The organism is Polaribacter sp. Asnod1-A03, assembly GCF_045063585.1.
Lineage (GTDB): Bacteria > Bacteroidota > Bacteroidia > Flavobacteriales > Flavobacteriaceae > Polaribacter.
This window is the reverse complement of the sequence record NZ_JBEFOE010000009.1, coordinates 230,687-346,029: the sequence shown is the minus strand read 5'-3', so window position 1 is coordinate 346,029 and position 115,343 is coordinate 230,687. Positions and strand designations below refer to the sequence as shown.

The window sequence follows — 115,343 nt, the reverse complement described above, 5'->3', positions numbered from 1 at the left end:
TACTTATTCTTTAGAGGCAATCATAAATTGGTTAAATAAAAATGAAAACGAAACTTATTTTTCTGAAATACATATTGTAAATCACAGTAATCCTTGGCGAGGAATGAGTTTAAAAACCATTAAAAATGGAGAAAGAATTACAACCGAAACTTTACAAAAATCACTAAAAGATGGAGATTTACAAGAATTGAATAAAAAAGGAATCCAGCATACAAATATCATTTTTCATTCTTGTGGTTTAGGCGAAAACAAAGACCTTTTACAAGTTTTAAAAACGGCTTTTTCTAATAATGAAACACCTAATATTATTGCTTCGCCTTACTTTAATATTTTTGACGGCACACTTAACAATCATTATTTAGCGAAACCTTATTACGTCTTTTATCCAACTTCTAAATCACCCGGTAAAACAGATTTATCCAAAGAAATTGCAAAAAAATATCCTAATGAAAAACAGATTAATTGGTTGCAAAGTTTACAGAATAAAAGAGAAAACTATGTTGGAGAACCTTATAATTATCAATTTAATATTCCTATACAATGGGAATTTGACTTTAATAACTCATCAGAAATAATACCAACATTTAATACTGATGATGAAATTATGGATTGGATTATTGATAAAGAAGAAATTAGTAGAGAATTACTAAAACTACATATACCGATAGAAAAATATCGATGGAATTATAAAGTAAAAAACAACAAACTTATAATACTTGGCAAAACAACTGTAATTTGTGTTTTAAAACCGATAACAACTAAAAAAGAAACTGTTAAACATGTTTTAGCAAGTACAAAAAACACTGATTTATATATTAAAATTTAAATACTATAAAATAGTAACTTCAATATTTTCTAAATTTATTTCTGATAACTTTTTAAGTTGATTTTCTTCAAAAGATTTATCAATGTCTACTAAAGGAATAGACGTATCTAATGTCTCGTAATTATCATAATTTACAAAACGAATTCCGTTTTTTACGACTTCTTTGTTAATGGCTCTAAAACGTTTTCCTCCCTCATTTGTGTGATAAGAATACGCCAAGTAATCTAGTAAAAAATCTTTTTTACCTATCCAGTAAATAAATACATCCTCAAAATCTTCTCCTCCTCCATTTTCAGAAAAAGTTACTTCTATTTTATAGTATTCTTTTCCTTTAATTGTAGATGGTGGTAATAATTTTTTATGGACAGCTTTATCATTTAATCCGTAAGGTAAAACAGAAAAATAATGCACCGAATTTACGGCGTTAGATTGTACATTAGCTATTGAATCATTTACTTGATAAGGTGTTCCGTTTATTAATTTTTTAAATCCTTTATTGCTTAAAATATCAGAAATAAATCCTATTTTTTCGTCTTTATACTTTCTAGTTAGCTTAAAACTTCCGTTAGATTTTCTATTTGCAATATACTCTTTGTCTCTAAATTTAAATTTAAGATCAGAATTTGCAATTTTATCTGCACCAGATGTAACAATCGTTTTATCAATTACTTGTTGAGCCGTAAAATTCTTTTGAGATGGTTTACAAGATATTATAATAACTAAAAAAAGTACAGATAAATATTTCATTGGGTTTTGTTTAATTTGGTCGAAAATAGTTTTCAAAATTACATTTCTTTGCCTAAAGTAAAAATGTATCTTTGTTAAAAATTTTTTAAATAAAAAATCAGTCAATGGCTGTACAAAAAAAGATAAACATACAGAATAAAAAAGCGCGTTTCGAATTTGAAATTCTAGACAAATTTGTTGCTGGAATTCAGTTAACCGGAACCGAAATAAAATCGATTAGATTAAGCCAAGCAAGAATTACAGAAAGTTTTTGTGAGTTTAACGATCGTGGCGAATTGTTTATTGTAAACATGTATATACAAGAATATATGTTTGGACATCACTTTAATCACAAACCAAAAAGTGAACGCAGATTGTTAATGAACAAACGCGAATTACGTAGTTTAAAAAAAGATGTTGAAGCTAAAGGAAATACGATTGTTCCTTTACGTTTGTTTATTAATGATAGAGGTTTTGCTAAACTAGAAATTGCTTTAGCCAAAGGAAAACAAACTCACGATAAACGTGAAACTTTAAAAGACCGAGACAATAAGCGAGATTTAGCAAGAATTAAAAAGAGTTTTAACGCATAATGGATTTTTTAAGACTAATTCGTTACAAAAACCTTTTAATGGTTTTATTAACAATGGTTTTAACTAAATATGCCTTGATTGAGTCTTTAGTAAATCCTATTTATTTAAAAACTTCTCAATTCTTAATTTTAGGTATTTCTGTAATTTCAATTACTGCTGGTGGTTATATAATTAATGATATTTTTGATGTAGAAACAGATAAAATAAACAAACCAAAAAATGTATTTATAGGTAGAAATATAAAATTAAGAACTGCAATTATTTCTTATATTTCATTAACTTCTTTTGGATTAATTTTAGCTACCTATTTATCTTACATTAGAAACTCTTTAAGTTTAATTTCTTTTTTTGCCTTTAGTATTCTCAGTTTATTTTTTTATTCTTATAATTTAAAAAAGAGAACTTTAATTGGTAATATATTAATTTCTATCTTATGTAGTTTACCAATATTATTAGTCTACCTTTTTCATTCCGACTACACAACAAGAAGTGTTGGTGATGGAATTTTGCTTTATTATGTTGTAATTATCTATGCTATTTTTTCTTTTTTAACCACATTTATTAGAGAGATTATAAAAGATATAGAAGATATTAACGGAGATTTAAAAATAAAAGCTAAAACATTACCTATCATAATGGGTAGAAAAAGAGCTGCAAAAATTGCTTTTTTATTTACATGCATTTTATTTTTTTTTATTTTAATCCTATTACTATCTTTTAAAAACAAAATCTATTTTGTTAGTTATGGATTGATTTTTATCTTATTTCCACTAATCATTTTTATGTTTAAATTATATTTAGCGGAAACTAAAGAAAGATTTTCTAAATTAAGTAATACAATGAAAGTGATTATGTTTTTCGGTATTTTATCAATGTTATTATTTAAGTTTATATAAATGTTAAGAGAAAAATTAAAAGATTACAATGTTATTTTAGCATCTGGCTCTCCAAGAAGACAACAGTTTTTTAAGGATTTAGATATTGATTTTTCTATCCAATTAAAAGAAGTGGAAGAAGTATATCCAGAAGAACTAAAAGGTACAGAAATTACCGACTTTTTAGCCAATTTAAAATCGAAATCATTTACCAATTTATCAGAAAAGGATTTATTAATCACTTCTGATACTATTGTTTGGTTAGAAGATAAAGCTCTGGGTAAACCTAAAAACCCAAAAGATGCTTTTAAGATGTTAAGAAATTTATCAGGTAAAAAGCACGAAGTAATTACATCTGTCAGTATAAAAAATAAAAACTTTCAAAGAATTATAAACGATACAACAATTGTTTCTTTTAAAGAATTATCTGATGACGAAATAAATTATTATATCAAAAAATATAAACCTTTTGATAAAGCAGGAGCTTATGGTATACAAGAATGGATTGGCTTTATAGCTATAGATAACATACAAGGGAGCTATTTTAATGTAGTTGGATTACCTGTACAGAAACTTTATAAAGAACTAATAAAATTATAGAAATCATTATTTTAAACATACTTTATTATCTAATTAATAATAAATGTTTAAAAGTCTTTTTTCTATTATCTATTTTCTTTTCTCTAAAGTAAAATAAAAGTTTATTTTTACCAAAATTTTACAATACAACAATTTATAATGAAAAAATACACGTACACAGAAAAAAAAGATACACGTTCTGGTTTTGGTGATGGTTTAACAGAATTAGGAAGAACAAATCCAAACGTAGTTGCTTTATGTGCAGATTTAATTGGTTCTTTAAAAATGAATCAATTTATAAAAGAAAATCCAGAAAGATTTTTTCAAATAGGAATTGCAGAAGCAAATATGATGGGAATTGCAGCTGGATTAACTATTGGTGGTAAAATACCTTTTACAGGAACTTTTGCTAACTTTTCTACAGGTAGAGTGTATGATCAAATTCGTCAGTCAATTGCTTATTCTGGTAAAAATGTTAAAATTTGTGCATCTCACGCAGGTTTAACTTTAGGTGAAGATGGAGCTACACACCAAATTTTAGAAGATATTGGTTTAATGAAAATGTTACCAGGTATGACTGTAATTAACACTTGTGATTACAACCAAACCAAAGCAGCAACAATTGCAATTGCAGAACATGAAGGACCAGTTTATTTACGCTTCGGTCGTCCGGTTGTGCCAATTTTTATGCCAGATTATAAAGAAGAAAAATTTGAAATCGGTAAAGGAATTCAATTAACAGAAGGTACAGACGTAACAATTGTTGCAACTGGTCATTTAGTTTGGGAAGCTTTACAAGCATCAGAACAATTAGAAGCACAAGGTATTTCTGCAGATGTAATTAACATACATACTATAAAACCTTTAGACGAAGAGATTATTTTGAAATCTGTAGCAAAAACAGGTTGTATTGTAACTGCAGAAGAACATAATATTATAGGTGGTTTAGGAGAAAGTGTAGCAAGAACTTTATCTTTAAACACTCCTACTCCACAAGAATTTGTTGGTACAAATGATACTTTTGGAGAATCTGGAACACCAGCTCAATTAATGGAAAAATATGGTTTAAATGCAGCTTCTGTTGTAACTGCCGCTAAAAAAGCAATTTCTAGAAAATAATTACGTTTTATTCAATAAATAAACTTAATAATTAATCTAAAAAGAAAATAAGATGAAAAAAATTGTTTTAGTAATGTGTTTAGCTTTTGGCTTTAGTCAAATTTCTAACGCACAAATTGATTTTGGTTTAAAAGGTGGTCTAAACTATAATAATAGTGGTGATGCTACTTTTTCATCTACAGGAAACGATATCTTAGAAGGTGCAGAATCTAAATCTGGGTATCATGCTGGTATTTGGTTTAGAGGAGATTTGCCAATTATAGGTTTATACTTAAGACCAGAAATTGTTTACACACAAGTTAAAAGCGAATACATTTACAACAACTCATCAACAGATTATGATTTTAAAAAAATTGATGTTCCTGTTTTAATTGGTAAAAAATTCTTCGGGTTTGTAAATGCTTTTATAGGACCTTCATTTCAATATATATTAGATGATGAATTTAATTTTTCTAACCTGAGTACAGATGACTTTGAAAAATTTTCTATTGGTGCTCAAATGGGATTTGGAATTGAGGTAGGTAATCTTGGTGTAGATGTTAGGTGGGAAAGAGGTTTATCTGAAAATGAAGCAAAATTCACAAATGTAACTATTGATAATAGAACAGATCAAATAATTTTTGGTCTTTCTTTTAAACTATAATTTAGTTTAAATTTACATACTTATTAAAAAGCAGAAAAACTCAAATAATTTTTCTGCTTTTTTTATATATGTAAACTAAATATTTAAACTAAAATTATTGAGTAAAAATTCATCAATTTTATACCTTTGTATAATAGTTAACATTTTCTATTTTAATTATTTTATATGAGGATTGATAAATATTTGTGGTGTATTAGAATGTTTAAAACAAGAAGTATAGCTACCACTGCTTGTAAAAAAGGGCAGGTTAAAATTGACAACAAAAGCATAAAACCATCTAAAGAAGTCTTTGGTAATGAGTTAATCATTATTAGAAAAAATCAGATTAATTATCAAATAAAAGTTTTAGATTTACCAGAGAGTAGAGTTGGCGCTAAACTGGTAGATTTATATAGAAAAGACGTAACCCCTAAAGAGGCTTTTGAAAAAACTGAACTCTTAAAATTTGCCAAAGATTATTATAGAAAAAAAGGTACAGGAAGACCAACTAAAAAAGATAGAAGAGATATAGATAATTATCAAGGAGACATAATAGAAGAAGATGATGACAACAACAGGTAATGTAATATTAAACGAATTACAAGTTCAACAAAAGATAAGAAGAATTGCTTTTCAAATTTATGAAGTTAATAGTTCTGAAAAAGAAATTGTAATTGCAGGAATTATTGGTAATGGTTATATTTTTGCTGAAAAATTGGTAGAAGTATTAAAAGAAATCTCTCCTCTAAAAGTTATCATTTGTAAAGTTATAATGGATAAAACAGATCCTTTAAAACCAATCTCCACTTCTATAAATGTTGATGATTACAAAGATAAATCTCTTGTTCTTGTAGATGATGTTTTAAGTTCTGGTACTACTTTAATATATGGAATAAAACACTTTTTAAATGTACCTTTAAAGAATTTTAAAACAGCTGTTTTAGTAAATAGAAATCATAAAAAATATCCTGTTAAAGCAGATTTTAAAGGAATTTCTTTATCTACTTCTATAAAAGAACATATTCAAGTAGAATTTTCTGATAAAGAAACAATTGCTTATTTAGCTTAGTAATTTAACCAACTCTTCTGCTACCTCTTTTTTACTTTTATTATCTATTTTAATAGTAACTTTTGCTTTTTCGTAAAAAGCACGTCTTTCAAAAAGATGTTTTGCTACAAATTCTGGTATTTTACTATTATCTAAAGAAGCAATTAAAGGTCTTTTACTTTTCTTTTTTATCAACCTTTCTACTAATTTAGAATTACTACCTTGTAAATAAATAGAAGTAACGTCTTCTCTCCTATTTATTTCATCCATATTATTAGCATAACAAGGTGTTCCTCCTCCCAAAGAGAGGATAAAACTTTCATCTTTAGCTAAAATTTCTTTTAAATATTTATTTTCAATCAACCTAAAATAGATTTCTCCTTTTTGTTTAAATACTTCAGAAATAGACATGCCTTCTTTCTCAATAATGTAATCATCTAAATCTAAAAAACTCATAGATAATAATTTAGATAATTTCTTACCAATACTAGATTTTCCTGAAGCCATATAACCTAAAAGTACTATTTTCATTGATTTTTATTTTTTTACAAATATCTATAAAAAAAATAAAAAAAATGATGAAATATTTAATTATTGATTGTATATTTGCACGCGGTTAAAATGACCTGGTAGCTCAGTTGGTAGAGCATCTCCCTTTTAAGGAGAGGGTCCTGGGTTCGAGCCCCAGCCCGGTCACAAAAAGGTTAAGCAAATGCTTAACCTTTTTTAGTTTTTTACAATGCGCACGTGGCGAAATTGGTAGACGCGCAGCCTTGAGGGGGCTGTTTTCGCAAGAAAGTGGAAGTTCGAATCTTCTCGTGCGCACAATAAACATAAAGCTGTTTTAAACTTTATATTTATTGTTAATCAACACGAGAAAACTTAATATATTTTATTGTTTTGTAATAAAACTAACTATTCTACACCAACATTAACTTAGTAATTACTTCCTCACCAAGCTCTTCATTCATCATTTTTATAATTTTATCTTTTCCGTAACTCAACTCCTCTCTTAAAACAGAAGACGTTAATTGAATAACCAATGTTTTGTTTTGTAATTTTACAGAAGTTGTATGGTTTGCTACACCTGGTCCCATCATAGAATTCCAAGTTTCTTCAATTTTTAACTTTTGCATTCCTTTGCTTAGGTTATTCTCCTTAATAAAGCTCTGCATTAAATCTTGTATCGAAAATGAATCGTTTTCTCTTTTTGCCATTATAACTTAAAAATCTGATATGGTTTATTACTCTGTTTTAATATATTTTCGGTTCTTTCAGAATGTGTATCTGTAATAAATATTTGCCCGAATTCATCATTATTAACTAATTCTACAATTTGAGAAACCCTGTTTTCGTCTAACTTATCAAAAATATCATCTAACAATAAAATAGGTGTTACATTAGATTGCTTTTTTATAAACTCGAATTGCGCTAATTTTAAAGCGATTAAATATGATTTTTGTTGTCCTTGAGAACCAAATTTTTTAATAGGATAATCTCCAATATCAAAACTTAAATCATCTTTATGAATTCCGGTTGTTGTGTATTGAATAATTTTATCCTTAGTTAAAGATTCCTTTAACAATTCTTGCATAGAAAAATCATTTAATTGACTTTTATACAAAAGATTCACATGCTCTTTATCACCAGAAATTATTTGGTATTTTTCATTAAAAATAGGAATAAACTCTTCTAAAAACTCTTTTCTTACTTTATATATACGAGATCCGTATTCACATAACTGATCATCATAAACACTTAAATTTAAAGCGTCAAAAGTTCTATTTGCTGCAAAATACTTTAACAATGCATTTCTTTGGGTTAATACTTTATTATAAGACAATAAATCTTGTAAATATTTTTTGTTTTGCTGAGAAATTACACCATCAATAAATTTTCTTCTTGTATCACTCCCTTCTGTAACTAAATCTCTATCTGCAGGAGATATAATTACTAACGGTAACTGACCAATATGCTCAGAAAATTTTTCATAACTCTTTCCGTTTCTTTTTAAAACCTTCTTTTGTCCGCTTTTTAAACTACATACAATTTTTTCATTTCTATCATTTAAAACATAATCTCCTTCAATCATAAAAAAACTTGTTCCGTGCATAATATTATGTTTTGCAACCGAATTAAAGTAACTTTTAGCAAAAGACAGGTAATAAATTGCATCTAAAACATTTGTTTTACCCACACCATTATTACCAACAAAACAATTTATTTTTTGCTGAAAATCAAATGATTGAGACTCTATATTTTTAAAATTAACTAAAGAAATCTTTTGTAAATACATGTAGAAAAAAATGCTTTAAAAATGAATCGCAAATTATTGAAAATTTAGCGAATTATCTGCTTTTAAAATCCAATTAAAAAAACTATTTTTGTCGCCACTAATTTTTAAGCGAAAATGGCAACATACAAGAAAAGAGGATACAAACCTAAAGATCAAAAAGAGGTTAAACAGGTTGAAGAAACAGAATACGAAACTGCTGAAGTATTTAATACTTTAGAAGAGACGGCTTCTAAATCCGAACAATGGATTGAAAAAAATAGCAAACCTTTATTTTTAAGTTTAGTAGGTATTGTTGTTATCTTTTTAGCATATTTGGGTTATAACAAGTTTATTGTAGAACCAAATGAAACGGAAGCTGCAAATGAATTGGCTTTTCCTAGAACTTATTTTGATGAAGCAGCAACTGCTGGTTCTGGTATAGATTCTTTATTAACTTTAGGTTTAGAAGGAGCAAATGGTAAATATGGTTTTTTAGATATAGCAGATTCTTATAGTGGAACAAATGCAGGTAACTTAGCAAATTATTATGCTGGTGTTTCTTACTTGCAAATGAAAAAATATGACAAAGCAATTGAGTATTTAAGTAATTTTAATTCTGATGATGAAATGTTAGGTCCTGTTTCTTTAGGAGCTATCGGAGATGCTTTTGCAGATATTAATCAACCAGAAGATGCTTTAGATTATTATGAAAAAGCAGCAAATAAAAAAAATAACGAATTTACAACTCCTTTATTTTTGTTTAAAGCAGGACAAATTGCAATGGAGTTAAAAGATTTTGATAAAGCAGAAACTCTTTTTACTAAGATTAAAGAAAATTATTCTAAATCTGAACAAGGAAGAGATATAGAAAAATTTATTTCTGCTGCTAAGTATGCAAACTAGTATTTAGTTATTAGGTTTTAGTTATTAGTAAAACCTAGCCGCTAAAACTACAACAACTTAAAACTTACAAATGGCAACAACTAATTTATCAATATATGATAAAGCTACAATCCCAAATGCGAAGTCTTTTCGATTTGGGATTGTTGTTTCGGAATGGAATCCAGAAATTACCAAAAATTTACACCAAGGTGCAATTGAAACTTTATTAGATTGTGGAGCAACTAAAGAAAACATTATTTCTTGGGATGTTCCTGGAAGTTTTGAACTTGTTTATGGTTGTAAAAAAATGATTCAATCTCAGCAAGTAGATGCTATTATAGCAATAGGAAACGTAATACAAGGAGAAACAAAACATTTTGATTTTGTTTGTGATGGTGTTACACAAGGTATTGTAGATTTAAATATTAAATATGATGTACCAGTTATTTTCTGTGTTTTAACAGACAATACAAAACAACAATCATTAGATAGATCTGGTGGTAAATTAGGTAACAAAGGCACAGAATGTGCTGTTGCAGCTATAAAAATGGCAGCTTTGAAAAATATAGATACAGCAAAAGAAAGTATTGGTTTTTTATAAATTAAAATTGTCTTATGTTTAAAACCTAAAACAATTTTAAGAATACTTTTAACATCATTTTTTGAAAAATTCCTTTTAATTCTTTAAATTTGATTTACTTTTTTAATTGGTATAATAATTGATTTATTCTTAATAATTATAAACCAATATTTCTAAAAACTATGGGATTTTTAAGACGTACAAATAAAAAATTTGATTATCAACCTCGTTATTATAAAGGAGAAGGAAGTCCTTATAAAATTGAGCATAAGTTAGATCAATTTAGAAGAACTGCAGGTAAAAATAGAAATTTAAAAGGTAAATTTACAGATGCTGTTGATGACTTAAAAAATTCTGACAAAAGTGTAAACAAAACACTTTTAATAATTATATCTATTTTAGTACTTATCTTTTTATACATCATAGATTTCGATTTATCTATTTTTAAAAGAAATTAATGTCTGATATTATTCAACTATTACCCGATCATGTTGCAAATCAAATTGCAGCAGGAGAAGTTGTGCAACGTCCAGCTTCTGTTGTAAAAGAGCTTTTAGAAAATGCCATAGATGCTGGCGCAACAAATATAAAGTTACTTTTAAAAGATGCAGGTAAAACATTAATTCAGGTAATAGATGATGGTAAAGGTATGAGTGCTACAGATGCAAGAATGTGTTTTGAACGTCATGCAACATCTAAAATTCAAAAAGCAGAAGATTTATTTAACCTTTGTACTAAAGGGTTTAGAGGAGAAGCTTTAGCCTCTATTGCAGCAATAGCTCATGTAGAGCTAAAAACAAAACAAGATAAAGAAGAACTAGGTTCTTCTATAAAAATAGAAGGAAGTAAAGTAATTTCTCAAGATTTTGTTTCTACAAGCAAAGGTACAAGTTTAGCTGTAAAAAATTTATTTTACAACATACCAGCTAGAAGAAATTTCTTAAAATCTGATACTGTAGAAACAAGACATATTGTAGATGAATTCCAAAGAGTTGCTTTAGCACATCCTAATATTTCTTTTTTATTACATCATAATAATAACGAAGTTTATCATTTAAAAAGAGGTAATTTACGAAAACGAATTGTTGCTGTTTTTGGTGCCAAAATGAATGAAAAATTAGTACCTATTGATGAACAAACAGATATTTTAACTATAGAAGGTTTTGTTGCAAAACCAGAGTTTTCTAAAAGAAAAAGAGGCGAACAATTCTTTTTTGTGAATAATCGTTTTATAAAAAGCTCTTATTTAAATCATGCAGTTATAAGTGCGTTTGATGGTTTATTAGAACAAGGTTCTCACCCATCTTATTTTCTATATTTAACAGTTCCTGCAAACACAATAGATATCAACATTCATCCTACAAAAACAGAAATTAAATTTGATAATGAAAAGGCTTTGTATGCCATGTTAAGAGCAACTGTAAAACACAGTTTAGGGCAATACAATGTAGCGCCTGTTTTAGATTTTAATAGAGATGCTAGTTTAGATACACCGTATGATTTTAATTCTAAAACAAAATCTACTTCTACTCCAAAAATTTCTATAGATCCTAATTTTAATCCTTTTAAAGAAGAAGTAAAAAATAAAAATAGTTTTCCTTTTAAAAAGGAAAAACAAACAGAAAGTTGGGAATCTTTATATACTTTTACTACAATATCTAATGATGAAAAGAATGAAGAATTATTTCATAGTCAAGATGATTTATTCAATAATAAAGAAGAGGTAAAAACACAAAAAACATTTCAAATTCAACGTAAATACTTGTTGAGTTCTATAAAATCTGGGGTTGTTTTAATTAATCAATCCTTAGCGCACCAACGTGTTTTGTATGAAGATTTTTTAGAAAGTATTACCGTAAAAGAGGCCAATAGTCAACAATTACTATTTCCTGTAAAAATCTCTTTTTCATCTGCAGAAATAGAAATGATATATACTATTAAAACAGAATTAGAAAATGCAGGTTTTTCTTTTGATGAGTTTACAAAAGACAGTGTTACTATAAAAGGGATTCCGGTTTCTGTAACAGAAAGTAAAATAACAATTATATTAGAAGAATTATTAAGTGATATAGATTTAGAAGTACCAGATGCTAGTTTTAGCCATTTTGATGTTATGGCAAAATCATTTGCAAAAACTTTGTCTATAAAAACAGGAACTTTACTTTCTGAAAAAGAACAAGAAGGTTTAGTTAACGATTTATTTTCTTGTAAAGAGCCAACTATTTCTCCGTTTGGTAAACCTACTTTTAAAACATTAACTTTAAACGAAATTGATAATCTATTTAACAGCTAAAAATGGGTAAACTTACAGATGCCATAAAACACTTAATTATTATTAACGTAATAGTATTTATTGCACCACAATTATTGCAATTAGACTTTACAAATATGTTAGCATTACATTTTCCTAAAAACGAACACTTTGGTTTTTGGCAATATCTTACACACATGTTTATGCATGGTAGTTTTGCTCATATTGCATTTAACATGTATGGTTTATGGGCATTTGGTACACCATTAGAACAAATGTGGGGAAGAAATAAATTCTTGTTTTTCTATTTCTCTGCAGGATTAGGAGCTGGTATTATTTATACTTTGGTTAATTATTATCAATTTAACGGAATTTACGAGCTGTTTATAAATGCAGGTTTAACAGATTCTGAAGTTTTATCTATCTTAAAATCTGGTAGCACAAATGATGTGAGAGTTGTAAATGCGATAACTCAAGATCAGTTTAATAAAATTACCTCTTTATTTAATACTCCTGCTGTTGGTGCGTCTGGTGCTATTTATGGAGTTTTGGTCGCATTTGGTTTATTTTTTAAGGATGCAAAATTAGCTTTAATCTTTTTCCCGGTTCCTATAGCTGCAAAATATTTTATTCCTGTAATGATTCTTGGAGACTTATTTTTTGGTATGACAAAGTATTCTGTAGGAAATGTTGCACATTTTGCACATATTGGTGGAGCATTAATTGGTTTTTTAATAGCTTTGTATTGGAAAAAAAATCAATTTAAAACAAATTAATGAGTTTTATAGAAAACATAAAATCACGTTATAAGAGCGGAAATATTGTAGAAAAAATTATCTACATAAATATTGCTGTCTTTGTTTTAATGTTATTGCTTAACACTTTTAGCGGATTATATAGCGGTGATTCTAGTTGGTTTTTAAAATGGTTCTCTTTAGATGATAATTACAACTCTTTGCTAACAAAACCTTGGACCATTATAACTTACGGTTTTTTACATGCAGGTTTTATACATATACTTTTTAACCTAATTGCTTTATATTTTATTGGTAACCTTTTTATTGAATATTTTACACAAAAACAATTAATATCCTTTTACTTATTAGGAACTTTATTTGGAGGATTATTCTATCTTTTTAGTCAAAACTATTTTCCTTTATTTCAAGGAAAATCTTCTTATTTAGTAGGTGCATCAGCAGGTATTTCTGCCATTTTTGTAGGTATTGCTACTTATTTACCTAATTATCAATTAAAAATACGCTTTATTGGTTTTGTTAAACTATGGCATATAACTGCGGTTTGGATTGCTTTAGATATTTTAGGGTTGTCTGGTGAAAACGCAGGAGGACATTTTGCTCATTTAGGAGGTGCTTTATTTGGTTTTTTATATGTAAATCAATCTTCTAATAAAGAATTAAAAATTTGGGATAAAATTACATCTATTTTTACGTCAAAGAAAAAACCTTTAAAAACGGTTTATAAATCACCTAAAAAAACTACAAAATCAAATAAAAATTCATCTTTAACACAGCAACAAATAGATGCTATTTTAGATAAAATAAGTAAATCAGGCTACGATACTTTAACTAAAGCAGAAAAAGAATTTTTATTTAAACAAGGAAGGAAATAATATGAAAAAGTTATCGTTTTTTGACAAAATCATCTACGTAATAAATTCATTATTAGCTACCTTATTATTATTTTCTTATTTTTTACGTTACATTTCTCCAAAAACTGTTCCTGTTTTTGTTGTTTTTAGTGTTTTTGTACCTATTTTAATTATAATAAATATAATTTTTGTTGTCTATTGGGTAATTAGATTAAAAAGACAATTCTTATTATCTACTTCTATTTTATTAATAGGATTATTATTTTCGACACCTTTTTTTAAATTTTATGGTAAAACTGACTCTAATAGTAAAGGTTTGAAAATAATGAGTTACAATGTTAAATCATTTGATCTTTTTAAACAATATGATAAAAATGAAACAAAAAATGGTTTCGATTTTATTAGAGAAGCAGACCCTGATATTTTAGTTCTTCAGGAGTTTTATGAAAAGAAAAAAACAAAAGTACCTGATATTTCATTTCCTCATAAGTATTTAAAATTAATTTCGAAAAACAAAACTTATGGTTTGGCTATTTACTCTAAATACAAAATAATAAATTCTGGCTCTTTAGATTTAGAAAACACACTGAATAATATAATTTTTGTTGATATTTTAAAAGATAATGATACTATTAGAGTTTATAATATTCATTTAGAATCTTTAGGTATAACACAAGGTATAGAGCATTTCGACGAAAAAGAATCTAACAAATTATTAAAAGTAGCTGCCAATTCTTTTAAAAAACAAGAAAATCAAACAAAGAAATTTGTTGAACATGATAAAACATGGAATGGAAAAAAAATAGTTTGTGGAGATTTTAACAATACCTCTTTCTCTTGGGTTTATAATCAAATATCTGAAGATAAAAAAGATGCTTTTGTAGAAGCAGGAAAAGGCTTTGGTAAAAGTTTTAACTACCCTTTTCCTATGAGAATAGATTTTATTTTAACTGATGAAACTGCTACAGTAACAGAATTTGAAACATTTACAGACAAATATTCTGATCATTTTCCTATTCTTGCAAAAATTAATTGGGAAGAATAAATGTCAAATTTACTTGTTATTAGAGTTCTAAAACATATTTAATTTCCTTTTCGCTTTCATCGTTGAAGAATTCATCAACAGTTATAAAGTTATTTTTTTCTAGTATTTTTACTGATGCTATATTTTTATCAATAACATAAGCTACAATTTTTTTAAACTTAATCTGTTTACAATAGAATATTAGCCCTTTGCAAATTTCTGAACCATAGCCTAAATTCCAGTATTTTTCTAAAAGACGATATCCAATTTCATCATCCAAATTATCTTTTATTAAAGCTACTGTACCTATAAACTGATGATTCTTCTTGGTTTCAATTGCATAAATCCAAAAATCATTATTTAATAAATTATATTTATCAATTAAATCTTTTAATTCTTGGAAATGTTCTGCTTTTGTTTTTACTTGTCCATCTGCAAATTTCATCACATTAAAATTACTTTGCATTTTATGAAATGATTCTAAATCACCGATAACAAGCTTTCTAACAATTAACCTTTCTGTTTTAAAAATCATTAATAAAATCGTAATTTTGTCAGCTATAAATGTACTAGAATGAATGCAGAAAAAAAAGTAGCTTTTTACACTTTAGGATGCAAATTAAATTTCTCTGAAACATCTACGATTGCTCGTAACTTTGTAAATGAAGGTTTTGAACGTGTTGATTTTGAAGAAAATGCAGATGTGTATGTAATTAATACCTGCTCTGTAACAGATAATGCTGATAGACGATTTAAAACGATTGTAAAAAATGCTTTAAAGAAAAATGAAGATGCTTTTTTAATTGCTGTAGGATGTTATGCGCAATTAAAACCAGAAGAATTAGCTGCAGTTGATGGTGTTGATTTGGTTTTAGGTGCCACAGAAAAATTTAATGTTACAAGCTACATTAACGATTTAACTAAAAATAATGTTGGAGAAGTACATTCTTGTGAAATTTCTGATGCTGATTTTTATGTTGGCTCCTACTCTGCTGGTGATAGAACTCGTGCTTTTTTAAAAGTACAAGACGGTTGCGATTATAAATGTACTTACTGCACAATTCCGTTAGCTCGTGGAATTTCTAGGTCTGATACTTTAGAAAATGTAATAAGTAATGCCAAAGAAATATCCTCTAAAGGTATTAAAGAAATTGTTTTAACAGGTGTTAATATTGGTGATTATGGTAAAGGAGAATTTGGTAATAAAAAACATGAGCATACTTTTTTAGAATTGGTTAAAGAATTAGATAAAGTTGATGGCATACATCGTTTACGAATTTCATCTATAGAACCAAATTTATTAAAAGATGAAACTATAGATTTTGTTTCTAAATCAGATTCTTTTGTACCTCACTTTCATATTCCTTTACAATCTGGTAGTGATGATTTATTAAAGAAAATGAAACGAAGGTATTTAACAAATACCTATACAAATAGAGTATCTAAAATTAAAGAAGTGATGCCAAATGCTTGTATTGGTGTTGATGTTATTATAGGTTTCCCTGGAGAAACAGAAGAACTATTTTTAGATACTTATAACTATTTAAATGAAATGGATATTTCTTATCTACATGTTTTTACATATTCTGAAAGACCAAATACAGAAGCTGTAAATTTTGATGGTGTTGTACCTAAAAAAGTTCGTGCTAAACGTAGTAAAATGTTACGTGGTTTATCAGCTAAAAAAAGACATTCTTTTTATGAAAGTCAGTTAGGTAATACTTTAACTGTTTTATTTGAGAATGAAAATAAAGAAGGTTATATACATGGTTTTACAGAAAATTACGTAAAAGTAAAAACACCTTGGAATCCCGAATTAATAAATACATTACATAAAATTAAACTAACCGAAATTGATGAAGATGGCTTAGTCAGATTCAATTTCATTTAAAAATTAGGTTTTTACCCCCCAACTAATCTATAAAAATGAATAAAACTAATATATATCTGGTACCAGGTTTAGCCGCTGGTCCAGAAATTTTTGAAAATTTAAATCTTTCTGAAGAAAAATATCAACTTCATTATCTTAAATGGAAAAAACCTTTAGCTAAGCAAGAGACTATTTCTAATTATGCGATGAGAATGTGTGAAGATATAAAAGAAAATAATCCTGTATTATTAGGTGTTTCCTTTGGTGGAATAATGGTTCAAGAAATGAGTAAATTTGTGGATGCAAAACAGGTTATAATTATCTCTAGTATTAAAAAATCTGATGAATTACCAAAGAAATTTAAATTAGCAAAACTTACAAAGGCTTATAAATTATTTCCCACTAAAGTTGTATCAAATTTCGAAGGCTTTGCTCCTATGTTTATAGGTAAATCTTTAAAAAAAAGAGCAGATATTTATAAAAAATATTTATCCGTAAGAAGTGATTTATATTTAAACTGGTCTATTAGTAATGTTTTAAAATGGCAACAAGAAGAACCGATAAAAAACGTTACTCATATACACGGTACAAAAGACCACATTTTTCCTAATAAAAATATTAAAGACTATATAGAGATTGATGGTGGTACTCATATTATGATTTTAACAAAAGCAAAAAAAATTTCTCAAATTATTGATAGAACTTTAACTTGTTAATATCCACGTTTTCTCTATTTTTAAACTAAATTAAAAAAATTACTATGAATAAATCTTTTCGTTTTCTTTCACTACTAGCTATTCTAACAATTACTATTTTGTTTTATAATGCTATTGACAAAAACACTACTGACCCTCAAACAAGTACAGATAAAACATACAGAATTAAGGCTTTAAAATTGCCAACAAATTTAAATCTTGCCGGAGAAAGAGTTCCATTAGAAAACCCTAACATTAAAGAAAGGATGGATAGAGAACTTTTAGTAAATACTTATTGGCAATCTAATGGTCTGTTATTAATAAAAAGGGCAAATAAATATTTTCCTATTTTAGAACCTTTACTTAAAAAATATGGTTTACCAGATGATTTTAAATTTTTAGCGTTGGCAGAAAGTGCTTTTATAGATGAAACTTCTTCTGCAGGTGCTGCAGGTATGTGGCATTTTATGAAAGCTACAGGTAAAGAATATGGTTTAGAAATAAATAGTAATGTAGATGAACGTTACAACATAGAAAAATCTACAAAAGTAGCCGCAGAATATTTAAAGAAATCTAAAGAGCGTTTTGGTTCTTGGACCTTAGCTGCTGCTGCTTATAATGCAGGAAATTATGGTGTAAGCAGAAGACTAAAAACTCAACAAGTAAACAGTTACTATGATGCTCTATTATCTAATGAAACAGAAAGATATGTTTTTAGAATTATTGCTTTAAAAGAAGTTATTTCTAATCCAAAAAAATATGGTTTTGTATTTGATGAAGATGATTTGTACACTTTACCTAAAACAAGAACTATTAAAGTAGATACTGCAATTGCTAATATTGCTTCTTTTGCTAAAACATTTGGACTTACTTACAAAGAATTAAAACTCCACAACTCATGGTTAAGAGAAAATAAGCTAAATAATAAAAGTAGAAAGTTATACGAAATTAAAATACCTATAAAATAATTTATTTTTAATTATTACATATAAAAAAAGCTTCAACCTTGGTTGAAGCTTTTCCTCTCTTAATTCAAATTCAATTCAATGAGGTTTTTTGATTTCAATTTCACAAAAGTTAGCGATTTGGAAAAATCAATCAAAAATTGAACTGTTTCTTGTTTAGGTTGCATCTGAAAACCAGATGACTTATTTGAGTAAATTTGCATCATATGTACTATTTAATAACTTGGTTATAAAGTAGTAACGATGCATTTTTTACATTATTGTTAATTTACTAAAATTATTTTATGTTTTTCTATTAATTTACGCATATTAATTAAAGCATAGCGCATTCTACCCAATGCAGTATTAATACTAACACCTGTGTTTTCGCTAATTTCTTTAAAGCTCATATCTTTATACATACGCATTACCAATACATCTTTTTGCTCTTCTGGCAACTCATTTACAAGTCCTCTAACATCATTATATATTTGATCTTGTATAATTTGCTTTTCTGCATTTAAGCTACCATCACCCAACACAGAAAAAATATCAAACTCATCTGTATTTTTAAAAGATGGCATTCTATTCGTTTTTCTAAAATGATCTATTACCAAATTATGAGATATCCTCATAACCCAAGGTAAAAACTTACCTTCTTCATTATAATTTCCTTTCTTTAAAGTTCTAATAACTTTTATAAAAGTATCTTGAAAAATATCTTCTGTAATATCTCTATCCTGTACCTTACTATAGATAAAGCTAAATAATCTTTGTTGGTGTCTTTTTATTAAAACTTCTAAGGCGGCCTCTTCTCCTCTAATAAAATTACTTACTAAAGTACTATCTGTAATTGAGTGTTTTTTCATCATAACTACTTTTTAAAGAACAAATTGCTCTTCGAATTAAATATTAAATCAATAATTTAAAAGTAGTTTTCTAGTATAGGCCTCTAATTTTGTGGTGCTTATGAATACCAAATATCATTATTATTTTTTGAAACCACAAATATTTTAATATATTTAATTAAGATTTATTTTAAATTCGATTAAAATATTGGTATTTTTATAGCTTATATTTTTCATTAATGAAGACAGACTTATCTACTATAAACCCTAAAGAAAACATCATTATTAAAGGTGCTAAACTGCACAATTTAAAAAACATTGATGTGGTAATACCTAGAAATAAACTGGTTGTTATAACCGGACTTTCTGGCTCTGGAAAGTCTTCTTTGGCTTTTGACACCTTATATGCAGAAGGACAAAGGCGTTATGTAGAAAGTTTAAGTTCTTATGCGCGTCAGTTTTTAGGAAAATTACACAAGCCTAAAGTAGATTATATAAAAGGGATTGCACCAGCAATTGCTATTGAGCAAAAAGTAAACTCTACAAACCCACGTTCTACAGTTGGTACAAGTACAGAAATTTACGATTATATAAAATTATTATACGCAAGAATTGGTAAAACCTACTCACCTATTTCTGGCAAAGAAGTAAAAAAAGATACGGTTTCGGATGTAGTAAACTTTATAAAAGAGTTTGATGAAAGATCTAAATTGCTTTTACTTGCTCCAATTTCTATTGATGAAAATCGCGATTTAAAAACCGTTTTACAGGTTTTAGAACAGCAAGGTTATGCACGTCTAAAATGGAATGATAAAGTTTACAGAATTTCTGAGTTTCCGCAAGCGGATTATAAAGATGAAACTTTATATTTAGTAGTTGATAGAATCATCACCAAAGATGATGAAGATTTTTACAATCGTTTAGCAGACGCTATACAAACTGCTTTTTTTGAAGGAAAAGGCATTTGTTTCATCCAAAATTTAGCTGATAATAAAGTTTCTGAATTTAGTAATAAATTCGATTTAGACGGAATGTCTTTTCTTGAACCAAACACTCATTTGTTCAGTTTTAACAATCCTTACGGAGCTTGCCCAACTTGCGAAGGTTACGGAAATGTAATTGGTATTGATGACGATTTAGTAATTCCTAATACAGGTTTATCTATCTATGATGATTGTATTTTCCCTTTTAAAACACCATCTTACATTCATTATAAAGAAGATTTAATTGCGGTTGCATATCAATTTGATATTCCTATTCATAAACCTTGGTTTGAACTTACTGAAGCACAAAAAGAATTGGTTTGGAACGGAAACAAATCTTTTAACGGAATTCATCACTTCTTTAAAGTTTTAGAAGAAAAAAGTTATAAAATACAAAACAGAGTCATGCTTTCTCGCTATCGTGGAAAAACAAAATGTACTTCTTGTAACGGAAAACGTTTAAGACACGAAACTAATTTTGTGAAGATAAATGAGAAAACAATTTCTGACTTAGTAACACTTCCGTTAGATGAACTAGCTGTATTTTTTAAAAACATTAAACTTGACAAATACGAAGAAAAAATAGGGAAACGTTTGTTAACTGAAATTAATAATCGTTTGCAATTTTTAACGGATGTTGGCTTGTCTTATTTAACCATCAACAGAACGTCTAACACACTTTCTGGAGGAGAAAGTCAGCGTATAAATTTAGCAACTTCTTTGGGTAGTTCTTTAGTTGGATCTATGTATATTTTAGATGAACCAAGTATTGGCTTGCATCCAAAAGACACAGAACGTTTAATTGGAGTTTTAAAAGATTTACGAGATTTAGGCAACACAGTTGTTGTGGTAGAACATGATGAAGATATTATGAAAGAGGCCGATTATATTATTGATATTGGTCCAGAAGCTGGAACTTATGGTGGAAATGTAGTTGCAGAAGGTAATTTTGAAGAAATCTTACAATCTGATTCTTTAACCGCAAAATATTTAAACGAGGAGTTAAAAATAGAAGTTCCTACAAAACGTAGAACCTCAAAAAATAAAATTCAGATTATTGGTGCAAGAGAAAACAATTTAAAAAATGTAGATGTTACGTTTCCGCTAAATTGTTTATCTGTAATTACGGGAGTTTCGGGTTCTGGAAAAAGTACACTAGTTAAAAATATTTTGTATCCAACGATGCAAAAAAAACTAATTGGTCACGGAGAAAAAATTGGTCAACATACAGAAGTAAAAGGCGATTTTGACACTTTAAAACATGTAGAATTTATCGATCAAAATCCTATTGGGCGTTCTTCTCGCTCAAATCCGGTAACGTATATTAAAGCATATGATGATATTAGAGCTTTGTTTTCTAATCAAAAATTATCATCTATCAGAAACTACAAACCAAAACACTTTTCTTTTAATGTAGAAGGCGGTCGTTGTGAGGTTTGTAAAGGTGAAGGAGAAGTTACCATAGAAATGCAATTTATGGCAGATGTGCATTTAGAGTGTGATGTTTGTAACGGAAAACGATTTAAAAAAGAAGTTTTAGAAGTAAAGTTTGATGGAAAATCTATTGACGATATTTTAAACCTAACCATTGATGATGCGGTTGCTTTTTTCTCTGAAAATTTGGTTCCTAAAATTGCCAATAAATTAAAACCTTTACAAGATGTTGGTTTGGGTTATGTAACTTTAGGACAATCTTCCTCTACCCTTTCTGGTGGAGAAGCACAACGTATAAAACTAGCGTCATTTTTAGTAAAAGGAAACACCAAAGACAAAGCTTTATTTATTTTTGATGAACCAACAACAGGTTTACATTTTCATGATATTAAGAAATTATTAGCTTCTTTTACCGCTTTAATTGAGCGAGGGCATTCTATTATTGTCATTGAGCACAATATAGAATTAATTAAATGTGCCGATTATATTATAGATTTAGGTTTAGATGGTGGTAAAAATGGTGGTAATTTAATTTTTGAAGGAACTCCAGAAGATTTAGCGAAAAATAAAAAATCTTATACTGCTAAATATTTGGCAGAAAAATTAGTTTTTTAGAAGGTATTTGCTAGTTTAAATACTCACTTATTTTATCTAAATAAAGCAAAAAAGAGCTGTAACATAGAACTTATCTTGATTTTTTTAAGGTATAATGCTTAACTTGTTTACAAACACAAGATAAAAATGATAACAAACCTAACAGACAGACAAAAAATAAATTGGATAAGAATAATAGCCATTATTCCTGTTTTAATTTTGATGTTGTATGCACCAAAATTATGGGTTTCTACCAAAAATTTTCCTACAGTTCCGTTATATAATTGGTTACCAGTATTACAATATCCTTTAGATTATATATTAGCTGTTGGATTTTTTCTAATACAAGTTATCTACATTTTTAAGAATAAAACATGGCTAGGTTGGACAATTATTCTGTTTTATATTTTTTTAGCATTAATTGACCAAAATAGACTACAACCCTATTTTTATCAAAGTTTTTTAACCATTTTAGCTATAGAAATTTTTAATAAAAATACAAATCCTAAAAAAATACTTTATGTAATAATTCTAATTTTTTTTGCGACTTACTTTTGGAGTGGAATACAAAAAATTAATGCTGATTTTTATGTAATCTGGTTACGTGCTTTAAACAAACATTTTAGTTTTTTACCTCAATGGTTTTTGGTAGGTTTTACTTATGCTGTACCTTGGTTAGAAGCAATAATGGGTGTTTTATTATTATTTAATAAAACAAGAAAATTTGGAGTTCTTTTTATCCTGTTAATGCACTCTATAATTACTTTTTTATTATTTTATTTAGGTTATGGATATAATGTAGTACCATGGAATTTTCAAAATATATTAAGTGTTATAATTTTGTTTTGGACATTAAAAACATCCAGTCCTTTTGATTTTTTTCTAAAATATTTTAACAAACAAAAGTTAATTATGCTAACATTTACAATTATTTTTCCTTTTGCTAATAGTATAAATGGTTTTTATGACAACTTATTATCTTTCCATTTTTTTACTGCTGATTTAAAATATTATTATATAGAAATAAATGATGAATTAAAAGAAAAGTTACCTAAATACATGAATGAATATTATAGAAAAAATGATAATACAACTATTGTTTTTTGTAATGAATGGGCTGCAAAAGTAAATAAAGTATTATTTTACCCTGAGGATAGGGTAATTGAATATACCGATAATTTTTTAAGGTCTTTTGCAAAAAATCCAAATAAAGAAGGTTTAACAAAAGTGGTACATTACAATAAAATTGAAAAATAAAAAGCCATTTAAGTAAAACTTAAATGACTTTTCAAATTCACTAAAATTAAACAAAACAAATATAGCTTGTTTCTATTCTAACAAACTATAGATAAATTCTGGGTAACCACGTTCTCCATCAGCATTTGTTAATGCTAAGAATTGTAATTTATATAAGTTACCATCTGTATCATTTACTACATAAAATACATTATCTTTTAAAGAAGGTAAACTACCTGGTCCTCCTCCATTTCTCCAGCTATTCCCAATACTACGTTGATCTGTTGTAAAATTAGATGTAGCAACATCTGTAAGTGTAAAAGTGTCATAAGTATAAGCATCAACCTCTGTATCTATCATATAAACTTGTGCATTTGCTTTGGTATTGTTCGTTATAAAATCAGAATATCCATAAGAACCATAACCAGTTATTTCATTAGTAAAAACTGTAAAATTTAAATCCCAAGAAGATTTTTCTGGCTGCACTAAAGTTTCTGTTTCTGTATTAAAGCTGAAAAAAGTAAAATTATAATCTGTATTTTTAGTTATTGTTACTTCTGTATGAGTAGTATCATCTAAATCTGCATATTGTAACACATAATCAGATCCATCTTTTAAAATTCTTATTTTTTTCCAACCTCTAGAATCACCTGTAACTGCAACACTTCCGGTAGCAGGATTTTCTGTACCTACTTCATATCCTAGGTTTAATAAATACACGTTATTATTTGAATCTGTATCAGAAATTTCTGCAATTGCTGTTTCAGTTATTGTTCCTTCTGGAGCATCTACATAAATTGTATTTGTAGCATCAAAAGTACCAACAGCAACTTTTGGTTGTAATTCTAAAACTTCTTCTGTTGTAGAGCTTACATTATCTATATCTGTACTAGATAATTGACCAACTGCCATATAAAGTGATCCGTTTAAAGTTACTCTAAATTCATTTCCTGTATAAAAACCTAAATCCCAAGAATCTCTTTTTACAGCTGTTGTAGTATTTGTACTTAAATCTACATATACTTGATTAGGTTCGTTTGGTCCACCAACTTCCGGTGCAATTGCTGCTCCATCTATTACGACCACTATTGGTTCTGTAGGAGAATCATCATCATTACAGCTCACAAAAGAAAATACTGTGGCTAATAAAATAAAAGTTAAAAATTTGTTAGTCATGATTAAATTAAAAATTAAGGTTATATAATAGTTTTAAGTAATAAGAGCGACCATAGCCTAATAGAAGAGCACTGTTGTCTGATGCATGAACACCTTCTGAATTGGCATTACTAACACTTACGTTAGTAACGTCAAACAAATTTCTTCCGCCCAAGGTTGCCTGAATTTTATTGTTAAAAAATGATTTTTTAATGGAAGCATCTAACCAATTATATGAATTAGTTGTAGATTTTGTAAAAACAGAATTACCATCTGTATCTATTTCTGATGCAATGTAATTTTGTTGTTTACCATTATGCTTTAATAATATTGTTAATGCCGTTTGCCATTTTTTTATGTTATATGTAGCACTTGTATTTAACTGAAAAGAATATAAAAAATCATTTTCTGCATTTATCTCGTTATTTGCTATTCTAGAAATACCTTGTAAAGTAGCACCTAAATTAAATGTCCAATTTTGTTTTTTAATACTATTTTCTGATGTAATTCCCCAAAGTTTATAAGCATCTATATTTATATATTGATATTGTAACGGAGTAGGATTTACAATTGCCAAATCAATTTTATCTACAACATCTACATAACTAAATTTTAAAGTATTTAAAAGAGACAAATCTTTTATCCAACTTCTTTTTTTAAGATTTATAAAAGCTGTATAACCATTTTCTGGGTTTAAGTTTTCATTACCTCTAACATCATGGTTTGAGTCTACAAAATAATAATACAATTCTTCGAAATTTGGTGTTCTATAAGATGTACCAATATTACCACGCAATTCAAAGCCGTTTTTTAATAAGTATCGAGTGCTTAAAGAAGCCAATACTTTAGATTTAAACAAAGAATTATATTCATACCTAACTCCAGGTCTTAATGTAAAAACATCAGAAAATCGAAGTTCTGAAGAACCATAAAAAGCATAATTATTTTGTTTTTGTGTTTTATCTTGCTGGGTTACATCTCCAGAAGCCTGGGTATCAAATCCTTCTATAAATCTAGTTTCATAACCTAATTGAAAGTTATAAAAATCACTTTTTACAAGATTATTTATACTTCCTTTAGAAAAGAAAATTTTACTAGATTGATAAACTTCATCTGTTTCATTACTTCTTTCTTTGCTTAGAATGTAATAATTAAACTCGTTTAAGTTCCTTTTTTGTTCTTGGTAAGAAAAAACAGCATTATAAATTGCTCCTTTATTTAATTTCCCTGATAAATTTACGTTATTAATAAACCTATTGGTTGTATAAATTTTGTCTGTTGCAGACGGGGTACTTGTTTGTGCTTGCGTATCTATGTTTGCTCTAACAGCAGCATCAAAATAATTTAAAACTTCATTAAAATATTCAAACTTGTAAAAAAGTTTAAAATTCTTTTTTTCATATTGTAACAAACCTGTGGTTGATAATTGTTCTTTAGGTAACCAATCAAAACCTCTTAAACCATCGTTTTCATAATAATCTCCACCTTGCTTATCATTATAAAAACCAGCAAAATCATTTCTATTTACACCCATTCTTGCAAACCAATTACTGTTTATATTATTTGCAATATTAAATGTTTGTATATGCCTTCCTTTATCAAAAAAAGCATATTCATCACTTACCGTTTCTTCTTGTAAAGATGCATTAATACGCCATTTATTATCTATATTTTTTTTAGTGATAATATTAATTACACCAGAAACAGCGTTAGCTCCATACTCTACTCCCATAGAACCTTCTACAATTTCTATTCGTTCTATATCATCTAAATTAATTTGAGTTAAATCTATATTATTACCTAAACCATTATCACTAACAATAGGAATATTATCTGCCAGAATATTAAAATACTGTGCATCTAAACCGAAAAAAGAAATGGTAGACTTACCTGTTTGAGAATTAGGTATAATGTTTAAGTTTAAATTAAAGTTTAATAAATCTGCTAAATTATTTGCTGCCTGATTTTCTATTTGTTCTCTTTTAATAACTGTTACATTATGTACAGATTTTTTTATAGACTGTGCATTATATTGGCCAGTAACTACTACTTCATCTAAAACAGTAACTCTTGTAGAGTCCTTTTTTTGCTCTTGACCCAAAACAGTAATTGTTGAAAATAAAAATAATAATGCAAATTCTTTATTTAGAAACATTCTTAATAATTTTCGACAAATATATATCTTATTTTGATTCAATCTAAATAAATTTTATATTTTTGTCAGGAATTTTAAAAAACTTCTAAAATGAATAAATTATTATTTTTCTGCTTATTGTTTGCAATATCAATTACAATAAATGCACAAAGCAAAAAGACAAAAGATCAAAATGCCATAAAAGAAATGTGCGGGTGTTTTGAAGTTACTTTCAATTTTGCAGAAACTTTTAATTATAGTAAAGATTCTACTTATAAACCATCAAAAACAAAGGTTGATAAAGGTTTAGAATGGGCTGGTTTAGTTGAAGATGATAATAACAAAATATCAATTCAACATTTATTACAAGTTGGTAATCCTGCAGAACCAATGATTATTAAACATTGGAGACAAGATTGGTTGTTTGAAAACACAGACTTTTATATGTTTAACGGTGATAACAACTGGACTTTTGAACAAAAAGATAAAAAAGAAGTTAAAGGACAATGGACTCAAAAGGTTTATCAAGTAGATGATAGTCCTCGTTACGAAGGTTCTGGAACTTGGGTACATGTTGATGGAAAAAACTATTGGGAAAACACAACTACAGCTCCTTTACCAAGAAGAGAATACACAAAAAGAAGTGATTATAATATTACTTTAAGAACTAATAGACACGAAATAACTGATGCTGGTTGGGTTCATGACCAAGACAATAGTAAAGTTGTTCGTAAAACAGGTAAAGAAGACTTTGTTTTAGCCAAAGAAAAAGGATACAATACTTACGTAAAAGTAGATGATAGCAGATGTAAAGCCGCAGCAGATTGGTGGAAATCTAATGCAGATAAATGGCAATTGGTTAGAAATAAATGGAATGAAGTTTATGGTAGAAGCAAAAACTTATCTCTTGAGAAAAAAGTAGATAACAAAGCTTTATACAAACATTTATTTTCTGATGAAATAGTAGAAGAAAAAGAAATTAACCCAATAATCGAATCATTTGTAAAAAAATAAACCATGAAATATTTAAATAAAATCACAATCTTATTGGCATTTATTAGTATTAGTACTATTGCACAAAAAAAGAACATTTTTCTTGAAAGAGATTTTTGGTCTTCTAACCCAACAATTACAATGGTAGATCAAAAAATAGCAGAAGGAAACGATGTAACAGAATCTACCAGTAATGCTTTTGATGCCATTGTATACGCTATAAATGCAAAAGCAGATAATGATGTAATTAAATATTTAATTACTAAAAATAATGATGTAAATAGACCAACACACGATGGTAGATCTTATTTACATTGGGCTGCTTACACAAACAATTTAGAAGTAATGAAATTCTTAGTTGCTAAAGGTGTAAATACAAAGGTATTGGGTACACATGGTTTTACTTTTATGACTTTTGCTGCAAATTCTGGTGTAACTGATATAGATTTTTACAAATATAGTTTCGAAATCGGTGCAGATATTACTAAAGAAAAAAATCATGATGGAGCAAATGCTCTTTTATTAGTTGCTCCTCATTTAAAAGATTTTACATTGGTAGATTTCTTAACAACTAAAGGTGTTTCTATAAACAATAAAGACAATTATGGTAACGGATTTTTTGAATATGCTGCTAAAGGTGGTAACAAAGAGTTCTTATCATTACTTGTATCTAAAGGAATCGATAAAGGAAACAATGCTATGTTATTAGCTAGCCAAGGAGGTAGAAGAAAACAAAACACTTTAGAAACTTATCAGTTTTTAGAAAAAATTGGAGTAAACCCAAATATAGTTAATGAAGAAGGTAAAAATCCATTACACCTTATTGCTAGAAATAATAAAGACATTGCTATTTATAAATACTTTATAGAAAAAGGCGTTGATGTAAATTTACAAGACAAAGAAGGTAATTCTCCTTTTACAATTGCAGCAAGTAGTGCCCCTTTAAAAGTGGTTACTTTTTTATCTAAAGAGGTTAAAGATATTAACCAAAAGAACAAAAAAGGAGCAACGGCTTTAACAAATGCTGTAGAAGGAAACTCTGTAGATGTAATTAACTTTTTAATTGAAAAAGGTGCAGATGTTAATACTTTAGATAATGATGGTAACACACTTTCTTACTACTTAATTAAGAATTTTAGTTCTAGAAGAAAAGGTCGTGGTCAAGAAAACAAACCAAATGCTTTTGAAACTAAATTACAAGTTTTAGAAAAAAACGGATTGGTTATAAATAAACGCCAAAACTCTGGTAACACATTAATGCATATTGCTGCAGAAGAAAACAATTTAGCTTTATTAAAAAGATTAGCTGTATATAAAATTGATGTAAACACTAAAAATAAAGAAGATTTAACCGCTTTACAAATTGCTGCGATGAAAGCTAAAGACAACAAAATCATTAAATATTTATTAAGTGTTGGTGCAGATAAAAATGTAAAAACAGACTTTGATGAAACTGTTTATGATTTAGCTTCTGAAAACGAATTATTAAAAAAAGAAAGCATCAACTTTTTAAAATAAAAGACAATGAAAACTAAAAAAATATTACTTATAATTCCTGCTTTTTTATTAATGATAACTGCTTTGTTCAGTTTTAAAAAATACAGTGAAAGTGCTCCATATAAATGTATGATTCAAATGACAAATTACACAGGTGAAGGAGCCTATGTTGTAATTTCATTATTAAACCCAGAAGGAGAATACGAAGAAACTTTATATGTACAAGGTGATGATGATGAATGGTATTTTGACATTACAGAATGGTGGGATTTTCAAGGTAAAAAAAGAGCTGATATAGATGCAATTACAGGTGCAACAATTAGTGGTGGTCAACGATCTATTAGTGTTATTAGAATTGATAACAATAAATTAGATAAAGGTTACAAAATCCGTTTTGAAACTGCTGTAGAAAACCAAGAATATCATAAAGATGATGTGGAATTTGAGTTGACATCAGAAAACGTAAAATCTAAAATAGAAGGAAAAGGATTTATTCGTTATGTAAGAATGATGCCAAAATAAGCATAAAAAAATGACCATATCTATTTGGAGGTATAGCCACTTAACCCTGGCTATATCTTCTGCCTTATTTATTATTTTAGCTTCAATAACTGGTATTATACTAGCTTTTGAGCCTATTGCTGATAAAACAAACCCTTATAATATTGTAGATATTAGTACTATTTCTGTTGCAGAAACTATTAAAACTTTACAGCAAGAATATGATGAAATTATCACTATAGAAGTTGATGAAAATAATTTTGTTTCGTCAGATGTTATTTTAAAAAACGGAAAAAGTGATACATTTTACATAAACCCAAAAACAGGAAAAAAAGTTGGAGATATTTTAGAAAAAAAACCAATTTTTGAGTTTGCTACAAACTTACATCGTTCTTTATTTTTAAAATCTACAGGAAGGTTTATTATAGGTTTTGTGTCATTTTTATTATTTTTAATTGCTATAACTGGTATTGTTTTAATCGCAAAAAGACAAGGTGGTTATTCTAAGTTCTTCTCTAAAATTATAAAAGAAGATTTTAATCAATATTACCATATCATTCTTGGTAGATATACTCTAATACCGATAATAATTATTACATTAACAGGTGTTTATTTATCTTTAGAAAAGTTTTCTTTATTACCTAAAGACAAAAGTAAACATGTAGAAATTGCATTAGAAAACAACATTTTAAATACAAGTACTAGTTTTGATATATTTAAATCTACAAAATTATCTGAGATTCAAAAAATAGAGTTTCCTTTTTCTAAAGATGAAGAAGATTATTATTACATAAAACTAGTTGATAAAGAAATTGCTGTTCATCAATTTACAGGACAGATTATTACTAAAAAAGAGGAAAGCTTATTTACTTTAGGTTCTTATTATAGCTTATTACTCCATACTGGTAAAGGTTCTTTTTTATGGTCTTTTATTTTACTTTTAGCTTGTTTTGCTATTTTATTTTTTATTTTTTCTGGCTTTGCCATGACTTTAAAAAGAATTCAAAAAAAATCTAAAATAAAAAACAAATTCACAAAAGATGAAGCAGAATATATAATTCTTGTTGGTTCGGAAACCGGAAGTACTTTAAACTTTGCAAACACTTTTTACAAAGCTTTAATATCTGCCAAAAAAACTGCTTTTATATCAGACTTAAACAGCTACACGACATATAAAAACGCAGAAAAAATCATCGTTTTTACAGCAACTTATGGTGAAGGAGATGCGCCAATAAATGCTACTAAATTCATCAAAAAAACAAGTGAAACTAAACAATATAAATCAATAAATTTTTCTGTTGTAGGCTTTGGCTCTAAAGAATACAAAGAGTATTGCAAATTTGCTATTCAGGTTCAAGCGAGTTTACAATTACAAGATAACTTCAACTCTATTTTACCTCTTTACAAAGTAAATAATCAATCTTTTACAGATTTCGAAAAATGGCTTTTAGAATGGAATTCTTTAAATCAAATAGATTTAAAAATTAACAAAGAAGACATAAAAAAAACAAAAGAAAAACAACAAATATTTACCATTTTAAACAAAACAGAAAATAATATAGATGATACTTTTTTAATTGAATTAAAATCAATTAGAAAAACAAAATTTGTATCGGGAGATTTACTATCTATCATCCCTAAAGATGAAACCAGAAACCGTTTATACTCTATTGCTAGAGTTAATAATTCCGTTTTATTAAGTGTTAAAAAACATGAATTTGGCTTTTGCTCTAATTTTTTAAATAATTGTAATGTTAATGATAAAATAGTTGCAAGTATCCAAAAAAACGAAAAATTTCATTTTCCTAAAAAATCAAAAGAAGTTATTTTAATTGCAAACGGAACTGGAGTTGCTCCTTTTTTAGGAATGATTCATACAAAAAGACCAAAAACAAAAGTTCATTTATTTTGGGGAGGAAGAACAAAAGACTCTCTAGAACTTTATAAAAAAAATATAGATTTATCGATAAAAAACAAAACACTAACTTCTTTTTACACAGCTTTATCGCAAGAACAAAAAGATAAAATTTACGTTCAGGATATTATTTTAAAGAAACCTAAATTAATTGCAAATACATTAAAAGACGGAAATCATATTATGATTTGTGGCTCTCTAAGCATGTATAATGGTGTTTTAATAACGTTAAATAAAATTACAGAAGAATATCTTAATTCTCCCGTAGATAAATTTATAGAAAAATACCAAATTAAAAGCGATTGTTATTAAATAATAAAATTATGAGCGAAAATTCTAAAATAATATCAAGAGTAAAAAACGGAGAACTTTCAATCTGTAATAATTGTAAAGTTTACAACCTTATCTATAATAATATATTTTTTCAATTTAGTAAAGAACAACTATTTCAATTTAAAGAATATCTTGCTAAAATAGATGTAGAGTATTGGTTAACTTTTAATTCTTCTACCACACAAAAAAGAAAAATACCAATTGCTACATTTCATAAAAATTTAATTTTAGTTTTTAATTATCATGAAATAGAAGAACTAAAAATTTTATTAGATCTTAAAAAAGTAAAAGCCAAAACTATTATTACTACTTCTGATATTGATTATACTTTGATTTTAAATTAAAGTACGAATTCTAATTGTTCTTTCACGAATTCTAATAACCGCAATATTTAGCTTTACTTCTACTCTACTTTTACTGTGTATTAACATTTAAAAAAGTAGAAATTATGAGAACAATCTTAAAAAAATCAGTATTCGCGGCAAGTTTAATTGCATTAAGTAGCCCATTTATTAGTTGTGATAACAACAAAACAAATAAAGTAAAAAAAGAAGTAGTTATTGCAACTAATACTTCTGTAGAAAAAAAGGAAAATTCTAAAACAACATCAAGAAATCCTATTGTATTTATTGCTGGTTTTGATAAAGGAAACGAAACCTTTTACTCTAATGCCAGAACTTATTTTCAAGAAAAAGGTTTAAAAGTTATAGACGGACAATATTCTTTAGAAGAAATTATTCTTTGGATGAATGAAAACGCAAATAGAATTCCTTACGGAGAAGTACATATTGTAAACCAAAGTAATCCTTATAAAGGGATGAATTTAGAAACAATTGTTAGAGGCGATGATATAACAAGTAAAACATTAAAGGAAAGTATAAACAACGGAGCATTACCTACGCTTAAAAATATTATAGATACAAATACAAAAATCGTATTTCATGCATCTGGTTTAATAGAAAATAAAGAGCTTTTAAAAACACTAAAAGAAGCTTTTTCCACAGAAATTGTGCCTAATGTAATTGCATCTCCATATCACACCATATTTGGTGGTAAATTTTCTGATCATTATTTAGCAGAACCTTATTATGTTTTTTATCCAACTTCAAAATCACCAGGAAAAACAGATTTATCTAAAGAAATTGCTAGAAAATATCCAGAAGAAAAAGAAATAAATTGGTATGAAGCTTTAAATAATAATGAAGAAAGATACATAGGAGAAGCTTATACAGAACAATTTTCTATACCTGTTAAATGGGAATTTGATTACCACCATACAGATAATGAAATGCCAATTTTTACATCTGAAAAAGAAATAATAGAATGGATTAAATTAGACGAAGAGTTAATAGCAGAAATTAATCAGTACAACATCCCTTTAGATAAATTTAGATGGAGAGCTAGTTCTAAAAACAGCACTTTAATTATTAAAGGTAGAACCACTGGTTTATGTGTTCTTAAACCTTTGGTAAGACCTTACGGAGAGTTACAGCACATTAAACCAAATACAAACAACAAGCGTTTATATGCTTTAAAATAAATTGAAAAAGAGAAAGTAGTTTAACCAACGTCATTACACAAAATTTAAAATAGTGTAATGACGTTTTAATTAGTAATTTTGTAAAGATGGCTAAGTTTTTAAAAACCTTAATTATAAATTATCTTTCGTTTCTTTTATTTCTATCGATATTTTCTGCGCATGCTCAAGAAAATAACTTCGAAAAAATAAAGGCTTATAATGACTTTAGTAATTATCAAATTAAAGAAATAACACAAGATACATTTAACAATATTTGGCTAGCAACCAACAAAGGTTTATTAAAATACAATGGAAAATCTATTGTAGATTTTAGTTTAAACACAGATAATTTTTCTTCTAAAATTAATACTCTTTTCTGTAAAGGTGATTCAATTTTTATTGGTAAAAACAAAAGTCTTTTTCTTAAAACAGCCAATCAATTAAAAAGTTTTGATGCAAAAGAAGTTTACACTATTTATAATCATCAGAATAAAATTCTTGTAGGTACAAACCAAGGAATATTTTATTTTAAAAATAATCTTATACAACCTTTAAAAACGACTTCTAAATTAGATTTTTCTACCATAAATGATATTCTATTTATAAAAAACAATTTTTTTATTGGTTCTAATAGCGGACTTTGGCAAATTGATGATGTATTTAATCCGAAAAAAATAAAACAAATAAGTAAAGGAAATTACACTTCTTTTTTAAGTTTCAACAACACTCTTTTTGTTTTAAAAGATAATAGTGAAATTGAAGAATTTAACGAAGAAAATGGACTTGTTAATAAATATTTTAAAGATCAGATAACTAATATTACCAAAGTTGAAAATAAAATATATGTTGCTTCTAAAAATGACGGAATTGATGTTTTAGATATTACTAATTTTACTTTTGATAAAAGGATTAGCAAATACAATAGTTTTTTAAACTCAAATACTATAAATGTTGTTTTTGAAGATGCAGAACGCAATATTTTTTTAGCAACAGAAAATGAATTATATATCAAAAAAAACAGCAATTTACCTAAAAAAACAAATCTAATTTTAGCTGATATTTCTGTAAATTATGTACCCTTAAACTCTATAAATCTAAATTCTTACAACAAGGTTTTAAACTTACAACCAAATGAAAATAACTTATCTTTTTTATGGCAAGCAATTTCTATAAACAACTCAGAAAATATAGAATTCCGTTATAAATTAAATAAAGATTTTTCTCCTTGGCAGAAAACGAATCAGATAAATTTTGCCAACTTAAAATCTGGTAAATATCAATTTACTGTAGAATCTCGTTTTAAAAACAGTACAGATATTAGTACAAAAACGTTTCATTTTTTTATTGATACTACTATTTATCAAAAAATATGGTTTTACCTTTTATGTGGTGTAATTTTATGCTTTCTTTTAGCTGGAATTGTAGATTTATACATTAGAAAACTGAAGAAAAAAAATCAACAAAAAATAGACAAATTAAAACTTAAAAATCACTTGTTGAGTTTAGAACAAAAAGCATTGCAATTACAAATGAATCCTCATTTTATTTTTAATGTTTTAAATGGAATAAAAGCCCTCGGTAATGCTGGTAATTCTAACGAGTTAAATAAAACAGTTTCTCAATTTTCTATACTTTTAAGAAGTGTTTTAAACAACTCTCGTTTAGAAGAAATTAGTTTACGTGATGAAATTGAAACGCTAAAAAATTATTTAGATTTAGAGCAAAAAATCAATGCTAAATCTTTTGAATATAGTTTTGAAACTTCTTTAAACAATATCGATTCAGAAGAGATTTTAATTCCGCCAATGTTGTTACAACCTTTTCTAGAAAACTGTATAAAACATGCTTTTTTACTAAGCACAAAAGAGCCAAAAATTAAACTTTTGTTTGAAGTTAAAAACAAATTCCTGCACTTTACAATAGAAGATAATGGAGTTGGTTTTAATCAAACCAAAAAAGAAAAATCAAATCATAAATCGGTTGCTTTAAAAGTAACAAAAGAAAGAATTCAAAATTTATCAAAATATAATTTATTTTCTATCGAAGAAATTAAAAACAAAGGTAAAGTAACTGGTACAAAAGTTACATTTAAAATACCTTTAAAAACAGATTATTAACAATATGGAAAGAAGAAAATTTATAAAAAAAGCAGTGTATACTTCTTTAGGTGCAGGTGTTTTAGGTGGTCTTTATGCTTGGCAAGTAGAACCTTTTTGGTTAGAATTTGTTAAGGTTAAAATGCCTATTAAAAACTTACCAAAAGGTTTAATTGGTAAAACATTAATGCAAATTAGTGATGTACACGTTGGTAATAAATTTGATTATCAATACATTATAGATTCTTTTAAAGAAGCAAGTCTTTATAATCCTGATTTTGTAGTTTATACAGGCGATTTTGCTTCTTATGAAACGCCTGAACAATTTGGCCAATTAGAAAAGGTTTTTAAACATGCCGTTACTGGAAAATTAGGAACAGCTGGCGTTTTAGGAAATCATGATTACGGATTAAATTGGGATGAAACGGATGTTTCTGATAAAATATCTGCTATTTTAGAAAATGAAAGTATTAAAATTCTTAGAAATGACGAAATAAGTTTTAGCGGACTAAATATTATGGGTATTGATGATTATTGGAGCTCTAATTTTTATCCCAAAAAAATTATGGATAAATATGACGAAAATAAAGCAAACATAGTCTTATGCCACAACCCAGATGTTTGTGATTTAGATGTTTGGAATAATTATAAAGGTTGGATTTTGTCTGGTCATACCCATGGAGGACAAGTAAAACCTCCTTTTTTAAACCCACCTATTTTACCTGTAGAAAATAAAAGATATTCTGCTGGAGAATTTGATTTATACGATGGTAGAACACTTTATATTAATAGAGCGCTTGGTAATTTATATCAAGTTAGGTTTAACGTAAGACCGGAAATAACCATTTTTGAATTAGAAGAAAAATTATAACATGAATAAAATGACAGCGGTTGTAGTAGAAGATAATGTTTTAGCTTTAGAAATGTTGGTAAACGATATTTCTAAAAATCATAATGAAATTGAAATTATAGCAACTGCAAAGAGCGTAATAGAAGCTGCTAAATTATTACAAAAACAACAACCAGATATTCTTTTTTTAGACATCATGTTAGGAGACGGAACAGGTTTTGATTTGTTAGAGATATTTCCAAACTTAACCTCTAAAATTATATTTGTAACAGCAAGTGATGCTTATGCAATAAGAGCATTTAAATTTGCTGCCATAGATTATATTTTAAAGCCTTATTCTAATGAAGATCTAAAACAATCTATAGAAAAAGCAAAACAACAAATAGAACCTCAGATAGAGCAATTAAACATCTTAAAACAAGCTGTTACGCATCCAGAAAATAATCTTAAAAGGATTTCTTTATACACACAAGACAAAATTATAGTAGTAAATATAGAAGATATTATTCGTTGTAAATCTGATAATAATTACACTACATTTTATTTAAAGGACAAATCTAAAATCTTAGTCTCTAAAACTCTTAAATATTATTCTGATATGTTAAAAGAATTTAATTTTTTAAGAGTACACCAAAGTCATTTAATAAATAAAACACAAATTAAAGAGTTTATAAAAGCAGACGGTGGTTATCTTATATTAAATGATAATAGCAACATACCTGTTTCTGTAAGAAAAAAAGCAGAAGTAATCGATTTTTTAAAAACAATTTAAAACTATTTTCTCAAATTAATTCCACAAAAAAATCCTTCTCATAATGAGAAGGATTCTACTTTTGGGTGGAAGACGGGATTCGAACCCGCGACACTCGGTACCACAAACCGATACTCTAACCAACTGAGCTACAACCACCATATAATTGCGGGTGCAAATATACACACATTCTTTTATTTTGCAAGAAAAAAATTAAATTAATTTAGATAAATTTTCTACTGCAACGTAACGTTCTGTAGTAAAGCCTTCTGCAAAATCAACATCTATTAATCGTCCTAAATCTTTTGCTCTATAATTTATACTTTCGTTAAAATTTTTGCTAGTTATTGGTGTTTCTGGCTCCTTACTATCAGGGTTGTAAAATTGAGAAGAATATGCTAAAACAGATTTCATTTTAAGATCCATAAAACCTGTAACATTTACCACAAAATCTGGTTCAATATTTTTCCATTGTATGTAATGGTATACTTGTTTTGGTCTCCATTTTTCTTGTTGCTTCCCTTCTACTTCTGTTTCAATCTTTAATAAACCACTTAAAAAACAAGCATCAGAAACTAATTTACTACCTTTTGGGTGATCTATATGTCTATCATCTATAGCATTACATAAAACAATTTCTGGTTTGTATTTACGTATCATTTTTATAACCTCTAATTGATGTTTTCTATCATTCATAAAAAATCCATCAGAAAAAGCTAAATTTTCTCTAACACTAACGCCTAAAATTTCTGCTGCTTTTGCTGCTTCTTTATCTCTTAGTTCAGCAGAACCACGGGTTCCTAATTCTCCTCTTGTTAAATCTATAACTCCTACTTTTTTTCCTAAGGAAACTTCTTTGGCAATTGTTGCTCCGCAACTTAACTCAATATCATCAGGATGCGCCCCAAAAGCTAAAATATCTAGTTTCATATATTCTATATTATTTATTCGTATTAAAGAGTCTATTATTCTGTAATTACTTACATAAAAAACAAAACTCTTTAATAGTTATCTTAATTAATTCTTTGCTATTTCTATTGCTTGTAAAATATCTTCTATTAGATCTTCTGGTTCTTCTATACCTACAGAAAAACGAATTAACCCCTCTTTAATTCCTCTTGCCAAACGTTCTTCTTCACTTAACAAAGCATGCGTTGTTTGTACAGGGCTAACCGTTGTACTTTCTAACCCTGCTAAACTCATAGAAGGCTTTATCAACTGTAAACTATTCTGAAATTTCATAGCATCAATACCTCTTGATAACTCAAAAGACATCATTGCCCCAAAACCTTTCATTTGTTTTTTAGCTAATTTGTATTGTGGATGACTTTTTAAACCAGGATAATAAACCGTATCAATATCCATATTACTTTCTAAAAATTCTGCCATTTTTTGCGCATTTTTAGTCTGTTCTTTTACACGTAAATTCAATGTTTTTAAACTTCTTTCTAACAACCAAACTGTTTGATCACTTAAATTTCCACCAAAATTAATTGCTGTTTTCCAAATTTGCTCAATATGCTCTTTTGATGCTGCAATTGCTCCTGCAGAAATATCAGAATGACCTCCCATATATTTCGTTGCAGAATGTAAGATAATATCAATACCAAAGTCTGTTGGGTTTTGATTGATTGGAGAAGCAAACGTGTTATCAATCATTGTAAGAATTTTATACTCTTTGACCAAAGCAGCAATTGCTTTCATATCAGTAATTCCTAACAACGGATTAGAAGGTGTTTCTATGTATAAAATCTTTGTATTTTGTTTGATTAAAGGTTTAAAATCTTCCAATTTATCAGACTCGGTAAAAGAGTATTCTATTCCATATTTATCAAACTCAGAGACTATAAAATTATAAGTTCCTCCATAAATTACTTGTTGTATAACCACATGATCTCCTTTTTGTAAAAAAGCAAATAATGCCGCAGAAATTGCTGCCATACCAGAACCAAAAATTAAAGCATCTTCAGTTTTTTCTAAAGCTGCAATTTTTTTGTGTAACATTTCTTGATTCGGTGTATTAAAATAACGTGGATAACGTTTTATATCTACTCCATCAAAAGCATAAGAAGTTGCAGGATAAATAGGAGAAACTGCTCCTTTAAATTGTTCGTCTTTTACCTCACCAACGTGAACGCAAGTTGTATTTATTCCTATTTTTTTTGATTTTTTCATTTCTATCATTTTACGTTTGCTAATTTAATAAATCCTTATGCAATCCAATAAAAAAAACAATATCTTCGTTAAATGATATCTGTTTTACTTATCGGAAAAGGAAATGTTGCTTCGCATTTACATGATGTTTTTTTAAAAGCTGATACTATTGAAGTTACACAAATTAGTTCTAGAAACTTAGAAAATATACCAGATGCAAATGTAACAATCATCGCTGTTTCTGATGATGCTATTTCAGAAGTTTCTGCTAAAGTTAATAATAATTTAGTTGTTCATACTTCTGGAGCTTGTTCTATAGACGAATTAAAAAACAAAAATAGAAAAGGTGTTTTTTATATGTTACAAACTTTTTCTAAAGGAAAAGAAGTCGATTTTAAGAAGGTTCCTTTTTGTTTAGAAGCTACCAATTTAGAAGACCAAAAACTACTAAATAAATTAGCAAAATCTATTGGTGAAAATATTTATGAAATAAATTCTAAACAAAGAAAATCATTACACGTTTCGGCTGTTTTTGTAAACAACTTTACCAATCACATGTATAAAATTGGCAGTGATATTTGTAAAGAAAATAAAGTTCCTTTTGATATTTTACAACCTTTAATAAAAGAAACTGCATCTAAAATAGCAACATTATCACCAAAAGAAGCACAAACTGGTCCGGCAATAAGAAACGATGAAAAAACAATAAAAAGTCACTTAGGGTTATTAAGTACAGAACAACAAGAAATCTATAAAATTTTAACAAAATCAATCCAAAATGGAAATTAGTTACAAACAATTATTACCTAAAATAAATACTTTAATTTTTGATGTTGATGGTGTTCTCACAAACGGAATGTTAACAATTATGCCAGATGGAGAATTGGTTAGACATATGAATGTTAAAGATGGTTTTGCCTTAAAAACAGCTTTAAATAATGGTTTAAATATCTTTATTATTTCTGGTGGAAAAAACGAAGGTGTTAGAACTCGTTTAGCCAATTTAGGTATCTCAGATATTTATTTAGGTGCACATAATAAAACAAAACAATACAATGAGTTGGTAGAAAAGTACAATTTAGATCCGGAATGTATAATGTATATGGGTGATGATTTACCTGATTATCCTGTAATGGAACAAGTAGGTTTACCTTGTTGCCCAAACGATGCTGTTAGAGAAATACAAAGTGTTGCCAAATACATTTCTGATAAAAAAGGTGGAGAAGGTTGTGTTAGAGACATTATAGAACAAGTTTTACGAGTACAAGGAAAATGGGGAAATGATTTTGAAGCTTAAAATACTACCCTAATTATAATAATTAAATTTTAAAAATATGAGAAAAACAATTTTAACAGCATTACTATTTATAATTACAATTTCTATAAACGCACAAACCATTTTCGGGAAATGGAATTCTAGAAATGAAGAAACAGGTAAAGTTGATTCTGTTATAGAAGTTTATAAAAAAGAAGGTGTTGCTTTTGCTAAAATTATAGACATAACAAACCCTGAGAGAAAAAAAGCAATTTGTAATTTGTGTGAAGGAGAAAATAAAGACAAACCAATTTTAGGCTTAAACATTTTATCTGGTTTAGAAAAAGATGGTGATGAGTGGTCTGGAGGAAAAATTATTGACCCCAGAAGTGGTAAAGTTTATAAATGCTACATTAAGTTAGAAAACCCTAATAAATTAAAAATTAGAGGCTACTTAGGTTTTGCTTTAATTGGTAAAACTGCTTATTGGGAAAGAGTTCAATAAAACTATTTAAAATCTATGGAGAATACCCATTATGTAATTAATAAAAAAGCACTTTCTACTAATACTAAATTGGTAGAAAGTTTTTTAAAAGGCACATCTTCTTTACCTAATTTAACTGCAAAAAAAGGTCTTTTATTTTCTGATAGTATTTTAGAAAAATTTATTGACAAAGAAGAAAAATACAATAAAAACACCTTAACTACTAAAGAAAATAGAAGTATAAGAACCTTGTCTAGCGGAGAGCAAAAAAAGGCTTTATTAAATTATTTAATTACACAAAAACCAGATTTTTTAATTTTAGACAGTCCGTTTGAAAGTTTAGATATTTCTTCTGTATCTAATTTAGAAAAGTTACTGATTAAGCTATCTTCTTCTATAACTCTTATTCAAATTTTTAATAGAAAGGATGAAATTTTACCAGTAGCAACTCATATTTTAGAAATTAAAAATGATAAAATTATTGCTAATACTCCTCTAGGTGAATATACTTTTAAAGAAAATAATTTTGTTTTTAACGGAACAATACCTAAACCAATTACTTTTTATAAAAATATATCAGATCAACTAGTATCCTTACAAAATGTAAACGTTAGTTATGATGAAAAATGTATTTTAAACAATATAAATTGGACCATAAATAAAAATGTATTTTGGCAGTTAATAGGCCCAAATGGTTCTGGTAAAACAACCATTTTATCAATGATTTATGGTAACAATGTAAAAGCATACGGACAAGAAGTTTATTTATTTGGTAATAAAAAAGGTTCTGGAGAAAGTGTTTGGGAAATTAAAGAGAAAATAGGATATTTTAGTCCTTCTATTTTAGAACTATTTAAAAGAAAAGTATCTGTAGAACAAATGCTGATATCAGGCTTTTTTGATAGTATTGGTTTATACCAAACACCCACCACCTTACAAGTAAAAGTTGCTAAAGAATGGATGCTTTTATTAGATTTAAAAAACAGTTCTTTTCAAGATTTATCTACTGCTAAACAAAGATTGGTTTTAATTGCAAGAGCAATGATTAAACATCCGCCTTTATTAATTCTAGATGAACCTTTAACCAATTTAGATGAAAAAGGAACTACAATTGTAGCCGGTTTAATTAATAAAATAGCCAAAGAAAGTAACACATCAATCCTTTTTGTTTCTCATAGAAATGTAGAAGAATTACAACCTGAATTTACGTTTGAATTGACTCCTACTAAAAATGGTTCTTTAGGAAATATAAAAAAAGGTTCTTAGTTTTTTTCTTCTAACATTGGTACAAAAGCAAAATCTCCTAATTCGTGTTTTTCAAATTCTTTAGCAGATTTTCTAACAAATAGTGTCATTATTTGTTTTTTATTGCCAACAGGTATTAATAATTTACCTCCTATTTTTAATTGTGCTAACAATGGGTTTGGTACATAAGGTGCACCAGCAGTAACAATAATTTTATCAAAAGGAGCTTGTTCGGGCAAACCTTTATAACCATCACCAAAAATAAATCTTTTAGGATTATAACCTAACTTTGGTAAAAAAAGAGATGTTTTTTTAAACAATTCTCTTTGTCTTTCTATAGAATATACTTCTGCTTTTAGTTCTAACAAAACTGCTGTTTGGTAACCAGAACCTGTACCTATTTCTAAAACTTTATCTGTATTTTTCACCTCTAAAGTTTGCGACTGAAAAGCAACTGTGTAAGGCATAGAAATTGTTTGTTCTGCTGCAATAGGAAATGCTTTATCTTGATAAGCATGAGACTCAAAACTACTATCTATAAATAGATGTCTAGGAATTTTACGTACTGCATTCAATACATTTTCATCAATAATTCCTTTTGCTTTTAACACATTAGCAAGTTGATTTCTAAGACCTTGGTGTTTAGAAGTATCTCTCAATTTTTAAAGTTTTACGGAGCCTAAAAATAGTAATAAATCCATATAAATAAGCATAAAATTGTATCTTTGTTTTTGGCTGATTTTTAAATCAGAAAAAATAAATCAATGTCTTAAAAATGAACTTTTTGCAATAAAAGCAAGTAATAAAAAATAGATTTAGGTAAAATTAAATTATTATTCTTGATTCATAAAAAAGACGTAAAATACAATATATGCTTAAAGTTGGAGTGTTAGGTGCAGGTCACTTAGGAAAAATACATTTACGTTTATTAAAACAATCAGAAAAATACCAGTTAGTTGGTTTTTTTGATCCTTCTAAAGAAAATGCAAAAAAAGTTGCAGAAGAATTTGGTTATACTTCTTTTGATTCTATAGAATCCTTAATAGATGCTGTAGAAGTTGTAGACATTGTAACACCTACTTTATCTCATTTTGATTGTGCAAAATTAGCCATCGAAAAAGGGCGTCATATTTTTGTAGAAAAACCAATTACAAAAACTGTTATACAAGCAGAAGCAATAAAAACATTGGCTAGCCAACATCACGTTTTGGGTCAAGTTGGTCATGTAGAACGATTTAACCCTGCTTTTACAGCGATTAAAGACAAGATTGAAAACCCAATGTTTATAGAATGCCACAGATTGGCAGAATTTAATCCAAGGGGTACAGATGTGCCTGTTGTATTAGATTTAATGATACATGATATTGATATTATTCTTTCTGTTGTTAATTCTGAGGTAAAAAATGTACACGCAAGTGGTGTTGCTGTTATTTCTGATACTCCGGATATTGCTAATGCAAGAATTGAGTTCGAAAACGGTTGTGTTGCTAACTTAACTGCAAGTAGAATTTCTATGAAAAACATGCGTAAATCTCGTTTCTTTCAAAAAGACGCATATATTTCTGTTAACTTTTTAAGTAAAGAATCTGAAGTTGTAAGAATGAAAGATGTTCCGGAAAATCCAGATGAATTTGCTATGATTTTACAAAATGCAGAAGGTGTTAAAAAACAAATTTATTTTGAAAATCCAGCTGTAGAAAACAACAATGCTATTTTAGATGAATTAGAAACTTTTGCAGACGCTATTAATACCAATACAAAACCAATAGTAACTTTAAGACAAGGTACAGAAGCTTTAAAAGTTGCTCAAATGATTATTGACTGTTTTTAATTGACAGTCAATTCATTTAAAAGAGATTAAATTTAGCAAGTAATTGCGTTAGGGATTGAAATGAAAATCCTTTTTATGTTAATTTTGGGTTTATTTTGTAGTGAAACAATAAATAGAAGCATTAAAATTGACATAAAAAGCCCGACCTTTAAGGAGCACCCAAATAAAAATTAAACTTTAAATTATGAAAAATGTAGCAGTTATTGGAGCAGGTACAATGGGTAACGGAATAGCACATACATTTGCTCAATTTAATTATAAGGTTAATTTAATTGATATTTCTAAGGCTTCTCTAAAAACAGGATTGGCAACTATTTCTAAAAATTTAGACAGAATGGTTACTAAACAAAAGATTTCTGAATCTGAAAAAACAGTAACTTTAAAAAATATAACTAGGTTTACCTCTATTGAAACTGGTGTTAAAAATGTTGATTTAGTAGTTGAAGCTGCTACCGAAAATGTAGCTTTAAAAACTAAAATATTTAAAGAGCTAGATACCATTTGTAATACAGAAACAATTCTTGCCACAAATACTTCTTCTATTTCTATTACAGAAATTGCTGCTGTAACAAAAAGGCCAGAAAAAGTGATTGGTATGCATTTTATGAATCCTGTACCGGTAATGAAATTGGTAGAAATTATTAAAGGTTACAACACTTCTAATGAAGTGGTGGAAACAATTGTGTTACTTTCTAAAAAATTAGAAAAAACACCTGTACAAGTGAATGATTATCCTGGTTTTGTGGCTAACAGAATTTTGATGCCAATGATAAACGAATCTATAGAAACTTTATACAATAATGTTGCTGGTGTAGAGGAAATTGATACAGTAATGAAGTTAGGTATGGCACACCCTATGGGACCTTTACAATTGGCAGATTTTATTGGTTTAGATGTTTGTTTATCTATTTTAAATGTGCTGTACAAAGGTTATAAAAACCCTAAATATGCACCTTGCCCTTTACTAGTTAACATGGTTATGGCAGGTAAATTAGGCGTAAAATCTGGCGAGGGCTTTTATGACTACTCCAATCATAGAAAAGCTGAAAAAGTTGCCAAAATGTTTTCTTAATTTTTGTATGAAAAAAATAATTTTAGTTTTCTTAATATTTACTACTTCCATAATTTTAAGTCAAGATAAAAAGTTTGGTATTTTTAATCCTTATAAAATTGGTTTCCTTTATAATAAAGCCCAAGACAATAATTTTTTATTTGATGATGATAACTATTTATATGCTACAAATAGTTATAAAGCTCAGTTTTTTTACAAGTTAGGTACTTGGAAAAAATTAGACTTTGAAATTAGTGTTCAACCACAAGTACAAACTTTAAAACATCAATTATTTAACAAATATTTTGTCTTAGAAAGTGAAGAAAATTATGAAGAAAAAAGAACGGAATTTACACAACTAAAAGACATGCATCTATATGCTTTTGAATTGGGTTTTATTTTAAAAAAGAAAATTTTAACGAAGTTAGATTTTCAAGCAACTATTGGTTTAGGTGTTGCGTCTATTAGTAAAAGAACAGAACGTTTAGCAAAAGGTTTTACGTTTATAGAAAATGGCTCTTTAGGTTTATCTTATCAGACCACAAAAAAGACATTTTTATATATTGGTAGTAATATTGGGCATGTTTCTAATTTTGATACTCAAAAACCTAACAACGGATTTAATATTGTTGGTTACGAAATTGGTTTATCTTATCTCTTAAAATAAAAAAAGGGAAACATTAAGTTTCCCTTTTTTTACTCTATATTCAATTGCTTATTTTCCTAACCAAGAATTTAACATCCAAATTGTTTTTTCTTGTTCTGCTATAAAATCACTCATCATAGAGTTTGTACCCTCATCATCTGCTTCATCAGAAATATCTAAAATTGTTCTTTCTATTTTTAATAATTCTGATAAAGAACTTACAACCAACTCTACTCCTTCTACATCGTTAGATATATCTTTACCAACTGCTACAGATGCTCTTTCTAAATAATCTGTAAAAGTGTGTAATGGTTTACCTTGTAATGTTAAAATACGCTCTGCTATTTCATCTATTTTAATTTGAGAATCTGTATAAAACTCTTCGAACTTTACATGTAATTCAAAAAAATTTTTCCCTTTAATATTCCAATGTAAACCTCTTAAATTTTGATAATATATTTGAAAATTAGCCAACAAACCATTTAATTCTGTAACTAAATTAGCTGTTTCTTTTTTGTCTAAACCTAATATTGTTTTGTTCATTTTTTCTATCTTTTTGATTAATCAAATTTAATGGAAAATTAATGGTTTTTTCAATAATTTTAATTGATACTTTTAATATCTTTATCAGAAATTTTTATAAAAATGACAATTACACAATTAAAATATGTTTTATCTGTAGCAGAGTACAAAAACTTCACTGTAGCAGCGGAACATAGCTTTGTTACTCAACCTACTTTAAGTATGCAAATACAGAAATTAGAAGACCAACTTCAAGTAAAAATCTTTAATAGATCTAAAAAACCAATTGAATTAACACAAGTTGGAGAAAAAATTGTTGAACAAGCCAAGGTAATTGTAGATGAAAGTAATAGAATTTTAGATATTGTACATCAACAAAAAGGATATATTGGAGGTGAATTTAAGTTAGGTATTATACCAACTATTATGCCGACATTACTACCAATGTTTTTACAAAATTTCACAAAAAAATATCCTAAGGTAAAGTTGATTATAGAGGAATTAACTACAGAAGAAATTGTTAGAAAATTAACTGACGGACATATAGATGCTGCACTTGCTGCTACACCTTTAGAAAACGAGGCTATTAAAGAAAAACCTTTGTATTACGAGCCTTTTGTAGGTTTAGTACCACAAAACCATAGACTTTTTAAACAAACACAAATTTCTTCTGATGAATTAGAAATGGAAGATATTTTGCTATTAGAAGATGGCCATTGTTTTAAAGATAATATTATAAATTTATGTAGAACTCATAAAATTGATAACAAAAAAGGATTTCAATTAGAGAGCGGAAGTTTTGATACTTTAATTAAACTTTCTAAAGAAGGTTTAGGTATGACTTTGTTACCCTATTTACATACATTAGATTTAAGTGAAGTTGATAAAACACATTTAAGAGAATTTAAAAATCCGCCACCTGCAAGAGAGGTAAGTTTAATTTATCATAAATCTCAACTAAAAATGCAATTAATAGAAGCTTTAAAGAAAACTATTGATGGTGTTGTAAGAGGTGCTATTTCTTTTTCTGATGTAAAAATCATTAGTCCTTTACATAAGAAATAGAAATATAAAACTATAAAGAAACAAAAAAAAGGAAGCTAAAATTAGCTTCCTTTTTTTATATAAATAAATGATTCTAAGAATACATTTTATCTCTTAATTCTTTAATTTTAGGATCAGATAAATAATCATCAAAAGTAGAATATCTATCAATTACCCCTTTTGGTGTTAACTCTATAATTCTATTAGCAACTGTATTTGCAAACTCATGATCATGAGTTGTAAATAAAACAGTTCCTTTAAAGTTAATTAACGAATTATTTAATGCTTGTATCGACTCTAAATCTAAGTGATTTGTTGGCTCGTCTAATATTAAAATATTAGCTCTTTTCATCATCATTCTAGACAACATACAACGCACTTTTTCTCCTCCGGATAAAACATTACTTTTCTTTAAAGCTTCTTCTCCAGAAAAAATCATTTTACCTAAAAATCCTCTTAAGAATACTTCTTCTCTCTCTTCTTCTGTTTGCGCATATTGTCTTAACCAGTCTACTAAATTTAAATCTCCATTTTGAAAAAATGAAGAGTTATCTAATGGTAAATAAGATTGTGTAGTTGTAACTCCCCAAGAAAATTTACCTTCATCTGCCTTTTCATTATCATTAATAATCTGATAAAAAGCAGTTACAGCTCTAGAATTTCTAGAAATAACAGCAACTTTATCACCTTTATTTAAATTGATATGAACGTCGTTGAATAATTTTTCTCCTTCAAAATCTTTGGATAAACCTTCTACATTTAAAATTTGATCTCCGGCTTCTCTATCTCTATCAAAAATAATTGCAGGGTAACGTCTACTTGACGGTTTAATATCTTCAACATTTAACTTGTCAATCATTTTTTTACGAGAAGTTGCTTGTTTAGATTTGGCTACATTGGCAGAAAAACGACGGATAAATTCTTCTAGTTCTTTCTTTTTATCTTCTGCTTTTTTATTCTGTTGAGCTCTCTGTTTTGCTGCTAATTGGCTAGACTCATACCAAAAAGTATAATTACCAGAATAGTGATTAATTTTACTGTAATCAATATCAGAAATATGTGTACAAACTGCATCTAAAAAGTGTCTATCATGTGATACTACAATTACACAGTTTTCAAAATTTGCAATAAAGTTTTCTAACCAAGCGATGGTTTCAAAATCTAAATCATTGGTCGGCTCATCCATTATTAATACATCAGGATTACCAAAAAGAGCTTGTGCAATTAACACACGTACTTTTTGTTTACCATCTAAATCTTTCATTAGCGTGTAATGTAACTCTTCCGAAATACCTAAATTAGATAACATGGCAGCAGCATCAGAATCTGCATTCCAACCATTCATTTCTTCAAAAATGATTTGTAATTCACCTATTTTCTCTGCATTTTCATCCGTATAATCAGCATATAAATCGTCTATTTGTTTTTTAATTTTAAATAGCTCTTTATTTCCTCTTACAACTGTCTCTAAAACTGGATACTCATCAAAAGCATAATGGTCTTGTGTTAACACAGACATTCTTTTTCCTTTTTCTAAATGTACTTGTCCAGAAGTTGGTTCTTGTACTCCAGAAATAATTTTTAAGAAAGTGGATTTCCCTGCCCCATTTGCACCGATAATTCCATAACAATTTCCTGTTTGAAACTTCGTATTTACATCATCGAACAAAACTCTTTTACCAAATTGAACAGATAAGTTAGAAACTGATAACATACTACTATAATATTTTTAATTTCTGCAAAAGTACAAATTCCATTTGTCTTTTCGTACTTGATTACAAACCCTTTTAAATTAATTAAAAATCTACTTTTATGACTATTTTTAGAACTATTTTAACAATCAATTAACAACTATAACATCTATGAATCTCTAACTTTGTACTACTAGTATTGAGCCATAAACTATATGATTAAATATCTATTTCGTTTCTTTTTATTAATTACAATTACTTTTTTATTTTCATGTAATTCTAATTCTAAAAACACAACTACCTACTTTGGTGGTAAAATTATTAATCCTAAATCTAATTACGTTATTTTATATTCTATGGAAAAAGTTGTAGATACTTTTTTCTTGAATAAAAAAAATAAATTTATTGGTAAGATTAAAAATGCAAGAGAAGGTTTATATTATTTTAAACACGGGGTAGAAAATCAATATATATACATTGAACCTAATGATAGTTTAATGCTTCGTTTAAATTCTTGGGATTTTGATGAATCTCTGGTTTTTGTAGGTAAAGGAGCTGAAAGAAATAATGTTTTAATAGATTGTTTTATTGAAGGGGAAAAAGATGGTAAGATGTTTTATGCATATAACAAATTGAATCCTACTAATTTTCAAAAAAAAACAGACTCTCTTTTAAATTTAAAGCTTAAAACTTATAACAATTATCTAGCCAATCATACTGAGGAAACAAGTGGTTATAAATCATTTTTAAAAGTTGCTCTTACTTATCCTATCTATGCAAGAATAGAAAAATACCCTATTGCACATTCTAAATACACCAAAAACAAAGAGTTTCCTAACACAAATGCTAACTTTTATAAGCATAGAAAATTTGTTGATATAAATAATGATACATTAATGTATTATTATCCTTACTCTAAATATATAAGTAATTTCTTATACAATACAACGTATTCTCTAGGGCATAAACCTATGGTTAACGAGTATTCTTCTAAGTTTACTATTGACTTATTAAACACAACTAATAATAAAATTAATTCTTCTGCTTCTAAAGATGCAATTTTAAAACAAACTGTTATAGAGCATTTTTATAAAAAATCTAATTGCGATGTAAATGAAAAGGTTTTTGATGAGTATTTTAAATTATCACAAAACAAACAAGACAAAGATCATCTTAAAAAACTTTTAGACGATAGTAAGTATGTTCTTAAAAATGAAAAAATCTTTGATTTTATAATTACTGATTTCGATAACCAAGAACATTCTATTAAAAGAGTTATAAAAGGTAAAAATGCTTTCTTATTTTTTTGGAATCCAGAACATTCTTCTCCTTTATACATATCTTCTAGAATGAATTATTTGAATAGAAAATTTCCTGAAATTGAATTTATTATTATTAAAACTAACCATAGTAATAATGATAAACTCAAAAAATTAAATATAAAAACACAATACTATATTAATAAAGAAAGTAAAGCTAACAACTTCTTAACAAGTAAGATGCCACGTGCTATAATAATCAATAAAAAAGGTATTGTTACAAATGGATATGCCTCAATTTCTTCTAATAAAATATTCAAACAATTAAAAGAATTAGCTAAAGACTAATAGTTTACTCTCATTCAATAAATTTATTGTATATTTGCACGATTTTTATTTTGAGTCTAACTCACTAATAATCAGGTCGAATTTATAATCGGGTTTACAGGTAGGCGTTCTGTGAATCCAAAAAAACACAGTAATGTCAACATTTTTAGAATTAGGTTTAAAAGAACCGATTAACAGAGCATTGACGGATTTAGGTTACGAAAAACCAACCGTTATTCAAGAAAAAGCAATCCCACAAATTATTTCTTCAACAGATGATTTAAAAGCATTTGCACAAACAGGTACAGGTAAAACAGCTGCTTTTAGTTTGCCAATCTTAGAACTTTTAGATCCAAACAACAGCAATGTACAAGCAATTATTTTATCACCTACTAGAGAGCTTGCTGTTCAGATTGGTAATAATATTAAAGACTTTTGTAAATATCTTAAAGACGTAAAAGTAACTACTGTTTATGGTGGTTCTAGTATGGAAGATCAAATTAGATCTTTAAAAAGAGGTTCTCAAATTGTAGTTGGTACTCCAGGTAGAACTGTAGATTTAATTAACAGAAGAGCTTTAAAATTAGGTAACGTACAATGGTTAGTTTTAGATGAAGCTGACGAGATGTTAAATATGGGTTTTAAAGACGAATTAGATAAAGTCTTAGAAGCTACACCAGAAACAAAACAAACATTATTATTTTCTGCAACTTTTCCTAGAGAAGTAGAAGCAATTGCAAGAAATTACATGACAAAACCAGTAGAAATTACTTCTGGCGAAAAGAACCAAGGTTCCGATAATGTAAGTCATGAGTATTATTCTGTTACAGAAAGAACACGTTACCCTGCTTTAAAAAGAATTGCAGATTTAAATCCAGATATTTATGCAATCATTTTTTGTAGAACTCGTAGAGAAACGCAAGAAGTTGCAGACAATTTAATTAAAGATGGTTACAGTGCAGATTCTTTACATGGAGATTTATCTCAAGGACAAAGAGATTCTGTTATGGGTAAATTCCGTAAGAAAACAATTCAAATTTTAGTAGCAACAGATGTTGCCGCTCGTGGATTGGATGTTACCGAATTAACACACGTATTAAACCATAAATTACCAGATCAAATAGAAAACTACACACACAGAAGTGGTAGAACTGGTAGAGCTGGTAACAAAGGTATTTCTATCGTTTTGGTAAATGGAAAAGAAAAAGGAAAATTACGCCAAATAGAAAGAATTATTAAAAAGAAATTTGTAGAAACGAAAGTTCCTACAGGTAAAGAAATTGTTCAAAATCAATTAATGAATTTAATTGATAAAGTACAAGCTACTGAGGTAAACGAATCTGAAATTAACGAATTTTTACCAAGCATTTATGAGAAATTAGAAAGTTTAAACAGAGAAGAATTAATTCAAAAGTTTGTTTCATTAGAGTTTAACACCATGTTAAAGTACTATGAAAACGCAAAAGATTTAAACGATTTATCTTCAAGAGATAATTCTAGAGCGAGAACTACCGATGATAATATGACTCGTTTCTTTATCAATATTGGAAGAAAAGATAGCTTAAATCCAGCTAAATTAATTGGTTTAATAAATGATCAAAACATTGGTGATAAGATCGAAATTGGAGCTATCGATATTTTAGATACTTTTTCTTTCTTTGAAATTGACAAAAATTTCGAAGACCAAACTTTAGAAGCTTTTTCTAGTAATCAACCTGATTTTGATGGGAGATCTGTAAATGTAGAAATTACAAAGAAAGATCGTTCTGGTGGTGGACGAAGAAGAGGAGGAAAAAAACCTTTTGGTAAGAAAGATGGAGGATTTGGAAGACGTAGAAGCTCTGAAGGTTCTTCTAGAAGAAGTGATGATGGTGGAGGAAGGTCTGAAAGACGTTCTTCTTCTGATAGACCAAAAAATACTGGAGGTGATAGAAAATCTGGCGGATTCGGAAGAAAACGTAGAGAACGTTAATCTTTAATTATTTATATATAAAAAAAGCCTTATCAAAATTGATAAGGCTTTTTTATTTGTTAGATGTAAGAAGTTAGTTTATTAACTCCAAAAATTTCTTTGTTTATTTAGTTCTTCTTCTTCTTTAGTTAATTCTTCTAATTCTTTTACAGATAAAACTTTTAAGAAAGAAGGATGCTGTTCTATTGCATATTCAATCATATTAACAATATCAGAAATATCATCATTCTCATAATCAATTTTTAATGGCTCTTTAATTACCATAGATTGTAAAACATTACGTTTTTTTATACGTAATCCTTTTTTATCAAAAGAACGTCTAAAACCATCAATAACAATTGGCACTACAACAGGTTTATATGTTTTTATAATATGAGCTGTACCTCTTCTAATTGGTTTAAAAGGTGTTGTTGTTCCTTGCGGAAATGTAATTACCCAACCGTCATTTATTGCTTTTCCAATATTAGATATATCAGAATTTTTTACTTGTCTTTTTACGTCTTTGCCTCCACTTCTCCATGTTCTTTCAATAGAAACAGAACCCATATAAGCAAAAATCTTAGGTAATATTCCTGCTCTCATTGTTTCTCCTGCTGCAACAAAGTATACGTTTAATTTAGGGTTCCATATATATCCTATATTTTTAATTGTATCATCTCTACCACTTAAAGAAGCATTAAAGACATGAAACATGGCAGCTACATCTGCAAAATAAGTTTGATGATTAGAGATAAATAAAACTCCAGAATCTGGTAAGTTTCTTAGATGTTCTGATCCTTCAATCTGAAGGTCATTAAATTTGCGATATCTTCCGTGAGAAATAATTCCAAAAATTCTAATTAGCCATTTTTTTAATACTAAAATATGACCAAATGGATTCCTTTTTAATAAAGGCATTCTAAATTTGTTTTAAACTAGTTTATACAAATTTACAAAAACATTTAAGAAGTTAGTCTTTTAGAAGTTCTTTAATTTCCGACAACATCATAGCCGTAGCCCCCCAAACAACGTAATTATTTAATTTAAAGCAAGGTACTTCTATATTCTTCATATAAGATGTATTCATTTTAACAGAACTAAGACTATTATCGTGCATTAGATCATCTAATAAAACTTCAATTATTGTATCAACTTCATAATTTAAGATAAAATTTGGTCTTTGTTTTACAACACCTAAAAAAGGAGTTACTAAAAAATTACTTGGCGGAATATAAACATCTGTTAGCTCTCTAATTATTTTAACTGAAGACTCTAAAACACCTACTTCTTCGAAAGTTTCTCTTAAAGCTGTATTTTTTAAACTTTTATCTAAAACATCTAATTTACCACCAGGAAAACTTATTTGCGAAGAATGTGTACCTTTATAACTAGCTCTTTTGGTTAAAAGAATACAAGTTTTTTCGTTATCATTAGGATAAAATAAAGCCAATATTGCTGCTTTTCTAGGCTTATTTTTTATTATTTGTTCTTCGTTATATTTTAGTCGAAGCTTTGGAGCCATTTTAAACTGAGCTTTTAAACCGCCTAACTTTCCTTTTTTAAATTTATTTATTTTTAATTGAAATTCTTTAAAATTCATTCTTAATAGTTACTTTAAACAAACTTATCATTTTCTAAAACAAATAAATATTTTTTGGCAAGAATTTTGATATATTCAACATAAATAAAATATGAATAAAAAATACAAAAAATTAATTTTAAGCATTATTTTAGATGTTATTGGTTACTTAACTATTATTCCCATAGATATTTTTTGGGCTCCAATATCTGGTTATTTAATGACTAAAATGTACAAAGGTAGTAAAGGAAAAATTGCAGGTATTGTAAGTTTTCTAGAAGAAATTATCCCTTTTTCTGATGTAATACCAACATTTACAATTATGTGGTTTTATACATATGTCTTTAATAAAGAAGATGGAAATAAAGTAAAGACTAAAACAATTGAGAATTAATTTTCATTTTTAAAAAGAAACCCAAGTCCTACTCTACTTAAAAACTTTTTTTCAAAAGCCCAAAAGAATTTAAATTGCCCAAACAACCAACCAACAATAGGTAAAGTAAGTTGATAAATAGGAAATATTAAAAGAATTCTTAGCGGCCAATAAATTAACGGATTAATAGAATCTGGAGATAGACCTAAAAAACTAGTAATAGGTTTTGCTACCCAAGCAGAAAATGAGCCATTTATTGCAAAAACAATAAAAATGGCTATTAAAGACCAATTACTTTCTATTCCCCAACGTTCTTTTAGTTTCCTCATTATTTTGCAAATTTACAATTAGAAAATTAAATATGAAGTCTAGTTGATAATAATTTTTTTAGTAATAATTCCTTTATCTGTTTTGGCTTTTACTATAAAAACACCTGTTTTTAAACTTGCACCCATTAGCCTTAATTCTAAGGTATTTTCAATATTTATTTTTCTAGTTATTTCTTTGCCTAAAAGGTTAAAAACAACTACTTCATTTACTAAAATAGAAGAAGATTTAATTATAATTTCTTTATCATCATTAAAAATTAAAATCTCTTCAGAGTTAATAAAGTCAGAATTGTTTAAAGTTTTACTTATAAAGGTTATAAAAAAACGATTATTATAATCCCCTACTGCTAAACTTAATGTTTTAGCTGATAAAGTTAAATTATAATATTTTTCTGTAACAGCATCAAACAGATAAACATCTGTTTCTAAATTTGATTCGTCTATTTTAAAAGTAACATCTCTGGTAATATCTGTTCTTACTTTTAAGGGAATTATTAAAGATTGATTAAAATTTTCTATTCCTGTAATTACAAACGGAGAGCTACTATCTTCTATTATTAATGCTAGGTCCGTAGATTTATAATCCAACATTTCTGCCTCAAAACCATTTTCATACTTATTTGTAAGACCTCTAAAACCAATTGCTACATTTCTATGATATAAGTCTTCATCTATTTGTGTTTCGAAACCTAATCTTAAAATAGGAAAACTCTTTTCTTCTTTAACCTGATTACTTTTACTAAAAAATTCTGTATCAGTTTTAAATACATCAAACACTCGTTGTGAATTATTAAAAGTAATTGAACCACCTGTTGTAGATGCTTTTACAAAAAAACTTTGCGCTATACCAATATTTTGTCCTGGTATTTTTCCTGAACCACCAAATTCTGATGCAGCTGTGCCTAAACCGATTACACGAGTTGCATAACCACCAGCATAATCACTAGATTTATGAGATGATGCAGAAGATTGATAAAAATACAATGTACCTTCTATGCTATTTACACTTGTAATATTATCAGAAATAAATGTATCTGCATTAATTGGTGAAGAATATGGGTTACCTAATAAACTATAAGTTCCGCTCCCATAAGCATCTATAACATGCATATACTCTCCGTCGTTTGGTTTACCTACAAAAGTATAATTTTGTCCATTTGAATTTCCTGTACTTTTAAAATTAAAACCAACTCCAGGATTTAATAATTCTGTAGAAGGATCAATTCCTATATTCCATTCATCATCACTTATATAGGTTGACAACCAATAATTACTTAATGTAATTGGGGATGTTGTGTAATCTCCATCAAAATCATTTGTAAAAGTTATGTCAGAAGGAACCCCTGTAGTAGTTAATGGTATTGTCCCATCTTTTAAAACTCCTTTTATATTATAAGTTTCTCCATTTGTAGTTACTGGAGATGTAAAATAACCCGAATCATATATAGAACTTAATTCACTTTTTACGTCTTTAAATAAATTTCCATCTCCAGAAATATTTCTAGTTCCTGTATGTGTTTGTTTTAATTGAGAGCTACCTAAAAGTCTTAAATCTCCTATTAATTCTAACGAACCAGAAATATTTAATTCTAAATCTGTTGCCACAGATAAAGTGTTTCCTGTTTCTACATTTAAGCAAAAACAATCTACATTTTCAATTAAAGTAACATCAGATTTAATAAGAACTCCTTTAGTTGTATCTGCTATTGTCGGTTCTCCGTTAGTTCCACTTCCTCCAGACCAACTTTCATTATAAATAATATCATCATAACAATTTATAAAATTTACACCTACAAAATCAGAAAACCCAACGGCATTATTTACGCTAGATGCTGTTGAAGAAGAAAAAGCTGCATTTGTAAAATTAAATACCAAATCGTTAACATCATCTACTTCTAAGTGAGATTTAGCTACTCCGTTAAAAGAAAGTGTTGCTATAGTATTTCCATTAGACAATGTAAAAATAGGTGTTAATCCTTCTGGTAAATTGGTAATTGAGAATTGGGTATCTTCATCCAGTAAATTATCTCCATCAATATCTGCAAAAACTTCTCCTGTTATAGTTACAGTTAATTGATTGGAAGTACTTATTGTTCCATTATTTGTTGTAGACTCTTCATGAAGGAATCCTTTCTTTAAATTGAATTCATTTACATTATCATTCTCTAAACCAACTATATATAATTTAGAACCTATATCATCAAAAGTGATTCCTGTTACCCTATTCTCATTTGAAGATATTAAATATTCGTTTGTTAAAGTAGGTGTTCTTGTTAATAAGTCAAAAGGTGTAATGAGTGTATATTCATAAACTTTATTATTTTCATCTCCTGTTACAAAAAATTTTGTTCCATCGTTTTTAAACGCCAAACCTGTAGGAGCATTATCATCAATATCAACAGAAAAACTACCTATAGGTCCAGATGCAATACCTGACAAGTCGTAATTAGTAGAAAGTGAATATACAATTATTCTATTTGTGTTATTTCCTAGCATAAATAACAAACTACCGTCGTTATTAAAAGTAAAACTTGATGGATTTGAATCGTCATTATTAACATCATAACTACCTAAATGACTAACATTTGACGACAAATCAAATGGTGTAGAAACGGTATATTCTTCAATATCATCAGAATGAGAACCTACAACATAAAACTTATCTCCAACATTATTAAATTGTATGCCTCTAATAAAAGTTTCTTGACTCCCTATAAATAAAGCATCTTCAAATACTATTGTAGAAATATCAAACGGAATCGATAAAGAAAATTGAGATACCGAATTTAAAGCATCTCCTGCAACATACATCTTGGTACCATCAATATTAAAAAGAACATCATGTATTGTTATTTCTATTGTTTCTATTTTATAACTATCTATATAAGTTACAGCAGACGTAAAATCAAAATTAATAGATAAACTATATTCATCAACATCCATCCCATCTGTTCCAATTACATAAAATTTAGAACCTATATCATCAAAAATAACTTCTTGAGGCTCTGTTTCATTATCTTTTATGGAGTATTTTGTTGAATATGTAGCAGAAGTTAAATTATATTCATTCCCTGATGAAAAAGTATAGATGTTTATATCATCACCAGCCATACCAATCACATACAATTCACTTCCATCATTATTAAATGCAATTCCTCTTGGATTGGACTCTTGAGTAGAAACATCTAATTCTGCTACCACTCCTGTACTTGCAGAAGAAACATCATAAGCAGGGCTTAAATTAAATTGGTAAATCTTATCTGTATCTCTTTCTAAAACATATAATTTAGATCCGTCATTGTTAAAAGTAATGCCATTAGGTCTTGTTGCCGAAGATCCGTTATATGAAAATATAGCTTCAGAAATATCAAAAATATCGTTAACTATAGCTGAAGAGACATCCCAGTTTATGCCCAAATCAAACTCTATAATATGATTACCAAAGTCTCCTGTAATATACATTTTAGACCCTGACAAGTTAAAGGTTATATCTTGGGCTAATCTTTCTACTCCAGAAGCTAAATAATAATATTTATCTAAATGCGACATTGTAGATAAATCGTAAGGAGTAGTTAAATTAAATTGGCTTATAAAATCACCACTCTCTCCAACAGTATAAAATTTAGTTCCTCCATCTCCAAATGCCATTCCGTTCGGAGTTCTTTCATATGAAGTAATTCCATTTGTTACCCCTGCAAACTCTAATTCTGTAATGTCGAAATAATTAGGCCCACTATATTCTAAACTTTGTGCAATTATAAAAAAAGGAGAAAAATTAAATACTATTAGTAACAAAAATGCCTTTATTTTCATGACTTATTAATTTTTAAGCATGAGGGATAGCTTTTTAATTACATCATAAATATAGCAGTTTTTAAATTAATTAACAAATTTTTAACTTTCCATGAATTTATTTTGGTTTCTAATCATTAGCCAGACACCTATTATAACTAGAGGAATACTTAAAACTTGTCCTGTATTTAAAGAGTTAAAAACCCAATCTTCACGTCCATCTACTTGTGCTTCTTTTAAAAACTCTATAAAGAAACGTAAAGACCAAAGAACTACCATAAACAAACCGAAAAGAAAACCAGTATGTTCTTTTTTATCTGTTTTCCAAAATAAATACCACATTACAAAAAACAAAACTAAATAACTAAATGCTTCATATAGTTGTGTTGGATGTCTTGGAGCAGTTTCTCCTGCTGCTTTAAATATAACTCCAAAATTAGAACCAGTTTCTTTACCGTATATTTCTGAATTGAAAAAATTACCGAAACGGATAAAAAAACCTGCTAAAGCTACCATAATAGCTAATCTATCTAAAATAAACAACCAAGGTTTTTGTAAATGTTTTTTAGCATAAAAATACATTGCTATTGGTATTGCAATTGCAGCACCATGACTTGCAAACCCTGTAAAACCTGTAAACTTCCAAGAACCATTTATTTGTTTAAATGGTAAAATAATTTCTAATAAATGATCTTGATAATAATCCCAACTATAAAAGAAAACATCCCCTAAACGCATACCAACTAACATAGAAACAAATACATACATAAAAAGAGTATCTAATTTTTCTGCAGGAATTTTATCTTCTATATAAATTTTTTTCATGAGTCTTAAACCCAATAAAAATGCAGCTACAAACATTAAACTGTACCAACGTACAACAAAAAAACCTAGATCTAGACCTATTGATGGATTCCACTCTATTGCTAAAAAACTCATATTTTTAAAATTCTATGTTTGGCCTGAGCATAGTCGAGACCTCTATTAATATATTATAAAAAACCTCTCAAAACTTTTATCAAAATACATTTTAATACTAGTAATGTTAGAGACAACAATTATTATTCTTTTTTATCCGGAACAGGATCATAACCACTTCCTCCCCAGGGATGACAACTAAATATTCTTTTTAATGCCATCCATCCTCCAGTAAAAAAACCATGTTTTTGCAAAGCTTCAATTGTATAATGAGAACAGGTTGGACTGTATCTACAACTGGCCGGTGTAAATGGTGATATGGCTACTTGGTAAAACCTTACCAAGAAAATAAATGGATATGATAGTATTTTTTTCAAACTAATTTATTGAAAAACTTGTTCCTTCTTTACCGTCTTTTAATTGAATACCTAACTCAACTAATTCATCTCTAATTTGATCTGACAAAGCCCAATCTTTGTTTTCTCTGGCTTCTTTTCTTAATTTGATTAGCAACTCTACGACTCCATTTATCTTTTCCGAATTGTCTTGAGAATTTTCACTCATCAACCCTAAAACATCAAAAACAAATGCATTTATAGTTGCTGTAAATGTTGCTAAATCATCCGCAGTTAAACTTGCTTTATTTTCTTTAATTTGATTGATCACTTTTACAGCTTCAAACAAATGAGATACTAAAATTGGTGTATTAAAGTCATCATTCATGGCTGCGTAGCAATCTTTTTTCCAAGAATCAACATTAAAAGTAGATGTTTTTTTAGCTTCTATTTTATCTAAAAAAGTAACGGCTTCCATTAATTTAGCGTGTCCTTTTTCCGAAGCTTCTAAAGCTTCACCAGAAAAATCTAAAATACTTCTGTAATTTGCTTGCATGTTAAAAAAACGAACAACACTTGCAGAAAATGCTTTTGGTAAAATATCGTTTTCTCCTGATAAAATTTCATTCGGAAGAATAAAATTACCCGTAGATTTAGACATTCTTTGGCTATTTAATAAAAGCATATTTGTGTGCATCCAATAATTAACAGGAGTTACACCACTACATGTTTGAGATTGTGCAATTTCGCATTCGTGATGTGGGAATTTTAAATCCATTCCGCCACCGTGAATGTCAAAATTTTCTCCTAAATACTTTGTACTCATCACAGAACACTCTAAATGCCAACCAGGAAAACCATCTGACCAAGGAGAAGGCCAACGCATAATATGTTTTTCATCAGCTTTTTTCCAAAGTGCAAAATCTTGCGGATTTTTCTTGTCTGATTGTCCGTCTAAAGTTCTTGTATTATTTAATAGATCTTCTACTTTTCTACCAGATAAAATTCCGTAATTTTCTTTTTTATTGTATTCGTGTACATCAAAATACACAGAACCATTTACCTCATACGCAAATCCTTTTTCTATGATTTCTTTAATCATTTCTATTTGCTCTACAATATGCCCTGTTGCAGTTGGCTCTATACTTGGTGGTAAAAAGTTGTAATTTTTTAAAACATCATGAAAATCTACAGTATAACGTTGTACAACTTCCATAGGTTCTATTTGTTCTAAACGTGCTTTTACAGCAATTTTATCTTCACCTTCATCTGCATCATTTTCTAAATGACCCGCATCTGTTATGTTACGTACATAACGTACTTTATAACCTAAGTGTAATAAATATCTATACACAACATCAAAAAACATAAAGGTTCTTACGTTACCTAAATGGGCGTTGCTATATACGGTTGGTCCGCAGACATACATGCCTACGTATCCTTCTGTTATCGATTTAAAATCCTCTTTTTTCTTGGTTAAAGAGTTGTATACTTTAAGCTGATTTTCTTTGTACAGTTCCATTAAAAAAATTGACTATTTACAAGGGATAAAGATAGACACTTTATAAAGAATAGCGAAATGGAATTTGTTAGAAGTTTGGTAAATTTAAAAGTAGTTTTTTAGCTATAAAATTTCTCTTTTTACGGTTAGCTTACTATTTTCTCCTTTAATATTAAAAGTGCTATTATCATAGGTATTTATAGAGCCATTAAATATTAATATTTTTTTATTCTTTTCGGCTTTATCAGAAACTATAATATTATCTGCCTTTATTTTTAAATTACTATTTGCTGCGGATAAATTTAATTCTGCTTCAGCATTATTTAGATTCAAAGTAAAAGTTTGATAATTAGGTATAATATTTAATATTTTTAATTCGCCAAACTTATTAATAACCTTAACGTTCTCATTTATATTAGTAACTTTTAATCCTGATGAATTATTAACCAATTCTGAATTTGTAATTGATGCTATTTTAGCATCAATTACATTGTTTAAAAATAAAGTACAACCGTTTAAATCATTAATTGTTACTTTAGAGAAGTCGATATTTAACCTTCCTCCTGTTAAGTTATCAACATTAAAAGAACCATATTTTACATTACCAGAAGCTACTATTTTTGGCAGTTTTACTTTAGAATGACGTGTATTTAAATTGAAAATTGCATTCTTAGGCACTTTAATTTCTAAGCGTTTTTTTATGTTTATTTTTTTTCCGTTTATAATTACGTCATCTGAGTTAGAATTAAAATCCATTCTCATTTCCATAATCTGTTTTTTGGCCTCTGCTAAACTCCTCTTAATTTCCTCTTTGTCTATTTTTTGAAATTCTATTTTTGCTTTTTCTAATTGCTTTTTAATTTGTTCTTTATCTATTTTTTTAATCTGAATTTTTGCTCTTTCTAAACCTTCTTTCATTTTAATTTTTGATAATTCCAATTGCTTTTGCATTTTTTCTTTATCAAAAGACATTTTTTCTTTAAGCTCTTTGTACTTTTTTGTTTTCTTAAAAGCTTCCCATTCTTCTTTAGATTTTATAGAAATATTTTCACCATCATGATTCCATTCAAAAGAAAAATCATCATCTTCATACATATTTTTTTCAATTTCATCAAAATCGAAGTCGAAATCAAAATCAAAGTCGAAGTCAAAATCAAAGTCAAAATTTATATTAGGAATTACAATAGAATCAAAATCGGGCAGTTGAATATCTGGCATTTCAAAATCTATATTTTCATGAATAATAAAATCATTTCTTAAATGGGTAGAATGATTTCCTAAAGAAGTAATTTTTACTTTTGCTTTATTTCCTAAAGCTTCGAAATTCCAGTTTTTAAAATATTTTTCTGCTTCTTCCTTAGACAAGCCTTCAACTTCAATAAAAGCTTCTATTTGCACTTCATTTTTATCCCAATTTGTAACATTAATTTCTGTATTAGAAGCGTTAATTACTACTTCTACATCTTTGTTTACAGTAAAGTTTTCTAAATACTTTTTATCAAACTTTTGTGAAAATGTGTTGGTTATAAGACCAATAGCAAAAAGCATGATTGCTTTTTTATATAACTTGTGTTTCATTTTGTTTTGTGTTTAAATTTTTAAGTTGTTTTAGTTGCTTTTTCAAGCGTTGTAACAGCTGTAAGCGTAATTGTAAATTACCAATTAATGCATCTATTGTAGTATCATTAACCCCATTTGTATTGAGCTCTTTGGTTAACGATTTGTATTCTTGTGTTAATTCTGCTATTTTTAGTAAATAACCATCAACAATATCTTTATTTTCTTCCGATAAGTCTAACTGACTAATTTCTAAATTAATACTGTTGGTATAATAACTTTCTATGGTGTTAAATTCTGGTGAAATACTACCTAAACTTATTTCTTTTTGTACAGGTTTACTTTCTATTTTAATAGGAGTTTCTATATTTTTAGAAGGATAAAACTTAACTGCCAAACTAATTAATAATACAACTGAAGCTGCAATAGACAGCCATTTGTAATTTTTCTTTTTTTGTTTTGGTTGATGCATTTCTTGTTGTAACAATGCTTCAAACTTATTGATATGATTTGTAGATAACTCTACACCTTCTTCTTTATAATCTTTTACTAAATCTCTAATATCCTTCTGCATAACTCGTATTTTTTAATTCTTCTTTCAATAAATTTTTTCCTCTTAACAAATGTGTTCTAGAGGTGTTTTCTGTAATTTGTAATACTTCTGCAATTTCTTGATGATCAAAACCTTCTAACAAATACAACGTTAAAACCAATCTGTATTTTTCTTTTAAGTTATTAATTGTATTTACAATTTCATCAACAGAAATGATACTTTCTACATGCCAATCACTTTCTTCTACTTTACCAATTACCTCTTCATTTATGCTAACTAATTCTAGCTTATTTTTCTTTAATTGATCGATACTTTGGTTGATAACAATCCGCTTTAACCAAGCACCAAAAGCAACTTCGTTTTTATAATTTTTAATATTCTTAAACGCTTTTATAAATGCATCTTGCATTACATCTTCTGCCAAAAACCGATCTTTTACATATCTATAAGCCACTAAAAACATAGCTTTACAATACAAATTATACAACTGCATTTGCGATTTCTGACAGTTATTCTTGCATTGATCAATGATTGGTTGATGTATTTGTTTGGTTGATTTCATTGAAACTTTCTTACACTAAAGACGATACATTTTTGGCAATGTTGCAAAATTTAAAATATTTATTGATTTTAAATAAATCTTCACAATTAGATATTACTCAGAAACAATACAAACAGTACTTTTGTACAACCTAAAAGGTAATTAAAAAATTTATGATTAAGAAAAATTTATTATCATTAGCATTAGGAACATTTGCTATAGGAATGACAGAATTTACAATGATGGGTATTTTACCCGACATTGCAAAAGACTTAAATATTGATATTCCTTCTGCAGGTCATTTAATCTCTTTATATGCATTAGGTGTTGTTATAGGTTCTCCTATTTTAGTGCTATTTACAGCAAAATACTCACCAAGAAAAGTATTAATTTTTCTGATGTTATTATTTGCTGTTTTTAATGGTTTATTTGCTATTTCTCCTGTATATATTGTCTTGCTAATTTCCAGATTTATGGCTGGTTTGCCTCACGGAGCATTTTTTGGTGTAGGTTCTGTAGTTGCAGCAAGTTTTGCAGAAGATGGTAAAAAAGCACAAGCAATTGCCATTATGGTTACTGGTATGACGGTTGCTAACCTTATTGGAGTACCTTTAGGCACTTACGTTGGTCATCATTTTTCTTGGAGATATACATACCTACTAATAAGTCTTTTTGGTTTATTATCAATGCTTTCTATCTACTTCTGGATTCCTAAAATGCAACCGCTTACAGAAGTTAGTAAAAAAAGTCAATTGGCTTATTTTAAAACTAAAAAAGCTTGGATAATTATTACTATGATTTCTATAGGAACTGGTGGTTTATTTGCATGGTTAAGTTATATAGCTCCTTTAATGACAGAAATCACAAAAGTTAGTGAAGACGGAATTCCGTTTATAATGGTTTTAGTTGGTTTAGGTATGATTATAGGAAATTTACTAGGTGGTAAATTAGCAGACATAATTACTCCTCAAAAAACAGTAATTGTTTGTTTTATATTTATGTTAGTTTGTTTGATAATAATTTATTTTACAGCTCACATACCTTTTATGAGTTATTTAATGGCTTTTACTACCGGTATTGCTGGTTTTAGTTGTTCTTCTCCTATACAAATGCTTCTAATAGATTCTGCTAAAGGATCAGAAAGTATGGCAGCAGCAGGAGGTCAATCTAGTTTTAATTTAGGTAACACAATGGGTGCATTTTTTGGAGGATTACCAATTACTTATGGTTTTGCCTACAACTCTCCTCTACTAATAGGAGTTGCAATGGTAACAATTGGTATTTGCTTTTCTTTTTATTATTTAATTTTACTTAAAAAGACAAATTAATAATTACTTTAAAAAAAGTATAAAATAAAAAAACACAAGCACTTTAAAAGTACTTGTGTTTTTATAATATTAATTTTTAGTCTTTCTAAAAACTAAAAAAATATAATTATTTTTTTAACTCTGTAAAATAATCATAAATTTCTGGCACATTACCTTGTCCCATACCTGCATCTAAAGCTGTCTGTAAATTACCAGAAGTAGCTTTTGCAATATCAGAAACTGTACCTAAATCATCCATCATTTGTACAAAATATCCTAAATCTTTATTTGCATTTGCAATAGAAAAACCTAAATCACTTACGTTATCTACAGCGTAATGCTTACAAAATTTCATAAATGGAGAATTTGATGGACCTGATGACATGATATCAAAAAGTTGTTGACCATCTACACCTGCTAATTTAGCGGCAGCAAAAGCCTGAGACATTGCTACAACAGTAGTCATTCCCATAAAATTATTAATCAACTTAGTTGTATGTCCTGCTCCTAAAGCACCTAAATGAAATACATTTTCTCCTTGTTCATCTAAAACTGGCTTTACTTTTTCAAAAGTTTCTTTATCACCAGCTGCCATAATATTTAATAAACCATCTTTTGCATGAGCAGGAGTACGTCCTAAAGGAGCGTCAATCATACCAGCACCTTTTTCTGCAAGATCTTTACCAATTTTTTTAGTTGATGCAGGTATCGAAGTTCCAAAATCAATTAAAACAGCACCTTCTTTTATACCTGCTAAAATACCTTCTTCTCCATAAACGATCTTTTCTACAACTGCAGAAGTAGTTAAGCAAAACATTACGATATCACTTTTTTCTGCTAATTCTTTTGGTGAAGCTGCTTCTGTAGCATTACCACGAGCAATAACAGTTGCAACTGCATCTTTATTAAGATCCATTACTGTTAATTCATAACCTCTTTTTTGTAGGTTTTCAACCATATTTGCTCCCATAAGGCCAAGACCGATAAATCCGATAGTAGGTTTTTTCATTTTTTAACTTATTTTAATTTTTTATTATTCTTACAAAGATATACATCTATTAGTTAAAATACAGTGATACATGCAAAAAAACAGAATTCTAAGAATTTAAATAGAGAGATTTAACATAATTCTTACATAGAGTTATGAATCTATTCAATAAAAATATTGCCGTAAAATCTTAAAATTAATTTTTAACTGATATTAGACCAAATTTTAGAATCTTTAGACAATGCTAAATAAGCTTTTTTAATCACTACGTTTTCTGGTTTGGATAAATTGCCATCTTCTTGCAAAACATCAATTGCAGTATTTCTGGCTGCTACTAAAATTTTAGAATCTTTTACAACATCAGCTATTTTTAAATTTAAAACTCCACTTTGCTGTGTACCCATTAAATTTCCTGGTCCTCGTAATTTTAAATCTACCTCAGCAATTTTAAATCCATCCGTAGTATCAACCATAGTTTTTAAACGTGTTTTTCCTTCTTCAGATAATTTATAACTAGAGAGTAAAATACAATAACTTTGGTCTGCTCCTCGCCCAACGCGTCCTCTTAATTGATGCAATTGTGATAAACCAAATCGTTCTGAACTTTCTATAATCATTACACTGGCATTTGGTACATTTACCCCTACTTCTATTACGGTTGTGGCAACCATAATTTGAGTTTCGCCTTTTACAAAACGCTGCATTTCGTATTCTTTATCCGCAGGTTTCATTTGCCCGTGTACTATACTGATTTGATATTTTGGTGAAGGAAATTCGCGCGAAACACTCTCATAACCATCCATTAAATCTTTATAATCCATGGCTTCAGATTCTTGAATTAAAGGATATACAATATATACTTGTCTTCCTTTATCAATTTCATCTTTCATAAATTTAAAAACTGACAAACGATTACTATCAAAGCGATGCACCGTTTTTACTTCTTTTCTTCCAGGTGGTAACTCATCAATTACAGAAATATCTAAATCTCCATAAACAGACATTGCCAAAGTTCTAGGTATAGGGGTTGCGGTCATTACCAAAATATGTGGTGGTAAAGTATTTTTAGACCATAATTTAGCTCTTTGTGCAACTCCAAACCTGTGTTGCTCATCAATAATAGCAATACCAAGATTACTAAACTGTACTTTATCCTCTAACAAAGCGTGTGTACCTATTAAAACATGTAAGGTTCCGTCTTCTAAATTAGCATGAATTTCTCTTCGTTTTTTCGTTTTTACAGAACCTGTTAGTAAATCAACATTTATATTCATGTCTTTTACCATTTCTGATATTGCGTGATAATGTTGCGTTGCTAAAATTTCTGTTGGCGCCATTATTGTTGCTTGGAAACCGTTGTCTATTGCTAGAAGCATGGTTAGTAATGCTACAATAGTTTTACCAGAACCTACATCTCCTTGCAACAAACGATTCATATGCTCACCAGAAGCTACATCTTTTCTAATCTCTTTTAATACTCTTTTTTGAGCATTTGTTAAATCAAAAGGCAAATGATTACGGTAAAAATCATTAAAGTAATCGGATACGTTTTCAAAAACAAAGCCTTTAATTTTTGTTTTATTGATGAGTTTCTTTCTTAATAATTGCAGTTGAATAAAAAATAATTCTTCAAATTTTAAACGATTTTGTGCTTTTGCTAAATTTTCTTGACTTTTAGGGAAATGTGCATTTAATAAAGATTGTCGTTTAGACATCAATTTAAAATTATCAATAATTTCTTGTGATAAACTTTCTTCTATAACCTCAAAAAACTGTTGTAATAAATTCTGAACATATCCACGCATCAATTTATTAGAAACACCAGAATTTAGTAATTTTTCTGTAGATGGATAGACAGGTTGCATTTTAGTTTGCAACTTCTTCTTGTAGTCTTTTACCAATTCCATTTCTGGGTGCGGAATGCTAAAATTACCATTGTAATGGTTTAATTTACCATAAACCACATAAGGTTCGTTAATTTTTAAAGAATCTTTAATCCATTTCTGGCCTTTAAACCAAACTAATTCCATTGTTCCTGTAGGGTCTTGGAACGTTGCTACCAACCTACTTCCTCTTTTTTGAGCTACGGACTTTACCCGTGTAACTTTACCTACAATTTGTACTTCTGATGTATTAGCTTGTAAATCTTTAATGGCGTAAAAAGCAGTTTTATCTATATACCGAAAAGGAAAAAAATTTAATAAATCGTTACAAGTTTTTATACCCAATTCTGTATACATAAGCGCTGCTCTTTGTACACTAATTCCTTTAATATATGTTATTGGGTAATTTAAATTCAACTTTAAAAAAATATTTCTATAACGAAAATACAGAAATCTCTATTAAAATTTATAAATTTTAATTTTAAGGCATAAAAAAAAGCCTATTAATTTTATAATAAAATTAATAGGCTTTTAAATTTTTTCGCTTTTTAAATTATTCTATTACTATTTTTCTAGAGACTTTTCCTTTTTCCGTTTCTATATTAACAATATAAACAGTGTTTGATAAGTTACTTGTTCTTAATCTAATTTCTTTATTTTCTTGCTCTAGATCTGACCACTGATCTACTTTTTGACCTAAAAGATTAAATAACTTTATACTTTTAAGTTCTAAGTTACTTGTATTATTTATCACTATTTCTTTACTATCATTATCTAAAAACACAGATACGTTACTACCTAAAATTGAATCATCTACACCTAAACTACTTTCAACTTCTTTAAATCCAAGAACAAAACGATCTGTATATTCTCCTGCTTCTAAAGTTAAAGTAATTAAAGACTCTTTAATATTATATGATGTACTTGTTAATTTATCTGTTATAAATACATCATTAGGTACATTTTGTAATTCATCAATCATTAAGTTAATTTCTCCTGAATGATCCATTACAATTGTTAGAGGAACTTCTAAATCTGCTGAAATTTCTTGCACACCTGCAATTATATATTTTGCTTCATCTGTAGAAAATTTCCAATAAATATCTGTAACTCCTTCGTCAAAAATTTCTGTATCATAGCCTTTATCAAACTCAAATGAATTTTTAGAACTAAAGGAAATCCCTATCTGGCGATGTAATTGTAAATCTTCATCATTTTTGAAATCAAAACCTAATTTAATAATTGGCAATAAATTTACAGTTGTTTTGGCTTCACTTTTAGTATTTGTTTCTGCCGATTTAAAGAATACAGAAACACCATCACCTTCTTCTATATATGCTCTTTGGCTATTATTAAATTCAATAGTTCCACCATCAGAATCACCAACAACCATAAACCCTTGTCCTATTGCAATGTAAGGACCTGGTGTTTGATATTCTCCATCACCTATACCAGCAATCCCTTGATAATCTTCAGAGGTACCTACTGCTGATAAAGTCATAGGAGAAGTTATTACTGCATATCCACCAACATATCCACTATAAGTATGCCCATCAATTGTTCCTGCTGTTTCTCCTATTGCACTTTCGTGATGTTCCCAGAAATATAGAGATCCAGTTAAAGATTCCTCATTATCCTCTATAAACTTACGAGCATTTAAAGCTGATGCAAACGGGTTACCTATTAAATATTCTTCATCTCCTCCAATTTCTTCAGGTGTAGTAAAGTTTCCATCATTTGGAGCCCCTAAAAAAGTATAATTCTGTGCTCTTCCTGGTCCTTTAAAAATAAATCCTTCTCCTCTTCCAATAACACCATCACTATATTTATGTGCCCAATTAGAACGCCCTTCTGCACTAGGTGCAAAGCTATACACCCAGTAATCTGCTAAAGATATAGGTGATGTTAATGTATCTCCATCATAACCGCCAATAAAATTAATTTCTTTTGCGACATCTGAACCGATAACACCACTAAAAGCAAGAGGTTCTGTACCATCTCTAAAAACAGATTCTAAAGAATAACTTGGTTCTGAACTTGTATTTGAAACAGGAGAACTCATATAATTGTATCGATATAAACTTGGTACTTCTGAGTTTTGATCTATCAATAATTTTCCATTTCCAGATATTTTACTTTCTAAAGTGTGTGTTTGTACTAATTGTGCTTTATTGGTGTCGTCTGAACTAATCAATCTGATTTCTCCATCTAGAACAATATCATTAGTAACTACCAATAAATTATCTGAAACCCCTAATTTACTGCCTGCATTAACAGTTAATTTTCTTGCACTGAATCTTAAATCTCCATTAAAATCTTCTTCTATTACTACAAAACGAGATCTATCTGGATAACCATTAGACCAAGATGTACCAGTTCTTCTAGTAATATCTATTCTATGTAACCCTAATAAAGTATTAGCTTCATTTTCTGAACTTTGTATTTCTGAAATTAATGGTGCTTCTGGATGCCTTTTTTCTGACGATGAATCCTCTTCATCTCCTATGATTGAATAAGTTTGAATTAAATCATCAATAAATACTACCCATTCATCTGGGTCATAATCTTTATTTGGCAATAGTGTTTCATCAATTCTTACATAAGAACTATTATTAGAAAATGACTCTACTATATCATATCTATTAGCATAAGATGTAGAGTCTATTGTTCTAGATAAAATAATGATATCATCTGCACCTTCTATATTTGTTAAGTCATCATTTTCTACGAAAACAGCATTTTCATTATAATTTGTTATCTCATTGTCTCCTCTTCCTATAATCACAGATTGCCCAACTTCTAATTCTTCTGCTATTGTATAACTTACATCTGGTTTTACATCTGTTTGATCTTCTGTTTTTGAATTGTATAATAGAATGTTAATTAGATTTCCAGGAATACTATAGTCTTCACTAATATTAGTAACTTCAATCCATCTTTCTGACCCATACTGATATACTTGTGTAATCATCGGTACACCGTCTAGTGTAGTATCTCTATAATCTACATCTCCAAAAGTTAATACATCTTCATCTTCATCATCAAAATTATCTATTTGAGTATCATCATACCCTCCATTTACATCTGTATATCCTTGATCTATATTATTTGTTTCTATTTCATCAACTAACCCATTAACACCTACATTACCAGTAACCATTCCATTACTATCAGAATCTAAGTTCTCACCTGATTCTTCTATGTCATACAAACCGTCACCATCAGAATCTGTATCCAAATAATCTGGCACTGTATCAGAACCTTCGGTTGCAGTTTCATCTGTATTAACAGGAGATAATCCTAAAGAACCTGTACCAAACTCATCTCCATCAGGTGTTGTATCATATGCATCATCTAAACCATCATTATCTGTATCAATACCAGTAGGAGCAATGTACCCCACAGTTGACTGCGCCTCTATATTATCTGGAATACCATCGTTATCGGAATCTAAATCTAAACTATCTGGAATACCATCTTCGTCTGTATCTCTACACGTAGTAGATGTTACACTTACATAATCTAAATCAACTCCTGCTCCAAGTGACCCAGTAGAAGGAGGTGTACCTATAAACTGTACTGTAGATTCTGTTGTAGTAGCTACAAAAGTATCAGAAAAATAATACCACTTTTTCGGACCAACAACCCCATTTATATTCCCCTCTGCTATTCCTGTTAAAGTTTCATTTAAAATAGCTGTATCTGAGGAGTCTAAAACATTAATATCTAAAGTAACATCTTGTCCTACTTCATGCCCTACATCTTCTCCCCAATAAAAAGAAATGGTATAACTGTTACCTGGAATGGTATTAATAGTTTGAGAAAGCACATTACTTACTCCACCTGTTTGATCGTTATTACCTATAACATCTATATATTGATTACCATGATAAGCACTTGCGTAAGTAACTTCATTCGACCAACTAGGTGATTGATCACCAATCCAACCATCTAAATTTTGAGTATAAGTCCAACCTGTTAATGTATTTGTATTATAATTTGTACCTATAAACGTACCTGAAGCATCTGTAAAACCACCTGGAAACTCTGTTTCATCCGAAAAGTCTTGCAATTCAAAACTACCATTAACAATTAACTCTCCACAACCTTCTTCTGTGTCTAAGATTCCATCATTATCATCGTCTATATCTATATTATCTGGAATACCATCTTGGTCTGTATCTAAAGCATCTCTGTAATCTAAATCACCAATTGTTGTTGCGTCATTGTCTTCATCTCCAAAAGAGTTTATCAAAGAATCAATATCACTAACCGTATTATTTGGTGATAAACCATCATTAACTGTAAAACCTTGTGTTTCTAAATCATCATTATCATCAAAAGCATCATCTAATCCATCTCCATCAGAATCATCCCCAGAAGCAGTATTTTCTGTATCTCCATTTTCTTCGATATCTAAAATTCCATCATTATCTGAGTCTGCATCTAAATAATCAGGAGTTCCATCAGAATCTGTATCAACAACATCTAAACCTAACGTAGTTCCGTTTTCATAATTATCATCTACTCCGTTATTATTTTCGTCGGTAATAATTACTCCAGAAGGAGGAATATACCCTATTGTAGGTTGCCCTTCTATATTATCTGGTATACCATCATCATCTGCATCAATATCTAAGAAGTTTAGGTTACCATCATTATCAAAATCCCCGTTAGGATAACTATTTGGCTCTCCATTAAAATCTGAATCAGCACCTGTAACAATTAATGCATTAGCTGTGTTATCTCCTGCAGTATCATCTCCTGCTGGTAACGAGTTTGTAGGATCTCCGTCTACATTATCGTTAAATCCGTCATTATCATCATCTACAAAATCATCGGCTTCTCCATCTCTATCTTCATCTGTTCCACCTGCTTCTATTGCATCTAAAATACCATCGTTATCTGAATCTAAATCTAATTGATTTAAGATTCCGTCTCCATCAAAATCTCCATTTGGATAGCTATCAGGAATACCATCATCATTATCATCATTACCTGTAACAAGTAAAGCATTGTCTATATTTTCAGAATCACCATCATTACCAACATCACCATCTACAACATCAATAAAACCATCTCCATCTATGTCATTAAAACCATCTCCATCATCACCAAAGTAAGAATCTACTCTACCATCTCCGTTAGTGTCTGTACCTCCTGCTTCTACAACATCAGGAATTCCATCATTATCAGAATCTAAATCGATATAATCTGGTATTCCATCTCCATCGGTATCTGGGTTAGTAATATTATTGCCTCCATTATTAGCATCATATAAATCATCTAAACCATCTTCATCTGTATCGTTTTCTAATATTCCGTAATTATCACCATCAATATCATCTACCAAACCATTACCGTCTGTATCTACTCCTCCTGCTTCTACTATGTCTGGTATACCATCATTATCCGCATCTAAATCTAAATAATTTGATATACCATCATTGTCTGAATCTATAGGAGCAATAACACCCAAGCCATCTGTACCTGCACTGCTAGGTACACCTTCTGTTGTAATTGTTGTACCTACATCTCCGTCTGCTTTTCCATCATTATCTGCATCTACACCACCAGCTTCTATTACATCTGGTATTCCATCATTATCTGAATCTAAATCTAGACTATTAATAATACCATCGTTGTCGTTATCTATAGATTCGCTAGTACATTGTAGTACACCAAAAACAATATTATCTACACCAAAGTCATTACCAGAAATTCCATTTGGCTGATCATTAATAATAACTACATCTATAGTAGATCTATCTGCAGTAAAGTTTAGCACAATTCTTCTCCAAATATCATCATTTGCCACCGCATTATCTCCTTCTAAATCACTAGATTCTATTACCTCTATAACATCTCCAGTAGTGCTATCTTGTATTTCTAATCTAAATTCGGGCACATCGCTACAATTATCACCTGTACATAAACCTGCTACATCTACCCTAAATCGATAATCTGCACCAACGGTTAAATCATTTAATGTTCGTCTGTAAAATGCAACATTATCAGCATCATTACCTAAATTAATAGACAAATATCTACCAGTATTACTACCTCCATCTGGACCAGAATCTTGGTCTATATTTGCGTCTAAATCATCATTAGTTTCTGTTCTATTCCAAATAGCTAAACCATCAGAAAGTGAAGAAACTACCGCGTAATAACCATCGGGTATGTCTCCTTGGCTATCGTATTTATGGTTTACAATATAAGGATTAGAACCTCTTGCTGTACCCGTACCAAAATCTTCACTTAATAGCTCTATAAATTCTATTTTATCTTCTATATTACAATTTCCGTTTTCTGCAACATCTAAAATACCATCATTGTCATCATCTAAATCAAAAGTATCTATAACACCATCATTATCTGTGTCTGTTGTATTACATGCTTCTGAATAATAACTACTAGTAACCGCCGATAAAGTACCTGTATAACCATCTACACCTTGCACAACTCCGTGTTCATCTACAGTTCCGTCTTTCTTCCCATCTCCGTTACTATCTGTAAAACGTGCTTCTATAACATCATTACAATCATCTCCATCAGAATCTAAATTTAAATAGTTTGGTACACCGATTGTGGTTTCTATAGGGGTTAAACCAATACCAGAACAATTGTTTGTAGAAGTGTCTACTTCTATACCATAAATTCTAAGAATATTACCATTATAATGAGCTATTCTTAAATACTGGGTTTCATTCTGAGTAGTAATTGTATAAGCTGTTTTTGTACTACCAGAAACACTAACGGTAGCTATTGCTAAACCATTTGTACCATTAGCATTAGAGTGATAAGTATCTATATTACTACTTCCTCCATTTGTATTAGATGCATAAATGGTTATGGTAGAATTTTCTGCAATTACTTGCCCTAGGTTTAAAACTAAGTTAGAAGTACCGCTACCAGACAAAGCATAACTAGTACCAGGATCTCCAACAGCGTTAGAAGGATTTGTAAAAGTAGACGCTGATGTTACTGATGTTGCATTAATTATTGTACCAGTAGATGAATCTGAACAACTAGCATCATAAATATCTGCTAAACCATCGTTATCTAAATCTGTTAAATCATCTACAATACCATTGTTATCTTCATCTAAACCACCGGCTTCTAACAAATCGTAAATACCATCGTTATCAGAATCTAAATCTAAATGGTTGGGTATGCCATCTCCATCAAAATCTTCATAAGTTTCATCTACATCTAAAATACCATCATTATCATCATCAATATCAATGCTATCTATAATACCATCTTTATCTGTGTCTGTATCATCACAATAAGCAATAGCACTATTGGTTACCTCATCAGTTGTACCTGTATAACCATCGCTATTTTGTACAACTCCGTTTGTATCTACTGTTCCGTTTCCGTCTATTTGGCCATCTCCATCTGCATCTGTAAAACCTGCTTCTATAACATCAAAACAAGCGTCTCCATCAGAATTTGTATTTAAAAAATCTGGTGTACCGCTTGTGGTTTCTGTTGGTGTTAATCCTACACCTGTACAACTACTACCTTCTCCTGTATCTACCTCGATACCAAAAATTTGAACATCATCCCAATATATATCTAATCTTATATATTGTGTATCATATTCAGTAGTTGTTGAATAACCACTTATTGGAGTTGAAGAGTTAACGGTAAAAGAATATAAATGCCCCGATCCACCTTGCCAATTTCCATTAACATCTGATTCAATTATATTAACAGTTTGATCACCTCCACTTATTCTACCCGCATATATCGTTATATTTGTACCCACTGGAATCACTTGTCCTAAATCAAATAATAAATGATCATCAGGATCACCACTGCTATCTCTAGTAGAAACAGCTGCTTGTGTATCTGACAAACCTGTTGCACCTGTAGCATTACTTGGGTTGGTAAAAGAACCTTGAGTTACCGTTGAATTGACTGCATTTATTACTCCGCCTGAACATAAATTATCTGATACTCCATCATTATTTGTATCTACATAATCATCTGCCTTACCATCATTATCATCATCTAAACCGCCAGCTTCTACAATATCATAAATACCATCGTTGTCTGAATCTAAATCTAAATGGTTTGGTACTCCATCTCCATCAAAATCACAACGGATAGCTTCTGTAGCAATGTCTTCTGCAGACCAAACTGCTAAAGCATATCTTGCAGCATCCATTAAACCTGAATAAAACCCAGTAACATCTGCTGCTGTTGCACCTCCAAGAGGACCTCCAAGACCACCATCATTAGAATGATTTCCAATAGACTCATATTCTGAGCTGTAATCTATACTCTCTGGAACTCCGTTTAGATATACTGTTAAAATACCCGCATTAAAAGTAACTGCTACATGCTGCCAAGTATCTGAAACAACTGCAGTAGGATGTGCTACATTCTTTTGAATAGTACCATTTCTTGTGCTATAAGTAAGTATATTATTATTTAACCATAAAGCAGAACCATTAGTACCACCACCTTCTTCGTAAATAATTCTATTACCATTTAAATTATCTGGCTTAATCCATGCAGAAAAACTTATTGCTAAATAGTCTAACTCCATAAAACCATTACCTTGACTATATATTATTTGATTAGAACTACCATCAAAACTTGCTGAATGAGTACCCTGTACAGCGTCTGTGGAAAAGCTTGGTGCATTACCACCTTGTGCATTTTTACCATTACCAGAAATATCATTGGTATTATTATCCAAAGACCAAAATGCATCTACTGTTGTGGCAAAACTATTTATTTCACAATTTTGCATTTCATCAGTATCTAAAATACCATCATTATCATCGTCTAAATCTGTACTATCTGGTATGCCATCATTATCTGTATCAATTGTTTCACTACAACTTTTTACAGAACTGTCTGTTACGCTTGAATTTGTACCTGTATAACCATCGCTTTCTTGTACAACTCCATCTTCATCTACAGTATCGTTTCCATCTATTTGTCCGTCTCCATCCGTATCTGTAAAACCTGCTTCTAAAACGTCATTACAACCATCATCATCTGCATCTAAGTCTAAATAATCTGGAACTCCATCTTCATCTGTATCTAGGCTTTCACATAATGCAACAACTACATCAGAAAAAATTATTCTTGAGGTACTTGGTGGAACCTCCCCATCTGGAGTTAAAGAAGCTTCTTCTATTGGTAGTGCTATTACTGTAAATTCTATAATTGGTACGGTACTACTTATGGTAATCCAAAAATCCTCATCATTATCTTCATTATTTTCATCTTCTTCTGAATAATATACACCATTACCGTCTGAACTTATTTTAATACTAGAACCTGTGTTAATAGTTAAATCTACATCATTTCCGTTAATATCTTTGGCAGAAAACTTAATTGGATCGAAATAAGTGGGATCCCTATCTACATCTTTTACAATAAATTGAGTAAGTATTACTTCTTCTGAAAAAGAGAATTTAAATTTTGCATTTTCTGTAGGGTCATCGTCATAAAAATCTTCCCAACCAATTCTGTATAAAAGACCATCTCCATCATCATAAACTCCAGAATCTTGCCCACCTGTAGTATTTACAGATCCACCATTATAGGTTGCGTTAAATGTTAGGTCTACAGAGGTTCCACTAAGGTTAGTTTCGGTAAAATTAAAACCATAAGTGTCTGAACTATTCCAACCAGTAGATGCCGCAGTAGTTGTATTACAATATCCTTCTTCGGTATCGTAAATACCATCATTATCATCATCCAGATCTATAGCGTCTTCTACCCCATCATTATCACTATCTATAAACTCATAACAAGCGGAGTTATCTGTACTATCTATTACCGCTGGTGTTGTACCTGAATAACCATCACCACTATTGCTAACTTGTACAACTCCATAACTATCATAACCTGTACCATCTATTTCTCCATCTGCATTTGCATCTGTAAAACCAGCTTCTGCAACATCGAAACAACCATCTCCATCAGAATCTCTATTTATATAATCTGGAATGCCGCTTGTAGTTTCTCTTGGTGTTAATAATGTACCTGAACAATCTGAGGTTGATGAACCACCTGAAGAACTTGTATCATAACTTATTCCATAAACAAGGACTCCTGAATTACTGAAGTCATCTATTAAAATATAATTATTTGTACTACTATCTGTTGTATATGAATATGCAGTTGGACCAGTTCCTGAAACAAAAATATTTGTATAATTTGACAAACTAGTACCATTAGAATCACTTTGTCTTATACCTACATTTCTGTTATAATTATTATAACTAGTAGTTAATCCCATATAAATTTTTAATGTTGTATTTGCTGGTATTGTTTCTGAAAAACCTAAATATAACTTACCATTACCACTTATAGATTGTGCATACGTAGTACCTGGTTCTCCAAGAGCATTTGTAGTATTTGAAAAATTTATGGACGTTTCTGAAACCGAAGTAGCATACCCTATAGAAACTGTATTTGTACAGCTATCATCATAAATATCTGCCAAACCGTCTCCATCTAAATCTGCGGAATCATCTACTAAACCATCTTTATCTGTATCTGAACCACCCGCTTCTACAATATCGTAAATACCATCGTTATCAGAATCTAAATCTAAATAATCTGGCACACCATCATTATCTGTGTCTCTAATACTACAATCTGAAGAATAAAAATCTGGATAACTAATATTTGCTACTCTTAAACTACTACTGCCACTTTTATTAAACCCCACTTTAATATGAGTCGCATTAGTTAATAGAGTATATTCATAATCTTCATAATCACTTGTATTTTCAGGTGTAAATTCAATTTGATTTGTAAAATTTGTTCCATCTAAAGACTCACTAACATACATTATACTGCTAGTATTCGTTATTCTTGCTAAAATATTAATTATGGTTCCTGCTTCTACAATAGCACTATTCTCTCTTAATTCTACAATTAAATAGTCATTACTATTATTAAATAATGCATGATTATTTTCATTACCATTAATTGCATAATCTTCATCTTCTACATTATTTTCATCTGTAATTTCATGTGCATTGTCTCCTGGTATTAAAATAGAATCACATTTACCTTCTATAGAATCTAAAATACCATCGTTATCAGAATCTAAGTCATTTTCATCATCTATGCCATCTCCATCTGAATCTGTAAAGTCTAAATTAGTATTAATAGAAATAGATTTATCTAAACCAAAAGTTACATTATAACTCTTTTTTGTTTGATACTCTATGTCTAATTGTTCTTCTTCGGTAAAAACATAAGGTCCTGGTAAAGCTTTTTTTACAACTTTATCTAAAGTAGTATTGCTAAAATTATCTGGTAATATCGTTTTTGCATTAACACTGTTTATTAGCAGTAAAAACAATAAGGGATAATGTAAATTAAGACAAAATATTCCCCCAAATAACTTTGTTCTTTTTACACATTTTTTCATCGTAAAAATTTAACAGCAATATTAATAAAATTCTACCATATTAACTTATTTTCAATAGTTTAACTAACAATATTAATGTTTTTACACATAACAAAATAAAACTATTATTTTATTATTAATAGAATAAAATAAACACTCATTTATTACATTTAACAAATTAAAAAGAAACAAAAACTAAGCTTAATGACAATTAGGACAATTTATAGTATGTTATTAAAATGTTAAATAAATCATAAAGTTAATTGTAATTTTTAGGTATATAGTTCTTTTTAATGTGAATTTTCCACTTATCCAATTTTAAATTCTAACAAAACAAACATCATTTTAGTTTCTAAAATAACAATCTTAAAACCTTTACTTTAGACATTCTATGCTAAATAAATAGACTAAATACCTCTAAAGAATATATAGTTTTAAGAAAACAATAATACTTTTTTATTTGACGTATATTTGCACTCCATTAGAATAAAAAAAATGAGATTACATAGAAACTTAACCTTTGCTGTAATAGACAGTATTAGAGATATTTTTAACGAAGGTATTTATGCTGATAAAGCTGTAGAAAAAGCCTTAAAAAGAGACAAACGTTGGGGCGCAAGAGACCGTAAATTTGTTGCAGAAACTATTTACGACATTGTACGTTGGAATCGTTTATACGCAGAAATTGCAGAAGTAAAAGTACCTTTTGATAGAGACAATATTTGGCGCTTATTTTCTGTTTGGTGTATTTTAAGAGGTATTCCGTTACCAGATTGGAATCAAATAGGAGATGTACCAGAAAGAAGGATTAAAGGACGATTTGCAGAATTGTCTAAAACAAGAAAATTTAGAGAATCGATACCAGATTGGATGGATGAAATTTGTGCTTCTGAATTGGGTGAAGAAGTTTGGACCAAAGAAATAGCTGCTTTAAACGAGCAAGCTAAAGTTATTTTAAGAACAAATACCTTAAATATTTCTAGAGAAATTCTTCAAAAGAAATTAAAAGCAGAAAATGTAATTACAGAATTTGTACCTAATCATCCAGATGCTTTAGTATTACCAGAAAGAGCCAATGTTTTTAAAACAGAAGCTTTTCATAATGGTTTTTTCGAAGTACAAGATGCTTCATCGCAATTAGTAGCTGCATATTTAGATGTACAACCAGGTATGAAAGTAATTGATACTTGTGCTGGTGCAGGTGGTAAAACACTGCATTTATCAGCATTAATGCAAAACAAAGGACAAATTATTGCTATGGATATTTACGAGAGTAAACTTCGTAAATTAAAAGTAAGAGCAAAAAGGAATAAAGCGCATAATATTGACTTGCGTGTAATCGATTCTACCAAACCAATTAAAAAATTACATGGTAAGGCAGATAGAGTTTTAATTGATGCACCTTGTTCTGGTTTAGGAGTAATCCGTAGAAATCCAGATTCTAAATGGAAGTTACAACCAGAATTTATAGACAATATTAAAAAAGTACAACAAGACGTTTTACAACAATATTCTAAAATGGTTAAACCAGGCGGAAAAATGGTATACGCAACTTGTTCTGTACTTCCATCAGAAAATCAAGATCAAGTTAATACTTTCTTAACATCAGAAGCCGGAAAAGACTTTACTTTTGTAAAAGATAAAAAAGTATTGGCTCATATATCTGGTTTCGATGGATTTTATATGGCTTTACTAGAAAAAAAATAATATTTTAAATTGCTGAAAAAGAAAGTATTTATTTTTAATTTAAACAATATCTAAATGATAAAAAAACTACTATTTCTATTTATTATTACATTAACTTCTATTGGTTTTTCTCAAGAACAATATTATTTTAATGTAGACTTAACTTTAACAGGAATTCAGCTTAAAGATGAATTGGCTGCTAAAATTATAGCAACACACACTAGAACCTTAGAGTATACAAGTAATGGCCCAGATGTTTGGGACGCTACCAAAGCTACTGATGAATACACAGAAAACACTGATGAAGTTGTTTTATTTTATGGCTGGGAAGAAGGAAGAGATCAAGACATAACAAACGATTACTCTCGTGATAAAGATTTACAAGACACAGGAAACTCTTCTATTACAGAAGTTTGGAATAGAGAGCACGTTTTTCCTAAATCTTTGGCAAACCCTGTTTTAGATACAGATGTACCTGGTCCCGCAACAGATGGTCATCATTTAAGAGCTGCAGATAGAACACGTAATTCTACCAGAAACAATAGAAAATATGGTAGAGGTTCTGGTAACTCAGACTTTTCTTCAGACACTTATAATGGATTAAGTGGTGCAAATACACCTGCTTGGTATCCTGGTGATGAATGGAAAGGTGATGCCGCAAGAATGATAATGTATATGTATTTACGTTACGGAGAAGTTTGTTTGCCAACTGCTGTTGGTGTTGGTAGTACAGAATTTACGCCTGATGAAATGATTGATTTATTTTTAGATTGGAATGCAGAAGACCCAGTTTCTGATATTGAAATTGCTAGAAATAATTATCATGAAGACACTAGAAACTATGCTGCACAAGGAAACAGAAATCCTTTTATAGACAATCCTTATTTAGCTACAAGAATTTGGGGAGGAACTTCTGCAGAAGATAGATGGGGTATTTACACGGGTAGTGATACAGAAGCACCTACTACTCCAACCGATGTTACTTTAAGTAATATTACTTTAACTACTATAGATGTTTCTTGGACAGCTTCTACAGACAATGTTGAGGTTTCTGGTTATAATGTTTATGTTGATGATGTTTTAACCGCACAAACTTCAAACACTAGCCTAACAATAGACAACTTAAATACAAATACAAACTATAGTTTTACAGTTGTGGCTAGAGATATTATTAATAATCTTTCTACTGCAAGTGAAGCTGTTAATGGTACAACCTTAGAAGATACAGAAGCACCAAGTGTTCCTACTAATGTTACTGTAAGTAATTTTTCTGACTCTTCTTTTAAAGTAAGTTGGTCTGCTTCTACAGATAACAATGCTGTAGCTAGTTACGATGTTTATTTAGATGGTACTTTTAATGCTAACACATTAGATTTATCACATACAATAACAGGGTTAAGCAAATCTACAACCTATTCAGTTGAGGTCTTAGCAAAAGATATTGATGGTAATACTTCCGCTAAAAGTACAGCTATAAATGCAACTACTACAGATGGTTCTTCTAACGGAATTACAGAATTATTTATTTCTGAATATGTAGAGCCTAGTGAATTAAATAATAAAGCTATAGAAATTGTAAACTTATCTAGTGCTACTATTAGTTTAGCAGGATATAGTTTACGAAAGCAATCTAACGGAAGCACTACTTGGATAGATGATTTTAAATTAGATACAGGAGATGTAACAAGCATTATACCTAACGATGTTTTTGTAGTTTCACATGCGGATGTTTCTGATACTCATCTTATAGCAGAATCTGATTTATCAGGTCCACCTAACAATGAGGATAATAATTATGGTTCTCCATTAAACTTTAACGGAAATGACCCTGTTGGTTTATTTAAAAATGGAGTATTAATTGATGTAATTGGTGAAGAAGGAAATTCTAGCAATCATATACAAAACGGAACTTACCGTAGAAAAAGCACTATAACTGTACCAAATAGCACTTATACTGTAAGTGAATGGGATGTTTTAGCAGCAGATACTTTTGACGGTATTGGTAGCCATACCGCTACACTAAGTAGCACAACCTTTACTTTTGAATCTTTTAAAATGTTTCCGAACCCAACAAACGGAAATAATGTTTACTTTAGTGTAACAGAAGATGCAACTATTAACGTTTATAATGTTTTAGGTAAATTAGTTAAAACTACAGAAGTTACAAAAAGTAAAAACAGTATTGATATTTCTGAATTTTCTAAAGGAATTTATCTAATCAAAATTAATTCTGGTAAACAATTCATTACAAAGAAATTAATTAAAAATTAACACATTTATACTTTAACAAAAAACGATTCATTTTTAATGGATCGTTTTTTTTAATTATTACAATTATGAAAAAACATCTACTTTTTTTATCTCTTTTTTTAACTACAATTTTAAACTTTGCACAAGAACAATATTACAACAATGTAGATTTAACCAAAGAAGGTTTAGACTTAAAAGAAGAATTAGCTGCAAAAACAATTGCAGCTCATACAAACTCTTTAAGTTATACACCTGGAGTTTGGGAAGCTTTAAAAGTTACAGATTTAAACCCTGAAAATGACCAAGAAGTATTATTAATATACGGGTATGAAGACACCACTTCTGGTTTAACAGCTAGAAGAAGAGGTGTAAATGATAATAGTGGAAATCAAGGAGATTGGAACAGAGAACATACTTATGCTAAATCTTTAGGAAATCCTAATTTAGGTTCAACTGGTCCAGGTGCAGATGCTCATCATTTACGTCCTTCAGATGTAACTTATAATAGCCAAAGAGGTAATTTAAAATTTGCTGATGGCTCTGGTAATTCTGGTAGCGTTTCTGGTGGCTGGTATCCTGGTGATGAATGGAAAGGAGATGTTGCAAGAATGATGATGTATATGTACATTCGTTACGGAGACCAGTGTTTACCCAATGGAGTAGGTATTGGTAACAATGCAAACGTTGGTGATGATATGATTGATTTATTTTTAGAATGGAATGTAGAAGATCCTGTATCAGATTTTGAAAGACAAAGAAATACCTACCACGATTCTAATGCCACTTACGCACAAGGAAACAGAAATCCTTTTATAGACAATGCGTATTTAGCGACAAGAATTTGGGAAGGAGAAAATGCGATAGATTCTTGGGGAATTTATATTACTTCTGATGATGAAGCACCAACTGTACCAACAGATATTAGTTTAAGTAATATTACAACTTCTACAATAGATGTTTCTTGGACTGCCTCTACAGATAATGAAGCGGTATCTAAATATGAAATCTATGTAGACGGAACTTTAAAAGGGCAAACATCAGATATTAATTATACAATTACAGGCTTAACACCTAATACAACTTATGCAATATCTGTATTAGCAAAAGACATTGCTAGTAATAAATCTGCAAAATCTACAGCAGTTAACGGAACAACTACAACCGATACAACAGCACCAACTGTACCTACAAACGTTACAATTAGCAATATTTCTGGTACAACTTTTAAAGTAAATTGGTCTGCTTCTACAGACGATACCGCTGTAACTGGTTATGATGTTTATATTGATAATACTTATAACGCAACAACTACAGAAACAAATTATACTGTTTCTAATTTAGTAACTTCTACTACTTATGCTGTAAGTGTTTTAGCCAAAGATGCTTCAGATAATAAATCAGCACAATCTACAACTGTTAGTGCAACAACAACAGATGGTTCTGCTATTGCAAATGAATTATTTTTCTCTGAGTATGTTGAAGGTGGAAACTATAGAAAAGCGATAGAAATTGCAAATCTTACTGGTAGCATTGTAGATCTATCTAATTACTCTATAGCAAGACAATCTAATGGTTCTTGGGAAACTCCTTTAGCTTTAAGTGGTTATTCTATCGGTATAGATGATGTTTTTGTTATTACTAACAGTAATACAGGGAATGAAATATTAATTGATGAAAGTGATTTAGGAATACCAAACTCTACTCCTATGACATTTAATGGTGATGACAGAGTTGGTTTATTTAAAAATGATGTATTAATTGATATTATTGGAGACTTAAACGGAACTTCAAGCTTTGCTCAAGATGTTACACTTAGAAGATTATTAACGGTGACTAGCCCAAATACTACTTATACAGAAAGTGAATGGGAAGAACTTCCTAAAGATACAGTTGATGGAATTGGAATTTACAACTCTAACACAGCAAGTGTAAGTACATCAATATTTACTGGCTTTAAAATGTTTCCAAACCCGGTAGCTAATAAATTATACTTTAATACAACAGAAGATGTAAGTGTAAACATTTATAATCTTATAGGTAAATTGATACAATCATCAGAAATTTCTAGTACTAACAATAATCTTGATGTTTCTAATTTATCATCAGGCATTTATCTTGTAAAAATTAGTAACGGAAATCAATTTATTACTAAAAAAATAATGAAAAATTAATTTCTACATTATACATTTACAAAAAAAGACTGCTTCGGCGGTCTTTTTTTTGGTTAATAAACAAGTGAATAACTAAAAAATTTCGATTCAATTAATGTGATGTTTTAAATTGAAAAAAAGTAAATTTGCATTTTTACAACAAACGCTAACACAACACAATAATGATTCATTTCTTTGGAAACAAAAACAGTAAAATATATGCTGTTCAAACAACAAAAGAATTAACTACAGAAACAATTGCTAAATTGACATGGCTTTTTGCCAATCAACCTAAGATAGAAGAAACGTCAATCGATGCATTTTTTGTTGGGCCAAGAGCTGCCATGATTACTCCTTGGAGTACAAATGCAGTAGAAATTACTCAGAATATGGGTATTTCTGATATCATCAGAATTGAAGAATTTGTAGCTTCTACAGAAGATTTTTCTGATTTTGATCCAATGATTTCTGAAAAATTTAAAAGTTTAACACAAGATTCTTTTTCTATCGAAATTCAGCCAGAAGCTATTTTAGAAATTGATGATATTGCTGCTTATAACAGTCAAGAAGGATTGTCTTTAAGTGATGAGGAAGTTGAATATTTAGAAAGTGTTGCTACTAAAATTGGAAGAAAACTAACAGATTCTGAAGTTTTTGGTTTTAGCCAAGTAAATTCAGAACACTGTAGACATAAAATATTTAACGGAACTTTTGTTATTGACGGAGAAGAAATGCCAACTTCTTTATTTAAATTGATAAAAGAAACGTCTAAACAAAATCCTAACGACATTGTTTCTGCTTACAAAGATAATGTTGCTTTTATAAAAGGTCCAAAAGTGGAACAATTTGCACCTAAAACGGCAGACAAACCAGACTTTTATCAAACACAAGATTTTGATTCTGTAATTTCATTAAAGGCAGAAACACACAATTTCCCTACAACTGTAGAGCCTTTTAACGGGGCGGCAACAGGTTCTGGAGGAGAAATTAGAGATAGATTAGCTGGTGGTAAAGGTTCTTTACCTTTAGCAGGAACAGCTGTTTACATGACTTCTTATTCTCGTTTAGAAGAAACTAGGTATTGGGAGAAAAAGTTCGAAGCTAGAGATTGGTTATACCAAACTCCTATGGATATTTTAATAAAAGCTTCTAACGGAGCTTCTGATTTTGGAAATAAATTTGGTCAGCCTTTAATTACGGGTTCTGTATTAACTTTTGAACACGAAGAAAACGCTTCTGTTAGTGATTCTCCCGCAAGAAAATTGGGTTTTGATAAAGTAATTATGCAAGCTGGTGGAATTGGTTACGGAAAAGCAGACCAAGCTCTAAAAGATACTCCTAAAGAAGGTGATAAAATTGTAATTTTAGGTGGTGAAAACTACCGAATTGGAATGGGTGGAGCAGCAGTTTCTTCTGCTGACACAGGAGAATTTGCTTCAGGAATTGAATTAAATGCAGTACAACGTTCCAATCCAGAAATGCAAAAACGTGCTGCAAATGCAGTGCGTGGAATGGTAGAAAGTGATGAAAACTTTATTGTTTCTATTCATGATCATGGAGCAGGTGGACATTTAAATTGTTTATCTGAATTGGTAGAAGATACAGGTGGTAAAATCGATTTAGATAAATTACCAGTTGGAGATCCTACTTTATCTGCAAAAGAAATTATTGGTAACGAATCTCAAGAAAGAATGGGGTTAGTTATTGCAGATAAACATTTAGAAACTTTACATAAAATTGCAGATAGAGAACGTTCTCCTATTTATGATGTTGGTGAAGTTACAGGAAATGATCGTTTTACTTTTGAATCTAAAACTACTGGTGAAAAACCAATGGATTTAGCTTTAGAAGACATGTTTGGTTCATCGCCAAAAACAATAATGACAGATAAAACTGTCATCAGAAAATATAAAAATCCACGTTATAAAACCAAGAATTTAAAAATCTATTTAGAGCAAGTTTTACAGTTAGAAGCTGTGGCTTGTAAAGATTGGTTAACAAATAAAGTAGATAGATGTGTAGGTGGTAAAGTTGCCAAACAACAATGTGTGGGGCCTTTGCAAATTCCGTTGAATAATGTTGGAGTTATGGCATTAGATTATAACGGAAAAGAAGGAGTTGCTACTTCAATTGGCCACTCTCCTATTTCGGCATTAATAAACCCAGAAGCAGGAAGTAGAAATGCAATTACAGAAAGTTTAACCAACATTATTTGGGCTCCTTTAAAAGATAATTTAGATGCTATTTCTTTATCGGCAAACTGGATGTGGCCTTGTAAAAATGAAGGTGAAGATGCGCGTTTATACAAAGCAGTAAAAGCTGTTTCAGAGTTTTCTATTGATTTAGGAATCAATGTTCCAACAGGAAAAGATTCTTTATCAATGAAACAAAAATATCCTGATGGCGATGTAATTTCTCCTGGTACAGTAATTATTTCTGCAGCAGGAAATTGTAACGAAATTAGTAAAGTTGTTGAACCTCTTTTACAAGTTGATGGAGGAAATATTTACTATATCAACATTTCTCAAGACGAATATAAATTAGGCGGTAGTTCTTTTAACCAAGCATTAAATGCTATTGGTAACGAAACTCCTGATGTAACAAATGCGTCTTACCTAAAGAAAACTTTTAATACAATTCAAAAATTAATTAAAGCGGATAAAGTTAAGGCAGGACACGATATTGCTTCTGGTGGATTTATAACAACTTTATTAGAAATGTGTTTTGCAGATGTAAATTTAGGTGCAGATTTTGATATTTCTGATTTAAATGAAGAAGATTCTATAAAAGTATTGTTCTCAGAAAATGCAGGAATTGTTTTTCAAGCAGATGCTTCTGTAGAAAAAGAATTTGAAGAAATGGGAATTGCTGTTTTCAATATTGGTACAGCAAACAATTCTGGTACTGTTAACATTAAAAATAATGAGGATGCATTTACTTTTGATGTTGCTAAATTAAGAGATGTTTGGTACAAAACATCTTTCTTATTAGATCAAAAACAAACAGCTAATAATTTAGCGCAAGATCGTTTTGACAATTATAAAAAACAACCTTTAACTTATAAATTTCCTGAGAATTTTACTGGTAAACTTCCTGTTATTTCGAGCGCAGTCGAAAAACCAAAAGCAGCAATTATTCGTGAAAAAGGTTCAAATTCTGAACGTGAAATGGCAAATGCGATGTATTTAGCTGGTTTTGACGTAAAAGATGTACACATGACAGATTTAATTTCTGGTCGTGAAACTTTAGAAGATATTCAGTTTATTGGAGCCGTTGGTGGTTTCTCTAATTCGGATGTTTTAGGTTCTGCAAAAGGTTGGGCAGGTGCTTTTAAATACAACGAAAAAGCAAATACGGCATTAAAAAACTTCTTTAAAAGAGAAGATACTTTATCTGTTGGTATTTGTAATGGAGCACAATTGTGGATGGAATTAGATTTAATTAATCCTGAGCATAAAGTACACGGAAAATTAGGTCATAATGATTCTCAAAAACACGAAAGTTCTTTTACTTCTGTAAAAGTGCAAGAAAATAATTCGGTAATGTTATCTTCTTTAGCAGGTACAGAATTAGGTGTTTGGATTTCTCATGGTGAAGGAAAATTTAACTTACCAGAATCGGAAGAAAACTATAATATCGTAGCGAAGTATGGTTATGAAGGGTACCCTAATAATCCTAATGGATCAGACTTTAACACCGCAATGATGTGTGATGCTTCTGGAAGACATTTAGTTACAATGCCTCATATAGAGCGTTCTACTTTTCAATGGAATTGGGCAAATTACCCTACAAATAGAAAAGATGAAGTTACCCCTTGGTTAGAAGCATTTGTAAACGCTAAAAACTGGTTAACAAAATAATATTGTCCTTATAATATATAATAAAAAAAGGGCTTTACAAAAAGCCCTTTTTTTGGGTTTTAATCAAAAATAGAATCAAATTATTGAGTAAGTAAAAATGAAAGTTCCAAAAAAATATCAATTTATAGTAGACATAGGAAAAGCCTTGCATATATATGGAATTCCTTCCTATAAAATTCAATCTTACCTAACACAAGTAGCCGATACAAAAGGCATTACAGGTAGTTTTATGGATTTACCTACTTGGATAAATTATGTGTTTTATGAGGATAAAAATTCTTATAATTATATTGAATCGATTCCGCCTGGATCTTTAAATTTAGGAGCATTTTCTAGAATTGATGAATTAACCAATAAAGTAATTGATGAAGAAATTAACGAAGATGAAATTGAAGAAGAATTAAAAATTATTCATGCAAAAACCAAAGAGGTTAATCATTATTATTTAACCTTAGCTCATGCTTTTGCTGCTGGATCTTTTAGTATGATGATTGGTACAAACTGGATTTCTTTTGGATTTGCTTTATTACTAGGAGCATTGACTTATCTTTTTGTGTTTTTAGCAACAAAATCTAAATATATAGAAAATGTATTCGAATCATTATCTGCTTTAGTAGTTACAATTATTTCTTGTTTACTAACCTATATTTTTCCTGATTTTAATTTAGGTTTAACCATTTTAGCTTCTATCATTATTTTTATTCCTGGTTTAGCTATAACAACGGCTTTAGAAGAAATAACTTCTAAAAGTTTAGTTGCAGGAGGTGCAAAACTTTTTGATGCTGTTGTGGTTTTATTTAAACAATTTTTTGGTGTAATACTCGGTTTAGGTTTAATGACATCTTTAATAGATATTGATTTAACATTTTATGTTTCTAATCTACCAAAATGGACTATCTTTTTGGCTATTCCCGTATTTTCTATCACAGTTTTACCAATATTTCAGGTTAGAAAAAAAGATATGTTTTTTGGAGTTTTAACAGGTATTTTTGCTTTTTTTATGGCTGTTATATTGTCTTCTGGTCTAGGTATTTTAGGAAGTACATTTATAGCTACTTTGGCCGTTGTAGGAATCAGTAGAATATTTGGTCGAATTTCTAAAACACCAAAATCTGTTTATTTAACACAAGGTATTGTTATGTTGGTACCTGGAAGTAAATCTTTTATGGGTTTAAGTAATTCTTTCTTTAACCCTTCTATTACTGCTTCTGCCAACTTATTTGAAGAAGTTGCTTTTATATTAATGGCAATAATTGGTGGTCTTCTATTTGCTGGAACATTTAGAGAAAGAAAACCTAAAAAAATAAAATTATAGGTCTTAATCTCATATATAAAAAAAAACAGCTTTTAGAAAAAATCTAAAAGCTGTTTTTTTTTGCGTTAGGGATTGCAATGGCATCCTTTTTGTTTTTCACAAAAAGATATAATGAAAAGCCCGACCTTTGGGAACGCCCAAAAATTACTGAACTCTTTTAATTGTAGACTCTCCAATAACAAGACCTTTTTTTAATTGTGCATTTCCTTTATAAAGAACCGTTGCTTCTCCGTAAGCAGTAACTTTTATCTTTTCTGATGCATTTAATTGAAAAACGCCATCTCCGTAAGCCGTTAACTTTGTTTCTTTAGAAGCAACATCTGCAGCCATTATTTTACTTGCTCCGTATGCTGTTAACTTTTGTTGATTTACTTTTCCGTTTTCAATCTTTAAAAAACTATCTCCATAAATAGAAACATCTAATTTATCAACATCAATAGTATTTATTGTTACTTCTGATTTGCCATAAATTCTAAGTGTACATTCTTGTTGAGTTAAAGGAGTTTGAAACGTTATTTTCTCTTCTCCTCTTAAAGAAAATATAGCTACATCTGTATACGTAATAATTAATTTTACAACTCTATTGTTGTATAACGGAACTTTCTGTTCGTAATTATTCTTAATTATTTTTTTGTTTTTTGTGTAGGTTTTAGCCCCTTCTAAATATACTTGCAATGTTCCTTTTTCTATTTCGTATAGAAATTTTTCTCTGTCAACAATAATATCATCAATTACAATACTTGCTTCATTTCCTTTTTTTAAGACAACTTCTATGTGTGGACTTACAATAATTTTATCAAAACTTTGATTTAGTTTAATAGTTTCTTGTGCCTTTAAATTACTGCTGATCGATACTAAAAATATAAAGAAAATAGTTAATTTTAATTTCATGATTTTTGTTTAAAGTTAGTTTTAAAATGTATTAAAGTTACATAAAAGACTACGCTATTTTTAATTTGTGACTAATTTTTAAAAAATTATTCAAATTTTAAATATTTAATCAAATCTATTTTTGTGGCATTGTATGCTTTTAAACCTACAACTAAAAAGACTAAAATTGATAATATTATTGGAGTTATTATAAACGGTAATATTGGCATATCTATTCTATAAACAAAATCTTCTAACCAATTTTCCATTAAGTAATATGCAATAGGAATTAGAATTAATGAAGCAATGACCGTTATTTTTAAGAAACTTTTAATCAACTGAAACATAATTTCTTTTACCGAAGCTCCTAAAGTTTTACGAATTGCAACTTCTTTTAATCTCTGTTGAATAGTAAGTGTTGCTAATGCAAACAAACCTAACAATGAAATAATAATTACTACTGATGTTAAAACTAAAAATAACGTTTTTTGATTTTGATATTTCTTGTAAGTTCTTGCAAAACGTTTATTTAAAAATTGTGCATTAAAAGGATATCCTTGTTCTATATTTTCTTGCCAATAGTTTTCTATATATTCTAATGTTTCTGGTATATTATTTGGTTTTATCTTAATCTGCATTTGCCAAAAATTGTTTTTCATCCAATCAAAAGTATTCCAGTGAAACATAAATGTTGGTTGTATTTTATTGTCTAAACCCATTGTATGATAATCTTTAACCATACCAATAACCTGTAAGTTATTACCATCATTATCTTCATCTCCAAAACCAGCATCAATCTTTTTACCTATAGGATCATCATAAATATTTAGCTGTTTTGCCAAAGTTTCATTGATTAAAATATTTTTTATAGTATCTGATGCTTTTTCTTCTTGCAAGCCTCTACCCTTTACTATTTTAACACCTAAAACATCTAAATAATTATGATCTATTGCATTACCATAAGACTGTACAGAAATGTCTTTAAAATCTAAATTAGTAGAAGTAGAACTACCGCCTCCAATAGAATAAGAATTACTAGTAACTACATCAATATTTGGGTTTTTAATTAATTCTTTTTTAGCCAGCTCGTACTTTTTATATCTATCATTAAAATCATTTAATGATACCACTACAATTTGATCTCCATTATAACCTAAATCTTTTTTCATCATATAATCTACCTGATTATAAATTATTAAAGATCCTGTAAGAAAAAAACCAGAAATTAAAAACTGTAAACCTAACATTAAGTTTCTTGCAAAAATACCTTGTTTACTTCTAGATACATTCCCTTTTAAAACTTCTACTGCTTTAAATTTAGAAAGATATATTGCAGGTATAAAACCTATTAAAACGGATACTGATAAGGCGATTATAGCAATCTGAATAAGTAAACTGAAATTTAAAATTGAAATCTCTTTTTTCATAAAATCATTAAAAACAGGTAATATCAATTCTACTAAAACTAAAGAAAAGATAAAAGAGATTAAGCCTTGTAATACAATTTCTAGAGAATACTCTTTAATTAAATTTGATTTAGAGAGACCTAATGTTTTTTTAACACCAACTTCTTTTGCTCTTTGTGTTGCAGAAGCAATAGAAAGGTTTATAAAATTAACACTAGAAATTATGATTAATAGAATAGACAACGAAAGCATGATAACTATTAATTGATAATTTCCTTTTCCTTCTGGCCCTGCATCATCTGCAATTGTTTTTAATCTAGTCTCTTTTAAAGGTTCTAAGATTACTGTTGTTCCGTGTTTTTCAAAAAATTCTTCTGGAGAAATACCATCCTTTTTTGCTAATGGTAATGTTGCATTTTTATACCAAACATCATTTGTTTTTTTATTTAAAGTTGCTAATGATGTATTTTTATGGGTCTTTACAAACAAAACATTAGCAAAACTCCCCCAATGACCTTCTAATTCCTCTTCAAACTGAATCACTATTTTTGGCATAAAATAATGTTTTCCTGTTATTTTATAAACAGTAGTAACAATAAAATTTCTACCATATAATTCAATTGTTTTTCCAATTGCGGAATTATTTCCAAATAGTTTTTTGGATTGCTCTTCAGAAATTGCTAAATGATTTCTTGCCTCCTTAAAATTTTCTGCACTCCCTTCTATAATTTCAAAAGGGAAAAAATCAAAGAAATTAGACATTCCTTTTAATATGTCATAAACATATAACTGTTTATTATCTGTTTTTACAATATCACCACCCATCCAGGAATTACTTAGATAAATATCTGTTATTTCCGGAATATCAACTAAATATTTTTCGCCTTCAACATTGGTACTACTTGCCCAAATATTCCCATCAGACATTTTATGAATTACTCTATAAATTTCATTTACATTTGGGTTGTTTGTATTATAGCTTTGTTCATCATTTAAGTATAACAATACTATTAATAAACCTGCAAAACCAACAGTTAAACCCAGTATATTCACCAAGATATTTAACCAATTTTTCTTACTATTTCTAAAAAATATTTTAAACCAAGTTTGTATCATTTGTTATGTTTTTTTTGTGGATATATTATTTGATTAAAACATCAACTTTGTGATCATTTTCTTTTTCTGATATAATTTCTCCATCTTTTAAAGTGATAATTCTTGATGAAAATTGTGCATCATAAGAAGAATGTGTAACCATAACAATAGTTGCCCCTGTTGTATGCAATTCTGTAAGTAATTCCATAACGTCATTTCCACTTTTACTATCTAAGTTTCCTGTAGGTTCATCTGCCAAAATCAATTTTGGGTTCGTTACCAAAGCTCTTGCAACAGCAACTCTTTGTTGTTGCCCACCAGATAATTGTAACGGAAAGTGTTTTGCTCTGTGTGCAATTCCTATTCTTTCTAAAATTTCATTAACTCTTTGTTTTCTTTCAGACGCTTTTACTTTGTTGTAAATTAAAGGCAATTCTACATTTTCGTAAACAGTAAGTTCATCAATCAAATTAAAGTTTTGAAACACAAAACCAATATTTGCTTTTCTAATTGCTGCTCTTTGTTTTTCATTAAAACCTGCAACTTCTGTTTCATCAAACAAATAACTTCCATTATTTGGCGCATCTAGTAAACCAATAATATTTAATAAAGTTGATTTACCACAACCAGATGCGCCCATGATAGAAACAAATTCACCTTTTTTTACTTCTAAACTTAATTTATTTAAAGCGGTTGTTTCTACTTCTTCTGTTTTATAAACTTTGATTAAATCTGTTATTTTTATCATTTTGTATGTTTTTAAATTTTATTTATTTTTAATTAGTTCTCGATACAATTTTTCTTCCTGCGTCAGAAAAATCACTCGAACTGACATTTCTGAAAACTGTGGCTGAATACTGCCCAACTAAATCTTATTCAATATTTATTTCTTCTACTTCTTTAAAATCATCATAATTAGAAGTAATTACACGATCTCCTTCTTGTAATCCTTCTAAAACTTCATAATAGAAAGGATTTTCTTTGCCTATTTTTATAGCTCTCTTTACTGCTTTGTTTTCAGCATTTAATACAAAAACCCATTTACCACCTGTACTTTGATAAAACAATCCTTTTGGAATTAATAATGCTTTTGTTTTTCCTGATAAGAATACTTTTGTTTTTAAAGACATTCCTCTTTTTACATCTTCTGATAAAGTGTCTTTTTTAAACAACAGTTCCACTTTAAATTGTCCGTTTTTTACTTCTGGATATATTTTTGATAATTTTATATCATATTTTTTTGCATTTACAGCCACACTACCGTTTATATCTTCCTTTAGTTTAGAAATATAATATTCATCAACATTGGCAACTAATTTGTATCCGTCTAAAACATCCATTTTACCAATAGGCTGACCTTGATTGTAATTTTCTCCTAAAATCGGATTAAAAGAAGAGAGTAAGCCATCTACAGGTGCTTTTACTGTAAAATTTTCTCTATTTTTACGTAATAATTCTAAGCTTTTTTCCATATTTAGTAATGAAGTATTTATTCTAGATAACTGTACATCTCTACTCTTCTTTTCTTCAGAAACACTTTTTTTAATAACTTCATTTCTTTCTTTTTGAAACGTATGTTCTTGTTTTGTTTTGTCAAAATCATTTTTAGCGATTACTCCTTTGCCATACAATTTTGTATCTAACTCATATTGACGTTTGGCATTTCTAAAATCATTATCAATGCTTAACAATTGTTGATCTAAACTTAATTGTTGATTTTTAATACTTACTCTTAAATTTCTTAAATTATTAATCTGCTCTATCATAGCAGTTTCTTGTGTTAAATAATTTAATTCTGCATTTGGGTTGTAGACTTTTAGCAATGGAGTTCCTTTTTTAAGTAGTTGTCCACTTTCTACAAAAATTTCTGAAACAGAACCTCCTTGAATAACGTTTACTAATACAGATGTTTTTGGTTCTACAGTACTATTGAATAAAACTACATCTTCAAAATCTCCACGTATAACTGTTTTAATTGTAACATTGTCTTGTTTTAAATTTACCTGTTTTTTACGTGTTGTATTTATTAAAAAAACACTTATTAATACTACAATTGGTACTCCCCATATTAACATTTTTTTAGTGGTTTTCTTTTTTGGTTGAATTTGTTTATCCATTTTAACTATTTTCTTTGACATCAATAAAACCATAAATATGCCATTAATTAAAAAATTTCAAATAATTAATATTCAGAACCTTATGTGTTTTTAAAAAAAATAATATGTTCAAAAACGAACACATATTTGTTCATTATTAAACAAATAACTAACTATGTAGTATGAGAAAAAAAGATGCCACCATTTTAATTGCTGATGATGATGATGATATTTTATTTTCAGCTAGAATTAGTCTAAAGAAATATTTTTCTGAAATAATTACCACTAATAATCCAAAGAAGATTGGTAATTATTTAACAGAGAAAACTATAGATGTTGTTCTGTTAGACATGAATTATAGAATCGGTTTTGAAGATGGAAAAGAAGGTTTGTATTGGTTAAAACATGTTAAAGAAATTAGCCCAGAAACTACTGTAATTTTAATGACAGCCTTTGGTAGTGTAAATTTAGCAGTAAACGCGATTAAAAAAGGAGCTACAGATTTTATACTTAAACCTTGGAATACAGAAAAGTTGTATGGAATTGTAAACGCCGGTGTAGAACTCTCTCGCTCTAAAAGAAAAAACACACAATTAGAAACGGTTCAAAAGTTAAATGATAAAGATTTTCACAATAAAACTGAACACATTATTGGAAAATCTGAAGCAATGCAATCTGCTTTAAATTTAGCACAAAAAGTAGCGCCTACAGATGCTAATATTTTAATTTTAGGTGAAAACGGAACAGGAAAATATGTATTTGCTAAAGAAATTCATTTACAATCAGAACGTAGAAATCATCCATTTATTCATGTAGATTTAGGCTCTTTAAATGAAAACTTATTTGAAAGTGAATTATTTGGTTATGCAAAAGGAGCTTTTACAGATGCACAAAAAGATACTATTGGTCGGTTTGAATTGGCAAAAGGAGGTACTATTTTCTTAGACGAAATCGGGAATTTACCACTTCATTTACAAGCAAAATTATTAACTGTTGTTCAAAATAGAAAGGTTACACGTTTAGGAGAAGGAAATGAACGTGCTATAGATGTAAGAATCATTTGCGCAACCAATGCAGATATCCATAAAATGGTAGATGAACAATCTTTTCGTCAAGATTTATTATTTAGAATAAACACCATCGAACTAAATTTACCTCCTTTAAGAGAGCGTATTGGAGACATTACTTTATTAGCAGATCATTTTTTAAAAAAGCTAAATTTAAAATATAGAAAAAGCATTGAAGGTTTTAGCAACACAGCTTTAAGTGCTTTAAAAAAATATCATTGGCCAGGTAATATTAGAGAAATTGAACATATTGTAGAACGTGCAGTTATTATTACAGATAACATCCAAATAGAACCCGAAGATTTACATTTTTCTACCAAAAAAATAGATGTATCTTTAACTGACAATCTAAACCTAGAAGACACCGAAAAGTTATTAATTGAACAAGCTTTAAAAAAACATCAAGGTAATATTTCTAGAGCGGCAAAAGATTTAGGTTTAACAAGAGCTGCGTTGTATAGAAGAATAGAAAAACATCAATTATAAATGGGGAAACCTCAATTTATTCAAATAATAATTAGAATACTGTTATTAGTTTTTAATGGAATTATTATTTATGTGACACAATCAAAAGGATTTTTTGTAAATACTTTTGGGTTTTCTTTACTATTTGGTTTTCAATTAATTTTACTGATTACTTACTTTAAAAAACTTTTTAATGATATTGAAAAATCTATAGATTGTTTATTACATGATGATTTTTCGAATACTATTTCTAAAGAAAAAAGAAAAAACTCCTTACATAACAAAACGGCTTTATTATTAGAAAAACATAGAAAAAAGAGTTTGTTAAGAACATCAGAATCTTTAATTTTCACCAATATTATTGAAAGTTTAAGTATTGGTATGCTGATACTAAGAAAAGATGCCAATGAAGAAATAGAAGTATTTCAAATTAATAAAGCTTTTACAGGTTTTCTTAAAATACCAAAGTTTTATAATTGGAAATTACTAAAAGAAAAAATTGGAGATTTAAGCAATTTTGTATATAAATGGCAAAATTTTAAACACACCATAACCATTGATATCAGTGGTAATAAAGAAAGTTTTTTCTTAAAAACCTCTGTTACACAAACTAATGAATATGAATATTTAATCATTTCGTTAGAAACCATTCAACAATTAATAGATAAGAAAGAAAAAGAAGCTTGGTATAAATTAATGAATGTAATGTCTCATGAAATAATTAATACCATTACGCCTATTAGTAGTTTAGCTGAAAATCTAGATTCTCTTTTACAAGAAAATGAAAACGACCAAGAAACTATTGAAGAATTATCTGAAGGTTTAAAAATTATCAAAAGAAGATCACATCATTTAACTTCTTTTGTTGATACTTATAGAAAATTAGCAGAATTACCTTTGCCTCAAAAAGTTGCATTTAACTTTACTGAAGTGATTGAAAATACGTTACTCCTTTTTCGTCAAGAATTTACTTCTAAAAACATAAAAATACTATTTAACAACCTAAATACTATATCTATTAATGCAGACAAACAACAAATTGAACAAGTAATTATTAATTTAATATCTAATTGTTTGTATGCTTTCGTTGGTATTGAAAATCCAGAAATAAAAATCGTTATTTTAGAAGAAAATAACCGAATACAATTAACAATATCAGACAACGGAGTTGGTATTTCTGATGATATTAAAGAAAATATTTTTATTCCTTATTTTACAACTAGAAAAGATGGTTCTGGTATTGGTTTAACCTTAAGTAAAAGTATTATAGAAGCTCATAATGGTAACATCTCTTTCAATTCAAAAGAAAACAACACTAATTTTGTTATCACTTTTAAAAAATAAATATTGCTTAATTTTTCTTTTTCATTCTACTTCTCATTTGTCTTCTAAGCAACAAAAAACCATTACTAATACTTTTTTTCTTCTTTAATACAGGAATACTTAACGTTACTAATAATGCTATACAAGCTGCAGAACCTAAACCACCACCAAAACCGTTAAAATAAGTACTTGTGTTAAAGTAGATAATTGTAAATACGACTCCAGAAATACCTATTAAAACATGATTAGAAACAACTTTAGAAGAAACCATACCTATAAAAGAAGCGCCAAAACAAACCAAAGGTATATTATCTGTTAAATAAGCTGATAATAAATTAGGGAATATTAAAACTGATATACCTGCAATTACACCAACTATAGCAGAAGACCTAACAGGACTTTGTTTCCACTTTATTTGCAAAACAAACGTAGCTACCGCAGAACCACCACCAATAATTAGTAATAATAAAAACTCTAAATCCATTGAGAAATTAAATAGGTTATAAAAAAAGCAATTGCAACTCCACCAAAAGCTAAGGTACCTAGTTTGCCACCAAAACCATGAAAAGTACCTTTTGTACCTACCAACATAAAACCTGTTATAGCACTTGCTAATGCAATAAAGATATAATCTGGCGCAATACTAACATTGGTCATACCAACAAAAGTACCGCAATAAACAGCTGTTGGCATTCCTTTTATAAAATTATTGTCTTTAAAAAAATTAGGGATAAAGCTAACTACTAAACCAACTAAACTTGCAGATAATACACTACCTAAATTAAAGGAATTACTTAAAACGTATGTTACAATTGCACCAAAAAACACAAAAGCAACAGTTAATACATGCTCCAAGTCATGATTTTCTGCTTTAAGCGATGTCTTTTTGTATGTTATAAATAACAAAACAATTGCTAAAACAACAAAAGTTGAAACAAAAATATTATTCTGTTTTTCAAATAAAATTGCCGCTAAAAAACCTAAATGACTTAATATAATTAGAATAAAAGAAAGCTGTTTTACGCGTTTTTTAATCATGGTTACTATTTAAAATTACACAAAAATACTCTTTTTAGTCTCTTAACTTAAAACCATTTTTACTAAATATTTACATAATTATATATAAAAAACAAGAAATCCCCCATTAATTCACAGTAAAAAGTGAAATTTAATCAACTATTTATTATCATTAACAAAAAAAAGAACACTTTATTCTTATTACACTAAAAATGAATTAGATTTATTAATTGTCACTGATTTTACTGTAAATTTGGTTTGCTTTTGAAAATCAAAAAAATGACATTTAATTATCTTAATTCTAAAGATAATAGAGATCTTATAAGAGATTTATTTTTCTTAAAGTTTTCTAAAGGTGACCTCCCTTTTAAAACTGTTATTTTACCTTTAGGTTTACCCGCCTTAGTTTATATTTCTAATGATAAACAAGAAACTTTAATTAAAAATATTAGAAAACCCGTAAAAAAAGGTTTAACACTATTCGGTCAATTTTATGGAGCCTACAAGTATATTATAAATGATGATACTAAAAATTTTGGAGTCCATTTAAACCCTACCTCATTATATAAAATTTTAGAAAAAGATATATCTCAATTTACAAATAAGCAAACTCCTTTAGATCAAATTAATAAACCAATATCAAAAAAGATAGAAACTATAATTTTAGAAAATAAAAATAATTTATTAGAATGTGAAAAAGAAATTATTAGTTTTATTAATAATCTTAGTGTTAGTAATGACAAAGATATTTTCTATATAGAAAAAGCAATTGATTACATCTATCAAAAAGAAGGCTTACTTAAAGTCAACGAATTATTAGATATTTTGCCATACAGTCAAAAATCTTTACAAATAAAATTTAAAAAAATAGTTGGTATTACTCCAATTAAGTTTGTAAAAATTATTCGTTTCAATCAAATATTGATAAAATATCAAATTCAAAAGAAAGATATAAACGAGCTATTGTTTAAATATAATTACTATGACATCTCTCATTTTAATAAAGATTTTAAACTAATGATGAATGAAAGTCCTAAATTATTTTTTGAACAAAAAAACCATCTTTTTTTAGATCAATATTTAAATAAATAATCAAAAATTACGATTTTTTACTTAAATATAAGTTTATAATAAGTTATTTTCGCAATTAGTGTTAAAATATTTTGGGGGAAATAATTTTAATACGAAATACAAAAATTTATTTTTTGTAATTAAAAGCCTTATTTAATTATAAGGTTTTTTTTATCCATTTTTTTTTTAAGTATTTGTACTTTTTCTGTCACAAATAAAAATTCAGTTTGTCATTAGTATGTAACCTTTATAAAAACTTAAAAAAATGAAAAATAAAATAACACTATTTACATTCTGTCTTTTCTTAGCAACATCTTTTTCTTTTTCTCAACAAAAAATAGAAGCTTCAAAAATTATAAATGATATCAAAGCAGGTAAATCTATCTCTATAAAAAATGCAACAATTATTGGTGTTTTAGATTTTACTTTTATGGATGAAGCTCTTAAAAAAAATACAAAAACTAAAAAAAGTAGTTGGTTTAATTGGGGGAGTAACAATTCTTCTAATGAGGTAAAGAAGTATATAGAAAATGAAATTTCATTTATAAACTGTACTTTTAAAAATGATGTTTTAGCATACATACCAGATGAAGATTCTGGTTATACATTCACTGCTAGTTTTAAAAATATTTCCATATTTAAAAATTGTAATTTTAAACAAAAAGCAATGTTTAAATACTCTAGATTCGAAAAAAATGCTGATTTTTCAGGTTCCTCTTTTGACGATGATAGCACTTTTAAATATGCTAAATTTGATAAAAACATAAGCTTTAATAACACTACTTTTGATGAAGTTGCTACCTTTAAATATGCTAAATTTAATAATAATGTAAGTTTTGCTGATGCTATTTTTAATGATACAGCCATCTTTAAATACACTAACTTTACAAATGGAGTTTCTTTTAGAAATACAAATTTTGAAGAAGATTTAAATATTAAATACATGAAAGTTTCTGGTGAGTTTGATATTTCTAAAATGAAAGTTGCCTATGAGATTGACTCTAAATACACAAAAATTAATGGCAATAGCTTTAACAAACACTTAATTAGCAGTAAATAATATTTTTTGATTCTATGTTAATAGAACTACATTAAATTCTCTCTTCTTAAAAATTCAAACAAAAGCCATTTTAAATATTTATATTTAAAATGGCTTTTATTTTTTTTGATATTTAAAATGCAAAAAGATAACTAATCAAATAAATTATACGTTTTTTTAAACAATCCTTATGATATTTAACAATAAAAAAATATTAGACTTTAAAAATTATATTATTCTTAATATAAAAGTCTTTAAATAACTATTTGTTAAATCGGGTTTAAATTGTTAATTTGCATTTTGAAATAAAAATTTATGGCAATAACAGTTAAAAGGTTGTTCGATTTTCCTTACTATCAACAAGAAAATTACAATTTAGAAAAAGCTTTCTTATCTAAAAATAGTGGCCATTGGATAGCTACAAGTACTCAAGAATATATAGATCAAGCAAATAAAATAAGTAGAGCTTTAATTCAATTAGGGGTTAAACCCAATGATAAAATAGCTGTAATATCTTCTACAAATAGAACGGAATGGAATATTTGTGATATTGGTGTATTACAAACCGGAGCACAAAATGTTCCTATCTACCCTACAATATCTAAAGATGATTATGCATTTATTTTAAATCATTCAGAATCTATTTATTGTTTTGTGTCTGACAAAGAAGTTCTTAAAAAAGTAAATAAGATTAAAAATAAAACCAGTTTAAAAGCAGTTTTTACTTTTGATGATATTAAAGGAGAACAAAATTGGAAAGAATTATTAACTTTAGGTGAAGACCATAGCAATCAAAATATATTAGAAGACAGAAAAAATAATATTGATGAAAATGATTTAGCTACCTTAATTTATACTTCTGGTACAACAGGTAAACCCAAAGGTGTTATGCTTTCTCATAAAAATATTGTTTCTAATGTTTTAAGCTCAGAAAAACGAGTTCCTTTTATTAAAGGAAAATCTAAAGGTTTAAGCTTTTTACCGGTTTGCCATATTTTTGAACGCATGATTTTATATTTATATCAATATTGTGGTGTTTCTACTTATTTTGCGGAATCTATAGAAAAGCTTTCTGAAAATGCCCAAGAAGTAAAGCCACAAGTAATGACAGCTGTACCTAGGTTGTATGAGAAAATTTACGATAAAATTATTCTAAAAGGAGAAGCTTTAAAAGGTATTAAAAAAGGACTTTTCTTTTGGGCTGTAAATTTAGGTTTAAAATACCAACCAAATGGAGCGAATGGTTGGTGGTATGAGACTCAATTAAAATTAGCTAGAAAATTAATTTTTTCTAAGTGGCAAGCTGCTTTAGGTGGAGAATTAAAAATAATGGTTTCTGGAAGTGCTGCTTTACAACCAAGATTAACAAGAGTATTTGCAGCAGCAGGTATGCCAATTATGGAAGGTTATGGATTAACTGAAACATCTCCTGTAATAGCTGTTAACGACGAAAGAAACAATGGTTTTAAAGTTGGTACTGTTGGTAAGGTTATTGATGATGTAGAAATAAAAATAGCAGAAAATGGTGAAATTCTAGTAAAAGGACCTAACGTAATGCTAGGGTATTATAAAGAACCTGAAAGAACTGAAAATGTAATTAAAGACGGTTATTTTTATTCTGGTGATAAAGGTGAGATAGACAATGATGGTTTCTTAAAAATAACAGGTAGAACAAAAGAAATGTTTAAAACATCTGGTGGTAAATATGTTGTTCCGCCATTGTTAGAAGGTGAGTTAAAACAATCTTTATTTATAGAACAAGTAATGGTAATTGGAGAAGGCGAAAAAATGCCAGCTGCAATTATACAACCTAATTTTGAATTTATTGGCGATTGGATTCGTCATAAAAAATTAAATATAGGTACAACCTCAAAAGAAATAGCTACTTCAGAAATTGTAATTGCACGTATTCAAAAAGAAGTTAATAAATACAACAAAAAATTTGGACAATGGGAACAAATTAAACGTTTTGAATTAACTCCTGAAGTTTGGACTTTAGAGCAAGGTCATTTGACTCCAACAATGAAAATGAAAAGAGATATTATCAAAGAAATTTATAAAGATTTATATGATAAAATCTATAATAATTAGCTTTATTTATTCTGTTCTTTTGCGCACGTAAAAGAAAAACAAAAACTAATCTCAATAAAAAAAGCTTCAATATTTAAAATATTGAAGCTTTTCTATTTTATATAAATTAAAATTCTAATTCATTCCTCCGTCTACAGATAAAGTTTGCCCAGTAATGTAAGCACTCATATCCGAAGCTAAAAACACACATGCATTTGCAATATCAATCGGCTGTCCTCCTCTTTTTAATGGAATTCCATCTCTCCAACTTTGTACAGTTGCCTCATCTAATTTTGCTGTCATTTCTGTTTCTATAAAACCAGGAGCAACAACGTTACTTCTAATATTTCTAGAACCTAATTCTAATGCTACAGATTTAGAAAAACCAACAATACCTGCTTTAGATGCTGCGTAATTTGCTTGACCAGCATTTCCTTTAATACCAACAACAGAACTCATATTAATAATAGAACCAGCTCTTTGTTTCATCATTGGTCTAATTACTGCTTTTGTTAAGTTAAAGACAGATTTTAAGTTAACTTCTATAACTTTATCAAAATCGTCTTCAGAAATACGCATTAACAAATTATCTTTTGTTATACCTGCGTTATTTACTAAAATATCTATAGTACCAAATTCTTTTAAAACTTCTTTAGCCAATTCTTGTGCTGCATCAAAATCTGCTGCGTTAGACTGGTATCCTTTTGCAGAAACTCCAAAAGCTTTTAATTCTTCTTCTAAAGCATTTGCTGCATCTACAGAAGAACTATAAGTAAAGGCTACATTTGCACCTTGTTTAGCAAATTCAATCGCAATTCCACGTCCAATACCTCTAGTTGCACCAGAAATAATTGCTGATTTATTTTCTAATAATTTCATATGATGTAATTGTTTTTTAAGACCTCAAATATACTAAAATTAAAAAACTCGTAACACAATATTGTCTTACGAGTTTTCTTATTTTTTTTGCTAAATAAAATTAGAGTTTTACCTCTTTTTTGTCTACATAATTAAACAAATAATCGATATCTAACTCTTTTATTTTACCTAACTTTTGTAAAGATTTTACATCTAAATCTTTTTTGTTACCAATAACCATTACGTTGTAAGATTCTCCTTTTACATTTTTATCAAAAAATGCTTTTAAATCTTCCATGGTCATATTTTTAATAGTATTGTACATTTCTTCTCTGTTATCATTATCAATACCTAATTTTTGTAATCTTTCATAAGACCAAAAAATATTTGATTTTGTAATTCTTTGAGCTGCTAACTTCTTTAAAGTCGCTTCTTTTGCTGCATTAAACTGTTTTTCTGCTTCTGGCATATCATTCATTAAACTCATCATTGCATCTACAGCTTGCTCCAATTTATTAGCTTGTGTACCCACATAAGCCATTACATAATTAGGCGAATCTTTTTTTGATGCTCCTTGATAAGCTGCAAAAGCAGAATATGCTAAAGATTTAGATTCTCTAATTTCTTGAAAAACAATTGATGATAACCCACTACCAAAATAAGTATTAAACAATGTAGAAGCTGCCATATTATCTGGGTTAAAAGGTTCTCCTTTAGCTAAAAACAATAATTCTGTTTGTACCATATCATAATCTGTAAAGAAGACATTTCCACCAGTTTCTGTTTCTTCATATACTTTTGCAATAGGATATTCTTTTAAATCTCCATACAGTTTATGATGTGTATCTAAAGCAGAAACAGCAGACTCTACATCTTTTCCATAGTAAAACACTCGTTGTTTGTAGTTTTTCATGTCTTTTACAAGCGCCACTAACTCTTCTGGATTTATTGCTTTTAATTCATCTATTTGCATAATATCTCTTAATGGAGAATCTTCACCATATTGACCATAATTCATCAATCCATTCCAAAAAATATTTCCTTTTTGAGTTTTTCCATCTAAACGGCCTTTGTAAATTTTTTCTACATATTTATTATAAGCTTCTTTATCAGCAACAGCATTATCCCAAAGGTGCTCTAATAATTCTAATCCTTTCGGTAAATTTTCTTTTAAACCATTTAAACCAACATACGTTCTATCTCTAGCTGTATTTACGTAATAAGAAATTCCTAATTTGTAAAACTCCTTTTTTAATTCTTCATTAGTGTATTTATCTGTACCAAGATATTCTAAATAACCGGCCGCTAAAGTTAATTTTTTATCTGTATCACTTCCCATATCAAAAATGATGTTTAAATCAAACAAATCATTTTTTTCATTTAAAACATAAGAAACTTTAATATTATTTTCCATATTTGTTTCTTTTATAGCTTCTTTATAATCTACAAACTGAGGTTGCAAAGGTTCTGCTTCTATTTTATTAAATTCAGTTATATACTCAGAACTTTTATCTCTGTTTAAATTTACAGGAGTAATCCCAGGATTAGCAACTTTAACGATGTTCTTATCTTCTCCCTTTCTTTTATAAGTTAAAACATAATTGTCTTTATAAAATTCATTAGCAAAAGCAACTAACTCTTCTTTTGTTATTTTCTTTAAATCATCTAAAAACTGTACTCTTTCCGACCAATCTTGTTGATAAATAAAAGCATCTACGTAAGTGTTTGCTAAAGCAGAATTGTTTTCGTATTGACGAGTTTGACTCAATTTTAAGTCATTTACCACCGCTTCAATCATCCAATCTTCAAACTCTCCATTTTTTAACTTTTCTATTTGTTCTAAAAGTAAGTCTTTAACTTCATCTAAAGATTGACCAGACTTTGGACTTCCTGTAAAAGAATGATATCCATAATCATTTAAAAAAGTTGGAGAACAACTTGCTCTTTGTACAGCTTGTTTCTGATTTAAATTTAAATCGATAATACCAGCATTACCATTTGCCATGATCATATCACAAAGCGTTACAAATTTTTCTTCTTCTGTATTTACTCCTTTAGATCTAAAAGCGATAGAAATATTCTCTGATGTTGGTCCAAAAACTTCGTTTATTATAGGCGATGTTATTGGTGTTTCTTTAGGTAAAGTTGGGTGTGTTAATTCTTTCTTTTCAAATTTTCCAAAAGCATCATTTACTTTTTTAATTGTTGGTTCAAACTCAAAATCACCTACCAAAACAACAGCCATATTATTTGGCACATAATATTTATCGAAATAATTATGAATATCAATCATTGAAGGATTTTTTAAATGCTGACCTGTACCAATTGTTGTTTGTTGACCATAAGGATGATTTGGGAATAAACCATCTAACATAGCAGCATACAATTTTCTAAAATCGTTGTCTTGCCCTCTATTAAACTCTTCAAAAACCGCTTCTAATTCGGTATGAAATAATCGTAACACTAATGTGCTAAAACGTTCAGATTCTAATGTAATCCATTTATTAAATTCATTAGCAGGAATTTTATTAGTATACACAGTTTGTTCAAACCAAGTATATGCATTTGTACCAGTTGCTCCTAAAGAAGCTGTCATTTTATCATATTCATTAGCAATAGAATGATTAGAAGCTTCTAAAGAAACTTTATCTATTTCTTGATATATGGCCTTCTTTTTTTCTGGATCTTCTTCTGTTCTATGTTGTTCGTATAAATCAGAAATTTTTTCTAAATACACTTTCTCTTTTTCCCAATCAGCAGTACCTATTTTATGAGTTCCTTTAAAAACCATGTGCTCTAGATAATGAGCTAAACCTGTAGACTCTTTCGGATCGTAATTAGAACCGGCTCTAACTGCAATGAAAGTTTGAATTTTAGGTTCATCAGAATTTTGACTTAAATATACTTTTAATCCATTCTCTAAAGTATACAAACGTAATCCTGTGGGATCATTTTTTACGGTTTCATAAGTTAAACCGTTAGTGTCTTTTTGTGAAGTAACTTTGTAACTTACCTCTTTTTCTTTATCAGAATTGCAACTTAAAGTTGATACTAATAAAAAGATAAGCGATAGCAATTTAATCTGTTTCATAATTTTATGGTTTAGGTTGAATAAAAAAATCCGTTGAATTTACACATTCAACGGATTTATACCTATAAAATTATAAAAACTTAACAGTTTTTTAAAATATTTCTTATTACTTTAATACTTCTGCAATCATTTCTCCAATCTTAGCAGGAGAACTTACAACGTGTACTCCATTTTCAGCTAAAATTTTCATTTTTGCTTGTGCAGTATCATCAGCACCACCAACAATAGCTCCAGCATGTCCCATAGTTCTACCAGCAGGTGCAGTTTGTCCTGCAATAAAACCTACAACAGGTTTTCTATTTCCATCAGCTTTAATCCACTTTGCAGCTTCAGCTTCTAAATTACCACCTATTTCACCAATCATTACAATTGCTTCAGTTTCATCATCATTCATTAATAACTCAACAGCTTCTTTTGTTGTTGTTCCAATAATTGGATCTCCACCAATACCAATTGCGGTAGTTATACCATAACCTTGTTTTACAACTTGGTCAGCAGCTTCATAGGTTAAAGTTCCTGATTTAGAAACAATACCTACTTTTCCTTTTTTAAAGATAAAACCTGGCATAATACCAACTTTAGCTTCATCTGGAGTAATTACACCAGGACAGTTAGGACCAACTAATGTACAATCTTTACCATCTATATATGCTTTTACTTTTACCATATCTGCAGTAGGGATTCCTTCTGTAATACAAATAATTACTTTGATTCCTGCATCAGCAGATTCCATAATTGCATCAGCAGCAAAAGCTGGTGGTACAAAAATAATAGAAACATCTGCTCCTACTTTTTCTACAGATTCTTTTACTGTATTAAAAACTGGTTTTCCTAAGTGTTCTTGACCTCCTTTACCTGGAGTTACACCTCCAACAACATTGGTTCCATAATCTATCATTTGACCAGCGTGAAAAGTACCTTCACTACCTGTAAATCCTTGAACAATAATTTTTGAATCTTTGTTTACTAAAACACTCATTGGTTTGTTTTTTAATTTTGTTACGCAAAAATAACTTTTTGAATCCTTAAAAAAAAGAAAATTAAGAATTCTTTCTATCTTTTAAAAATCGTTTAATTTCTGCTATTTCTTTTAATTTTTCTCTTGATTCTGATATTGGAGTTCCAAAATAACTTTTTCCTCCAACAACAGATTTTGTAACTCCTGTTTGACCAAGAATTACAGCTCCTTTGCCTATTGTAATACCGCTATTTGTGCCAACTTGTCCCCAAATAGTTACCTCATCTTCTATAATTACACAACCAGCAATACCTGTTTGCGATGCTATTAAGCATTTTTTGCCTATTACAGTATCATGCCCAACATGTACTTGATTGTCTATTTTTGTTCCCTTACCAATTGTTGTATCACCTGTAACTCCTTTATCGATTGTACAAGAAGCACCTAAATCTACATTATCTTCTAAAACAACTCTACCTCCAGAAATTAATTGATCAAAGCCTTCTGGTCTGTTTTTATAATAAAAAGCATCTGCTCCTAAAACAGTATTAGCGTGTATAGTTACATTATTACCAATTACAGTATTATCATAAATTGTTACATTTGGATGTATTACACAATTCTTACCAATTTTTACATTGTTTCCGATAAATACATTTGGCTGAACTACTGTATTTTCTCCAATAATAGCAGAATCAGAAATATTTACTTTAGAGGCTATAAATGGATTAAAAAACTTTGTTAATTTATTAAAATCATTAAAAGGGTCTTCTGAAATTAATAAAGCTTTACCCTCTGGACAATCTACTTTTTTATTGATTAAAATAGTAGTTGCCGCAGAATTTAATGCCTTATCGTAATATTTAGGATGATCTACAAAAACAATATCACCTTCTTCTACAACGTGAATTTCATTAATCCCTAAAATTTCAAAATTTTTATTACCAATAAAATCAACATTCAAAAGAGATGCGATTTCCTGTAAAGTTTGTGGAGTATTAAATTTCATTCTTAGAACAGGCTTACAGCTATTTACTATTAGCAAAAAACTAAAGGCAAAAAGCTTATTTTAAATTATTCTTTAATACGTTCTTGGTAAGTTCCTTTAGTAGTTTCTACTTTAATTTTATCTCCTTCGTTAATAAATAAAGGTACATTTACAGTAGCTCCGCTTTCTACAGTTGCTGGTTTTGTTGCATTTGTAGCTGTATTACCTTTTACACCTGGTTCTGTATGTGTAACCTCTAAAACAACACTTGCAGGCATATCTACAGATAAAGGCATGTCGTCTTCTGAGTTTATAATAATGGTTACTATTTCTCCTTCTTTCATTAAATCTGGACTATCTAATGCTGTTTCTTGAAGTTGAATTTGAGTATAATCTTGCTCATTCATAAAATGATACGTATCACCTTCACTATACAAATATTGAAACTTGTGAGTTTCTACACGAACATCTTCAATTTTTCTTCCTGCAGGAAAAGTATTATCTACAACTTTACCATTTGTAACACTTTTTAATTTAGTTCTTACAAAAGCAGGTCCTTTACCTGGTTTTACATGTAAAAATTCTACTATTTTGTATATATCATTATTGTATCTAATACACAATCCGTTTCTAATATCTGATGTCGTTGCCATTTCTATTTTTTAATTAGCGTTAAAATATCCTTTCATTATTCCTCTGTGCGAATCTTTTATAAATTGCACAATCTCATCGCGTTCTGGAGTTGCTTCCATTTCTGCTTCAATAATATCTATTGCTTGAGAAGTATTATAATTTTTTTGAAATATAATTCTATATATATTCTGTATTTCTCTTATTTTTTCTGGAGAAAAGCCTCTTCTTCTTAATCCTACTGAATTAATACCCACATAAGATAATGGCTCTCTTGCTGCTTTAACAAATGGAGGTACATCTTTTCTTACTAAAGAACCACCGGTTACAAATGCATGATTACCTACTGATGCAAATTGATGAATAGCAACCATACCTGCTAAAACAACATTATCTCCTACAGTTACGTGACCTGCTAAAGTTGTATTATTAGAAAAAATACAGTTATTACCAACAATGGTATCATGTGCAATATGACAATAAGCCATAATTAAACAATTATCTCCAATTTTAGTCTTCATTTTATCAGAAGTACCTCTATTTATAGTAACACATTCTCTTATTGTAACGTTATTACCTATTTCTACAGTAGTTTCTTCGTCATTAAATTTTAAATCTTGTGGAATTGCAGAAATCACAGCTCCTGGAAAAATTCTACAATTCTCCCCTATTCTTGCCCCTTCCATAATGGTTACATTAGAACCAATCCAAGTTCCTGAACCAATAATTACATTATTATGGATTGTTGTAAAAGGTTCTATAACCACATTTCGAGCTATTTTTGCTTGTGGGTGTACGTACGCTAACGGTTGATTCATAAATTATTTTTTTCTGGCTATTTGCGCCATTAACTCTGCTTCTGCTACTAATTTACCGTTTGCATAAGCATACGCTTGCATATGACAGATTCCTCTTCTAATAGGTGTTATTAACTCACATTTAAAAATTACAGTATCTCCTGGTAAGACTTTTTGCTTAAATTTAACATTATCCATTTTCATAAAATAAGTTAAATAGTTCTCTGGGTCTGGTACTGTACTTAATACTAAAATACCACCACATTGTGCCATTGCTTCTACTTGTAAAACACCTGGCATAACTGGAGAACCTGGAAAATGACCAACAAAGAAATTTTCATTCATTGTTACATTTTTCATCCCAACAACATGTTTATCAGAAAGTTCTATAATTCTATCAATCAATAAAAATGGAGGCCTGTGAGGTAAAATATCCATAATTTGATGGATATCCATTAAAGGAGTTAAGTTTAAATTATATTGAGGAACATAATTTCTCTTTTCGTACTTTATAATTTTTGCTAATTTTTTAGCAAATTGAGTATTTATTAAATGGCCTGGTTTGTTTGCAATAACTTTACCTTTTATTCTAACACCTACTAAAGCTAAATCTCCAATAACATCTAATAATTTATGTCTTGCTGCTTCATTTGCCCAATGTAAAGTTAGGTTATCTAAAATTCCATTAGATTTTACAGCAATATCATCTTTTTTAAATGCCTTTTTTAACTTTTCCATTGTTTCTTCAGATAATTCTTTATCTACATAAACAATAGCATTATTTAAATCTCCACCTTTAATAAGGTCGTTTTCTAAAAGCATTTCAATTTCATGTAAGAAACTGAATGTTCTTGCATCTGCAATCTCTTCTTTAAAATCAGAAATTGTTTCTAAATTAGCATTTTGTGTTCCTAAAATTTTAGTCCCAAAATCTACCATTGCCGTAACTTGGTATTCATCCGAAGGCATTAAAATAATCTCACTACCAGTTACCTCATCTTTATAAGAAATAATTTCTTTAACAACATACTCTTCTATTTCTACATCTTGTTCTTGTATACCTGCTTTTTCTAAAGCTTCTACAAAGTATTTAGAAGAACCATCCATAATTGGTGGTTCTGGAGAGTCAATCTCTATTAATAAGTTATCAATATCTAAACCTACAGCAGCAGCTAAAACATGTTCTGATGTTTGTATTTGAACACCATTTTTTTCTAAATTAGTACCTCTTTGTGTATTAACAACGTATTCTGCTTTTGCTTCTATTATTGGAGAACCTTCTAAATCTACTCTACAAAATGCAAAACCATGGTTTGTTGGTGCAGGTTTAATTGTCATATTAACTGTTTTACCTGTGTGTATACCTACACCAGATAAAGTTACTTCTTTCTGTATTGTTTTTTGGTTCTTACTCATTTATAATTTGTTTTTGAGTCTTCAACTCTTTTTCTATATTGTTAATTTTAGATGCCATTTTAGGTAAATTTCTAAAATAGACAGAACTTCTATTATAATCTTGTATTTTAAATGCAGGAGATCCGTTTACAATCTCATTATCTTTTAAGTTCTTAGAAATACCTGCTTGTGCTAATATTTTTACATTGTTACCTATGGTTATATGGCCTACAAAACCAACCTGTCCACCAATCATACAATTTTCACCTATTTTAGAGGAACCTGCTATTCCTGTTTGAGATGCTATTACTGTATTTTTACCAATCTCTACGTTGTGAGCTACTTGTATTTGATTGTCTAATTTAACTCCATCCCAAATAATTGTAGATCCCATTGTAGCTCTATCTATAGTGCAAGCAGAACCTATATCTACATTGTCTTTAATAATTACATTACCAATTTGTGGTATTGCTGTATATTCTCCGTTTTTATTAGGAGCAAAACCAAAACCATCTGCACCAATAACGGTACCAGAATGTATTTTACAGTTCTTACCAATAATTGTCTCTGAATATATTTTTACACCAGAAAAAATTACTGAATTATCTCCAATAACAGAATTATCACCAACATAAGTATTCGGATAAATTTTTACATTTTCTCCTAAAACTACATTTTCTCCAATATAAGCAAATGCACCAATATATTCGTTCTCACCAATTTTAGCAGAATCAGCAATAAAATTAGGCATTTCTCTACCAGACTTATTATTCTTTACTTCGTTGTAAAATTCTAAAATTTTAGAAAAAGCTTCATAAGCACTTTCAACTTTAATTAAAGTTGAACTAACTTCTTTTTCCGGAGTAAAAGCTTTATCAACAATTACTATAGAAGCATTTTTACTATATAAAAATGAATTATATTTAGGATTAGATAAAAAGGTTAAAGAACCAATTTCTCCTTCTTCGATCTTAGACAGTTTAGAAACTTCTACATTAGGGTTTCCTACAACATCTCCTTCTAAAATATCTGCTATTTGTTGGGCTGTAAATTTCATCAAACGCAAAAATATAAAATTTATAGTGATTTGGCTAATCTCATTTTACTTTGGGTAGCAAATAAAGTATTTAATCACAGGATTTGTAAGCGCTTGTAAATTTAATTGGTCGGATGCTTTAGCAATATCTTTAATTTTTCCTTTTTTATTTAAAATAAAAATAGGTTTATCTTGCTGATAAGCCTGATTCAGTATTTTTTTTGTAAAAACAAAGAACTTTACTTCTTCTTTAGTTAATACTAATTTTTTAGCAACTTTAGTCAACCTTTTATTTATTTCGGTTTCTTTAAATTCTTTTTGTTGCATTTCAACTCTTAACAATTTTCTATCGATAATCATTTTAGATAATAATGATAAAACTTTATCATCATGATAAACCCACTCTTTAATTGCAGATAACACATCATAATCATCTAAAGTTGCAAACCTATTTAAGGTTTCATCATTAAAATTTTCTTCATTTATTTGATTGTATAAAAAGTATTTTAAAGAAGAACTTGCATATAATTCCACTCCTTTTCCTGCTAATTCTTTAGCTCTAGAAAGTACATTAACCAACATGTTTTCTGCAACTAAACCTGTTTTATGTAAATAAACTTGCCAATACATTAAACGTCTTGCAATCAAAAACTTTTCTACAGAATAAATTCCTTTTTGTTCTATAACTAACTCATCTTCTTTAACATTCATCATAGCAATTAATCTATCTGATGATATATTACCTTCTGTAACTCCCGTATAAAAGCTATCTCTTTTAAGATAATCTAATCTATCAATATCTAACTGACTAGAAATTAATTGACCTAAAAAGTTTCGATGATAGTCTCCTTCAAAAATTTCAATAGCTAAACTTAATTGCCCATTAAATTCAGTATTTAATTTCTTCATAAATTTTAGAGAAATTTCTTCATGAGAAAT

92 protein-coding genes and 3 tRNA genes (2 of these 95 running past the window's edge) are annotated in these 115,343 nt (G+C 28.7%); 53 read left to right on the top strand and 42 right to left on the bottom strand.

From position 1 onward, the window contains the following. Positions 1–826: the 3' portion of a hypothetical protein gene (locus ACJJVY_RS01935; RefSeq protein WP_405604581.1), read on the top strand. The gene continues 218 nt to the left of window position 1, outside the view; the window shows 826 of its 1,044 coding nt (coding positions 219–1,044); its start codon lies off the left edge, out of view; the stop codon is at positions 824–826. A gap of 3 nt (positions 827–829) precedes the next feature. Here the strand turns inward: ACJJVY_RS01935 and ACJJVY_RS01930 are convergent, their stop codons facing one another. Continuing rightward, positions 830–1,573, bottom strand: coding sequence for a DUF6503 family protein (locus ACJJVY_RS01930; RefSeq protein ID WP_405604579.1), 744 nt, complete (start codon positions 1,571–1,573; stop codon positions 830–832). A gap of 104 nt (positions 1,574–1,677) precedes the next feature. Here ACJJVY_RS01930 and smpB point away from each other — a divergent pair, with 104 nt between their 5' ends. The 7 genes from smpB to ACJJVY_RS01895 all read left to right on the top strand — a co-directional run bounded on the left by smpB (position 1,678) and on the right by ACJJVY_RS01895 (position 6,409). Further along, positions 1,678–2,145 (top strand): SsrA-binding protein SmpB, encoded by a 468-nt coding sequence (gene smpB / locus ACJJVY_RS01925; protein WP_405604577.1) that lies wholly within the window; start codon positions 1,678–1,680, stop codon positions 2,143–2,145. A gap of 38 nt (positions 2,146–2,183) precedes the next feature. After that, complete coding sequence (locus ACJJVY_RS01920) at positions 2,184–3,041, top strand: geranylgeranylglycerol-phosphate geranylgeranyltransferase (RefSeq protein ID WP_405604575.1); 858 nt, start codon at positions 2,184–2,186, stop codon at positions 3,039–3,041. Continuing rightward, complete coding sequence (locus ACJJVY_RS01915; RefSeq protein WP_405604573.1) at positions 3,042–3,620, top strand: Maf-like protein; 579 nt, start codon at positions 3,042–3,044, stop codon at positions 3,618–3,620. Between the two features lie 138 nt (positions 3,621–3,758). Further along, a complete protein-coding gene (locus ACJJVY_RS01910) occupies positions 3,759–4,718 on the top strand; it encodes a transketolase family protein (RefSeq protein WP_405604571.1) in 960 nt (319 codons plus the stop codon). Between the two features lie 52 nt (positions 4,719–4,770). Beyond that, on the top strand, positions 4,771–5,361 hold the full coding sequence (locus ACJJVY_RS01905) for an outer membrane beta-barrel protein (RefSeq protein ID WP_405604569.1): 591 nt from the start codon (positions 4,771–4,773) through the stop codon (positions 5,359–5,361). Positions 5,362–5,526: 165 nt separating this feature from the next. Next, complete coding sequence (locus tag ACJJVY_RS01900; protein WP_405604567.1) at positions 5,527–5,922, top strand: RNA-binding S4 domain-containing protein; 396 nt, start codon at positions 5,527–5,529, stop codon at positions 5,920–5,922. Continuing rightward, positions 5,906–6,409, top strand: coding sequence for a phosphoribosyltransferase family protein (locus ACJJVY_RS01895; RefSeq protein ID WP_405611546.1), 504 nt, complete (start codon positions 5,906–5,908; stop codon positions 6,407–6,409). Before ACJJVY_RS01900 ends, ACJJVY_RS01895 begins: the two co-directional genes overlap by 17 nt. On the opposite strand, the gene ACJJVY_RS01890 is transcribed toward ACJJVY_RS01895, so the two are convergent. Further along, positions 6,401–6,919 (bottom strand): shikimate kinase, encoded by a 519-nt coding sequence (locus tag ACJJVY_RS01890; RefSeq protein ID WP_405604565.1) that lies wholly within the window; start codon positions 6,917–6,919, stop codon positions 6,401–6,403. The two genes, ACJJVY_RS01895 and ACJJVY_RS01890, sit on opposite strands and share 9 nt — an antisense overlap. A 92-nt stretch (positions 6,920–7,011) precedes the next feature. Here ACJJVY_RS01890 and ACJJVY_RS01885 point away from each other — a divergent pair. Both ACJJVY_RS01885 and ACJJVY_RS01880 read left to right on the top strand, forming a co-directional pair. Further along, positions 7,012–7,084: transfer RNA gene (locus ACJJVY_RS01885), tRNA-Lys, on the top strand. 45 nt (positions 7,085–7,129) lie between these two features. Then, positions 7,130–7,213: transfer RNA gene (locus ACJJVY_RS01880), tRNA-Leu, on the top strand. Positions 7,214–7,308: 95 nt separating this feature from the next. On the opposite strand, the gene ACJJVY_RS01875 is transcribed toward ACJJVY_RS01880, so the two are convergent. Further along, complete coding sequence (locus ACJJVY_RS01875) at positions 7,309–7,605, bottom strand: DUF721 domain-containing protein (protein ID WP_405604563.1); 297 nt, start codon at positions 7,603–7,605, stop codon at positions 7,309–7,311. After that, positions 7,605–8,684 (bottom strand): DNA replication/repair protein RecF, encoded by a 1,080-nt coding sequence (gene recF / locus ACJJVY_RS01870; RefSeq protein ID WP_405604561.1) that lies wholly within the window; start codon positions 8,682–8,684, stop codon positions 7,605–7,607. Before recF ends, ACJJVY_RS01875 begins: the two co-directional genes overlap by 1 nt. 114 nt (positions 8,685–8,798) lie before the next feature. On the opposite strand from recF, the gene ACJJVY_RS01865 reads away from it, so the two are divergent. The 7 genes from ACJJVY_RS01865 (at position 8,799) to ACJJVY_RS01835 (ending at position 15,030) form a co-directional block, all read left to right on the top strand. Further along, positions 8,799–9,566, top strand: a complete 768-nt coding sequence (locus tag ACJJVY_RS01865; protein ID WP_405604559.1) for a tetratricopeptide repeat protein — start codon at positions 8,799–8,801, stop codon at positions 9,564–9,566. 70 nt (positions 9,567–9,636) lie between these two features. Then, on the top strand, positions 9,637–10,146 hold the full coding sequence (gene ribH, locus ACJJVY_RS01860; RefSeq protein ID WP_405604557.1) for a 6,7-dimethyl-8-ribityllumazine synthase: 510 nt from the start codon (positions 9,637–9,639) through the stop codon (positions 10,144–10,146). A 161-nt stretch (positions 10,147–10,307) separates the two neighbouring features. Next, positions 10,308–10,583, top strand: a complete 276-nt coding sequence (locus ACJJVY_RS01855; protein ID WP_405604555.1) for a riboflavin synthase subunit beta — start codon at positions 10,308–10,310, stop codon at positions 10,581–10,583. Next, on the top strand, positions 10,583–12,418 hold the full coding sequence (gene mutL / locus ACJJVY_RS01850; protein ID WP_405604553.1) for a DNA mismatch repair endonuclease MutL: 1,836 nt from the start codon (positions 10,583–10,585) through the stop codon (positions 12,416–12,418). The genes ACJJVY_RS01855 and mutL overlap by 1 nt, the downstream gene beginning before the upstream one ends. Positions 12,419–12,420: 2 nt before the next feature. Further along, positions 12,421–13,152 carry a rhomboid family intramembrane serine protease gene (locus ACJJVY_RS01845; RefSeq protein WP_405604551.1) on the top strand — a complete coding sequence of 244 codons (732 nt, stop codon included), beginning with the start codon at positions 12,421–12,423 and terminating at the stop codon, positions 13,150–13,152. Next, on the top strand, positions 13,152–14,006 hold the full coding sequence (locus tag ACJJVY_RS01840) for a rhomboid family intramembrane serine protease (RefSeq protein WP_405604549.1): 855 nt from the start codon (positions 13,152–13,154) through the stop codon (positions 14,004–14,006). The genes ACJJVY_RS01845 and ACJJVY_RS01840 overlap by 1 nt, the downstream gene beginning before the upstream one ends. Position 14,007: 1 nt before the next feature. Then, positions 14,008–15,030: an endonuclease/exonuclease/phosphatase family protein gene (locus tag ACJJVY_RS01835; protein ID WP_405604547.1), complete on the top strand. Its 1,023-nt coding sequence runs from the start codon at positions 14,008–14,010 to the stop codon at positions 15,028–15,030. 19 nt (positions 15,031–15,049) lie between these two features. Here the strand turns inward: ACJJVY_RS01835 and ACJJVY_RS01830 are convergent, their stop codons facing one another. Then, entirely contained in the window at positions 15,050–15,544 is a 495-nt protein-coding gene (locus tag ACJJVY_RS01830) for a GNAT family N-acetyltransferase (protein WP_405604545.1), read from the bottom strand. A 39-nt stretch (positions 15,545–15,583) separates the two neighbouring features. On the opposite strand from ACJJVY_RS01830, the gene mtaB reads away from it, so the two are divergent. From mtaB to ACJJVY_RS01815, 3 genes are read left to right on the top strand one after another with little or no spacing between them, the layout of a single operon-like run. Beyond that, complete coding sequence (gene mtaB / locus ACJJVY_RS01825) at positions 15,584–16,900, top strand: tRNA (N(6)-L-threonylcarbamoyladenosine(37)-C(2))-methylthiotransferase MtaB (protein ID WP_405604543.1); 1,317 nt, start codon at positions 15,584–15,586, stop codon at positions 16,898–16,900. A 35-nt stretch (positions 16,901–16,935) separates the two neighbouring features. Continuing rightward, the gene (locus ACJJVY_RS01820) at positions 16,936–17,595 is read left to right on the top strand and encodes an alpha/beta hydrolase (protein WP_405604541.1); all 660 of its coding nucleotides are present in this window, start codon (positions 16,936–16,938) and stop codon (positions 17,593–17,595) included. Between the two features lie 44 nt (positions 17,596–17,639). Continuing rightward, positions 17,640–18,542, top strand: a complete 903-nt coding sequence (locus tag ACJJVY_RS01815; protein ID WP_405604539.1) for a lytic transglycosylase domain-containing protein — start codon at positions 17,640–17,642, stop codon at positions 18,540–18,542. 260 nt (positions 18,543–18,802) lie between these two features. Here ACJJVY_RS01815 and ACJJVY_RS01810 read toward each other — a convergent pair whose 3' ends face one another. After that, entirely contained in the window at positions 18,803–19,387 is a 585-nt protein-coding gene (locus ACJJVY_RS01810; RefSeq protein WP_405611543.1) for an RNA polymerase sigma factor, read from the bottom strand. A gap of 218 nt (positions 19,388–19,605) precedes the next feature. Here ACJJVY_RS01810 and uvrA point away from each other — a divergent pair, with 218 nt between their 5' ends. Further along, a complete protein-coding gene (gene uvrA, locus ACJJVY_RS01805; protein WP_405604537.1) occupies positions 19,606–22,398 on the top strand; it encodes an excinuclease ABC subunit UvrA in 2,793 nt (930 codons plus the stop codon). Between the two features lie 126 nt (positions 22,399–22,524). Then, positions 22,525–23,634, top strand: coding sequence for a MauE/DoxX family redox-associated membrane protein (locus ACJJVY_RS01800; RefSeq protein ID WP_405604535.1), 1,110 nt, complete (start codon positions 22,525–22,527; stop codon positions 23,632–23,634). Between the two features lie 72 nt (positions 23,635–23,706). Here the strand turns inward: ACJJVY_RS01800 and ACJJVY_RS01795 are convergent, their stop codons facing one another. Both ACJJVY_RS01795 and ACJJVY_RS01790 read right to left on the bottom strand, forming a co-directional pair. After that, positions 23,707–24,789: an HmuY family protein gene (locus ACJJVY_RS01795; protein ID WP_405604533.1), complete on the bottom strand. Its 1,083-nt coding sequence runs from the start codon at positions 24,787–24,789 to the stop codon at positions 23,707–23,709. A gap of 7 nt (positions 24,790–24,796) precedes the next feature. Next, positions 24,797–26,923: a TonB-dependent receptor plug domain-containing protein gene (locus tag ACJJVY_RS01790; RefSeq protein ID WP_405604531.1), complete on the bottom strand. Its 2,127-nt coding sequence runs from the start codon at positions 26,921–26,923 to the stop codon at positions 24,797–24,799. 90 nt (positions 26,924–27,013) lie between these two features. Here ACJJVY_RS01790 and ACJJVY_RS01785 point away from each other — a divergent pair, with 90 nt between their 5' ends. From ACJJVY_RS01785 to ACJJVY_RS01745, 9 genes are all read left to right on the top strand, one after another. Continuing rightward, the gene (locus tag ACJJVY_RS01785; RefSeq protein ID WP_405604529.1) at positions 27,014–27,916 is read left to right on the top strand and encodes a DUF6607 family protein; all 903 of its coding nucleotides are present in this window, start codon (positions 27,014–27,016) and stop codon (positions 27,914–27,916) included. Positions 27,917–27,919: 3 nt separating this feature from the next. Next, positions 27,920–29,413, top strand: coding sequence for an ankyrin repeat domain-containing protein (locus ACJJVY_RS01780; RefSeq protein ID WP_405604527.1), 1,494 nt, complete (start codon positions 27,920–27,922; stop codon positions 29,411–29,413). Positions 29,414–29,419: 6 nt separating this feature from the next. After that, positions 29,420–29,914 carry a DUF2271 domain-containing protein gene (locus ACJJVY_RS01775; RefSeq protein WP_405604525.1) on the top strand — a complete coding sequence of 165 codons (495 nt, stop codon included), beginning with the start codon at positions 29,420–29,422 and terminating at the stop codon, positions 29,912–29,914. A gap of 10 nt (positions 29,915–29,924) precedes the next feature. Further along, positions 29,925–32,120: a PepSY domain-containing protein gene (locus ACJJVY_RS01770; RefSeq protein WP_405604523.1), complete on the top strand. Its 2,196-nt coding sequence runs from the start codon at positions 29,925–29,927 to the stop codon at positions 32,118–32,120. Positions 32,121–32,131: 11 nt separating this feature from the next. After that, positions 32,132–32,485, top strand: a complete 354-nt coding sequence (locus ACJJVY_RS01765; RefSeq protein WP_405604522.1) for a DUF6686 family protein — start codon at positions 32,132–32,134, stop codon at positions 32,483–32,485. Between the two features lie 104 nt (positions 32,486–32,589). Then, entirely contained in the window at positions 32,590–33,681 is a 1,092-nt protein-coding gene (locus ACJJVY_RS01760) for a hypothetical protein (RefSeq protein ID WP_405604521.1), read from the top strand. Between the two features lie 86 nt (positions 33,682–33,767). Beyond that, a complete protein-coding gene (locus tag ACJJVY_RS01755) occupies positions 33,768–35,777 on the top strand; it encodes a histidine kinase (RefSeq protein ID WP_405604519.1) in 2,010 nt (669 codons plus the stop codon). 4 nt (positions 35,778–35,781) lie between these two features. After that, positions 35,782–36,627 carry a metallophosphoesterase gene (locus ACJJVY_RS01750; RefSeq protein ID WP_405604517.1) on the top strand — a complete coding sequence of 282 codons (846 nt, stop codon included), beginning with the start codon at positions 35,782–35,784 and terminating at the stop codon, positions 36,625–36,627. Position 36,628: 1 nt separating this feature from the next. Then, positions 36,629–37,378: a LytR/AlgR family response regulator transcription factor gene (locus ACJJVY_RS01745; RefSeq protein ID WP_405604515.1), complete on the top strand. Its 750-nt coding sequence runs from the start codon at positions 36,629–36,631 to the stop codon at positions 37,376–37,378. Between the two features lie 63 nt (positions 37,379–37,441). Here the strand turns inward: ACJJVY_RS01745 and ACJJVY_RS01740 are convergent. From ACJJVY_RS01740 to ACJJVY_RS01730, 3 genes are all read right to left on the bottom strand, one after another. Continuing rightward, positions 37,442–37,517, bottom strand: a tRNA-His gene (locus tag ACJJVY_RS01740). A 53-nt stretch (positions 37,518–37,570) separates the two neighbouring features. Beyond that, positions 37,571–38,287 carry a bacillithiol biosynthesis deacetylase BshB1 gene (bshB1, locus tag ACJJVY_RS01735; protein WP_405604513.1) on the bottom strand — a complete coding sequence of 239 codons (717 nt, stop codon included), beginning with the start codon at positions 38,285–38,287 and terminating at the stop codon, positions 37,571–37,573. Positions 38,288–38,374: 87 nt separating this feature from the next. Then, positions 38,375–39,532 carry a trans-sulfuration enzyme family protein gene (locus ACJJVY_RS01730; RefSeq protein WP_405604511.1) on the bottom strand — a complete coding sequence of 386 codons (1,158 nt, stop codon included), beginning with the start codon at positions 39,530–39,532 and terminating at the stop codon, positions 38,375–38,377. A gap of 72 nt (positions 39,533–39,604) precedes the next feature. On the opposite strand from ACJJVY_RS01730, the gene ACJJVY_RS01725 reads away from it, so the two are divergent. From ACJJVY_RS01725 to ACJJVY_RS01710, 4 genes are read left to right on the top strand one after another with little or no spacing between them, the layout of a single operon-like run. Beyond that, positions 39,605–40,300, top strand: a complete 696-nt coding sequence (locus ACJJVY_RS01725) for a Rossmann-like and DUF2520 domain-containing protein (protein ID WP_405604509.1) — start codon at positions 39,605–39,607, stop codon at positions 40,298–40,300. Continuing rightward, on the top strand, positions 40,290–40,808 hold the full coding sequence (locus ACJJVY_RS01720) for a KdsC family phosphatase (protein ID WP_405604507.1): 519 nt from the start codon (positions 40,290–40,292) through the stop codon (positions 40,806–40,808). Before ACJJVY_RS01725 ends, ACJJVY_RS01720 begins: the two co-directional genes overlap by 11 nt. 37 nt (positions 40,809–40,845) lie before the next feature. Then, on the top strand, positions 40,846–41,271 hold the full coding sequence (locus ACJJVY_RS01715) for a DUF2147 domain-containing protein (RefSeq protein ID WP_405604505.1): 426 nt from the start codon (positions 40,846–40,848) through the stop codon (positions 41,269–41,271). A gap of 15 nt (positions 41,272–41,286) precedes the next feature. Then, on the top strand, positions 41,287–42,516 hold the full coding sequence (locus tag ACJJVY_RS01710) for an ATP-binding cassette domain-containing protein (RefSeq protein ID WP_405604503.1): 1,230 nt from the start codon (positions 41,287–41,289) through the stop codon (positions 42,514–42,516). On the opposite strand, the gene ACJJVY_RS01705 is transcribed toward ACJJVY_RS01710, so the two are convergent. Further along, positions 42,513–43,154, bottom strand: a complete 642-nt coding sequence (locus tag ACJJVY_RS01705) for a protein-L-isoaspartate(D-aspartate) O-methyltransferase (protein ID WP_405604501.1) — start codon at positions 43,152–43,154, stop codon at positions 42,513–42,515. The two genes, ACJJVY_RS01710 and ACJJVY_RS01705, sit on opposite strands and share 4 nt — an antisense overlap. A gap of 212 nt (positions 43,155–43,366) precedes the next feature. Here ACJJVY_RS01705 and ACJJVY_RS01700 point away from each other — a divergent pair, with 212 nt between their 5' ends. The 3 genes from ACJJVY_RS01700 to ACJJVY_RS01690 all read left to right on the top strand — a co-directional run bounded on the left by ACJJVY_RS01700 (position 43,367) and on the right by ACJJVY_RS01690 (position 46,044). Beyond that, complete coding sequence (locus tag ACJJVY_RS01700; protein WP_405604499.1) at positions 43,367–44,326, top strand: Gfo/Idh/MocA family protein; 960 nt, start codon at positions 43,367–43,369, stop codon at positions 44,324–44,326. A gap of 184 nt (positions 44,327–44,510) precedes the next feature. Continuing rightward, on the top strand, positions 44,511–45,398 hold the full coding sequence (locus ACJJVY_RS01695; protein WP_405604497.1) for a 3-hydroxybutyryl-CoA dehydrogenase: 888 nt from the start codon (positions 44,511–44,513) through the stop codon (positions 45,396–45,398). Between the two features lie 7 nt (positions 45,399–45,405). After that, positions 45,406–46,044, top strand: a complete 639-nt coding sequence (locus tag ACJJVY_RS01690; RefSeq protein WP_405604495.1) for an acyloxyacyl hydrolase — start codon at positions 45,406–45,408, stop codon at positions 46,042–46,044. Between the two features lie 48 nt (positions 46,045–46,092). Here ACJJVY_RS01690 and ACJJVY_RS01685 read toward each other — a convergent pair whose 3' ends face one another. Next, entirely contained in the window at positions 46,093–46,566 is a 474-nt protein-coding gene (locus ACJJVY_RS01685; protein WP_405604493.1) for a Dps family protein, read from the bottom strand. 102 nt (positions 46,567–46,668) lie between these two features. Here ACJJVY_RS01685 and ACJJVY_RS01680 point away from each other — a divergent pair, with 102 nt between their 5' ends. Continuing rightward, complete coding sequence (locus tag ACJJVY_RS01680; RefSeq protein WP_405604491.1) at positions 46,669–47,610, top strand: hydrogen peroxide-inducible genes activator; 942 nt, start codon at positions 46,669–46,671, stop codon at positions 47,608–47,610. A gap of 73 nt (positions 47,611–47,683) precedes the next feature. Here ACJJVY_RS01680 and ACJJVY_RS01675 read toward each other — a convergent pair whose 3' ends face one another. After that, positions 47,684–49,303: an ABC-F family ATP-binding cassette domain-containing protein gene (locus ACJJVY_RS01675; RefSeq protein ID WP_405604489.1), complete on the bottom strand. Its 1,620-nt coding sequence runs from the start codon at positions 49,301–49,303 to the stop codon at positions 47,684–47,686. 192 nt (positions 49,304–49,495) lie between these two features. Here ACJJVY_RS01675 and ACJJVY_RS01670 point away from each other — a divergent pair, with 192 nt between their 5' ends. Beyond that, the gene (locus ACJJVY_RS01670) at positions 49,496–50,887 is read left to right on the top strand and encodes a hypothetical protein (RefSeq protein WP_405604487.1); all 1,392 of its coding nucleotides are present in this window, start codon (positions 49,496–49,498) and stop codon (positions 50,885–50,887) included. A gap of 133 nt (positions 50,888–51,020) precedes the next feature. Beyond that, positions 51,021–52,838 carry a DEAD/DEAH box helicase gene (locus ACJJVY_RS01665; RefSeq protein WP_405604485.1) on the top strand — a complete coding sequence of 606 codons (1,818 nt, stop codon included), beginning with the start codon at positions 51,021–51,023 and terminating at the stop codon, positions 52,836–52,838. Positions 52,839–52,919: 81 nt separating this feature from the next. Here the strand turns inward: ACJJVY_RS01665 and ACJJVY_RS01660 are convergent, their stop codons facing one another. Next, positions 52,920–53,735, bottom strand: a complete 816-nt coding sequence (locus ACJJVY_RS01660) for a lysophospholipid acyltransferase family protein (RefSeq protein ID WP_405604483.1) — start codon at positions 53,733–53,735, stop codon at positions 52,920–52,922. A gap of 52 nt (positions 53,736–53,787) precedes the next feature. After that, entirely contained in the window at positions 53,788–54,417 is a 630-nt protein-coding gene (locus tag ACJJVY_RS01655) for an NUDIX hydrolase (RefSeq protein WP_405604481.1), read from the bottom strand. Between the two features lie 91 nt (positions 54,418–54,508). Between ACJJVY_RS01655 and ACJJVY_RS01650 the strand changes: the two genes are divergently transcribed. Beyond that, on the top strand, positions 54,509–54,790 hold the full coding sequence (locus ACJJVY_RS01650; protein WP_405604479.1) for a hypothetical protein: 282 nt from the start codon (positions 54,509–54,511) through the stop codon (positions 54,788–54,790). Here the strand turns inward: ACJJVY_RS01650 and ACJJVY_RS01645 are convergent. The 8 genes from ACJJVY_RS01645 to ACJJVY_RS01610 form a co-directional block, all read right to left on the bottom strand. After that, positions 54,787–55,098 (bottom strand): DUF6787 family protein, encoded by a 312-nt coding sequence (locus tag ACJJVY_RS01645; RefSeq protein ID WP_405604477.1) that lies wholly within the window; start codon positions 55,096–55,098, stop codon positions 54,787–54,789. The two genes, ACJJVY_RS01650 and ACJJVY_RS01645, sit on opposite strands and share 4 nt — an antisense overlap. Positions 55,099–55,137: 39 nt before the next feature. Beyond that, positions 55,138–58,911, bottom strand: a complete 3,774-nt coding sequence (locus ACJJVY_RS01640) for a beta-propeller fold lactonase family protein (protein WP_405604475.1) — start codon at positions 58,909–58,911, stop codon at positions 55,138–55,140. Positions 58,912–58,992: 81 nt separating this feature from the next. Continuing rightward, positions 58,993–59,829 (bottom strand): prolipoprotein diacylglyceryl transferase, encoded by an 837-nt coding sequence (gene lgt / locus ACJJVY_RS01635; RefSeq protein ID WP_405604473.1) that lies wholly within the window; start codon positions 59,827–59,829, stop codon positions 58,993–58,995. A gap of 122 nt (positions 59,830–59,951) precedes the next feature. After that, positions 59,952–60,185 carry a membrane protein insertion efficiency factor YidD gene (yidD, locus tag ACJJVY_RS01630; RefSeq protein WP_405604471.1) on the bottom strand — a complete coding sequence of 78 codons (234 nt, stop codon included), beginning with the start codon at positions 60,183–60,185 and terminating at the stop codon, positions 59,952–59,954. 1 nt (position 60,186) lies between these two features. Beyond that, positions 60,187–61,665, bottom strand: a complete 1,479-nt coding sequence (gene cysS, locus ACJJVY_RS01625; RefSeq protein WP_405604469.1) for a cysteine--tRNA ligase — start codon at positions 61,663–61,665, stop codon at positions 60,187–60,189. A gap of 102 nt (positions 61,666–61,767) precedes the next feature. Beyond that, positions 61,768–63,222: a hypothetical protein gene (locus tag ACJJVY_RS01620; RefSeq protein WP_405604467.1), complete on the bottom strand. Its 1,455-nt coding sequence runs from the start codon at positions 63,220–63,222 to the stop codon at positions 61,768–61,770. Next, positions 63,203–63,775, bottom strand: coding sequence for a hypothetical protein (locus ACJJVY_RS01615; protein ID WP_405604465.1), 573 nt, complete (start codon positions 63,773–63,775; stop codon positions 63,203–63,205). Before ACJJVY_RS01615 ends, ACJJVY_RS01620 begins: the two co-directional genes overlap by 20 nt. Then, a complete protein-coding gene (locus tag ACJJVY_RS01610; protein WP_405604463.1) occupies positions 63,759–64,316 on the bottom strand; it encodes an RNA polymerase sigma factor in 558 nt (185 codons plus the stop codon). Before ACJJVY_RS01610 ends, ACJJVY_RS01615 begins: the two co-directional genes overlap by 17 nt. Before the next feature lie 155 nt (positions 64,317–64,471). On the opposite strand from ACJJVY_RS01610, the gene ACJJVY_RS01605 reads away from it, so the two are divergent. Next, positions 64,472–65,623, top strand: a complete 1,152-nt coding sequence (locus tag ACJJVY_RS01605; RefSeq protein WP_405611540.1) for an MFS transporter — start codon at positions 64,472–64,474, stop codon at positions 65,621–65,623. A 106-nt stretch (positions 65,624–65,729) separates the two neighbouring features. Here the strand turns inward: ACJJVY_RS01605 and ACJJVY_RS01600 are convergent, their stop codons facing one another. The 3 genes from ACJJVY_RS01600 to ACJJVY_RS01590 all read right to left on the bottom strand — a co-directional run bounded on the left by ACJJVY_RS01600 (position 65,730) and on the right by ACJJVY_RS01590 (position 79,823). Further along, the gene (locus tag ACJJVY_RS01600; protein WP_405604460.1) at positions 65,730–66,611 is read right to left on the bottom strand and encodes an NAD(P)-dependent oxidoreductase; all 882 of its coding nucleotides are present in this window, start codon (positions 66,609–66,611) and stop codon (positions 65,730–65,732) included. A 182-nt stretch (positions 66,612–66,793) separates the two neighbouring features. After that, positions 66,794–68,890, bottom strand: coding sequence for an ATP-dependent DNA helicase RecG (recG, locus tag ACJJVY_RS01595; RefSeq protein ID WP_405604458.1), 2,097 nt, complete (start codon positions 68,888–68,890; stop codon positions 66,794–66,796). A gap of 136 nt (positions 68,891–69,026) precedes the next feature. After that, complete coding sequence (locus ACJJVY_RS01590; protein WP_405604456.1) at positions 69,027–79,823, bottom strand: LamG-like jellyroll fold domain-containing protein; 10,797 nt, start codon at positions 79,821–79,823, stop codon at positions 69,027–69,029. 543 nt (positions 79,824–80,366) lie between these two features. Between ACJJVY_RS01590 and ACJJVY_RS01585 the strand changes: the two genes are divergently transcribed. From ACJJVY_RS01585 to ACJJVY_RS01565, 5 genes are all read left to right on the top strand, one after another. Continuing rightward, positions 80,367–81,578 carry an RsmB/NOP family class I SAM-dependent RNA methyltransferase gene (locus ACJJVY_RS01585; protein ID WP_405604454.1) on the top strand — a complete coding sequence of 404 codons (1,212 nt, stop codon included), beginning with the start codon at positions 80,367–80,369 and terminating at the stop codon, positions 81,576–81,578. A 54-nt stretch (positions 81,579–81,632) separates the two neighbouring features. After that, the gene (locus tag ACJJVY_RS01580) at positions 81,633–83,828 is read left to right on the top strand and encodes an endonuclease (RefSeq protein WP_405604452.1); all 2,196 of its coding nucleotides are present in this window, start codon (positions 81,633–81,635) and stop codon (positions 83,826–83,828) included. Between the two features lie 65 nt (positions 83,829–83,893). Then, positions 83,894–85,978: an endonuclease gene (locus ACJJVY_RS01575; RefSeq protein ID WP_405604450.1), complete on the top strand. Its 2,085-nt coding sequence runs from the start codon at positions 83,894–83,896 to the stop codon at positions 85,976–85,978. A 161-nt stretch (positions 85,979–86,139) separates the two neighbouring features. Next, complete coding sequence (purL, locus tag ACJJVY_RS01570) at positions 86,140–89,817, top strand: phosphoribosylformylglycinamidine synthase (RefSeq protein ID WP_405604447.1); 3,678 nt, start codon at positions 86,140–86,142, stop codon at positions 89,815–89,817. Between the two features lie 97 nt (positions 89,818–89,914). Beyond that, positions 89,915–91,132, top strand: coding sequence for a threonine/serine exporter ThrE family protein (locus tag ACJJVY_RS01565; RefSeq protein WP_405604445.1), 1,218 nt, complete (start codon positions 89,915–89,917; stop codon positions 91,130–91,132). A gap of 144 nt (positions 91,133–91,276) precedes the next feature. Here the strand turns inward: ACJJVY_RS01565 and ACJJVY_RS01560 are convergent, their stop codons facing one another. From ACJJVY_RS01560 to ACJJVY_RS01545, 4 genes are all read right to left on the bottom strand, one after another. Further along, a complete protein-coding gene (locus tag ACJJVY_RS01560) occupies positions 91,277–92,023 on the bottom strand; it encodes a head GIN domain-containing protein (RefSeq protein ID WP_405604443.1) in 747 nt (248 codons plus the stop codon). A gap of 86 nt (positions 92,024–92,109) precedes the next feature. Next, the gene (locus ACJJVY_RS01555) at positions 92,110–94,524 is read right to left on the bottom strand and encodes an ABC transporter permease (RefSeq protein ID WP_405604441.1); all 2,415 of its coding nucleotides are present in this window, start codon (positions 94,522–94,524) and stop codon (positions 92,110–92,112) included. A gap of 25 nt (positions 94,525–94,549) precedes the next feature. Further along, entirely contained in the window at positions 94,550–95,251 is a 702-nt protein-coding gene (locus ACJJVY_RS01550; RefSeq protein WP_405604439.1) for an ABC transporter ATP-binding protein, read from the bottom strand. A gap of 124 nt (positions 95,252–95,375) precedes the next feature. Next, entirely contained in the window at positions 95,376–96,620 is a 1,245-nt protein-coding gene (locus ACJJVY_RS01545; protein WP_405604437.1) for an efflux RND transporter periplasmic adaptor subunit, read from the bottom strand. 161 nt (positions 96,621–96,781) lie between these two features. On the opposite strand from ACJJVY_RS01545, the gene ACJJVY_RS01540 reads away from it, so the two are divergent. Continuing rightward, entirely contained in the window at positions 96,782–98,152 is a 1,371-nt protein-coding gene (locus tag ACJJVY_RS01540) for a sigma-54-dependent transcriptional regulator (RefSeq protein ID WP_405604435.1), read from the top strand. After that, complete coding sequence (locus ACJJVY_RS01535; RefSeq protein WP_405604433.1) at positions 98,153–99,475, top strand: sensor histidine kinase; 1,323 nt, start codon at positions 98,153–98,155, stop codon at positions 99,473–99,475. Positions 99,476–99,482: 7 nt separating this feature from the next. Here the strand turns inward: ACJJVY_RS01535 and ACJJVY_RS01530 are convergent, their stop codons facing one another. Beyond that, positions 99,483–99,938, bottom strand: a complete 456-nt coding sequence (locus ACJJVY_RS01530) for a hypothetical protein (RefSeq protein WP_405604431.1) — start codon at positions 99,936–99,938, stop codon at positions 99,483–99,485. Beyond that, positions 99,929–100,492 (bottom strand): hypothetical protein, encoded by a 564-nt coding sequence (locus ACJJVY_RS01525; RefSeq protein ID WP_405604429.1) that lies wholly within the window; start codon positions 100,490–100,492, stop codon positions 99,929–99,931. The genes ACJJVY_RS01530 and ACJJVY_RS01525 overlap by 10 nt, the downstream gene beginning before the upstream one ends. 258 nt (positions 100,493–100,750) lie before the next feature. Between ACJJVY_RS01525 and ACJJVY_RS01520 the strand changes: the two genes are divergently transcribed. From ACJJVY_RS01520 to ACJJVY_RS01510, 3 genes are all read left to right on the top strand, one after another. Further along, positions 100,751–101,563 carry a helix-turn-helix domain-containing protein gene (locus tag ACJJVY_RS01520; protein WP_405604427.1) on the top strand — a complete coding sequence of 271 codons (813 nt, stop codon included), beginning with the start codon at positions 100,751–100,753 and terminating at the stop codon, positions 101,561–101,563. A 244-nt stretch (positions 101,564–101,807) separates the two neighbouring features. Next, the gene (locus tag ACJJVY_RS01515; protein WP_405604425.1) at positions 101,808–102,602 is read left to right on the top strand and encodes a pentapeptide repeat-containing protein; all 795 of its coding nucleotides are present in this window, start codon (positions 101,808–101,810) and stop codon (positions 102,600–102,602) included. A 294-nt stretch (positions 102,603–102,896) separates the two neighbouring features. Then, a complete protein-coding gene (locus ACJJVY_RS01510) occupies positions 102,897–104,672 on the top strand; it encodes an AMP-dependent synthetase/ligase (RefSeq protein ID WP_405604423.1) in 1,776 nt (591 codons plus the stop codon). 114 nt (positions 104,673–104,786) lie between these two features. On the opposite strand, the gene fabG is transcribed toward ACJJVY_RS01510, so the two are convergent. The 9 genes from fabG to ACJJVY_RS01465 all read right to left on the bottom strand — a co-directional run. Continuing rightward, positions 104,787–105,530: a 3-oxoacyl-[acyl-carrier-protein] reductase gene (gene fabG, locus ACJJVY_RS01505; protein WP_405604421.1), complete on the bottom strand. Its 744-nt coding sequence runs from the start codon at positions 105,528–105,530 to the stop codon at positions 104,787–104,789. Positions 105,531–105,630: 100 nt separating this feature from the next. Continuing rightward, positions 105,631–108,600: a M16 family metallopeptidase gene (locus ACJJVY_RS01500; RefSeq protein ID WP_405604419.1), complete on the bottom strand. Its 2,970-nt coding sequence runs from the start codon at positions 108,598–108,600 to the stop codon at positions 105,631–105,633. A 106-nt stretch (positions 108,601–108,706) separates the two neighbouring features. Beyond that, positions 108,707–109,579, bottom strand: a complete 873-nt coding sequence (gene sucD, locus ACJJVY_RS01495) for a succinate--CoA ligase subunit alpha (protein ID WP_405604417.1) — start codon at positions 109,577–109,579, stop codon at positions 108,707–108,709. 61 nt (positions 109,580–109,640) lie between these two features. Further along, positions 109,641–110,567: a UDP-3-O-(3-hydroxymyristoyl)glucosamine N-acyltransferase gene (locus ACJJVY_RS01490; RefSeq protein WP_405604415.1), complete on the bottom strand. Its 927-nt coding sequence runs from the start codon at positions 110,565–110,567 to the stop codon at positions 109,641–109,643. Positions 110,568–110,632: 65 nt separating this feature from the next. Beyond that, positions 110,633–111,199, bottom strand: coding sequence for an elongation factor P (gene efp, locus ACJJVY_RS01485; RefSeq protein WP_405604413.1), 567 nt, complete (start codon positions 111,197–111,199; stop codon positions 110,633–110,635). Positions 111,200–111,208: 9 nt separating this feature from the next. Beyond that, the gene (lpxA, locus tag ACJJVY_RS01480; RefSeq protein ID WP_405604411.1) at positions 111,209–111,994 is read right to left on the bottom strand and encodes an acyl-ACP--UDP-N-acetylglucosamine O-acyltransferase; all 786 of its coding nucleotides are present in this window, start codon (positions 111,992–111,994) and stop codon (positions 111,209–111,211) included. A 3-nt stretch (positions 111,995–111,997) separates the two neighbouring features. Further along, entirely contained in the window at positions 111,998–113,389 is a 1,392-nt protein-coding gene (locus ACJJVY_RS01475; RefSeq protein WP_405604409.1) for a bifunctional UDP-3-O-[3-hydroxymyristoyl] N-acetylglucosamine deacetylase/3-hydroxyacyl-ACP dehydratase, read from the bottom strand. Next, positions 113,382–114,425 carry a UDP-3-O-(3-hydroxymyristoyl)glucosamine N-acyltransferase gene (gene lpxD, locus ACJJVY_RS01470; RefSeq protein ID WP_405604407.1) on the bottom strand — a complete coding sequence of 348 codons (1,044 nt, stop codon included), beginning with the start codon at positions 114,423–114,425 and terminating at the stop codon, positions 113,382–113,384. Before lpxD ends, ACJJVY_RS01475 begins: the two co-directional genes overlap by 8 nt. Before the next feature lie 45 nt (positions 114,426–114,470). Then, positions 114,471–115,343, bottom strand: partial view of an HD domain-containing protein gene (locus ACJJVY_RS01465; RefSeq protein WP_405604405.1) — the 3' portion only. Its footprint extends 351 nt past the window's final position; the window shows 873 of its 1,224 coding nt (coding positions 352–1,224); its start codon lies off the right edge, out of view — the gene reads right to left on this strand; its stop codon occupies positions 114,471–114,473.

Coding starts and splice junctions, on each gene's coding strand:
- ACJJVY_RS01930 (WP_405604579.1), bottom strand. CDS start 1,573: ATGAAATATTTATCTGTACTTTTTTTAGTTATTATAATATCTTGTAAA.
- smpB (WP_405604577.1), top strand. CDS start 1,678: ATGGCTGTACAAAAAAAGATAAACATACAGAATAAAAAAGCGCGTTTC.
- ACJJVY_RS01920 (WP_405604575.1), top strand. CDS start 2,184: ATGGTTTTATTAACAATGGTTTTAACTAAATATGCCTTGATTGAGTCT.
- ACJJVY_RS01915 (WP_405604573.1), top strand. CDS start 3,042: ATGTTAAGAGAAAAATTAAAAGATTACAATGTTATTTTAGCATCTGGC.
- ACJJVY_RS01910 (WP_405604571.1), top strand. CDS start 3,759: ATGAAAAAATACACGTACACAGAAAAAAAAGATACACGTTCTGGTTTT.
- ACJJVY_RS01905 (WP_405604569.1), top strand. CDS start 4,771: ATGAAAAAAATTGTTTTAGTAATGTGTTTAGCTTTTGGCTTTAGTCAA.
- ACJJVY_RS01900 (WP_405604567.1), top strand. CDS start 5,527: ATGAGGATTGATAAATATTTGTGGTGTATTAGAATGTTTAAAACAAGA.
- ACJJVY_RS01895 (WP_405611546.1), top strand. CDS start 5,906: ATGACAACAACAGGTAATGTAATATTAAACGAATTACAAGTTCAACAA.
- ACJJVY_RS01890 (WP_405604565.1), bottom strand. CDS start 6,919: ATGAAAATAGTACTTTTAGGTTATATGGCTTCAGGAAAATCTAGTATT.
- ACJJVY_RS01875 (WP_405604563.1), bottom strand. CDS start 7,605: ATGGCAAAAAGAGAAAACGATTCATTTTCGATACAAGATTTAATGCAG.
- recF (WP_405604561.1), bottom strand. CDS start 8,684: ATGTATTTACAAAAGATTTCTTTAGTTAATTTTAAAAATATAGAGTCT.
- ACJJVY_RS01865 (WP_405604559.1), top strand. CDS start 8,799: ATGGCAACATACAAGAAAAGAGGATACAAACCTAAAGATCAAAAAGAG.
- ribH (WP_405604557.1), top strand. CDS start 9,637: ATGGCAACAACTAATTTATCAATATATGATAAAGCTACAATCCCAAAT.
- ACJJVY_RS01855 (WP_405604555.1), top strand. CDS start 10,308: ATGGGATTTTTAAGACGTACAAATAAAAAATTTGATTATCAACCTCGT.
- mutL (WP_405604553.1), top strand. CDS start 10,583: ATGTCTGATATTATTCAACTATTACCCGATCATGTTGCAAATCAAATT.
- ACJJVY_RS01845 (WP_405604551.1), top strand. CDS start 12,421: ATGGGTAAACTTACAGATGCCATAAAACACTTAATTATTATTAACGTA.
- ACJJVY_RS01840 (WP_405604549.1), top strand. CDS start 13,152: ATGAGTTTTATAGAAAACATAAAATCACGTTATAAGAGCGGAAATATT.
- ACJJVY_RS01835 (WP_405604547.1), top strand. CDS start 14,008: ATGAAAAAGTTATCGTTTTTTGACAAAATCATCTACGTAATAAATTCA.
- ACJJVY_RS01830 (WP_405604545.1), bottom strand. CDS start 15,544: ATGATTTTTAAAACAGAAAGGTTAATTGTTAGAAAGCTTGTTATCGGT.
- mtaB (WP_405604543.1), top strand. CDS start 15,584: ATGAATGCAGAAAAAAAAGTAGCTTTTTACACTTTAGGATGCAAATTA.
- ACJJVY_RS01820 (WP_405604541.1), top strand. CDS start 16,936: ATGAATAAAACTAATATATATCTGGTACCAGGTTTAGCCGCTGGTCCA.
- ACJJVY_RS01815 (WP_405604539.1), top strand. CDS start 17,640: ATGAATAAATCTTTTCGTTTTCTTTCACTACTAGCTATTCTAACAATT.
- ACJJVY_RS01810 (WP_405611543.1), bottom strand. CDS start 19,387: ATGAAAAAACACTCAATTACAGATAGTACTTTAGTAAGTAATTTTATT.
- uvrA (WP_405604537.1), top strand. CDS start 19,606: ATGAAGACAGACTTATCTACTATAAACCCTAAAGAAAACATCATTATT.
- ACJJVY_RS01800 (WP_405604535.1), top strand. CDS start 22,525: ATGATAACAAACCTAACAGACAGACAAAAAATAAATTGGATAAGAATA.
- ACJJVY_RS01795 (WP_405604533.1), bottom strand. CDS start 24,789: ATGACTAACAAATTTTTAACTTTTATTTTATTAGCCACAGTATTTTCT.
- ACJJVY_RS01790 (WP_405604531.1), bottom strand. CDS start 26,923: ATGTTTCTAAATAAAGAATTTGCATTATTATTTTTATTTTCAACAATT.
- ACJJVY_RS01785 (WP_405604529.1), top strand. CDS start 27,014: ATGAATAAATTATTATTTTTCTGCTTATTGTTTGCAATATCAATTACA.
- ACJJVY_RS01780 (WP_405604527.1), top strand. CDS start 27,920: ATGAAATATTTAAATAAAATCACAATCTTATTGGCATTTATTAGTATT.
- ACJJVY_RS01775 (WP_405604525.1), top strand. CDS start 29,420: ATGAAAACTAAAAAAATATTACTTATAATTCCTGCTTTTTTATTAATG.
- ACJJVY_RS01770 (WP_405604523.1), top strand. CDS start 29,925: ATGACCATATCTATTTGGAGGTATAGCCACTTAACCCTGGCTATATCT.
- ACJJVY_RS01765 (WP_405604522.1), top strand. CDS start 32,132: ATGAGCGAAAATTCTAAAATAATATCAAGAGTAAAAAACGGAGAACTT.
- ACJJVY_RS01760 (WP_405604521.1), top strand. CDS start 32,590: ATGAGAACAATCTTAAAAAAATCAGTATTCGCGGCAAGTTTAATTGCA.
- ACJJVY_RS01755 (WP_405604519.1), top strand. CDS start 33,768: ATGGCTAAGTTTTTAAAAACCTTAATTATAAATTATCTTTCGTTTCTT.
- ACJJVY_RS01750 (WP_405604517.1), top strand. CDS start 35,782: ATGGAAAGAAGAAAATTTATAAAAAAAGCAGTGTATACTTCTTTAGGT.
- ACJJVY_RS01745 (WP_405604515.1), top strand. CDS start 36,629: ATGAATAAAATGACAGCGGTTGTAGTAGAAGATAATGTTTTAGCTTTA.
- bshB1 (WP_405604513.1), bottom strand. CDS start 38,287: ATGAAACTAGATATTTTAGCTTTTGGGGCGCATCCTGATGATATTGAG.
- ACJJVY_RS01730 (WP_405604511.1), bottom strand. CDS start 39,532: ATGAAAAAATCAAAAAAAATAGGAATAAATACAACTTGCGTTCACGTT.
- ACJJVY_RS01725 (WP_405604509.1), top strand. CDS start 39,605: ATGATATCTGTTTTACTTATCGGAAAAGGAAATGTTGCTTCGCATTTA.
- ACJJVY_RS01720 (WP_405604507.1), top strand. CDS start 40,290: ATGGAAATTAGTTACAAACAATTATTACCTAAAATAAATACTTTAATT.
- ACJJVY_RS01715 (WP_405604505.1), top strand. CDS start 40,846: ATGAGAAAAACAATTTTAACAGCATTACTATTTATAATTACAATTTCT.
- ACJJVY_RS01710 (WP_405604503.1), top strand. CDS start 41,287: ATGGAGAATACCCATTATGTAATTAATAAAAAAGCACTTTCTACTAAT.
- ACJJVY_RS01700 (WP_405604499.1), top strand. CDS start 43,367: ATGCTTAAAGTTGGAGTGTTAGGTGCAGGTCACTTAGGAAAAATACAT.
- ACJJVY_RS01695 (WP_405604497.1), top strand. CDS start 44,511: ATGAAAAATGTAGCAGTTATTGGAGCAGGTACAATGGGTAACGGAATA.
- ACJJVY_RS01690 (WP_405604495.1), top strand. CDS start 45,406: ATGAAAAAAATAATTTTAGTTTTCTTAATATTTACTACTTCCATAATT.
- ACJJVY_RS01685 (WP_405604493.1), bottom strand. CDS start 46,566: ATGAACAAAACAATATTAGGTTTAGACAAAAAAGAAACAGCTAATTTA.
- ACJJVY_RS01680 (WP_405604491.1), top strand. CDS start 46,669: ATGACAATTACACAATTAAAATATGTTTTATCTGTAGCAGAGTACAAA.
- ACJJVY_RS01675 (WP_405604489.1), bottom strand. CDS start 49,303: ATGTTATCAGTTTCTAACTTATCTGTTCAATTTGGTAAAAGAGTTTTG.
- ACJJVY_RS01670 (WP_405604487.1), top strand. CDS start 49,496: ATGATTAAATATCTATTTCGTTTCTTTTTATTAATTACAATTACTTTT.
- ACJJVY_RS01665 (WP_405604485.1), top strand. CDS start 51,021: ATGTCAACATTTTTAGAATTAGGTTTAAAAGAACCGATTAACAGAGCA.
- ACJJVY_RS01660 (WP_405604483.1), bottom strand. CDS start 53,735: ATGCCTTTATTAAAAAGGAATCCATTTGGTCATATTTTAGTATTAAAA.
- ACJJVY_RS01655 (WP_405604481.1), bottom strand. CDS start 54,417: ATGAATTTTAAAGAATTTCAATTAAAAATAAATAAATTTAAAAAAGGA.
- ACJJVY_RS01650 (WP_405604479.1), top strand. CDS start 54,509: ATGAATAAAAAATACAAAAAATTAATTTTAAGCATTATTTTAGATGTT.
- ACJJVY_RS01645 (WP_405604477.1), bottom strand. CDS start 55,098: ATGAGGAAACTAAAAGAACGTTGGGGAATAGAAAGTAATTGGTCTTTA.
- ACJJVY_RS01640 (WP_405604475.1), bottom strand. CDS start 58,911: ATGAAAATAAAGGCATTTTTGTTACTAATAGTATTTAATTTTTCTCCT.
- lgt (WP_405604473.1), bottom strand. CDS start 59,829: ATGAGTTTTTTAGCAATAGAGTGGAATCCATCAATAGGTCTAGATCTA.
- cysS (WP_405604469.1), bottom strand. CDS start 61,665: ATGGAACTGTACAAAGAAAATCAGCTTAAAGTATACAACTCTTTAACC.
- ACJJVY_RS01620 (WP_405604467.1), bottom strand. CDS start 63,222: ATGAAACACAAGTTATATAAAAAAGCAATCATGCTTTTTGCTATTGGT.
- ACJJVY_RS01615 (WP_405604465.1), bottom strand. CDS start 63,775: ATGCAGAAGGATATTAGAGATTTAGTAAAAGATTATAAAGAAGAAGGT.
- ACJJVY_RS01610 (WP_405604463.1), bottom strand. CDS start 64,316: ATGAAATCAACCAAACAAATACATCAACCAATCATTGATCAATGCAAG.
- ACJJVY_RS01600 (WP_405604460.1), bottom strand. CDS start 66,611: ATGAAAAAACCTACTATCGGATTTATCGGTCTTGGCCTTATGGGAGCA.
- ACJJVY_RS01585 (WP_405604454.1), top strand. CDS start 80,367: ATGAGATTACATAGAAACTTAACCTTTGCTGTAATAGACAGTATTAGA.
- ACJJVY_RS01580 (WP_405604452.1), top strand. CDS start 81,633: ATGATAAAAAAACTACTATTTCTATTTATTATTACATTAACTTCTATT.
- ACJJVY_RS01575 (WP_405604450.1), top strand. CDS start 83,894: ATGAAAAAACATCTACTTTTTTTATCTCTTTTTTTAACTACAATTTTA.
- purL (WP_405604447.1), top strand. CDS start 86,140: ATGATTCATTTCTTTGGAAACAAAAACAGTAAAATATATGCTGTTCAA.
- ACJJVY_RS01565 (WP_405604445.1), top strand. CDS start 89,915: ATGAAAGTTCCAAAAAAATATCAATTTATAGTAGACATAGGAAAAGCC.
- ACJJVY_RS01560 (WP_405604443.1), bottom strand. CDS start 92,023: ATGAAATTAAAATTAACTATTTTCTTTATATTTTTAGTATCGATCAGC.
- ACJJVY_RS01555 (WP_405604441.1), bottom strand. CDS start 94,524: ATGATACAAACTTGGTTTAAAATATTTTTTAGAAATAGTAAGAAAAAT.
- ACJJVY_RS01550 (WP_405604439.1), bottom strand. CDS start 95,251: ATGATAAAAATAACAGATTTAATCAAAGTTTATAAAACAGAAGAAGTA.
- ACJJVY_RS01545 (WP_405604437.1), bottom strand. CDS start 96,620: ATGGATAAACAAATTCAACCAAAAAAGAAAACCACTAAAAAAATGTTA.
- ACJJVY_RS01540 (WP_405604435.1), top strand. CDS start 96,782: ATGAGAAAAAAAGATGCCACCATTTTAATTGCTGATGATGATGATGAT.
- ACJJVY_RS01535 (WP_405604433.1), top strand. CDS start 98,153: ATGGGGAAACCTCAATTTATTCAAATAATAATTAGAATACTGTTATTA.
- ACJJVY_RS01530 (WP_405604431.1), bottom strand. CDS start 99,938: ATGGATTTAGAGTTTTTATTATTACTAATTATTGGTGGTGGTTCTGCG.
- ACJJVY_RS01525 (WP_405604429.1), bottom strand. CDS start 100,492: ATGATTAAAAAACGCGTAAAACAGCTTTCTTTTATTCTAATTATATTA.
- ACJJVY_RS01520 (WP_405604427.1), top strand. CDS start 100,751: ATGACATTTAATTATCTTAATTCTAAAGATAATAGAGATCTTATAAGA.
- ACJJVY_RS01515 (WP_405604425.1), top strand. CDS start 101,808: ATGAAAAATAAAATAACACTATTTACATTCTGTCTTTTCTTAGCAACA.
- ACJJVY_RS01510 (WP_405604423.1), top strand. CDS start 102,897: ATGGCAATAACAGTTAAAAGGTTGTTCGATTTTCCTTACTATCAACAA.
- fabG (WP_405604421.1), bottom strand. CDS start 105,530: ATGAAATTATTAGAAAATAAATCAGCAATTATTTCTGGTGCAACTAGA.
- ACJJVY_RS01500 (WP_405604419.1), bottom strand. CDS start 108,600: ATGAAACAGATTAAATTGCTATCGCTTATCTTTTTATTAGTATCAACT.
- sucD (WP_405604417.1), bottom strand. CDS start 109,579: ATGAGTGTTTTAGTAAACAAAGATTCAAAAATTATTGTTCAAGGATTT.
- ACJJVY_RS01490 (WP_405604415.1), bottom strand. CDS start 110,567: ATGAAATTTAATACTCCACAAACTTTACAGGAAATCGCATCTCTTTTG.
- efp (WP_405604413.1), bottom strand. CDS start 111,199: ATGGCAACGACATCAGATATTAGAAACGGATTGTGTATTAGATACAAT.
- lpxA (WP_405604411.1), bottom strand. CDS start 111,994: ATGAATCAACCGTTAGCGTACGTACACCCACAAGCAAAAATAGCTCGA.
- ACJJVY_RS01475 (WP_405604409.1), bottom strand. CDS start 113,389: ATGAGTAAGAACCAAAAAACAATACAGAAAGAAGTAACTTTATCTGGT.
- lpxD (WP_405604407.1), bottom strand. CDS start 114,425: ATGAAATTTACAGCCCAACAAATAGCAGATATTTTAGAAGGAGATGTT.